The organism is Pseudomonas sp. BIGb0558, from assembly GCF_024807515.1.
Classification (GTDB): Bacteria; Pseudomonadota; Gammaproteobacteria; order Pseudomonadales; family Pseudomonadaceae; genus Aquipseudomonas; species Aquipseudomonas yamanorum_A.
The window spans coordinates 1-114454 of record NZ_JANUEW010000015.1; the positions used below are offsets into that span (position 1 = coordinate 1).

The following is a 114454-nucleotide window of genomic DNA, read 5'->3' on the forward strand; positions in this document are numbered from 1 at the left end:
CGGGGGTTGCTTGGGTGGGGGGCGGGTGCGCCCCCGGCGCGGGGCCGCCCCCCCCCCCCCCCCCCGGGCCCCCCCCCCCCCCCCCCGCGCCCCCCCCCCCCCCCCCCACAGCAAGCCCCCTCCCCTTAGCAAGCTCCCCCCCACAACAGCCCCCTAGCCACAAATAACCTCCCGCACATCGTCACACCGCCTTGTCACCACTCCCCGCAATCCGCTTCAACCCCAACACCATCAACCCCGCCCCCAGTCCCATCGCCGCCATAAACAACGGGTACGAAATCCACCACGGCGTGCCCGCCGTCATCATGCTGAACTCCGACATCCCGCCCACGCTGGCAATCAGGTTCAACGGCAGGAACACCACGTTGATCAACGTCAGCTTGCGCAACAGGTTGTTCATGCTGTTGTTCATCAGGTTGCCCCGGGCATCGATCAACCCGGAGAACACGTTGGAGTAAATCTCCGCCTGCTTGTAGCACTGGTTGTTCTCGATGATCAGGTCATCGATCAGGCCCAGTGTTTCAGCGCTGAAATGTTCCTTCTCGCCATGATTGCGCAGGCGCGTCAGCACCGCGCCGTTGCTGTGCAGGGCGTTGATGTAATAGATCAGGCTTTCGCTGAGGTTGAACATCTGCATCAGGTGGCGGTTGCTCATCGATGCGTTGAACTGCTGCTGCAACTCCCGGGCGACCATCTTGATCACCTTGAGGTGGCCGAGGTAGTGGTGGATGTTGTTGAGCAGCAAGTCCAGCAACACATCCAGTGGCGTACGCAGCGGCCGGCGGGCGCCCAGCCCGGAAAGCTGGCTGTCGTCAGCGGCGATCACCAGCAACTGATCCCCGGAAAACAGCAAGCCGCAGGACGCCACTTCAAATACCAGGTTGCCGCCACCGGAATAATTCTCCGGGCGTTTCCAGATCAGGAACAGGTTATCGGGGTGGAACTCGATGCGGGACACTTCGTCGGGGTCCAGCGCCGAGGCCAAAGCATGTTCATCGAGCTTGTAGCAGTCGCGCAGGTACTTGCGCTCGTGGGGATCGGGATTGCTGAAGAGCAGCACATTCGCGTCGTCCCCCAGGCTGTTGTACAACTTGCCATCGGCTATTTCAAAGCGCTGGATCATCGCGCGTCACCACACCTGGCCCTGACGTTTCAGCTCCAGGCGTCGGACGAACTCCTCCAGTACCAGGGAATACAAGTCGTCCTGGAGGTAGGCATCTTCGATACCGGCGTCCATGTTGGGGTTGTCATTGACCTCGATCACCACCACCTTGTCGCCGGATTGCTTGAGGTCTACGCCGTACAGGCCGTCGCCGATCAGGTTGGCGGTTTTTACCGCCAGTTCCACCACGGCCTTGGGCGCTTCGTGGACCGCCAGGGTGCGGCACTCGCCGTTGATGTCCTGGCCGATGGCCTTGTGGTTGTAGATCTGCCAATGGCCCTTGGACATGAAGTACTGGCAGGCAAAGATCGGTTTGCGGTTGAGGACGCCGATGCGCCAGTCGTACTCGGTGTAGAAAAACTCCTGGGCCAGCAGCAACACGGAATGCTCGAACAGTTCAGCGGTGGCGGTCAACAGCGCTTGCTGGCTTTCGACCTTGATCACGCCGCGGGAGAAACACCCGTCGGGGATCTTCAGCACAAGCGGGAAGCCGAGGCGCTCGCCCACCCGTTCGAAATCTTCGGGTCGCTCCTTGTACAGAATTTCAGTGGCGGGCATGCCCAGTTGGTGGCTTTTGAGCAGGTCGGTGAGGTAGACCTTGTTGGTGCAGCGCAGGATCGACGCAGGGTCGTCCATCACTACCAGCCCTTCGCTCTCGGCCTTTTTGGCGAAGCGGTAGGTGTGGTTGTCGACGCTGGTGGTCTCGCGGATCAGCAAGGCGTCGTATTCGGCCAGGCGGGCGTAGTCCTTGCGCTCAATCAGTTCTACATCGATGCCCAGCCCCTTGCCGACCCGTACGAAGTTTTCTAGGGCAAGGGCGTTGGACGGCGGCAATTGTTCCTGCGGATCGTGCAGGATTGCCAGGTCATAGCGGGCCAACCGTCGGGAGCGCGGTTGCCGCCAGATCTTGCGGCTGAAGTTGTCCAGCGCATTGGCGAATTGATCTTCCTGGTCATCGCGCAACTTGTGCAACACCCCAGACTTGATGCCTTCGATGTGCCAGCCGTTATTCTTGCGGAACTCAACTAACAGGATCGGACAGGGAAACGCTTCAAACAACTGGCGGGCCAAATCCTGCAAGGGTTCAATATTGGTTCGGCCAAAATAAAGTGTCAGGGTAAAGCCTTCGGTGTTGCTGTAGAGATGATGACTCAAGGCTTTATCGAGGGTTTTATCCAGGTCATCCAGGGCCAGGCCGTACAGGGACTTTTTGGTCAGTTCGCTGATGGTGCGCACCGACGGAATCACCTTGTGGCCCCGCGCCTCGGCCAGCAGCGAGCAGTAGTAGCCGTGCCCCAGGTACTTGTAGCTACGGCACAGGTTGATCACCTGCACCCGCTTGCCCGTCTCGTTTTCCCGGGTCTGTTCAAGGTATTCCTGGGCGGTGACGATGTCTTCGCTGGGGAAGTACGACGCCCAGTCTTCCTTGCGCTCGACAATGATCACGACTTGACTTGCACTCTTGGGAGGGCTGGAAAAATAACCGTTGGAAGTTATTGTCGCCGCCACTGTTTGCTCGGATACTTCACGCCAATGACCTTGTACCGCTGACATATTGATTGATCCGCTTTAGAGAACTAGACCTTTTCTATTAAGCACGATCTTTTAGAGAAGTCCCGTTTCGTTACGCAACTTTTACGGCGGTCACATGGCTCTTTCCTTTCGCGTTGCAACACCCGATGACGTGCCTGCATTGGTGGCACTGGAACAGCACTGTTTCACCACGGACCGGCTCTCCACCCGCAGCTTTCAGTGGATGGTCAGCCGCGCCCACGGGCAACTGTTGGTGGCGGAACAACACGGCGAGTTGCTGGGTTACGCCCTGGTGCTGTTCCACCGGGGCACCTCCCTGGCGCGCCTGTATTCCATCGCCATCGCCGAGTCCTCCCGGGGCCTGGGATTGGGCAAGCAATTGCTGACACGCATCGAAGCCTGCGCCGTGGAACACGACTGCGCCTACCTGCGCCTCGAAGTGCGCACCGACAACCCCGGCGCCATCGCCCTGTACGAGCGCAATGGTTACCGGCGCTTTGCCTTGATCAATGACTATTACGAAGACCACGCCCCAGCCCTGCGCCTGGAAAAACGCATCCTCCAGCACCAGGACGCACGCGCCCTGAGCGTGCCCTATTACCAGCAGACCACCGACTTCACCTGTGGCGCCGCCAGCCTGCTGATGGCCATGGGCGCTTTGGAACCTGCGCGGGTGGCACAGCGCCGCGAAGAACTGCAGATCTGGCGTGAGGCAACCACCGTGTTCATGACCGCCGGCCACGGTGGCTGCAGCCCCCAAGGCCTGGCACTGGCCGCGTGGCGCCGGGGTTTTCGGGTGCGCATGCAGGTCAACGTCAGCGGGCCGTTGTTTCTCGACGGGGTGCGGGATGCGCATAAAAAAGACGTCATGCGGCTGGTGCATGACGCCTTCGAGGAAGAGTTGGCATTGAGCGACGTCGAGCAGGTGCTTGGCGGCCCGCTGGATTTACCCCAAGTGCTGCGGGACGGCGGCCAGCCGCTGGTGTTGATCAGCAGCTACCGGCTGACCCGCTCCAAGTCGCCCCACTGGGTGATCGTCACCGATTGCGACGAAGACTTCGTGTACCTGCACGACCCGGACGTGGACCACAGCCAGCATCGCCAACCCATGGACTGCCAGCATCTGCCGGTCAGCCACGGGGAGTTCGAGCGAATGTGCCGTTTCGGCAATAACAAATTGCGCGCGGCGGTGGTGGTGTTCAGGCGACTTGCTTGATCCCGGCCTTGGCCTCCAGCTCACGCACCAGCGGCAGTACGCGCTGGCCGAAGTACTCGACTTCTTCCTGGAAGTGCAGGAAGCCGGCCAGTACCAGGTCCACGCCGACGGCCTTCAAGGCCACGATGCGCTCGGCGATCTGCTGCGGGGTGCCGATCAGGTTGGTCTTGAAGCCGTCGTTGTATTGCACCAGGTCTTCAAAGCTGGATTTGGCCCAGTTGCCCTCGCCTTCCGGGGATGCCTTGCCGGCTTGTCTGGCCGCGTCGCCAAACGCATTCACGGCTTCCGGGTCGGCCTGGTCGATGATCTCTGCCAGTACGGCGCGGGCTTCTTCCTCGGTATCGCGGGCAATCACAAACGCGTTGACCCCGACTTTCACCGAATGATTATTCGCCGCTGCCTTGGCCCGGATGTCATCGACCTGGGCCTTGATGCCTTCCGGGGTATTGCCGTTGGTGAAGTACCAGTCCGACACCCGCGCCGCCATATCCCGCGCCGCCCGTGAACTGCCACCCTGGAAGATTTCCGGGTGCGGCTCGCCCAGTGGCTTGGGTTTGAGGCTGTAGTTGTTGAAGCGGTAGAAGTCGCCCTTGAAGGTGAAATTGTCCTGGGTCCAGATGCCCTTCAAGGCACGGATGAATTCCTCGGAGCGCCGATAGCGCTCGTCGTGCTCCAGCCAGTGTTCGCCGATGGCCTGGAACTCGCCCTTGAACCAGCCGCTGACGATATTCACCGCTACCCGGCCATTGGTGAGCTGGTCGATGGTTGCCAGTTGCTTGGCCGCCAGGGCCGGTTGCCATGGGCCAGGCAGGATCGCCGCAATCACCTTGAGCTTGGTGGTGGCCGCCAGCAGCGCATGGCTGAACGCAACGGACTCATGCTGGTATTCGGCGCCATAGCCGGCGGTGAAACGAATCTGCGTGAGGGCGTATTCGAAACCGGCGTCCTCGGCCAACTGCGCCAGCTTGCGGTTGTAGTCGATGCCCCAGTGGGTGCGCTGTTCGATCTTGCTGACCACCAGCCCACCGCTGACGTTGGGCACCCAGTAGGCAAATTTGACGGCTTGCTGACTCATTGGACTGTACCTCGCGGATTGGCATGTACAGGGTGTGGAGCAGCAAGTGTGCCAGTGACCGTGAAAGGCCCACGCTACAGGCCTTGGAGCGCTGAAACAGGCGAAAAGCAGCCTGCTCCGAGCTGTCACGGATTGCAGCGGTTTGTCGTTTTGCTGTTGCAGGGACAACAGTTGAATCAGCACCCGCCCCGTAAACACGTGCCTTCGCGCCCGGCATGGACCGTGCAATAGCTCACCTAACTCACTGCCCAGGAACCGTCCCCATGACCGAGCACCACGTGATCAACCCACTGTCCACCGGCGTCGATTATCAAGCCCTGGCCGAACGCTTCCGGCCGGTTTTCCAGCGCATCGCAGACGGCGCCGTAGAGCGTGAACAAACCCGCGCCCTGCCCTACGAACCCATCCAGTGGCTCAAGCAAGCCGGCTTCGGCGCCGTGCGCGTGCCGGTGGAGTACGGTGGCGGTGGCGCCTCCCTGCCCCAACTGTTTGAACTGCTGATCGAACTGGCCGAAGCCGATTCCAATGTGCCCCAGGCCCTGCGCGGGCATTTCGCGTTCGCCGAAGACCGCCTGAACGCCGCCCCCGGCGCGGCGCGGGACATCTGGTTCAAACGCTTTGTCGAGGGTGACATCGTCGGCTGCGCCTGGACCGAAATCGGCAGCGTGGCCATCGGCGATGTGGTCACAAAAGTCAGCCCCGACGGCGATAAATGGAAACTCAACGGTGAAAAGTTCTACAGCACCGGCAGCCTGTTTTCCGACTGGATCGACGTGTATGCCCAGCGCAGCGACACCGGCGGCGATGTGATTGCCGCCACCCGCACCCGCCAGCCCGGCGTGGTGCAAAGCGATGACTGGGACGGCTTTGGCCAGCGCACCACCGGCAGCGGCACCTCGCGCTTTACCGACGCCGTGGTGGAAGCGGAAAACCTCATCGACTTTTCCACCCGCTTCAAATACCAGACCGCGTTCTACCAGTTGGTGCTGCTCGCCACCCTGGCCGGCATCGGTCGCGCGGCCCTCAAGGATGTGGCGCATCAGGTGCGCAGCCGCAAGCGCATCTACAGCCATGGCAATGCTGCCCATGTCAGCCAGGATTCGCAGATTCAACAGGTGGTGGGTGAAGTCGCGGCGCTGGTGTATGCCGCCGAGGCCAGCGCGCTGAAGGCAACCGTTCCAGCGCAGCGGGCTTACGTGGCGCGCTTTGGTGGGGATGATGCGGCGGAACACGAAGCCAATGTGGCCGCCGAAATCGAATCAGCGACCGCGCAGGTGGTGGTCTCGGAACTGATCCAGCGCGCCACCACTGAACTGTTCAACGCGCTGGGCGCTTCGGACGTACGCCAGGGCAAATCCCTGGATCGGCACTGGCGCAACGCACGCACGGTGTCGTCCCACAACCCGGTGATCTACAAGGCGCGGATTGTCGGCGACCGGGTGATCAACGGCACCGAGCCGCCGTTTGTGTGGCAGATCGGCAATGGGCCAGCGCGTTAAAGCGCCAGCTTGAAGCCGATCATCACCAGCATGAACGCCAGGCAAGGACGCAATATCCCGTCCGGGACCTTGCCGGCCATGTGGCTGCCGACATAAATCCCCGGCAGCGAGCCCAGCAACAGGAAGCCGAGCAGCGTCCAGTCCATGTTGCCCATGCTCGCGTGGCCAAGGCCGGCGACCAGGGTCAGCGGCACGGCGTGGGCGATCTCCGTACCCACCAGGCGCTTGGTGGCCAGGAACGGGTACAGGATAAACAGCGCCACGGTGCCCAGGGCGCCGGCACCGATGGAGGTCAGGGCCACCATGGTGCCGAGGATCGCGCCGGTGACGATGGTCAGCGTATTGAGGTTGCGCGGCGCCATCTTGTAGTCGTCGCCGGCATGTCGCTGGGCGAAGGCCAGCAGCTTGTTCTTGAACAGGATGGCGGTGGCCGTCAGCAACAGCACCACGCCCAGGGACTGCTTGATCACCGCGTTCAAGGCGGCGGGATCGGTGTCCAGGCTCTTGAGGAACCACAAGGTCAGCAGCACCGCAGGCACACTGCCCAGGGTCAACCAGCCGGTGATGGTCCAGTCGATGTTGCGATTCTTGCTGTGAACCAGCACCCCACCGGACTTGGTGATGGCGGCATACAACAGGTCGGTGCCCACGGCGGTGGCCGGGTTGATGCCGAACCACAAGAGGATCGGTGTCATCAACGAGCCACCACCGACACCGGTCATTCCCACGATAAATCCAACAATCAGGCCAGCAATCGAGAAACCAAAATTACCTACATCCATTACCACTACCTGCGGCCTTATAAAATTCTGGCCGCAGCATAGCGATTTTTCTTATAACGACTTATATCAATACGATCTGACTTTATGCCTTTTTCGTCAGGCGCTGGCTGCGATAGGCCTGGGTCTGGTAGGGGAATGCCACCGTCTCACGGCCGCGCAAGGCCGGATGCGTGTTGATCAGCGACTGCAGCTGCTCAGTGACAAGCGCCTTTTCCGCCGGCGGCAATGCGGCGATAAAGCTCACCGAAAGGAAGCGATCCATGATCACTTCCTGGGGGCTGCCGACGTGGCTGTAGGGGAAGCAGGTCATTTCGGGCGCGGAAAAATACTCCCCGGTGAACGCTTCCCGCCAGCGCCCCGTGTGGAAGCGCGGGGTGTCGCCCTCGTAGGGCGTAATGATCTCGGTGATCGCCGCGACCCAGTCCACGGATTCGTCCCGCACGTTCCAGATCAAACCCAGCCGGCCTTCCGGCTTCAGCACCCGGTGGATTTCAGCCAGGGCCGCTTCCGTGGAGAACCAGTGGAACGCCTGGGCGCACACCAGCGCATCGGCGGTGGCCGCTTCAAGGGGAATGGCCTCGGCGGTGCCTGACAGCAGGCGCACGTCCGGCAGCTGTTTCTTCAACTGCGCGCCCATGGCCTCTACCGGCTCGACCGCAATCAAGGTCGGCGCCACGGTGCTGAGCAAACGGGTGAACTTGCCAGTACCGGCACCCAGGTCGATAACGGTGGAGTGCGAGTTGATCTGCAGGGCGTCGGTCAACCAGCCCGTGAGTTGGCGTGGGTAATCCGGTCGGCCTTGGGCGTAGGTGACGGCCTGGGTAGAGAATCCCTGTTGAGCAGCCTTGTGAACACCGGTCATCGCCAATCTCTCCTCTGGTAGTGCGGGGGCCACAGTGTGCGCCCTTGCCGAATTATTTTCTAATCGCTGCATCCGTTTGCGCGTGTCGTGGGTAGTACCGGTAGCAGCGCCTTGCTGCCCTTATGGAGAGACACCTATGAACGCCAAAGCCCTGTTCTGCGTGACCTGCCTGTTCGCTGCTGCACCCACCGCCTTTGCCCAGACCGGTTTACCCGACAGCATCAAGGTGCCGGACGGTCACAAGGTGGCAATGGAAACCACCGGCGTCGGCGAAATCACCTATGAATGCCGTGACAAGGCCAATGCTGCTGGCCAGACCGAATGGTTTTTCGTCGGCCCCAAGGCCGTGCTCAATGACCGCAGCGGCCAGCAAGTCGGCAGCTACTTCGGCCCGCCCGCCACCTGGCAGGCCAAGGATGGCTCGAAAGTCACCGGCACCCAACTGGCCGTAGCGCCGTCCAGCCCCGGCAACCTGCCCTATCAACTGGTCAAGGCCAACCCCGCCGAAGGCAAGGGCGCGATGAGTGGCGTTGCCTACATTCAACGGGTCGCCCTCAAGGGTGGCGTGGCACCGAGCACCGAATGCACGGCGGCCAACAAGGGCAAGCAGGAAGTGGTGAAGTACCAGGCCGACTACATCTTCTGGGCGGCCAATTAAGTAAAGTCGTCTACGCTGCTGCGAAAGCGCCCCGGGTTCACTACCGGGGCATCCACCGGGAAACCCTGTCCTTGCCTGAAGCCGATTTTGAGTATGAAGCCTGCCTGCTGGCCTGCGCCCGGGGCGACCAACCGGCCCTGCGCCGCCTGTATCAACAGGAAAGCAGCCGGCTGCTGGGGGTTGCGTTGCGCATCGTGCGCGACAAGGCCCTGGCCGAAGACATCGTGCATGACGCTTTTATCAAGATCTGGAAAGGCGCCGCCAGTTTTGACCCGCACAAAGGCTCGGCCCGCGGTTGGGTCTATAGCGTGACCAGGCACCTGGCCCTGAATGCGGTGCGCAGCATGGGACGCGAAGTGCCCCTCGACGAAGAACATGAAACCCCGGAGCACACCGACACGTTCGAGTATCAGGCGCGCTCGGGACGCATCTACAGCTGCCTCGAACAACTCGACCCGGCCCGCCGCAACTGCATCCTGCATGCGTATGTAGACGGTTATTCCCACAGCGAAATCGCGCACAAACTCGGCACCCCGCTGGGCACCGTGAAAGCGTGGATCAAACGCAGCCTCGCGGCATTGCGTGAGTGCATGGCATGAACAGCATCGACGAACTGGCCAGCGAATACGTGCTGGGCACCTTGCCCGCCGCGCAGCGTGCCGAGGTGGAACAACGCCTGGCTATCGACGCCGAGTTGCGTGCAGCGGTGGACGGCTGGGAGCAGCGCCTGTTGCCATTGACCGAGCAGGCCGACCCCGTCACGCCATCGGTTAATTTGTGGCGACGTATCGAGCGCAGCCTGGGGCATTCCGTCCCTCAAGACTCACCGGTCTCATGGTGGAACCGGCTGTCTTTGTGGCGCGGACTGGCCGGTGCGGGCCTCGCGGCGAGTCTTGTATTGGCAACATTGCTGCTGACCCAGACAGCAACCATCAACCCGACCGCTTATGTAGTGGTGCTGGTAGCGCCGCAAAGCCAGGCACCGGGTTGGGTGATCCAGGCGAGTAATACCCAGGAAATCCAGCTGATCCCCCTGGGCATCATGGAAGTACCGGCAGACAAGACCCTGCAGTTCTGGACCAAGGGCGAAGACTGGCAAGGCCCGGTGTCGCTGGGGTTGGTCAACCCCGGGCAGTCGCTGTCGGTGCCCCTGGACAAACTGCCGCCACTGGCGCCCAACCAACTGTTTGAGCTGACCCTGGAAAACCCCGGCGGATCGAAAACCGGCAAGCCGACAGGTCCGATTCAGGCAATCGGCCGGGCCGTTAAAGTAATCTGAACGTAATGCAATGTTGTGGAAGGCCAATTCGCGCCATTGCATTACATGTCAGCGCGGTAGCAGCACCTGCACGCTATAGAATCAGCCTCGAAAATCCGGCCCTGTGGACCCTTTATGCCTTCCAAGCCCCGCTCTTTGCTGATTCTCGCCCTGGTGGTCATCTTCACCGGAATCGGCGCCGGCATCGGCGGCATGCTCCTGGCGTTGCTGCTGCACGGCATCCAGCACCTGGCGTACGGCTACAGCCTCGACAGCCTGATCAGCCACGAAACCTTTTTGCTCGGCGTCACTGCCGCCGCGCCTGAACGCCGGGTGCTGGTGCTGATCACCTGCGGCCTGGTGGCGGGCGTGGGCTGGTGGTTGATCTACCGCTATGGCCGGCCGTTGGTGAGCATCAAGCAAGCGGTCTCGGCCCAGGCGCCGATCATGCCGCCCAAGACCACCCTCGCCCACGCCGTGCTGCAAATCATCACCGTTGCCCTCGGCTCCCCCCTGGGCCGTGAAGTGGCGCCAAGGGAAGTCGGCGCGCTGGCGGCCACCTGGTTATCACAGCGGGCACGCCTGGCGCCGGACATGCACCGGCTGATCGTCGCCTGCGGCGCGGGCGCCGGCTTGGCGGCGGTGTACAACGTGCCGCTGGGGGGCGCGGTGTTTGTGCTCGAAGTGTTGGTGGGTGTGTTCAGTTGGCCGGCGGCGGTGATTGCGTTGACCACCTCGGCCATCGGTGCGTCGGTGGCCTGGATTGGTTTGGGCGCAGAGTCACAATACGTGGTGCCGCACTTTGTGCTCAGCCCCGGCTTGATCGCCTGGGCGCTGGCCTGCGGCCCGGTGTTTGGCCTGGCTGCCTACGGTTTCACTCGGCTGACCGGCGCGGCCCGCAACAACGCCGCCCGAGGCTGGCGGTTGCCGGTACTGTCGTTGATCAACTTCAGCATCATCGGTGGCCTGGCGATTTTCCTGCCGCAGATTCTCGGCAACGGCAAAGGCCCGGCGCAGCTGGGTTTCGACAATGAACTGACCATCGCCCTCGCCGCCGTGCTGCTGGTGGTCAAGGTGCTGATCACCGCCAGCAGCCTGCGCGCCGGTGCCGAAGGCGGCCTGTTGACCCCGGCGCTGGCCAACGGCGCTTTGCTGGCGATCATCCTCGGCGGCGCCTGGAGCCTGCTGTGGCCCGGCGTGCCCCTGGGGGCCTTCGCGATCATTGGCGCGGCGGCGTTCCTGGCGTCGAGCATGAGCATGCCGTTGACGGCGATCGTGCTGGTGGCGGAATTTACCCGCATCGACCACGACTTCCTGGTGCCGATCATTCTCGCCGTGGCGGGTTCGATGTGCATGAGCAAGCTGTGCGTGTTGTGGGAAAAGCGCTGAAGAGGCTGGATTAAAAACCCGGCACGCGCCATCCTCCGCGCTTTAAGCCGCCCCTATCAGCGGCGCTCTACGCACAAAGGACATCTCCATGCACGACCACCCCCTCGCCCCTGCCGATTTCGAGTTCATCGACGAAACCCTGCTCAAGTACGGCGACGACCATTCGGTGCTGAACCTGGCCGAGCTCGACGGCTACTTCACCGCCCTGGTCTCAAGCCCTGTGCAGGTGGACGTGGCCGAGTGGTTCCCCGGCATTTTTGGTGGGCAGAACCCGGATTGGGAAAACCCGGAAGAAGCCAAGCGGTTTCTTGAACTGAGCGTGCGGCACATGAACGCTATCGCCACACAGTTGGCGACTGATGCTGAAGGATTCAAGGCGCGTTTCGAAGAAACCGAGCACCAGGGCCAGCCACTGACCCTGGCGGAAGAATGGTGCTTTGGTTATATCCGTGGCGCCGCGATCGGCAACTGGCCAGAACTGCCTGCCGAACAGGCCGGGCAGTTTGAGAAAATTTCCTGGTGTGCCGAGCAGGACAACTTTGAACTGCCAGCAGACCTGGATGTAAATGCCCATCAGCAACGGGTTGCAGCGATCGAACCGGCGGCCCGTGTGTTGCACGATTACTGGTTGGCCCAGCGCTGATTGAGCTTGTGCTGAACGCAACACCTGTGGCGAGGGAGCTTGCTCCCGCTGGGTGCGAAGCGCCCATGGTTTTTTAGGGCTGCTACGCAGCCCAGCGGGAGCAAGCTCCCTCGCCACAGCAAGCTCCCTCGCCACATTTATGTTGTTCCTCCAGGTTCAGTTGCGACTATTTAAAGTCGACATCAAACGCCTGATAAAACGCATTGCCGGTGTTGGCCACGATCCACATCAACACCAGCACATGCCGGCCCTTCTTGCCCTTGGGCAACGTCACTTGATGTTCGACCTTGGCCTTCAGTTCAGCCGAGTGCTGGTAATACGGCACCTGGGTGTAGAAGTCCTCGTAGAACGGCTTGGCCTCCAGTTGAGCCCGGCTGATGCGCTGCTTGGGGTCCCAGCCGTCCCGGGTAATCAGCCAGCGATAGCCACGGGTCACGTGCGCGGCGGTGTAGTCCCACTGCACCTTGAACACCTGGCCGGCTTCAACATTCAGCAACGGCCAGTTAAACGGGGTGTTGAGCTTTTTACCCATTTCTTCGTCGGTGAAGTTCACGCAGTCCCGGGCATCTGTCTTGCCGCCGCTGAGGATGTGCCCGTCTGCGGGTGGCGTGACGCTTTGATCGTCGGTTTCATAAGGCGCCGGAAACGGTCCGGCGCTGAGGGCCGGGAAGTTCTTGCCGCCTTCCATTTCGTTGACTTGCCAGTTCTCCAGCAGGCCGCGTTCTACCGCCACCGAACCACGACTGGCCGGGGTCACGACGCGACCATGCCTGAGTTGAGTCTGGGGTTTGTTCATTTCAGTCACTCCTTGATTGAAGGCTTCCCGTCATGGAAAGCGCCTTGAACTTAGCCCACCCCGCCGGGTTGTCTACCCGACGGTTCTGTCAGACAAATCGCGCCATGTGCTTGTTTTGCGGAGTTTTCGCAGCAGTCCTGCACCGGACCTGTCGTCCGTCCTACCCTGCAACAGGCGATCGGACTACAGCTGCTATCCATGAACACTTGTCCTCACGTGTTGAGGATCATCTCGAACCCGCCATAGATCATCCGCTGCCCGTCAAACGGCATCGGATTGGCGTCCGCCTTCAGGCGCGGATCTTCCATCACCTTACTCATCCCGGCATCGCGCACCTGGCGGGAGGGCCACACGATCCAGGAAAACACCACGGTTTCGTCGTCCTTGAGCTTTACCGCCATGGGAAACGACGTCACCTGCCCTTGGGGCACATCATCGCCCCAGCACTCAACGATACTCAGCGCACCATGTTCCTTGAACACCACGGCGGCAGCCTTGGCGTGCTGGATGAATTGTTCGCGGTTTGCGGTGGGTACTGCTATCACACAGCCATCTACGTACGACATGATCACTCTCCTGATTCGACGGGTTGTTGTGCTTGTAGTCGATCAATCAGGCGCTCAATCGACATTAATGGGAGAAATGTCGACCAGCGGTGGTTATTGATCGCAAGGCAGGGAATGGCCGCATGGCGCCATCCCCCGCGACTTTCAACGATCCCCGCTCGACAACGGTAGCGTGTTTGGCCGATTATTCGTGTCCGCCAAACGCCACCCGCCTTGAAGCAGGAGCCTTGTACCTTGAGTTCGCAGAAAACCGTGACCGTTACACCGCCCAACTTTCCATTGAACGGCAAGGTAGCGCCCCCCGGCTCCAAATCCATTACCAACCGTGCCCTGCTGCTGGCGGCCCTGGCTAAGGGCACCAGCCGTTTGAGCGGCGCGTTGAAGAGCGATGACACCCGCCACATGTCGGTGGCCCTGCGGCAGATGGGCGTGGTGATTGATGAACCGGACGACACCACGTTCGTCGTCACAGGCGTTGGCAAGCTGCAATTGCCGGCGCAGCCGCTGTTTCTCGGCAACGCCGGTACGGCGATGCGCTTCCTCACCGCCGCCGTGGCCACCGTTCAAGGCACGGTGGTGCTGGACGGCGACGCCTACATGCAAAAACGCCCGATTGGCCCTTTGCTCGCGACCCTCGGTCAAAACGGCATCAAGGTCGACAGCCCAACCGGCTGCCCGCCGGTAACGGTACACGGCACCGGCCGCGTGCAGGCCAAGCGTTTCGAGATCGACGGCGGCCTGTCGAGCCAGTACGTGTCGGCGCTGTTGATGCTGGCGGCGTGCGGCGAAGCGCCGATTGAAGTGGCCCTGACCGGCAAGGACATCGGCGCCCGTGGTTACGTCGACCTGACCCTGGACTGCATGCGCGCCTTCGGTGCACAGGTGGACATCGTCGATGAAAGCACCTGGCGCGTGGCCCCCACCGGCTACACCGCCCACGACTACCTGATCGAGCCTGACGCGTCCGCCGCCACTTACTTGTGGGCGGCCGAAGTGCTGACCGATGGCCGCATCGACCTCGGTGTCGCCCCGCAGGATTTCACCCAGCCCGACGCCAAGGCTCAGGCAGTGATCGCGCAATTCCCGCACATGCAACCGGTGGTCATCGGTTCGCAGATGCAGGATGCGATTCCGACCCTCGCCGTCTTGGCCGCGTTCAACCACACACCGGTACGCTTCACCGAGCTGGCCAACCTGCGGGTCAAGGAGTGTGACCGGGTGCAGGCACTGCATGACGGCCTGAATGAAATCCGTGCGGGTTTGGCGACCATTGAAGGTGATGATTTGCTGGTGGCCAGCGATCCGGCCCTGGCGGGCACCACGTGCAACGCGCTGATCGACACCCACGCCGATCACCGCATCGCGATGTGCTTTGCCTTGGCGGGCCTGAAGGTTTCAGGGATCAGGATTCAGGACCCGGACTGCGTCGGCAAGACCTATCCTGAGTACTGGAAAGAGCTGGAAAGCCTTGGCGTCCAGTTGACCTGGTAAGCCGTCGGCGCCGGTAACGGGAGGGAGACTTCATGACGATTCGCCAACCCTGCCCACCCGGTGCCTGCGACTGCAATCGCGAACAACTGCTCGAACTTCCCGGCGCCGATGCACGCATCCTGCACCTGACGCGCCAGGAAGAAAAACGCCTGCTCGAACGCCTCGAAAACCTGCAAAGCCTGCCCGACCTTGAACGCATGCAGCACCTGATGTACCAGCAACTGGGCATCCGCGTGCACATCGCCCCCGGTCATACGGAAGTCAAAAGCATGCGCGGGATCCAGATCGTTATCGATGAGTTGCCGGGCCTGTGTCGCAAGACCCGGCAGTCGATTCCGGCGGCGATTCGCAAGGGCATGGAGAAGCAGCCGGAGATTGCGTACCGGTTGCTGGATGCCCATGACTTGTTTCGCGAAGGCTGAGTCAGTTCCCCCTGCCACCGGCAAACGACCACTCATCTGCCGCCGTCGTGGTAATCACCACCATCACATCTTCCGGGCTAAGCCCGATGCCCGCCTCCAACCGCTCCACCAGCACCCGGTAGAAATCGCGCTTGGTCTCGGTATCCCGGGGTTTGCCGCCGGTGATCGCGATCAGGACATAGTCATGGCTGCGCGGGCCGCCCTGGTAGTTGGGGTCGATGATCATCTCGCCCACTTCGTGCTGGTGGATCACATGAAAGCGATCCGCGACAGGAATCTTAAAGCTTTCAACCAGGGCATCATGCAGTCCCTGGGAAAGCGCTTGCAGATATTCAGGGGATTTCCCGCGATGCAGGGAGATTCGGGCGTAAGGCATGGTGGTTACTCCGCAGGATTGATGGCGGCCAACAGGTTCAGCGCCGACGCCGCTGTCGGCCAGCCGGAATAGAACGCCAGGTGGGTGATGACTTCGCTCAGCTCATCGGCGCGCACGCCGTTATCCCTCGCCCGCTGCAAATGAAACGGCAATTGCTCAGGGCGATACATCGCCACCAACGCCGCCACGGTGATCAGGCTGCGCTCCCTGGGGGACAGGCCATCGCGCTCCCAGATATCGGCGAACAATACGTCGCGGGTCAGTTCGGTAAATTTGCTGCTCATGGACTCTCGCTCCGACAATTCAGTTGACGGGCAAAAACTAGCAAGCCAGGATCATTCCGAATATCAGATTAAACAGCACCAACCATCCTGTTTTTATGGAATATAAAATGCGCCGTCCCACCTTCGACCTTGATGTACTGCGCACCTTCGTCACCGGCGTGGAGCTGAACAGCTTCGCCAAGGCCGCCGACCGACTGGGCCGTTCAACCTCGGCTGTCAGCGCACAATTAAAGAAACTCGAAGAACAGGTCGGCACGCCGGTACTGGGTAAATCCGGGCGCGGCCTCGCGCTGACCCCGGTGGGCGAGGCGCTGCTCAGTCATGCCCGGCGACTGCTGGACCTCAACGACAGCATCTTCGGCAGCCTCCACGAAACCCAAACCGCAGGCACCTTGCGCCTCGGTTTGCAGGAAGATTTTGGCGAGCATGTGCTCAGTGACATCCTGCGCCGCTTCGCCAGGCTGTACCCGCTGATCAGCCTCGAAGTGCGGATTGGCCGCAACGCAGAGTTGCTGGGCCTGATGGACAACACCCGCCTGGACCTGGCGCTGACCTGGGAAACCGGCCACAACTCGTCCAGCTGCACGCGCCTGGGGCAAACCCCGATGCACTGGATTGGCCCCCGGGACAAGCCGCTATTGCCACGCGCCGAGGACGCGCCGCTGCCACTGGTGATGTTCGAGGCGCCCTGCGTATTGCGCAGCGCTGCCACCGAAGCCCTGGACCGCGCCGGGATTGCCTGGCGCATTGCTTTGACCAGCCCCAGCGTCGGCGGGATCTGGGCGGCCGTCGACGCCGGGTTGGGCGTGACCTTGCGCACCCGCATCGGTTTGCCGGCGCACCTGCGGGTACTCGACGGACTGCCGCCGGTGCCGTCCCTGGGCTATGAATTGCATTGCAGCCACCCGGCACCAAACGCGGCAGTGGCGCAGTTGGCAGCGCTGATACAGAGCAGCCTCGACCCGCAGATTGTTTAGGCGGTTTCGCTGGGTTCCAGGGCAGCGACAAACAATTGCCGCCCCAGCTTCGCCACCGTCTCCAGATGCTGTTCGGCCGCGCCGCTCTCCGAGTCCAGCAGCAGCTCGGAGGTGAGTACCTTCGCGCCGCAGTAATCGAAGATCCCGTGGTCGATTTGCGTGCGCATCGCGTTGGCGTAGCCGTGGCGTTCAAACACGCCTTCATCGGCCCCGCCGACGCCCAGCAAATGCACCTGCAGATGGCCAAGTTTTTTCACCACCTTGGTTTCCAGGCTGTAGTCGATTGCCCAACCGTTGACGAACACCCGGTCAATCCAGCCCTTGAGCAAGGCCGGCATTGACCACCAGAAGATCGGGAACACCAGCACCAAGGCATCGGCGCGGTCGAGCCGGGCCTGTTCGGCCAGCACGTCGGCCGGTGGTGTGGCGCGGGTGCGATGCACTTTGTGGTCGGCGGCGCTGTAGCGCGGGTCGAAGCCTTCGGCAGCGAGGTCGGCGATTTCGAAGGTGTGGCCGGCGGCCGTGATGCCGGCGGCGGCCTGCTTGGCCAGGCTGTGGGTCAGGGATTGCGGGTCGTGGTGGGCAACAACGATGAGGGCGTGCATGGCAGAAACTCCTTCGGGGGTAGCGACGGGAAGGCAAATTGAGTAGGCTTGAGCTAAGTTACCGTTGGTAAGTTACTTTTGGTATATAAGCATGTCAAGCGATCAATCCCCTGCCCCTCGCCGCCGCCTGTCCCGGGATGACCGGTTACGCCAATTGCTCGACGTGGCCTGGCAACTGGTGCGTGAAGAAGGCACCGACGCCCTGACATTGGGGCATCTGGCCGAGTTGGCAGGCGTGACCAAGCCGGTGGTGTATGACCATTTCGGCGATCGCGCGGGGCTGCTGGCCGCGCTGTATGAAGATTTCGACGCGCGGCAGAACCAGGTGTTTGCCGCCGCCATCGAGGCCAGCGAGCCCACCCTGGACGACCGTGCCTGGGTGATTGCCTCGTGTTATGTCGACTGTGTGCTGTTGCAGGGGCGCGAGATTCCGGGGGTGATTGCGGCGCTGGCCGGCAGCCCGGAGCTGGAAACCATCAAGCGCGAGTACGACGTGATTTTCCTCGGCAAATGCAGCGATGCTCTCGCCCCGTTTGCCGTCGACGGTGTGATAGGCCAAGCGGGTTTGAGGGGGATGCTGGGCGCGGCAGATGCTCTTTCCCACGCCGCCGCCAGCGGGGAAATCAGCCCGCTGGAGGCGCAGGAGGAGCTGTTTGCGAGCATCAAGGCGATGGTCAATCGCGGGCGCGATTAAACGGCCGCCATTGCAGGCTCGCTAAAGCTCGCCACATTGTCCTGCGTCATCCCAACCTGGCGTGCACAAACATCCGCGCTTTGTGGGTCATCTGGTCGAAGTGACGATCACGCTGTTTCTCTGCATCGATCATCGCCCGCTTGCCGTGCTTTTGCAGCAGGTAGGTGTGGATCTGCCGCACCTCCAGCGAGCTGTAGATCGACGCCACGTCCAGCAAACCCATCAAGCCGTCGGTGCTGTAGTCGCGGGTGTTCATCAACACCTGGGTGCCACGTACGCCGCGCAGTTGAAAGCCCATGGACTCGAACGCCGGCACCTTCTCCACCGCGCAGGTCAGTTCGGCATGGGGGTAGCGGGCCAGCATGTCCTGCATCATTGCCCGTGCCACGCCTTTGCGCCGATGGCTGGCGTGCACCGCCATGTAGGCCACGCCGCACGCCTCGGGATCATCCTTCACTGGCAGGTACAGCAGGAAGCCGATCACCTGATCCTGCTCATCCAGCGCGACGATCAGTTCAACCGCGATGCCCTTGGACCCGCCCAGCGCTTCCAGGTACAGGTGCACCTCGTAGCCAATGGCGTACTGGTAGACGTTGTACAGCAGGTTGCTCGGCGGGATGGCGACCATGCTGATGTCAGTCAGGTAGTCGACCACCATCTGCAGGATCTGCGCATTGATCGGCTCGGGGCATGGAGTTTCGTAACGGGTAAGGCTGAACATTCGAATTCCTGGTGTTTCGTGTCAAGTCTGGGCGGATTGTACCTGCTGAAGGGCTGCTTTGGACCCAAAGCCATTTGCCTCATTCATATTGTGGATAGGGAGGGGCTTGCTGTGGCAAGGGAGCCTGTTGTGGCAAGGGAGCCTGCTGTGGCAAGAGAGCTTGCTGTGGCGAGGGAGCTTGCTCCCGCTGGGCTGCGAAGCGGCCCTCAAACCTACAACGGGAGTATGGCTGAAGAAACGCGGTGCGCTTGATGGGGCTGCTGCGCAGCCCAGCGGGAGCAAGCTCCCTCGCCACAGCAAGCTTCCTCACCACAGCAAGCTCCCTCGCCACAGCAAGCTTCCTCGCCACAGCAAGCTCCCTCACCACAAAGGTTCGGCCATTCATTGCGTACATACCTCCCGCAGGCAACCGCGCAGCCAGCGATGGGCCAGGTCGGCGTCCAGTCGTGGGTGCCAGAGCATCGAGACGGTGAAGTCCGGGAACGCAAATGGCAGCGCAAAACGATAAAGATCACTGTGCAGGTTGGCGGTGTGCCGCTCCGGCACGCTGGCGATCAGGTCGGTGCTACGGGCCAGCGCCAGGGCGGTGGAGAACCCGGCCACGATGGTCACCACGTCCCGTGTCAGCCCCTGCGCTTCGAGAGCCTGTTGAATCTGGCCCTGATCATGGCCGCGTCGGGACACGTAGATGTGCTGGCCTGCGGCAAACCGCTGCGGCGTTACTTCGCCCTCACTCAGCGGATGCCCCTTGCGCACCACGCCGATAAATCGGTCGCGGAATAGCGCCTGAGTCAGCACCTCGGGGCTGGCGCTGCTGTCGACCACGCCGGTTTCCAGGTCGACGCTGCCATCGCGCAACGGTGTGCTGGCCTTGTCCGGTTTATGCACGAAACGCAGTCGCACGCCGGGGGCTTCCTGGGCGATGCGCGCCAGCAGCGCCGGGCCGAAGTTCTCAACAAAGCCATCGCTGGTACGCAAGGTGAAGGTTCGCACCAGTTGGCTCAGGTCGAGCTTCGCAGCCGGGCGCAACACCGCTTCAGCGTCCTGCACCAACTGGCTGACCTGCTCGCGCAGCTCCAGCGCCCGTGGGGTTGGCACCAGGCCTCGGCCGGCGCGGACCAATAACGGATCGCCCGTCGTTTCGCGCAATCGCGCCAGCGCCCGGCTCATCGCCGACGGGCTCAGGCGCAACCGTTGGGCGGCGCGGGCAACGCTGCCTTCCGCGAGCAACACATCCAGGGTGACCAGCAAATTGAAATCAGGTGTCGACACGGCAAACCTCACATGGCGTTTGGCGCACGTATACAGTGCAACTGCTGCGCCTTCCGCCATGTTAGGTGACGGCGTAGATTTCTGACAGCGGTCAAATCCAGGAGCCTCTTGATGAACTCACCTGCACCCCGTGGCGCCCTCGCCGCCCTGTCACTGTCCATGCTGCTGGCGTCTTTGGGCACCAGCATCGCCAATGTCGGCCTGCCAAGTCTGGTACTGGCGTTTGATGCTTCCTTTCAAGCGGCGCAGTGGGTGGTGCTCGCGTATTTGTTGGCGATCACCGCCGTGATCGTCAGCGTCGGGCGACTGGGCGACCTGATGGGCCGCAGCCGCCTGCTATTGGCGGGTTTGTTGCTGTTCACCGTTGCCTCCGCCCTGTGTGGCATGGCCCCATCCCTCGGCCTTTTGATCGCGGCCCGCGCCCTGCAAGGCCTGGGTGCGGCGATCATGATGGCGATGACCATGGCGCTGGTGGGCGAGACCGTCGCCAAGGAACGCACCGGCCGCGCCATGGGCTTGCTGGGCACGATGTCGGCCATGGGCACCGCGCTGGGGCCCAGCATCGGCGGAGTGTTGATCGCCGGGTTTGGCTGGCGCGCACTGTTTTTTATCACCGTGCCGCTGGGCCTGCTGACCTTTACCCTCGCCCGGCGATATCTGCGGGTCGAGCGTCGCGAACCACCGTCCACGCAATCGCGCTTCAATTTCCTGTCGACGCTATGGGATTCAACCCTCAGCGCCGGCCTGGCCATGAGTGCGCTGGTGTCGGCGGTGATGATGGCGACGTTGGTGGTCGGCCCCTTCTACCTGACCCACGGCGCCGGCCTTGACCCTGCGTGGATGGGCCTGACGATGGCCGTCGGGCCCTGTGTCTCGGCGCTGATGGGCGTACCCGCCGGCCGCCTGACCGACCGTTTCGGCAGCGGCCCGATGACCGTTGCGGGGCTGCTGGCGATGCTGGCCGGCTGCCTGTTGTTATCACTGATGCCGCTGAACCTCGGTGTTGCCGGCTACATCGCCCCGCTGATCATCCTCACCCTCGGCTACGCGCAGTTTCAGGCGGCCAACAACACCGCCGTGATGAGCAACGTACTGGCGGACCGTCGTGGCGTTGTCGCTGGCCTGCTCAACCTGTCACGCAACCTGGGGTTGATCGCCGGCGCTTCGGCCTTGGGCGCGGTGTTTGCGCATGCCTCAGGTGACCTCGCCACCGCCACGCCAGGTAGCGTGGGAAGTGGGATGCAGGCCACGTTCGGCGTGGCATTGGCACTGATTGGCGTAGGCCTTTTCCTGGCACTGCGCACCCGGTTCGACGCCACACGAATCTTGACAAGGTAAAATCGTAACGACTATTGTCTGACAACCTGATTACCAAGGTTTTCCCATGCTTGAGCTCCAGCGCCCTGATTCGCTCGTTATGCGCGTTGTCAGCGCCATTCGTGCAGAAATCGATTCCGGCCAACTGGCGCCCGAAGCGCGCCTGCCCACCGAACAGCAACTGGCTGAACAGCTCAACGTCAGCCGTTCGGTGGTGCGCGAAGCGATTGCCCAGCTCAAGGCCGACGGCGTACTCACCGCCCGGCGCGGCCTGGGCTCATTTATCTCCCAGACTCCTGCCGGCACCGTGTTCCGTTTCCCGGAAAAAAACGGCCGCCGCCCGGATCTGGCGCAAATGTTCGAAGTGCGCCTGTGGATCGAAACCCAAGCGGCCTCGATTGCCGCCCGGCGCCGCGATGCCGCTGACCTGCAGCGCATGAAAACCGCCCTGCAGGAAATGCACGACAAGCGTGCCGACTTCGAAGCCGCTGCCCTGGCCGATGTGGAATTCCACCGCGCCATCGCCGAAGCCAGCAAGAACGATTATTTCGTGGCCTTCCACGACTTCCTGCGAAGCCAACTGGCCAGTGCCCGCAAGACCGCCTGGGAAAACTCCGCCACGCGCTTTGTCAGTGGCTCGGCTGACGCCACCCAGGAACACACCGCGCTCTACCAGGCCATCGCCGACGGTGACGCCCAAGGCGCCGCAGCCTGTGCCGAGGCCCACTTGCGCGCGGCAGCACGGCGCCTGCACCTGGAATTGCCCGCCATCAACTGACTGATCCAAACCCTTTTAAAGCGTGCCGCCGGCGCGCCGTTTTTTTAACAAAACCATTAGTCTGACAACCTGATAAGCAGACTGAAATGCGTAGGTACCTAAAACAATGATCTATGACTTTTGCATCATCGGCGGCGGCATCGTCGGCCTGGCCACCGCGATGGAGCTGCTCAAGCGCCAGCCCGACGCATCCGTGGTAATCCTGGAAAAGGAAAGCCTGCTGGCCAAGCACCAGACCGGCCACAACAGCGGCGTGATCCATGCGGGCATCTACTACGCGCCGGGCAGCCTCAAGGCCGACCTGTGCAAGCGCGGCGCCGAAGCCACCAAGCAGTTCTGCACCGAGCACGGGATCAAGTTCGAGGTGTGCGGCAAGTTGCTGGTGGCCTCGAGCCCGCTGGAAGTGCAGCGGATGGAGGCGCTCTACGCCCGCTCGCAGCTCAACGGGATGAAGGTCGAACGCCTGGACGCCGACCAGTTGCGCCAGCGCGAACCGAATATCGTCGGCCTGGGCGGGCTGTTCCTGGACGCCACCGGCATCGTCGATTACCGCGAAGTCTGCGAAACCATGGCCCGGGTGATCCGCCGCGCCGGCGGTGAAATCTGCCTGGAACGCACCGTGACCGCCATCGTCGAGGACACCGACAAAGTCACCGTCAGTACCCGTGGCGAAAGCTGGCAGGCCAGGCACCTGGTGGTGTGCGGCGGCTTGCAATCGGACCGCCTGGCGGTGATGGCCGGGGTCAAGATCGACCACCAGATCATCCCGTTCCGTGGCGAATACTTCCGCCTGCCGGCATCGAAAAACAACATCGTCAACCACCTGATCTACCCGATTCCCGACCCGGATCTGCCGTTCCTGGGTGTGCACCTGACTCGCATGATCGATGGCAGCGTCACGGTCGGCCCGAATGCCGTACTCGGCCTGGGCCGCGAGAACTACCGCAAGTTCTCGGTCAACTGGCGCGACGTGGCGCAGTACGCGAGCTTCCCGGGCTTCTGGAAAACCATCTGGCAGAACCTCGGTTCCGGCAGCGTCGAGATGAAGAACTCGCTGTTCAAGTCCGGCTACCTGGAGCAATGCCGCAAGTACTGCCCGTCGTTGAACATCGAAGACCTGTTGCCCTTCGAGGCCGGCATCCGCGCCCAGGCGGTGATGCGCGACGGCACCCTGGTGCACGACTTCCTGTTCGCCCAGACCCCGCGAATGCTCCACGTGTGCAATGCGCCCTCACCCGCTGCCACCTCCGCGATGCCCATCGGCGCGATGATCGCCGACCGCATGTTCAAGCCCCACTGACACCCTGCGACACGCCTCACTTTGACAATAAATATAATGACTCAGAAGGAACTACAGCATGACGGCAACAGCCCGCACCCCGGACGTTGAAACGCCCGCGCAAACCAAGAAACGCCTGCGCAAAGTCGCGGCCGCGACGATCTTCGGCTCGATGCTGGAGTGGTATGACTTTTACCTGTACGCCACCATGGCGGCGATTGTGTTCTCGAAAATCTTCTTCGATAACAGCGACCCGAAAGCCGCCACGCTGATGGCGTTTTCCACGTTTGCCATCGGTTTTATCGCCCGCCCGTTCGGCGGCATTCTGTTTGGCTACCTGGGCGACAAGTTCGGGCGTAAACAAGTGCTGGTGCTGACCTTCTGCATGATGGGCGTGTGCACCACGCTGATCGGCCTGATCCCCAGCTACGCCTCCATCGGCATCTGGGCGCCGATCGTGCTGGTGTTTATCCGCATCATCCAGGGCCTGGGTGCCGGGGCCGAATTGTCCGGCGCGGCGGTCACGTCCTACGAGCACGCCTCGGAAGGCAAGCGCGGCAGCCAGGGTGCATGGCCGGCATTGGGCCTGAACCTGGGCTTGCTGCTGTCGTCCCTGACCGTGTACCTGCTGACCATCAACGGCAATGAATTCCTGTTGGCCGGCGGCTGGCGGATTCCGTTCATTTGCAGCATCGCGCTGGTGGGTGTGGGCCTGTGGGTTCGCAACAGCATTCCGGAAACCCCGGAGTTCAAGGAACTGAGCAAGGAAACCGCGAAGGCCAAGGCCTCGCCGCTCAAGGCGCTGTTCAAAAACGACCTCAAGGGTTTGGCGGTGGTGTTCTTTGTGGCGATTGGCTACAACGCCCTGAGCTACATCTTCAAGACCTTTTCCCTGGCGTACCTGACCCAGTTCAAGGGCGTTGATGTGCACGTCACTTCGCTGTCGGTGACCATCGCCAGCCTGATCGCCATCGTCGCTGTACCGTGCTTCGGCTGGTTGTGCGACAAGTGGAGCAGCAAGACCGTGCTGATGCTCGGCGGCCTGTTCTCGCTGCTGTTCGCCTACCCGTTCCTGGCGCTGCTCAATACCGGCGAGAGCCTGATGATCTATATCGCCATCGGCGTGGGTACCGGCATCCTCGCCCCGATGATGTTTGCGCCCCAGGGCTCGTTCCTGAGCCGGCAGTTCCCGACCCAAACCCGCTCTTCAGGCTTTGGTACCGGACGGGAAATCGGCACCGCCATCGCAGGTGGCCTGGCGCCATTAGGGGCGTTGTCGATGGTGGCGGCGTCGGCCACCCACTCCACTGATGGCGTTGTGATAATCCTCGCGATCTCGGCCTTGCTGGTGGTGGTGTTCGCCCTGTGCGATCAGGGCCGCAAACACTCGGCATTCAAGAACTGAGGCAAAAAGTTCGGACCAACGGGTGCATGCAAGCCCCTTCATCGCGCATCATGGGCACTTTCAAGCTCAAGGGAAACGTCCATGCGCGTTCTGTCATTGATGATGGGTCTTACGACGCTGGCCGCCAGTCTGGTGTTCAGCGCCCAGGCGCAGGCGGGTGAAGAAAGCCTGTTGGTCGACTCGATCAATCAATACCGCAGCCAGGTTCAGCGCTGCGGCAACCAGGGTTCCCAGGAACTGCCACCGCTGGCCAGCGACACGCGGCTGGTGTTGCCGGTCAACAGCGTCGGCGATTTGCAGCAGGCGCTGGCGCGGGCGGCGTACCCGATGGTCAACGTCCAGGCCATCAGCCTGAGCGGGCCCAAGAACGCCGAAGCCGCCATGAAAGCCGTGCGCGAAAGCTTTTGCCGGGTGGTGCTCGACCCGCAGTTCATCGATATCGGCGTGAGCAACAGCGGCCAGGACTGGCGCATCGTGCTGGCTCGCCCGCTGCTGACCAGCGGCCTGGGTGAGACCCAGACCGAAGGCAAGAAAGTGCTCGACCTGATCAACGCCGCCCGCCAGCAACCCCACCAGTGTGGCGGCCAGGCGTTTGCCGCCACCACGCCCTTGAGCTGGAACGAAGCGCTGGCCACCGCCGCCGCCGGCCACGCCCGCAACATGGCCAACGGCAACTTCTTCGATCACCTGGACCACGATGGCCGCACCCCGGGCGACCGGGCTGAATTGGCGGGCTACATCGGCCAGCAGATCGGCGAGAACATCGCCGCCGGCATGGACACCCCACGCAAGGTGGTCGACGGCTGGCTCGCCAGCCCCGGGCACTGCGCCAACCTGATGAACCCGCAATTTCGCGAAATGGGCGCCGCCTATGCCATGGACCCGAAGAGCGACGCGGGCATCTACTGGACGGGGTTGTTTGGCGTGCAGCAATAAGGGTTTGTATCCCAACGTATCCTCGCAGCAAGACGACACACTGCGAGGCCCTGCGCCCCGGGCGATGACACATTGCGGATACGCCAGCACGGTTTCCTGTGCACATCGGCCCACCCCGGGTCACTTACCAGGAAACCGTCATGTCCCAGAACAGCACCGTGCTCTACACCGGCAAAACCCACACCACTGGCGGGCGTGAAGGCGCGTCCCACAGCGATGACCTGCAACTGGACATCAAGCTGTCCCCACCCGGCTCCAAGGCCGCCGGTACCAACCCCGAGCAATTGTTTGGCGCCGGCTGGTCCGCCTGCTTTATCGGTGCAATGGGCAAGGCCGCGCAAACCCTGCAACTCCGCCTGCCGGCCGACACCGCAGTGAGTGCCGAAGTGGACCTGGTGAACAGCCCCGAGAATGGCTATTTTCTGCAAGCCCGCCTGCGGGTCAGCCTGCCGGGTATCGAACACTCCGCCGCCCAGGCGTTGGTCGATCTGGCCCACCAGACCTGCCCGTATTCCAAGGCAACCCGCGGCAATATCGAGGTGGCGATCACCGTGGTCTGAACGCGGTTTGACGGGTGATTATGCGGCGGAGACATTAAAATGCCATCTAGTCGATAATCCCGCTGAACTGGCTGAATCCAGGGGTGTCTGTAGCTTGGCACCCCTGCTTCAGCAAACCGCGACAAAGAAGGCGTTCACCCAATGACAAACTGGCTGCAAGGCGGCGGCAAAATGGCCGAACGGGTTCGGCATCACGACTGGGCAACGACGCCATTGGGGCCACTGGATCAATGGCCGGACGTTCTCAAGACCACCGTTTCCCTGTGCCTGGCCTCAAGTTTCCCTCAAGCGATCGTCTGGGGGCCTTCGCTGACCACGCTGTACAACGACGGCTTTGTGCCGATTCTTGGCGACAAACCCAATGCACTCGGGCGGCCTTTCAGTGAAATCTGGCAGGAAGCCTGGCCCCAGATCAGCCCGATCGCCAACGCCGCCTTCGCCGGTGAAGCCACCTTCATCGAAAACTTCCCGTTGACGGTTGAACGCGGCGGCGCACCGGAACAGGCGTATTTCACCTTCTGCTACAGCCCGATTCGTGACGTGAACGGCCAGGTGGTCGGCATGCTCGACACCGTGACCGAAACCACCGCCACCGTGGTCCTGTCCCGCCGCCTGGCGGAGTTGAATGCAAGCCTTGAGCAACGTGTCGACGAAAGAACCACCCTGCTGACCCAGACCGAAGCCGCGTTGCGCCAATCGCAGAAGCTCGAAGCCATCGGCCAGTTGACCGGCGGCGTGGCCCATGACTTCAACAACCTGCTGACCATCATTCGCTCATCCGTCGACTTCCTGCGTATGCCTGGCCTGTCGGAGGAGCGTCGCCAGCGCTACATGGGCGCCGTCACCGACACGGTGGAACGGGCCAGTAAATTGACCAGCCAGTTGCTTGCATTCGCCCGCCGCCAGCCGCTGAACCCGGAAGTGTTCGACGCCGGCCAGCGGGTGAACAACATCGGCGAAATGCTCGAGACGGTGACCGGCGCGCGGATCCAGGTGCGGGTCGAACTGCCCGGGCAGCCGTGTTACATCCGCGCCGACTCCAGCCAATTTGAAACCGCACTGATCAACGTCGCCCTCAACGCCCGGGATGCCATGAACAGCCAGGGCACCCTGACCCTGAAAGTGGAACCCGATCTTCCGCTGCCGAGCATCCGCGGCGACGCCGGTTCCTGCCAGGCGTTTATCGCGATCTCACTCACCGACACCGGCAGCGGGATACCCGTCGAGACGTTCGAGCGCATCTTCGAACCCTTTTTCACCACCAAGGAAGTCGGCAAGGGCACGGGCCTCGGGCTGTCACAGGTGTTCGGCTTCGCCAAGCAATCGGGCGGCAACGTCGATGTGGCCAGCAAGGTCGGCCAGGGTACGGTGTTTACCCTGTACCTGCCGCAAGTGGTGCCCGAAGAAGGCTTTGAAAACCCCACGCATCAGACTTGCGGGCTGGTGGCAGAAAGCGCCCAGCGCCATATCCTGGTGGTGGAAGACAACCTGGAAGTGGGCCGTTTTGCCAATCAGATCCTCCAGGACCTGGGCTACCGGACCACCTGGGCGACCAACGCCGAACAGGCGCTGGAGCTGGCCGGTGCGGATGCAATGGGGTTCGACGCGGTGTTTTCCGACGTGGTGATGCCCGGCATCACCGGCGTGGCGCTGGCCAGGGAGTTGCGGCGGCGCAGGCCCGCCCTGCCGGTGGTGTTGACCTCCGGCTACAGCCAGGAACTGGCTGACGGCGGCTATGAAGGCCTGGCCTTCCTGCCCAAGCCCTACTCGGCCGACCAGGTCTCCCAGGTGCTGGCCAAGGCACTGCCCAAGGGCTGAGCCCTATTCGGCCACGGCCACCTGATTGCGACCAAGGGCCTTGGCGCGGTACAGGGCCTTGTCGGCGGTGTTCATCAAGCCGTGCAGGTCTTGATCCACCGCCCGGGCCCAGGCAACGCCGAGGCTGGCGGTGAGCCCATGGACCGGCTCGCTGGCCAGCCCGGCAATCGCCTTGATCAACTGCTCGGCGATGTCCCGCCCGGTCTCCAGCGACGTGTCCGGCAACAGCACCGCAAACTCCTCGCCTCCCAGCCGTCCGTAAACGTCGGCCTGGCGAAACGAGGCGCTGATCACCCCACCGATCTGCCGCAACACCTGGTCCCCGGCCTGGTGGCCGTAGGTGTCATTGATGTCCTTGAAGTGGTCCATGTCCATCATCAGCGCGCACAACGGCTGCTGGTTATGCCGGCACTGTTCGTAGAGCAACTGCGCATGCTCGAAGAATGCCCGGCGGTTCATCAGGCCGGTGAGCTCATCGGTTTGTGCGGCGCGGGTGGAGATGTTGTGGGCACGTTCCATTTGCCGGGTCAGGCGAAAGGCCTTTTCCAGGGCGTCCGACAGCTTGCGCGTGGCGCCGCCGACAAACGAGGAGAACACCAGCACCGCCAGCGCCATGCCGACTTGCATCGAGGACGGTTGAAACAGCAGCCACAGGGTGCATGGCAGCAATACCAGGCCCATGGAGACCAGGGTCATATAGCGATAGGCCGAATAACACGAGACTGCGCTCACCGACATGCCCACGGTGAACAGCATCACCAGGGCCTGGGACAGCCGGTCGTCGGTGGGCATCAGCGCCAGTGCGCCCAGGCCCCAGACCCCGGCAGACAGCATCAACGTGAGCCAGTAGCGCCGCTCCCAGCGTGCGGGGGTGCGCTCGCTGTTGGGGCAACGAAACCAGGCCATGAACATCGAGACCCGCAGCAGCGAAGTCCCCGCCAGTACCACCAGCCACACCAGCATTACCCGCTGGTCAAAACGCTCCCAGCACAGCCAGCACAGCATGGCCGCCGCCATATAACTCCCGAACACCGCCGAAAATGACTGGCGAAACAGCTGATGCAATCGATCCGTTCGTACCTGCTCCTCGATGAAGCAATCCTGGTCCTGCCCACGCCCAAGGCCATTCATTTGGTCCGCCTGATCATACTGCTGCGACAAAGTGCCATTGTGGCATCCTGCCAGTAGCCCTAACAACTGAATCAAGCGTGCTAGAGCGCCGAAAGCAGGATAAATATAGGTGAACACCTTCTCTCTCGCTCCAAGGATCAGAGCCCATCCATGAATACCCGCCCTATTACCACCCCGCGCCTGATACTCAGGGCCCCAACGGTCGACGATGTGGCCAGTGTATTCGCCATCTATGGCGATCCCGAGACTAACCGCTACAACCCGGCCGGGCCTTTGACGGATATCCAGCAGGCCGCAAACGTCATGGATCGCTGGCTGGACCATTGGGAAACACACGGCTTTGGCCAGTGGGCCATCGCCACCCGGGAAGCGCCGGCGTGTGTGATCGGCTTTGGTGGCATCACGTTGTACAAGTACAACGAGGTCCAGCGGATCAACCTGGGTTATCGCTTCGCGGTCAGTGCCTGGGGCAAGGGCTTTGCCACGGAGCTTGCCAGGGCGGCGTTGCAATTTGGCTTTGTCGAGCTGGACCAGCCACAGGTGTACGGCGTGGTGCGTCCCGCGCATGCAGCCTCGATCAAGGTGCTGGAAAAGATCGGCATGCAGCACATCGATGAACTGGATGATGTACCCGGGCAGGCGCCGAGCCTGGTGTACAGGGCCACCCGGCCCGTCTGACCTGTGTATCGCAGTGTGTCCAAACACCCCTGCGATACAAAAGCTTTAACCCAAGCGTTTTCTCGAAACAGACGGGATACACAACCACGTTCAACTGTGAGCCAGGCACACAACCCGCCGCCGGAGGCTCACCATGCACACACAGTTGAACATCCCATCCCGCCGCCTGATGGGCGCGTCGCTGCTGGCCTTTGCGCTGTTGCAGTTCGGTGCCCTCGGCGTTGCCAGTGCACAGGACACGCAAGCGCCTGCGGTTGCCAGCGCAAGCGCCCACACCGCGTTTGGCCCGCTGAAGCACGTGAAGGCCGGCTTGCTGGACGTGGCCTACGCCGAAGCCGGCCCGGCCGATGGCCCGGTGGTGATCCTGCTGCACGGCTGGCCCTACGACATTGACAGCTACTCCGAAGTCGCGCCGCTGCTGGCCGCCCAGGGTTACCGCGTACTGGTGCCCTACGCCCGTGGCTACGGCGACACCCGTTTCCTGTCGGCCAAAACCCTGCGCAACGGCCAGCCGGCAGCACTCGCTGTCGACCTGATCGACTTCATGGACGCGCTGCACATCAAGCAAGCCGTGCTCGGCGGCTACGACTGGGGCGCACGCACCGCCGACATCGTCTCGGCGTTGTGGCCTGAGCGGGTCAAGGCGCTGGTGTCGGTCAGCGGCTACCTGATCGGCAACCAGGCCGCCGGCAAGAACCCCTTGCCACCCAAGGCCGAGTTGCAATGGTGGTACCAGTTCTACTTCGCCACCGATCGCGGCGCCGCCGGCTATGCAAAAAACACCCATGACTTCGCCAAGTTGATCTGGCAGATCGCCTCGCCGAAATGGGCGTTTGACGACGCCACCTTCGACCGCAGCGCCAAAGGCCTGGACAACCCCGACCACGTCGCCGTGTCGATCTTCAACTACCGCTGGCGCCTGGGGCTGGTGCAGGGCGAGAAAAAATACGCTGCGCTGGAACAGAAACTCGCCACCGCCCCGTCCATCAGCGTGCCCACCCTCACCCTGGAAGGCGACGCCAACGGCGCCCCGCACCCGGCGGCGCAAGACTACGCCAAGCGCTTTACCGGCAAATACGAATACCGGCTGATCAGCGGCGGCATCGGCCACAACTTGCCGCAGGAAGCCCCGCAAGCCTTTGCCAAGGCCGTGATTGATGCGGATCACCTGTGATGAAGCGCCTGCACCTTGCTGCACTCGTCGCCACAACCGCCGCCGTGGTGGCCGCCGCTACCGGGTTCGCCTCTGGCGGCCCGGCCACCAGCGAGCCTTCGCCGATCTACGGTGTGACAATTCCCGACGGCTACCGCCAATGGGAGCTGATCGCGCCGGCCCAGGAAGCCGACCCGCTGAATGAACTGCGGGTGGTGCTCGGCAACACAGTCGCGCTCAAGGCCTACCGCGAGGGCACGCTGCCCTTCCCCGACGGCACCGTGCTGGCCAAGCTGGCGTGGAAACATGTGCAGTCGCCCGAGTTCAAGACCGCCTCGATTCCCGGCGCGGCCACCACCGTGCAGTTCATGGTCAAGGATTCGAAGAAGTATGCGGCGACGGGAGGCTGGGGCTTTGGACGGTTCATCAACGGCAAACCGGCGGACCAGGCGCAGCATGAGACATGCTTTGCCTGCCATCAGGCGTTGGTGAAGAACCACGATTATGTGTTTACGCGGCTGGCGCCTTAGCCCGTTGAATGATCGCTGCAACGCTGATTAATGACTCGCGCTCCGTCACGACCGATCCGTAGCAGCTGTCGAGCCCAAGCGAGGCTGCGTCGGCGGTGTGTCAGATACACCGCTGACGCAGCCTCGCTTGGGCTCGACAGCTGCTACGTGGGTGGGTTTTATCAGGCTGGCACACCCAGGATGATATGGGACGCCTTGATCACCGCCGTGGCACTCACACCCGGCTTCAGGCCCAACTCGATCACCACTTGCGCATTCACCGCGCCGTCATTCACGCTCAGCACTTTGCCTTCCAGGCAGTTGCGGGCCGACAGGCGGATGTCGCTGGATTCAGTCATCAGCATCACCCACGGAGCCTTGCTCAGCGCGATCGCTTCCTTGCCCACGGCGATGCCGAGATTGCGGATGCGCAAAAAAAAGGCCGCCCAACAGGCGGCCTTCGTTTGGAGCGTTTACCCGCGACTGATTAAAACAGCGCGTAGGTGTAGTTGAAGATCAAACGGGTTTGATCCTGGTCGGCAGTGCCGGTGTTGTGGCCGTGGTAGCTACCGGTACGGAAGGTTGTACCGAAGCCTTTCAGCGGGCCCGCTTGCACGACGTAATCAAGACGGAAATCGGTTTCGCGTTCCGACTGATCGCTGCCACCGGCAACCTTGGCCTTGATGTCGCTGCCGTTGAGGTAAGCAACGGAGGCTTTCAGGCCCGGCACCAATGTACGGAAGTCATACAGGTACTGACCGAAATTGACCTGCTCGCCCGCGCGGGAGAACTGGCCAACCACCGCATCCGTGAACAGGTAGAAGTCGGAGCCGGCCGCGCCTTGTGCAGTTGGGTCGGCGATGCTGCCCTGGTTGACCCACACGAAGCCGCCGTCGTCGCTCACGCCAATGTGGCCGAGCATCAACTGGCTGCCGCCCAACTGGTAGGTGAAGGCAGCACTGTAGGTTTTGTTGTCGACTTCACCGGCGTGCTTGGCATAGCCGCCGTTGTTGTTGAACGCATAGCCGGCCGAACCGTTCTTGCCGTCGCTGGTGCTGTCGAAATAGCGCAGGTCGGTCTTGAACGATTGATCATTGCCCAACGGCAGTACATGCACCAGGCCGAAATAGTTCTGTTTGTAGAAGTCTTCCAGGTCGGCGTAGTAGTACTGCAACGTCAGGTTTTTAGCGATGACGTTGTCAGAAGAACCGAACGGCTGGTAGTCAACGCCGCCGAAACGGAAGCTGTCGCTGTCGCGAGTGGCGCCCGCGACGCTCAAGCCCGTGGAGTTACTCGATGCACGACCTTCAGCCTTGTTCAGCTCGCCGCCCGTGAAGGTGACGTTGGGAATGTCCTTGGAGGTCAGGATGCCGCCGTCAAAGGTTTGCGGCGCGGCACGGCTGTCGTTGGACACCAGGATCGGCAGGATCGGGGCCAAGCCACCGCCCACGTGCAGTTCTGTCTGGGAAATACGGAATTTAACGTTGCCGGCTGCGCGACCGAAGCTGTCAGCAGGCTCGGTGCCGTTGTTCTTCACGGGGAAGAAGCTGTTGCCGTTACCCGACAGGCCGTTACCCGCTGCGTGGCCATCGCCACCGTCCAGACGCAAGGCGCCAAAGGCCATCACGTCGAACCCGATGCCTACGGTGCCTTGGGTGTAACCGGATTTGTAGTCGAAACGCAGTACTTGAGCCGCTTCACGCAGGTCATTCGCGGTGCCGGAGTGAACGTCGGCGTTGTAGTACATGGTGCGCGAACTGATCGACGAGTGGCTGTCCTCAAGGAAGCCGCTGTGACCGTTACCCGTGCCGAGTGAGCCAAGACCAAAGTCATCTGCGCTGGCGTGTTGTGCGAGGACGGCCGCGGTGATGGCCAACGCTAATGTAGAGAGTTTCATTTACTGCGCCCCTGTGAACATTATTTTTTTACTGTCCTTCGAGCGAATACCGTTGCGGCCCTGCAAACGCTGCGGATTGTGGCATGGGGCCTATGGCGCAGAATGTGAAATTTTTGTCATGTAGCGATGAAAAAACCGTCATGAAAAGGCCGTACAGGACGGCCTTTTTTGACGGTCGAATTCGCGTGAGTTGTATGACGACCGCTATAGCGCTGTGCGCTGATCAGGCTGAAGTCGGCTGCGAAAATGCGAGAAATGGTAGGCAACCGCCAGCCACACAAACCACGCCGGCATCACGCAGAGCGCCAGGCGGGTGTCTGGGCGAAGTGCCAGCAAGCTGAGTACAAAGGCCAGGAACCCAAGTGAAACCCAGGCCATCGGTACACCACCGGGCATTTTGTACAGCGATTTTTCATGTAGCTGCGGGCACTTTTTCCGATAGGCGATGTAGGACGCCAGGATCGTCGACCAGGTAAAGATCACCAAAATCGCCGAAACGGTGGAGACGATGGTAAAGGCCGTCATCACTTCCGGGACTATAAACAGCAGCAATAAGCCCAGCAGCATCAGGAAGGTGGTAAACGCCAGGCTGATAAACGGCACGCTGTTGTTCGACAGTCGCCGGAAAATCCCGGGGGCATCGCCCAAGTCCGCCAGGCCGAACAGCATGCGACTGGCCGAGAACACCCCGCTGTTGGCGGACGATGCCGCCGACGTCAGCACCACGAAGTTCACAATCCCGGCGGCAGCGGGAAACCCGGCCACCAGGAACAGCTCAACGAACGGACTCTTGCTCGGTGACACCTGCTGCCAGGACGTCACGGCGATGATGCACGCCAGGGCCAGCACGTAAAACAGGATGATCCGCAGCGGGATCGAGTTGATCGCCTTGGGCAGCGTCTTCTCGGGCGAGCGGGTTTCAGCCGCCGCCGTGCCGATCAACTCAGTGCCGGCGAACGAGAAGATCGCCATCTGGAACCCGGCAAAGAAGCCGAACAGGCCATTGGGAAACGCCGCCTGTTTATCCAGCAAATGCGTCAGGGAAGCGGTGACGCCGGTGGGTGACACAAACGAGCTGGCAATCAGCACCACGCTCACGCTGATCAGGGTCACCACGGCGATGATCTTGATGATCGCAAACCAGAACTCCACCTCGCCAAACAGCCGCACCGTCAGCACATTCAATGCAAACAGCGTCAGCAGCATCGCAATCGCCGGGATCCACGCCGGCACGTCCGGGAACCAGTACTGGAAAAAGCCCCCCACCACCACGGCATCCCCCACCACCGCCACGCTCCAGCTCAGCCAATACGACCAGCCGAGAAAGAACGCCGCACGCGGCCCCAGGTACGCACCGGCAAAGTCGGCGAAGCTCTTGAAGTTCAGGTTGGATAACAGCAACTCGCCCATGGCGCGCATCACGAAATACACAAACAGCCCGATGATCATGTAGATCAGGATGATCGAGGTGCCGGACAGCGCAATGATCTTGCCCGAGCCCATGAACAGGCCGGTACCAATCGCACCGCCCATGGCCATCAGTTGAATATGTCGGTTGCTGAGGGTGCGTTGCAAAGCGGGCTTTTCAATCAGCCCGGGCACGGTTGTTTTCATCACAAAACCTCTTGTTATGTTTTTGAGTTTTGGCAGAAAAAAGTCGGGATTGTTTATTGTTGGAATGGCGTCGGGATCAGGCGTGCTTGTTCTCGAAACCGTGCAGCACGTTGACGGCGTTGATGCCGATTTCATCGACCATGTAGCCGCCTTCCATCACGAACAGCGTGGGCACGCCAACGCTGGCGATGATCTCGCCGATGCCGAGGAAATCGCGGCTTTCCAGCAGGAAGTGACTGATGGGGTCGTCCTTGAACGTGTCGACGCCGAGGGAAATCACCAGCACCTCCGGCGAGAACCTGCGCAGTTGGGTGCAGGCGTCGAGCAAGGCTTCCTTATAGGTGCTCCACCCGGTGTTTTTGGCCAGCGGGTAGTTCAGGTTGAAGCCCTCGCCCGCCCCCGCACCGCGCTCGGCACTGAAGCCCGAATAGTAGGGATACGACACCGCAGGTTCGCCATGCAGCGAGACAAACATCACGTCGCTACGGTCGTAGAAAATGTTCTGCGTGCCGTTGCCGTGGTGGAAATCCACGTCCAGCACCGCGACCCGTTTGGCGCCTTGGGTGATCGCCTGTTGCGCGGCGATGGCCGCGTTATTCAGGTAGCAATAACCGCCCATGTATTCCCGCGCCGCGTGGTGACCCGGTGGGCGGCACAAGGCGAAGGCACTGTTGTGGCCTTCATCGATCAAGGCCAGGCCGGTGAGTGCAATATCAGCGCTGGTTTTCACCGCCTCCCAGGTGGTGCTGGTGATGGGCGAACCGGCATCCATCGCGAAAAACCCGAGCTTGCCGTCGATAAATTCCGGCACGTGCGCATTGGCCAGGTCACGCACTGGCCACACCAGCGGCAAGGCGTCATGGGCACGGCCAATCGCAGTCCATTCGGCCCAGGCGGTTTCCAGGAAAGACACGTAGCGTTCGCTGTGGGCATTGACGTAACAGGCCCGGTCGAACGTGCGCGGCACGATGATATCGCCCAGCCCAACGTGCTTGACCCGATCACGCACGGTGTCGGCACGGCTGGGTTGTTCGAAGGACGGCTTGAGCACGCCATCCTTAAGCTCGGTGCCATGGTGCAAACGATGAGAATCACTGAATACAGTCAACATAAAAGACATCCACCCGTGAAAGACAGGTGATTATTTTGTTCTGGCTGCGCTGGGCTTTCTTTGCTTTTACGTGCGCCGATGCTAGCGTAATCGGGCATTTTTACCCCAAAGAGCCACCATGAAGAAAAATAAAACCAAACAGGTCGCACTTGACGACACCGATCTCGCCATCCTCGCGTTGCTGCAGGAAGACGCGAGTATTTCCAACGCCGAACTCAGCGAGCGCCTGTCACTGAGCCTCACGCCCTGCTGGCGCCGGCGTAAGCGCCTGGAGGAAGAAGGCGTGATCAAGGACTACCAGGCCAACCTGGATCGCAAGATGCTCGGGCTGGAAATCATGGCGTTTGTGCATGTGCGGTTTGCGGTGCATTCCGACCATACGCCGGAGGATTTTGAAGCGGTGATCAAGGAACTGCCCCAGGTGCAGTCCTGCCACAAGATCACCGGGGATGCGGATTATCTGCTGCAGGTGCTGGCGGAGGATCTGGATGCCTACAGTGATTTTGTGGAGAGCGTGCTGCGGCGGCAGTTGGGGATTGCGTCGATTCAGTCGAGTTTGGCGTTGCGGGAGGTGAAGGCGACGAGTCGGGTGGCGATTCCGGGGCGGGTGGGGAACTCAGTGAAATGAAGCACTAACCCTTTTTCTTCTTCGACGAGCTTGCTCGAGGGATCTCCTAAGCAGCCCTCCGGAATTTGAGTGCAATAAGTGCTAAGCCAAAATTCAAAAAAACAACTACATCGCAATATACCCCTTTCCACTAGTCAAATCTGACTGCATAGATACTTTAGCCTTAACCATCTGCTGCGTTAGAGATTTAAATAAAATAGCCGCAGTGGGCTGTATGTTAAAATAAAGGATTGATGATGGCCAATAGCTATGCTATAAACGCACATAAATCGTCCATATGCGCCATATAAAAATTTCCAGCGGCAAATATACAAACTTAAAAACGCCTGATCGGAAATCCATATAGACATCACTTTAAGGGATAAAAAGTGGAAATACCTTTCGATATAAAAGAAGCGATAAAAAATGAAAAGCTAGTAATATTCGTAGGCTCTGGCCTTTCACGCTCGGTAGGCCACCCTACCTGGGTGGACCTTCTAAAAAATATGCTTAAGGATAAAAAAGATCAAATTGAAAACGCATCAACTTATTCAGATATATTAGAAAAAAACCTATTCGGCCCCCTGGATATATTAGAAAACCTTAAAGAAAATTATAAAAAAATAGTGTATGAGTACTTTGAAAAAACACTGAGCAAAACACAAGAAAGTCCGATACATAAAAAACTATCAACCTTATCAAAAAAAATAGTCACCACCAACTACGACAAAATAATAGAATCTAATAGTCAAGATCAAGTAATCATAGACAATACTAGCAATTACAACCTAGCCAAACTAGACACTTTAGACAACTACATCCTGAAAATTCACGGTGATATTTCCCGACCTGACTCTTGTATAATATTCAAAAGCGACTATGAAAACCTTTACAAACAAGACACTCTTGCAAAGTACCAACTAGGAAAAATTTTCTCAAACTTCACATGTTTATTTTTGGGCTTTAGCTTTACAGACCCATACGTAACTACATTATTTAATAGAATTTCACAACTTTATACCGGATATGGAACCACGCATTACCTCTTAACCACTAACCAAACAGCATATGACGGCATTAAAGTTATAAAAATTGACAACCACTCCGAAATCAACACATACATTGAATTACTGAACGAATATAAAAACAGCGTAACAAAAATCAAAAGCAAGCCGATCCAAGCGCCAATCGCCCCACCCAATCAGGAAGAATTCCTTCTGAAGGGAGAAGGCACGGACACCCCACCAAAAGTAGAGTACTGGGTTGGGCGAGAACGTGAACTAAAATCTCTTACAAGTGAATCTAATTTCAAAGTTATTTTCATTACTGGATTTGGAGGGCAAGGAAAGTCCTCTCTCGCAGCCTACTATAGCGAAACCTGTAAAGAGAATAATATATATGAAATTACAGACTGGAGAGACTTTAAGGAAGAGGAGCACAACTTCAACTTAAAAATCTCCGGCCTAATTGAAAAAATTTCCGATAAAAAAATCCCAACCAATACTTTGGTTGGGCTCGAAACAGACTCACTAATAAATATCTTTTTCAAAGAGCTTGGGAATAGATCCTGTCTTTTCGTCTTCGACAACGTTGATTCATACATAGATCTTGAAAAATTCGAACCCGCCGGTTCTATCGGAAAGCTCTTTACAGCTGCTTTACAGACACCTCATAACGCAAAATTCATCTTCACATGTCGTCCATTCATTCATTACGCAGGCGTCAATTTTTTTCAGCTAAAATTATCCGGCCTAACTTTAGAGGATGTTATTAGCCTATTCGCCTCATCCGAAATATCTATTTCCCCAGTTATACTTTCCGAGCTAGCAATTCGAGCACACAAATTAACAAGTGGCCATGCCCTTTGGGTCTCACTAATTCTTGCGCAAGCGAAAAGAGGACAACGGAACATTGAAGACTTCCTCAACAATATTGAAAAAAAGAACATCGTAAGCTCCTCTGAAAGTGCAATACTTTCAAAGCAGATCCTAAGAGAAATATGGGACTCTCTCAATGAAAAACAAAAAACGCTTCTCAGAGCCCTTGCAGAGTCTATAACGTCCGAAAGTGAGAGCGAGATCTCGAAAGTAGTTAGCAGCGTACTCAATTTCAATCAGTTCTCGAAAGCGTTGAGAACTTTAAAGGACCTCCACCTAATCGTAATCAAGGGAACGGAAAATTATATTGAGCTCCACCCACTTGTTAAGGAATTTATAAAGTCCAACTTTCCAAGCCAAGAACAGAAAAAATTTATATCACTTTTCATCAGATACTACGATCAATTCATAATCCTTTTAAAACCCAGACTCAACCAGATACTTAGCCTTGAAGAATTCAAGTCCTGGTCAAATAAGATTGAGTTACATATAAATAACGGGGAATTCAATGAAGCCATTGCATGCCTTATAGAAATTCACAAATCTATAAATCGTTCAGGCTACACCGAGGAATACGTGAGGCTATCCTGCGCACTCTTAGACAAGATAACCTGGAAGAAAAACGCGACCGACCAACTAGTGAGCTTTTTAGATTTTTTCAATCACGCATTCACTGCCATTACCGAATATGGCGACAATATCAAATCAACCGACTTTCTCCAAAAATTTGAAAACACTACCACTTCCAAAAACAATGAGTATATTTTCATACTTTCTTCCAAAACCCATCTTCACTGGTTTAATGAGAATTACGACCAAGCTATAAAGCACGGTGAGCAAGCTGACTATTTAATAAGTCAAATGGGCGAACAGGACAAGTGGGACGCGAGACACAGACTTAACTTAGCGTATAGAGACTCCGAAGCAGAAAACAATGTAAATAAAGCACTCGATTTTTTCTTGGATGGCTATCCAATAGAGGAAATAGCCTCAAAGACAGCACTCAATCGTGAGCTCTCTTATTCAATTTACGGAAATGCCGGACGCTGCCTACACTTAATCTTTCGCTATGATGAAGCGCTAAACTGCTATGCCAAAGCGCTAGAATTAATTAATGACGGCGTATACTCCGATGTAAATCTCAATCAGGGCTATGGATTTAGCTGGATTGGTGAAACGCTATCCGAACTAGGCAGCAATGAATCACTATATTTTTATCTATACGCATATGAAAGCTGGAAAAAGTGCGCTCCTCCTTTGGCAAATAAGATCCTGAAAAAAATTGACGAACTCCCTAAAACAGAAGCTTACAAGACCATCAGAGCACTAGAAAAATGGGAGATCGAAAAGTACTGCGATAACTGGTACAAAAAAAGAATCTCGAACACCAACAACTGACTTACTTTAAAAAATTTCGAGCATACCCATACCAAAATCATAGCTTTTACATAAACCATCCATAGTCGTTTTTAGCGGCCATGGATGGTACGCTTTAAAATAATCCCACGCACCATATCACCACGCGCACTAGTTTCTAGAAAAATCGATTTTCTACTTATGCCAGCCTATTTTCATCTATCTGAATCTGCACACCTTAGGTGCTCGCACATACAATTATTAATTGAGTTAATTTGCGTTATTGCCTACATCTCACAAAAATACATCCAAGGTAGGATCATAAACAACACTCTAAACCTATTGAAATTCCTTCCACCAAATCCTGCACTCCATACTTCACATAAACCTCATTTCAGCACCGTCGAGAAAACCATAGCCAATCAAATATAGTTAGCACTATCTAAAACCGTACGCCCCCCCTTTGAAGTACAAAAACATTCAAGCTGATAGTGTTTAGCTTCTGGAAATTTCACATTGGTTCAACGCGACTATTGATCATACAACCCAATGGCGCTTATAGTCCGCCCCGTCGCCCAAATGGCGACCAGGTTTGGCGACCTGTCTATCGGATGCAAAAGCACTGTGCTTTTTTGCAGATGCTGTTGCACCTTCGCAAAGCTGTCTTATGGCGGCTGTGCGCGGGAGACCTTCGGGTCTGCCGGGTTTTCCGATACCGGTTCGCCAACCTGCGTACAGCTGCCACCTATCGTTTGGCGACGAATAAGTGGCGGTCAACCGTTGCGCTATCGGAGCTTCAAATATGGATAGATACATGCCCCTCACCGGAATCGATCTGGTGCCAGCCTCCCTGCTCATCGACACCCACGCCCCGCTCGACATCCTTCACGCCATGGCCGATTACCGCATTCGCACGGTGACTCAGGTCCTGGAAAACATCGCCTTTCGTAGTGAGCTGCAAAGCGACACTGTCGTGCTTTCTGACTTCGCCCAGTTACTAGCCATTCCGTTGCGCGATGGCTGTGACTTGATGGATGTGATTGGTCGGCGTTTGCGTGAGCAGATTGAGGCGCAGGCCGACTCGGCAAGCTCGTAACGCAAAACCACTGTGGCGAGGAAGCTTGTCCCGTTGGGGTGCGCAGCGCCCCTGAGTTTTTTGGGGCCGCTTCGCAGCCCAACGGGAGCAAGCTCCCTCGCCACAGTCGTGCTCATGCCATGTCATAAAAGGTGGCTATATGACAGCAATTAATCCGACAACCTTCCCAACCTCTCCTACAATCCCTTCGTCCAGCGCCTGAGCCACGCTCGTACCTGGGCAGCCAACACCTACCCCGAATGGATTCAGAGAGGTCCACGTGCGTCTATCCCCTGTCTTTATGCTTGTTGCCGGCGTTATCGGCCTGGCCGGCTGCGCCACGCCCGACACAAAAACCGAATGGGGTTTGCAGACCATCCTGGCCCAACCCCTGGTGGCCGACAGCATCCTGCGCGATGGTGATGTGCTGAGTTTTCAACTGCCAACGAACGTGCCCAACCAGTCGATTCAGGTGGAGGCCGCGTGTTCGTCGAAACGCTTGCGACTGACCTATCTCAATAGCAATCAGCGGGTGTACTCCACGGGCAGTGCCCAGTACGGCCCGGGCTCCGGGATACCTGAGAAATTGCGGCCGATACTGGCAGCCAACCCTTCATTCATCCAAGCCTGTGCCCAAACGCCAACACCTGACTGGCGCCGGCTGAGTGCAGACGATCACGGCATTTGGTTGTTACTCGATCGCAATAGCCTGAGCACGGCGGGCGATGAGGTGCGCTTCTGGGGGGCGATCGATAGCCCGGTCATTCGCCAATCGCCGCCTCACAACGCGCCTTATGCGCAACAACGTGAGCGTTACGCCGTGTCTTGTGGTGCCGGTACGTTCAAGCGGCTGGCGAGTTACAGCCTGAACGCGAGCAATCAGGTCAGCGATGGCGGTGTCGACCGTTCGCCGCCCAGCCAAGCCATCGCCAGTGGCAATCCACAACAACGGGCGCTGCTCGCCAAGGTGTGCGAGGGGGCCGAGATAGTGGCGGGACTGGAGCCGTTTACACCGCGCGTGATCGTACCGTTGCCCGTGACCTTGCCCGCCGTGGCGCCCGCGATATTGGCGGCGATCGAGCAGTTGAATCTCGACCCGCCGAGCCGCTCGCTCAAGTACCTGCGGGTGACGGGCACCTCGACATTTCGGGGCGTCACCGAGCCGGTCCAGGAGGAGCGTTTCTTTTCTAGCGACCCGGTCAGCGGGCAATTGAACGTCGCTCTACGTGAGGAAGATGGCGAGACCTATACCGCGGGATGGCGCGGCTTTCTCGCCCTGTACTCCAGGGCCTCATTCACCGAGGGCCCGCGTGGCATGCAGCAAACCACCACGCTCACCCAGCTGAGTTACAGCGGGGATTGGAAAAACCTGCCCGTCGGGGAAACGGTGAGCTTCACCAGGGCCTTCTCCGTCGTTAACAACCGGGCCGGCACCCATGTCTCCAAACCCGCAACCAGTGACTGTCGGGTAGAACGCGAACTGGCGGCGAGCGAACTCCACCCCCGGCTGTTGGGCAAGGCAAAAGCGTTGGCCTGTCAGGACAGGGCCGAAGAGGTAGACCCGGTGAGTCGCATTTACTATCTGGAAGACTATGGCTACTTCTTCCGGGCCAGCCTCGACAAGAACCCTTACTCCTACAGTGATCACCGGATCGACACATTCGAATAGGCACCCTGTGGGAGCCGGGCTTGCCCGCGATGCTGGCGGCTCGGTTTCCCTGGCACACCGCGGCGATACCATCGCAGCCTCGCCAAGGCTCGACAACTCCCACATTGAAAAATACAGCACGCCGTACCTGATCACCCCGGTGCTGGGTTTTGCTATTACCTTCGCGATCATGTTCAGCATGGGTCTGCAGGCGCAAGGGTGCGAGCCTGGTGTTGTCCAAGGACATCTGACGGCTAGCGCAGGGATTGCTGCAGGAACTCCCTGATCAGGGTGAGTACCTGCTGCTGGATCTGCGGCTTGGGACGGGCGCCCTTGGCATCCAGGCAGATGAAGCCTTCGCCGGGGTCGCTCTGTTCAATCCGCTCCACCGCGCCCGGCTTGCACAGGGGCAGGAAAGTGAAGTGGGTGGCGTCGCTGATTTCCACATAGTGCGAAGTATTCGGCGGCAGGCGCTTGGCCAGGTCGGCAGACTCCAGCGCGGCGGGCAACTCCGGGGACGGCGTGCCCGCCGCAATCACCAGTGTGGGCCGGTGCAGCGCCGCCAGGCTTGCATCGCTGAAGCCACGGGCGAAGCCCAGGTCCAGGGACACGATGGCGGCCACGCGCGAGTCGCTCAAGTCCTCGGCCAGGTGCTTTTTGGCCTGCTCGGTACGGCCGGCTTCGATCAGTTCATACGCCTTGCAAGGGGCGATCTGCGGATGCACCTTGCAGTCCTCGGTAAAGCGCTGCGGGTCAAAGCGGGCGCCGCCGACTTCCAGTGCGGTCCAGCCACCGAGGGAGTGCCCCACTACGGCGATCTTGTGCTGGGCCACTGCGCCAAAGCGCTTGGGCTGGGCGATCACCGCATCAATCACCCGACGGATATCGAGGGGGCGCTTCCAGAGCTCGGAGGCTGCGGGCTGTGTGCGGTCCTTGCTGGTGGTGCCGGGGTGGTTGGGCGAGGCGACGATATAACCCTGCCCGGCCAAGGCGCTGGCAAGCCAGGACTGGTTGATCCAGTTGCCGAAGATGCCGTGGGAAATCACCACCAACGGATGCTCGCCGGCGGCGGGCGCGGCGTCCTTCAAGGCTGGGGCGCCGACAAAGACCGGGTTGTCAGCGATCAGTCGTGGCGTGCCGGCGGCATTGGTCGGGTACCACACCGCCACCTGTAACGGCCTGCCGTGCTCCGCGTCTGGAATCACGATTTCCTGGAATCCGACTTTCACGTCATTGGCCTGGGCCAGGCTGGACACAACCATCAACAACAGCGCAGCACACAGCGTTTTCATCCTTGAGTTCCCTAAGTGGCTAAGCGCCATATTCTTGCACGGCCATCGTGGGAAAGCAGGTGTGAAATCAATGTGCGTATAAAGCATGAGGCTATGGAATCCATCCGAATGGTATGGCTACTATGTAAGAACACTCCTTTCAGATCCCTCCCATGATCAAAGCCAGCCTGCGTAGTCACCTGACCCTATGGTTTGCCGGTTTGTCGCTGCTGACATTGGTTAGCGTAGGTTTCTACGTTGGGCACATCGCCACTGAGCAACTGAAACTCGCCAGTGGCAACGCGCTGTTAAGCACCGCCCGTTCCACCGCCGCGCTGTTGGCGGTGCAACTGCGTGAACGCCAGTTGGAGGTGTCACTGCTCAGCCGCGCGCCGCTGTTCAGCCGTGGCAACCTGGACGATCCGGATATCCTGACCTCCATGGAGCAACGCACCCAGTCCCGCGCCGAGTATGCGTGGATGGGCGTGGCCGATACCGATGGGCGTGTGCGCCAGGCGGTGAATGGGCTGCTGGTGAACCAATCGGTAACGCAGCGCCCCTGGTTCCAGGCCGGCTTGCAGGGCAACTACACCGGCGATCCCCACGAGGCGGTTCTGCTGGCCAAGCTGCTGCCGGGCGCCAACGGCGAGCCCTGGCGCTTCATCGATTTTGCCGCGCCGATTCGCAACGCCGAAGGCAAGGTGATTGGGGTACTGGGGGCTCACGCTCATTGGACCTGGGTGACGCAAATTGTCGAGGCCGCCAAAGGGACCGCGCCGGACATCGAGGCCCTGATCATCGACAACGACGGCAAGGTGCTCTACCCGGAACAACTGGCCGGCCAGCAACTGCCCCAGGACCGCCTGGCCAATGATACCGGCTGGTCGGTCGACAACGGCTACGTGACCAGCGCCGTGGCGGTGCCCAGCCCGTCGAATTCCAGCCTGACGTGGTACATCGTGATGCGCCAGCCGCTGGAAATCGCCCTGCAACCCGCCCGCGTGCTGCTCTACAAGCTGCTGCTGTTGGGCGTGATCGCGGCGGTGGTTTTCGGCTTCGTGGCGTATTACCTGGCGTCCTACCTCAGCCGGCCTATCGAGGAGTTGGCGCGCTCGGCCAAACAGGTCCAGGACCAACAGCCCGGTGCCTACTTCCCCCAGGACCATTTCGTGCGGGAGATCGCCCAGCTCGGGCGCTCGATCAAAAGCATGACGCAGTCCCTGCTTGGCAAGGAGCGCGAACTGCAAGAGACCAACGCGTCTCTGGAGGCCACGGTCGCCCAACGCACCATCGCCCTCACCCAGGCCAACGCCGAGTTGCTGAACCTGGCCAGCCACGATGCGCTGACTGGCGTCTACAACCGTCGGCGCTTCGATGAAAAACTTGCCGAATACAGCCTTTTGTTCCAGCGCAGCGGGCGTGCCTTCGCGCTGCTGCTGATCGACGTTGATCATTTCAAGCGGATCAACGATACCCATGGGCATGCGGTCGGGGATGACGTGCTGCGCCACCTCGCACAGTTGACCCAGGAAACTATCCGCACCACCGACTTTGTGGCCCGCTACGGCGGTGAAGAGTTTGCGGTGCTGCTGCCGGAATTCGAAGCCCCGGACAGCCCCGATGGGGTGGCCGAGAAGATTCGTGCGGCCATTGCCGGGGCGCATTTTGAGACGGTCGGGCAAATCACGGTGAGTATTGGCATCGGCCTCGCCGAGGCTTCGGACAGCGACACAACGGTGCTGATCAGGCGTGCAGACCAGCAGTTGTATCGGGCCAAATCATCAGGGCGTAATCAGGTAGCGTGAGTCATCCTGACGGCCAGCCGCCCAGGACACAGCAGTGCTCTTTCGGCCCCAAACCATGCTGGTAATGATATTTAATCTCATTATAATGCCCAGCTTTCGCGCATAGGGCAGTGTGGGGCGTTATGGATAACGGGGACAGTCAGCACAAACTGAGCGCGCTATTTATCGGCCAGCGCCCTGCACTGGTTCGCATGCTCGCCCGCGTCACCGGCTGCGCCAGCCTGGCCGAAGACCTTGCCCAGGAAACCTACCTCAAGGTGGCCAAGGCGCTGAGCGCCAGGCCCATCGAACATATCCGTCCATTCCTGTACCAGACCGCGCAGTACCTGGCGTTTGATCACTTGCGCAGCCAGCGCAGCAAGCGGCGCTTCGAATGCCAGGTCGCGGATGAAGGCTACCTCGCGCAGATACCTACATCCGCCCCGGGCCCGGACAACCATGCGCAAAGCCAGCAGCAACTCAAGCGCTTCGAGCAGGTGCTTGCGACCCTGCCCAAGCGCCAGCAGCAAATTTTGATCCTCGATAAACTGCGGGGCTTTTCCAAAGCGCAGATTGCACAGCAACTGGACGTGTCCTTGAGTACCGTCGAAAAAGACCTGCGCAGTGCGCTCGATGCCTGTACCAGAGCCACTCAGGAGCAGGCTTGCGATGACTGATTCAATCGAAGTGGCTCGCCAACAAGCCACCGACTGGTTTGCCCGGCGCGATGAAGTGGCCGGCAATCCGTTGCTGCGCCATCAGTTCGAGCAATGGCGTAACGCATCAAACGCTCACGCACAGGCGTATCAAGCCCTCGAAACGATGTGGAACGACCTCGCCTTCGAACAAGCCCTGCGCAACCTTGAGACCAGCCTGCACATCCCTGAACGCCCGCGTGCCAGGCGCCGCCGGTCGCGACTTTTCGCGGTGGCTGCCTCGCTGTTGATCATGCTGGTCGGCGGATGGATCGCCGATGTGCCCATGCGCCTGCGCGCCGATCACATGACCTCGGTTGCCGAGGTCCAGCGCCTGACCCTGGAGGACGGTTCGCAGATCGTCCTCGGCAGCCACAGCGCCATCAGCACTCACATGAAGGGTCCGCAGCGACAGATTCGTTTGTTGCGCGGCGAGGTGTTTATCGAGGCGTTCCATGACGCATCTCGCCCAATGATTGTTGAAAGTGCGGGTGCCAAAGTCACTGTCGTGGGCACTCAATTCAGCGTGGCGCTGAACCATCAGGATGTCACCGTGGCGGTGCGCGAAGGCCGGGTCAACGTTGCCGACAGCAGCGGCCAGCAAAACCTGTTGCTGGCGGGTAGCTGGCAGCAGCTGAAGCAGGATCATCTGCAGGACGCCCACACCGAAGGTGCAGAGCGGCAAATGGCCTGGGTCAACGGGCGCCTGTCGTTTCAGGACGCGCCGCTGGCCGAAGTGCTCGACACCCTCAAACGCTACTACCCTGCCCCGATCTGGCTGCTCGACGCCGAGGCGGCAAAGGTTCGGGTCAGCGGCAATTACCGGCTGGATGACCCGCTGGCCATCGTCCAGGCATTGAGCAAGGTCGCCGCGACCCACGTCACCCAACTACCCGGAAAAGTGCTGGTCATCCACTAAGCCGGACAGCCCGTAGCGTTTTATGAAAAAAGTTTTACGGGTTTCAAAGTCTCAACCCGTCAGGGGTTTGTTATTGCAAACAATTCCTATTCGTTACGGGGCTCGTATGTACTTTCCAACTCTCCACTCGACGCACGCTCGCAGCGCGCTGGCGCTCGCGGTTTTCCTGGCATGCGCGCAGGCAACGGCGGCCGAACCCAACACCGCGCCCGTCGCAAGCGACCCGTCGAAAACCTACGCGCTGGCCATCCCCCGGCAGCCCCTGGCCAACGCGCTGGATCAGTTGAGCGAGCAAAGCGGCCTGCAGATCGTCTACTCCTCGGACCTCGCCGCCGGCATCGAGTCCCCTGCCATCAACGGCACCATGACCACGCGCCAGGCCTTGGCCAAACTGCTGGCCGGCACGCGCCTGCGGGTTGAGCAGCACGGCGAAAATGCGGTGATGCTTGAAGCATTGCCCGCTACTGGCGCCCTGGAGTTGGGCGCCACCCACGTGGTCAGCAACCAGCTCGGCACTGTTACCGAAGGCTCCGGTTCCTACACGCCGGGCACTATCGCCACCGCCACGCGCCTAGTGCTGACACCCCGGGAGACGCCGCAGTCGATTTCCGTAGTGACGCGCCAGGCAATGGACGACTTCGGCCTCAAATCCATCGACGACGTGATGCGCCATACCCCGGGCATCACCGTGGCGACCTATGACAGCGACCGCACCAGCTACTATTCCCGTGGTTTTGCCATCCAGAACTTCCAGTACGACGGCATTCCGATTCTCCAGGATGCGCAATATTCCTCCGGCCATACCCTCACCGACACCGTCATCTACGACCGGGTGGAAGTGCTCAAGGGTGCCACGGGATTGTTGACCGGCGCCGGCGGCCCCGGCGGCACCATCAACATGGTGCGCAAGAAACCCACCGCCGAGTTCAAGGGCTACGTGGACCTGGGTGCAGGCTCATGGGACAACTACCGCTCGGAAATCGACGTCAGCGGGCCCCTGACCGAGACCGGCAATGTGCGCGGGCGCGCCGTCGCGGCGTATCAGGACAAGCACTCGTTCATCGACCACTACCAGCGCCAGACGAGTGTCTACTACGGGATTCTGGAGTTCGACCTGGCACCGGACACCTTGCTGACCGTCGGCGCCGATTATCAGGACAGTGATCCGCAAGGCTCCAGTTGGTCGGGCAGCGCCTCGTTGTTCAATTCCAAGGGCCAACCCATCAGCAACTCCCGCTCGTTCAACAACGGGGCCAAGTTCAGCAGCTGGGAGCAGTACACCCGCACCGTGTTCTCGACCCTGGAACATAACTTCGACAATGGCTGGATGGTCAAAGGCCAATACAATCACCAGATCAACGGCTACCACGCGCCACTGGCCGCACTGCTCGACCCTGACGCCGTCACCGGCAAGGCGCAGATGCTGACGCGCAAGTACACCGGCGAGACCACCAGCGACACCGGTGACCTGTATGCCAGCGGGCCCTTCAGCCTGTTTGGCCGCGAACACCAACTGGTGCTGGGCACCTCGGTATCGCGCTCGCGCTGGCTGGGCCGTGACTACACCAACGCCACCAACCTCAACAACAGCTACGACTACTTTGGCTGGGACGGCGATGCGCCCGAACCGGATTGGGGCCCGCAGACCAAACGTAACGATGAAACCACCCGCCAGAGCGCCAACTACGCCACCGGCCGCTTCAGCCTGGCCGACGACCTGACCCTGCTGCTCGGTGTCCGCGTCAACAACTACGAAGTCAGCGGCACCAGCCAGATCAAGGACACCGGTAAAGTCGTGCCCTACGCCGGTGTGGTGTACGACCTCGACGATAATTTCTCGGCCTATGCCAGCTATACCGAAATCTACCTGCCCCAGGACGACTACCGGGATGGCAACGACAAGCCACTCAATCCGGACGAAGGCAAGAACTACGAGATCGGCCTCAAGGGTGAGTTCTTCGACGGGGGCCTGAACGCCAGCCTCGCCTACTTCGAAGTGCATGAAGAAAACAAGCCGGTGGACGATCTGGACTATGTCGCCAACAGCTACCCGGGGCTTGGCTACGCGTCCAAGGGCGTCAAGGCCAAGACCAAGGGTTATGAGGCTGAGGTCACCGGCGAAGTGGCGCCGGGCTGGCAACTGGCGGCAGGCTACACCCACAAGATCATGCGCGATCAGGCAGGAGATAAACTCTCCACCTGGGAGCCGGAGGACCAGGTCAACCTCTACACCACCTATAAGCTGAAGGGGCCGCTGGACAAACTGACCCTCGGCAGCGGCGTGCGCTGGCAGGGCACGGGCTGGAAGATCCTCGAACACAATGGCATCAAGGAGAAGTTTTCCCAGGACCCGTTGTGGCTGGTGGACGTGATGGCGCGCTACCAGATCACCGACAAATTGTCGGCCACCCTCAACGTCAACAACGTGTTCGACAAGTCTTACTACACCAACATCGGTTTTTATAACTCGTCGTATTACGGTGACCCGCGCAACGTGATGCTGAGCACCCGCTGGAATTTCTGACAGAGGGCCTGTTAACGTGGGCGGGTGCCCACTTCGACGTGCCCTGCCCATGTCCATCGCCGATAACCTGCTCGCCTTCACCTTCGCCGCGACGCTGTTGACCCTCACACCCGGGCTGGACACGGCCCTGGTGTTGCGCACCGCAACGGTCGAAGGCAAACAACAGGCGTTGCGCGCCACCCTGGGCATCAACGCCGGGTGTTTACTGTGGGGCGCGGCGGTGGCCTTTGGGCTGGGCGCGCTGATCGCCGTGTCCGAGGTGGCCTTCAACGTCTTGAAGTATTGCGGCGCGGCTTATCTGGCGTGGCTCGGCTTGAACATGCTGGTGCGCCCGCGCCGCTCATTGGCGTCTGTGGAGGCCGACGGAAAACCCGGCGCCAACTGGTTCCTGAAAGGCATGCTGGGCAACGTCCTGAATCCCAAGGTCGGGATTTTCTACGTGTCGTTCCTGCCGCAGTTCATTCCCCAGGGGCATTCGCTGGTGGGATGGACCTTTGGCCTGGTCAGCATCCATGTGCTGATCAGCCTGGTGTGGTCACTGATACTGATAGGCGCCACGCAGCCATTGGCAGGCGTGCTGCGGCGTGAAAAGGTGATCCAGTGGATGGACCGCACCACCGGCATGATCTTTGTGCTGTTTGCCGCCCGGCTGGCCTTCAGCAAGCGCTGAGGTCAGCGCCGGTCCCGGTGCCGCACCAGGCCTTCGAGGGTAAACCGCGCCTGCATCAGCACCACATCCCGCACCAACTCCATTTCCTTCTGGTTCACCTCCGTCCAGTTCAGGGCCGAGAGCAGCTTGGGCTTCTGCACCCGAAAGGCCAGGCCCTGGGTGAACAGCGCCATGGAGTGGATCACCGTACGCTCGTCGTCGACCGCAAGGCCGGCCAGGCGTGCGATCAACAGCCGGATCACATTGGCAATGCGCGATTTGAAGCGCTCTTCAAAGGCCATCGTCGCGCTTTCCGGGCACAGGCCGGCTTGATGGCGATCCATAAACGCACGCCACACGGTGGTTTGGGGGCTGTCCTGAATCGTCGAGACCACCGTGCCGAGGATACCCAATGAGACTTCGATCAGCGCCTGATCGTTGACCTCAGGGTCGGCCAGCGCGCTTTCCGCCGCTTCAACGGAGGGCGACATTTTTCGCCATAACAGCGCAATCAAATGCTCGACGCAGGCCAGATACACGCCTTCCTTGCCATCGAAGTAGTACTGGATCGCTGGTGCATTGACCCCGGCGGCGTTCGCAATATCCCGCGTGGACGCGCCGTCGTAGCCGCGCTCGCCAAATACCTCAACGGCAGCCTCGACGATCCGCGCGCGGGTTTCCTCGCCCCGCTGATAACCCCCTTCGGCGGCTGGTTTGTGTCGTGCCATGTGCAACTCCATTTTTTTAACGTAACCAAAATATACCAGTTGACAAATTTTCGCGGAAAAACGAATTTATTCCAACTGATATAAAACTGGAGTGACTTGATGTCCGCTGCACCTCCCTCTTCTCAGGTCATTCCTGATACCACCGTCAACGGCCAACGCGGCAAAGCCCGAGGCATCCTGCTCACACTCGCCGGCGCAGCGCTGTTGGCCGGGCTGGCATGGGGCGCCTGGTGGTGGCTCACCGGGCGTTTTATCGAGACCACCGACGACGCCTACCTGCAAGCCGACAGCATCAGCGTGGCGCCGAAAATCAACGGCTACGTGGCCGAAGTGCTGGTGGCCGACAACCAGAACGTCAAGCGTGGCGACGTGCTGGTACGCCTGGACGCCCGCAAATACCAGGCGGTCAGTGACGAAGCCTCGGCGACGATTGCAGCCCGCGAGGCCGACTTTGCCAAGGCCCAGGCCGACCTGGTGCAGCAGGACTCGACCATCGCCGAAGCCCGCGCCCAACTGCAAGGTGCGCAGGCCGATGCCCAGCATGCGCAAAGCGAAGTCGCGCGTTATGCACCGCTGGCGCGCTCCGGGGCCGAGCCTGAAGAACGCCTGGCCCAGCTCAACAACCAACTGGCCCAGGCCCGCAGTACCGTGGCCGCCAAGCAGGCGGCGTTGCGCTCCAGCCAGACCCGCTACGGCACCCTTGAAGCCCAGCTCAAGCAAGCCCAGGCGCAACTCGGGGTGGCCAAGGCCAGCGAGGCCCAAAGCCAGCTGGATGTGGACGATGCGGTGATCCGCAGCCCGCTCGACGGGCGCATCGCCGACCGTGGCGTGCGTGTCGGCCAATACGTGCAGCCGGGCACACGCCTGCTGACCGTGGTGCCGGTGAGCGCGATCTACCTGACCGCCAACTACAAGGAAACCCAGATCGGCGAGATGCACACCGGGCAGGTCGTGACCGTGCACGTAGACGCGCTGCCGGGCCACGACATCCAGGGCCATATCGACAGCCTGTCCCCCGGCACCGGCGCACAGTTCGCCTTGCTGCCACCGTCGAACGCCACCGGTAACTTCACCAAGATCGTGCAGCGGGTGCCCGTGCGGATTTCCCTCGACCTGCCGGATGACGACGTTCGCCAGGCGCTGGTGCCCGGCTTGTCCGCCACCGTGGAAGTCGACACCCGCACCCACAAGGCAGATGCCAACCATGGCTGAAGCCATTTTGACCGAGGTGCCCGCGGACAAACCGCGCAACGCCTCGCTGACGGACTGGATCGCGGTCGCCGCCGGTTCGCTGGGGGCATTGCTGGCGACCCTGGACATCTCGATCACCAACTCGGCCCTGCCGCAGATCCAGGGCCAGATTGGCGCCACCGGCACGGAAGGCACGTGGATCGCCACCGGTTACCTGATGTCGGAAATCGTCATGATTCCCCTCGCCGCCTGGCTGACCCGGGTGTTCGGCCTGCGCCGGTTCCTGATCGGCACCGCGTTGATGTTCACGTTTTTCTCGATGTTCTGCGGCCTGTCTTCAAGCCTCGGCGCGATGATCGCCGGGCGCATCGGCCAGGGTTTTGCCGGCGGCGCGATGATCCCCACCGCACAGACCATCGTGCGCACCCGCCTGCCCGCTCACCAGTTGGCAATCGGCACCACGATGTTCGGCATGACGGTGATCCTCGGCCCGCTGTTGGGCCCGGTGATTGGCGGATGGCTCACAGAAAACATCAACTGGCGCTGGTGTTTCTTTATCAACCTGCCCGTCAGCATCACCCTGATTACCCTGCTGATTACCGGCCTGCCGAGTGAGCGGATGAACCTTCAACAGTTCATCAAGGCCGACTGGCTGGGCATCCTCGGCCTGGCCATGGGTTTGAGTTCGCTCACCGTGGTGCTGGAGGAAGGCCAGCGTGAGCATTGGTTCGACTCCCAGTTGATCATCTGGCTGAGCATCACGATGGTGGTCGGTTTCTTTCTGATTGCGGTCGGGCAGGTTCGGTCGAGTACGCCGATCCTGCGCCTGCAACTGGTGCTTAACCGCAGCTTTGGCAGCGTACTGCTGATTGCCACGGCGGTCGGCGCCGGGCTGTATGGCACGGCTTACCTGGTGCCGCAGTTCCTCGGCATCCTGTCGGGTTATAACGCGCAGCAATCGGGTTCGATCATGTTGCTGTCGGGCATTCCGGCGTTTCTGCTGATGCCGATTTTGCCGAGAATGCTCGGCCGCCTGGACCTCAGGATGATGGTCGGCGTGGGCCTGTTGATGTACTGGGCCAGCTGTTTTCTCGACACCCAGCTCACCGCCCAAAGCGTCGGGCATGATTTCTACTGGTCGCAAATCCTGCGGGGCTTCGGGCAGATCCTGGTGATGATGCCCCTCAGCCAGCTGTCCATGCGCTCGGTAGAGGCGCGAGATGCCGGTGACGCGGCCGGGCTCTACAACATGTCGCGCAACCTCGGCGGCACCCTGGGGCTGGCGCTGCTGGGCGTACTGATGGATCGGCGCAGCCACTTCCACGACGACATGCTGCGCGAAGGCATCCAGGCCAACACCCAACTGACCCAGGACCAAATGGCCAGCGACACCGCCAGCTACCTGGCGCAAACCGGTGATCCGTCTACCGCATCGCTGCAAGCCCTCAGTCACATGGCCAGCGACATCGCCCAGCAAGCGGCAGTGATGGCCTACAACGACGCGTTCTACGTGCTGGGACTCGCCATGCTGGCGTGCCTTCCCCTGATCTTCATCCTGAAAAAGCGCGCGGCGCAGGCAGGCCAACGAACATGATTTATCGCTCACTTCCCCTGCTCTTCACCGTCGGCCTGCTGGCGGCCTGTACCGTGGGGCCGGACTACCACGGCGCGCCGGATGCCGCGCCAAAAACCCTGGCGGCCGGACGCTTGCCTCACGCAGGCAGCGAGTCGAGTACGCCGGGTGTCGCCCAATGGTGGCAAACCCTCGGTGACCCGCAACTCAACCAACTGGTGGCCCAGGCGCTGCAAAACAGCCCGGACATGGCGACTGCCCAGGCCCGACTCAAGCAATCGCGCGCCAGCCTGAGCGGCGCCAGCGCCGACGCCCTGCCCAAGATCACCGGCGATGCCGCGATGCTCAAACTGCGCTCCCCCGACACGTCGGCGCTGGGTGGCAGCGGTGGCGGCGGACGCGGGCCATTGAGTCTTTACCTCGCCGGCTTTGATGCCAGCTGGGAGGCCGATCTGTTTGGCGGCACCCGCCGTGCAATCGAGGCAGCCCAAGCCGAAAACGACGCGTCACAGGCGCAGTTGGCCGATGCCCAGGTACAACTGGCCGCCGAGGTGGTGCAGACCTATGCCGACCTGCGCGACCAACAGGCGCGGCTCGCGCTGGTGGATGCCAGTGTCGACACCGAGGAGCAGGCGCTGGACCTGACCCAACAACGGCGCAGTCGTGGCGTGGCCTCACAGCTGCAACTGGAACAGGTGCTGACCCAGGCGGAAAACACGCGGGCTCAACGCCTGCCGCTGCAAGCGTCAATCGTCGAGGCGGTGGATCAGTTGAACCTGCTGTGCGGCCTCGAGCCGGGCGAGCTGGATGCACAACTCAGCACGCCTCGCGCCCTGCCCGCCATCCCGAGCCAGGTGCCGTTTGCCGACCCGGCGACGATCCTCAAAGCCCGGCCCGATATCCGCGTCGCCGAGCGCCAACTGGCTTCCAGCAACGCGCAGATCGGCGAGAAAACCGCCGACTGGTTTCCCAAACTCAGCCTGATGGGTGACCTGTCATTCTCGGCGGCGGATCCCGGGCACCTGGCGCGCAAGGACAGCGGCACCTGGTTGCTGTTGCCACGGCTGACCTGGAACGCCCTGGATTTCGGCCGGGTGGCGGCCAGTGTCAACGGCGCGCAAGCCGGCCGCGATGAAGCCCTCGCCCACTACAAAAGCGTGGTGTTGAGTGCATTGCGTGATGCGGATGTGGCGTTGGCCCGGTATGGCAACCAGCGGCAGAACGTGGTGTTGCTGAGGAATGTGGAGTCGTCGGCGGTACGGGCGGCGGACCTGACGCGCCAGCGTTATAAAGCAGGCACGGCGAGTACGCTGGACTGGCTGGACGCGGAACGTACGCGGTACCAGGCTCAGGAAAGCCGGATTTCCGGGGATGCGGCGTTGCTCAAGGACTTTGCGTCGTTGCACAAGGCGCTCGGGCTGGGATGGACGTTGTAACGCTTCAGGACGACGCATAACCCTGTGGGAGCTGGCTTGCCTGCGATGGCATCAACCGGGTGTAGCAGATACACCGAGTTGTCGGCATCGCAGGCAAGCCAGCTCCCACAGGGGTTCTTCATCGACAGGTTAGTGCGCAGTATTAGCCCGAGCCGAATGCAGCTTCTTGTAGCTGTCAATCAACCGCAGGTGCCGATCCAGCCCTTCCAGCTTCATGCTCGTCGGCGTCAACCCGTAGAACCGCACACTGCCGTTCACCGAGCCAATCGCCGCATCCATCCGCTCGTTGCCAAACATCCTCCGGAAGTTGACTTCGTAATCCGCCAGCTCCAGGTCTTCGTCCAGTTCCATCTCCAGCACCGCATTCACGGCCTGGTAGAACAACCCGCGCTCAACCGTGTTGTCGTTGTACTGCTGGAACATTTCCACCAGTTCCTTGGCTTCTTCAAACTGCTGCAAGGCCAGATAAATCAGCAGCTTCAATTCCAGAATCGTCAGCTGACCCCACGCCGTATTGTCATCAAATTCGATGCCGATCAAGGTGGGGATGTCGGTGTAGTCGTCCAGCTCGCTTTCCACCAGACGCTCAACCAGGCCCTTCAACTCGGCTTCGTCGAGGCGATGCAGGTTCAGGATGTCTTCGCGGAAAAACAGCGCCTTGTTGGTGTTGTCCCAGATCAGATCGTCGATCGGATAGATCTCCGAATAGTCCGGCACCAGGATCCGGCAGGCGGTCGCGCCAATGTGCTCGTACACCGCCATGTACACTTCCTTGCCCATGCCTTCGAGGATGCCGAACAACGTCGCGGCCTCTTCGGCGTTGGAGTTTTCACCCTGGCCGGAGAAGTCCCATTCGACGAACTCGTAATCCGACTTGGAACTGAAGAAGCGCCACGACACCACGCCGCTGGAGTCGATGAAGTGTTCCACGAAGTTGTTCGGCTCGGTCACCGCGTGGCCTTCAAACGTCGGCTGCGGCAAGTCGTTCAGGCCTTCGAAACTGCGGCCTTGCAGCAGCTCGGTCAGGCTGCGCTCCAGCGCGACTTCCAGGCTTGGGTGCGCGCCGAACGAGGCAAATACACCGCCGGTGCGCGGGCTCATCAAGGTCACGCACATTACCGGGAATTCGCCGCCCAGGGACGCGTCCTTGACCAGCACCGGGAAGCCCTGGGCTTCCAGGCCCTGGATACCGGCCAGGATGCCGGGGTATTTCGCCAGCACTTCCTGGGGCACATCCGGCAGCGCAAATTCACCTTCGATGATTTCACGCTTCACGGCGCGCTCGAAGATCTCCGACAGGCACTGCACCTGGGCTTCAGCCAGGGTGTTACCCGCACTCATGCCGTTGCTCAGGTACAGGTTTTCGATCAGGTTGGACGGGAAATACACCACCTCACCATCGGACTGGCGCACGAACGGCAGCGAAACAATCCCGCGTTCCTCGTTGCCGGAGTTGGTGTCGTAGAGGTGCGAACCGCGCAGCTCGCCATCGCGGTTGTAGATGTGCAGGCAGTGCGCGTCGAGGATCTCCGGCGGCAGCTCGTCTTTACGGCCAGGCTTGAACCAGCGCTCGTCCGGGTAATGCACGAACGCCGCGTTGGCGATGTCTTCACCCCAGAACTGGTCGTTGTAGAAGAAGTTGCAGTTCAACCGCTCGATAAACTCGCCCAGTGCCGACGCCAGCGCGCCTTCCTTGGTCGCACCCTTGCCGTTGGTAAAACACATCGGTGAGTGGGCATCGCGGATATGCAGCGACCACACGTTGGGCACGATATTGCGCCACGACGCGATTTCGATCTTCATGCCCAGGCCCGCCAGGATGGCCGACATGTTGGCGATGGTTGTTTCCAGCGGCAGGTCCTTGCCCACGATGTAAGTGCCTGCATCGGACGCCGCGCTCGGCATCAACAACGCCTGGGCATCGGCGTCGAGGTTTTCCACTTCCTCGATCACAAACTCCGGCCCGGCCTGCACCACTTTTTTCACGGTGCAACGGTCGATGGATCGCAAGATGCCCTGGCGGTCCTTATCGGAGATGTCCGCCGGCAACTCGACCTGGATCTTGAAGATCTGGTTGTAGCGGTTTTCCGGATCGACGATGTTGTTCTGGGACAGGCGAATGTTGTCGGTGGGGATGTTGCGGGTTTCGCAGTACAACTTCACAAAGTAAGCCGCACACAACGCCGACGACGCCAGGAAGTAATCGAATGGACCGGGGGCCGAGCCATCGCCCTTGTAGCGAATGGGCTGGTCGGCCACCACGGTGAAGTCGTCGAACTTGGCTTCAAGTCGAAGGTTGTCGAGAAAATTGACCTTGATTTCCATGCGGGATTACCAGAATAGCGAGCAAAATATGGCCGCCATTATCCGGGTTTCGAGGCGTAAGTCTTGTGCTTTCGGGCCTGGCTGATGGTTGGTGGTTGCGATCAGCCGGCCTGGAAGTCCGCGATCTGTTGCCACATCGCAACGGGATTGGAGTACATCGGGAAGTGCCCGCACCGGGCAATCGGCGCCAGTCGCACGCCATGGGCCTGGATATGCGCCAGGTACGACAGATGCGCATTCTGCTCGCCGTACATGAACATCCGCGGGCATTCCAGGCCTAGGAACATGCCCATCAGGTCGCCATTGTCGGACAGGTCGACCATCGACTGGAAAATCCCCCGCACCGCACCGGCGCGCACCTTGTGCCGCAGGCTCGCCGAATACAGCGCGCTGGCGTAGGCCGGTGCCTGGCGCGTGCGCTCGATGAAGGCGCTGAAAAATGCCTCGGGATCCTCTGCCGGGTAGTCGACGATCTGCCGGCTGAGGAAGCAGTCTTCAGGAGCGATATTGCCTTCGATATCGACAAAGCTCAGCACCCGGCCCGGGAACTGATGGGCCAACATCAGCGCGGTGAGCCCGCCCATGGAGTGGCCCACCAGGTGGAACTGCTCGACACCGAAATGCTCCAGCACCTGCACGGCGGTCTGCAGCAGGAACGGGATGGAAACCTTCGACAGGTCGCCGCACTGGCTTTCACCGCAACCGGGGGCGTCGTAGGCAATAAACGGGTGACCATCGAATGCTGGCTGCAGGACGATGTCGGCGTAGTCTTCCTTGGTGGAGCCGAAGCCATGCAGGAACACAATCGGTGCCAGGGTGCCGGCGCGGTGGATTGTGGCGATGTTCAACGGTACGCCGTCGACGGTCATGGGGAGCTGGGTATGGGTGAATGGCATGGTGAAGACTCCCTGAAAAACCGCTAATTTCAACGGTCTTCAGCGTTCTGTAAATTCCTGATTCAAGAAGGTATTCATAGCCTGATCGTATGCATCACTGAATCACCGCCACCGCCTCGGCAAATTGCGTATCGCTGACGTCATCGTTACCGCCCGTGCTGCGAAAAGTCAGCAGCGCCTGTTCGAAATACGCGCCACGAATCTCGCCGTCCGACCCGACAAACGCCAATGCGTCATTCTTGGCCGAAAGAAAGCTGCCCGGGCGCGTCGTCAGTTCCGACGTGAACAAGGTGAAGGTGGAGAACCTCAAGCACGACCAGCCCAGCGGATCGTCGGCAAAGGAGATGCCGTCTTTGGCCTGGGCGGAGGTGGTGATGAGCAAGGCGAAGATGAGCGCGAAGACTCTCAACGATCAGCCGCCAGTTCACAGACAGCCGTGCCCTTTATACCCGAGGCTTGCATGCTGACGTGCCGCACGGAAAAGCCGGGGTGCGTGACCGTTTTCTTTTCAGACCATGGCCCGCCACTGGCGACCTGGTAGCTGATGGAGCCATCGGCGGCCCAAGCCAGGCGCAGTGAGTAGACCCCGTTGTGATCGGGAGTGGTCAGGACCAGGCTATCGGTGACCCGCTGTGCCTTGTTGAACAGCCGCAGTTGGAAAGCCCGTTGGTCGTCGGTACCTAGCGGGTAGCTGGAGAGAAACAGGATATTGTCCTGAGCATCGTCCTCGCCCGCTCCGAGAATGACCGAAGACACCCATTCCTCACCGAGATTGTTTTTTTCAGTGGTCACGTTGCAGGTCAACTGCCCGTGATTTCCGACTTTCTGCTTGAGGTAGCTGCCGTAATAACCGTGTGGCACATTGAACTTCAGCGTTTGCACCGGCCCGGTGCTGCAGCCGAACAGCAAGCCCAAAAACGATAGCCCGATCACTCCTTGATAAACCTTCACGCGCGCTTCCTTCCTTGAAATGGCCAGTTACATCGGGGCGCAAGGCTAACCGTCTTGCCCTGCGCGCACAACCGTCACCCTACCCCGCGCTCAACCCCCACAACACCTCCAGCACATGTTGCGTAGGCCGCTCAATGTTCCCGGCACGGTGGGCAATGCCCAACTGGCGCCACAACAACGGTTGCAATGGCCGCATCACAATTCGGCTGTCGGTCAACGGTGTGGACGCTTCATGAGGCAGCAACGTTGCGCCATAACCGGCGGCCACCAGGCTTTTGATCGCGTCGTTGTAGTTCAGTTGAATGCGCGGTGTGGGCTGGTAGCCGTCATTGGCAAACCACTCCGAGGTCAGGCGCGAAAGCCGGGTGGTGGTGTCATTCAAAATCAAGGGCTGGGCAGCCAGCCAGGCAGGTGTGACCACCTCCGGGCATTCCCGGCGCGCCGGCAAAAAAGCCATGACCGGGTCGCGCCGCCAGGGCTCGATGCGCAACCCTTTGAACGGCGCCTGCGGCAGCGCCACCAGGCCGATTTCCAAAGCACCCTCGGCGAGCTTCTTCAAGGTGTCCTGGGAGGTGAGCACCGCGACCTGCACGTCGATGGCGGGATGATGTTGGCTCAACGTCTCCAGGGCTTGCGGCAGCAACTGCGCGATGGCCCCGGTGGAGGCTCCCAGGCGCACGCGCCCCGCCAGGCCCTGGACCTGACGCTCCACATCCTCCAGTGCCTGTTCCGCATCCGCCAGCAATCGGCGTGCGCGCTCCACCAGGGTTTCGCCAATCGCCGAAGGCTGCACGCGCCCACGGGTGCGCGACAGCAGTTGCCCACCCACTCGGGCTTCCAGGTCGGCAATGTGCAAGCTGACGGTGGGCGGCGCGAGATTCAGCATACGGGCCGCCTCGGCAAAGGAACCCAGGTCGGCAATCGCCACCAGGGTGCGCAAACGATCCAGGCTGATTTCCCGCATGGGCGACTCCTCGTTCAGAAAACCTGAATTCCATCGTTTGGAAATTCAACTTTTCCTATCCTAGCCGCTCACCGAAGATGGGGACAGCTGATTTCCTTTCCGAGAGCATCCCATGGCAAGTCCTCTTGTATTTATCGACGGCGACCAAGGCACCACCGGCTTGCAGATCCATCAACGCCTGCGCGGCCGCACCGACCTGCAACTGATCACCCTCAGCCCTGAACACCGCAAAGACCCGCTACAGCGTGCCGAGATGATCAACGCCTGTGACATCGCGATTCTGTGTTTGCCCGATGAGGCTGCGCGGGACGCTGTCGCCAGCATCAAGAATCCAGCCGTACGGGTGATCGACGCCAGTTCGGCGCACCGCACCCATCCGGACTGGACCTATGGGTTTGCCGAGATGAACCCGCAACAGGCCCAACGCATCGCCACGGCGCAGCGGGTCAGCAATCCCGGTTGCTACCCCACCGGCGCGATTGGGTTGTTGCGGCCGTTGCTTGAGGCCGGGCTGCTGCCTCGGGACTACCCGACGACCATCCATGCCGTCTCAGGCTATTCCGGCAAGGGCCGCGCTGGCGTGCAGGAACATGAAGGTGCCGACGCCTCACAGGCGCCCGCCTTTTTGGTGTATGGCCTGGGGCTGGAACACAAGCATGTCCCGGAGATTCAGTTGCAAAGCGGGCTGACGCAGCGGCCCGTGTTTGTGCCGGCCTACGGTGCTTTTCGCCAGGGGATCGTACTGACCATCCCACTGCAACTGAGACTGCTGGCACCGGGCGTGGGTGGGTTGCAGTTGCACGACTGTCTGACCCGGCACTACCGCGACACCCGTCACGTACAGGTGCTGTCGATGCAGGCCGCCAACGAGCTGACGTTCCTTGATCCCCAAGCCCTGAACGACACGGATGACTTGCGCTTGATCGTGCGTGAGAACCACGAGACGGGCCAGGTTTTGCTGGCGGCGATATTCGACAACCTCGGCAAGGGCGCCGCAGGTGCCGCCGTGCAAAACCTGGACCTGATGCTCAAGCCGAAACAGTAGCGATGAAGGTCCTCAAGTCCGCCAGCATCAACTGCGGCTGCTCCCAGGCCGCGAAGTGACCGCCGGCGGGCATCTCGCTCCAGTGCACGATGTTGAAGGTCTTCTCGGCAAATGAGCGCGGTGGCGGCACGAACACCGGGTCGCGAAAGGCGGCGAATCCGGTCGGCACCTGGATGTGGGTGCCGGGCGGAAATATCGACGAGCCCTCGAGGCGTTTGCCGTGATACATCCACGTCGAAGTGACCATGGCAGACGGTGCGAGATACAGCATGATGTTGGTGAGCAATTGCGCTTCGCTAAACGTATGCCATAGGTCCGGGCTGCCGTCGGCAGTCTTGGGCAGGTCGGCCCAGGTGCCGATTTTTTCCAGGATCCAGCCGGCGGCGCCTACCGGGCTGTCGGCCAGCGCAACGGCCAGGGTCTGCGGGCGGGTTTCCTGCAGGTGGTTGTAGCCGGTTTCCCAGTCGATCAGCACGTCGCGCCGGGCGACGAACGCCTTTTCTTCGGCCGTGGTTGCGACCGTGCCTTGGGCAATCAGGTCAGCCATGTTCAGGTGAATCCCCAGTAACGCCTCGGGCCGATCGTGGGCCATCCAGCCGGCGATGCCGGAACCCCAGTCGCCGCCTTGGACGATGAAGCGGGTTTGCCCGAACAACCGGGCCATCAGCCCGTGCATCAACTCGGCAGCCCGACGCGGGCCAATCACCCCAGTGATCGGCTTGGAAAACGCAAAGCCCGGGAGCGACGGCACGATCACATCGTGTCCATCCGCGGCCAGCGGTTCAAGCAGCGCTTCAAACTCAAGGTACGAACCTGGCCAGCCGTGGAGCAGCAGGACCGGCGGCTTGGAACCGTCGCCCCGCACACGGACGAAATGCAGGTGCTCGCCCTCGATCTCGGTGATGAAGTTGGGCAACTGGTTAAGGTGTTTTTCCACCTCGCGCCAGTCGTAGGATTCCAGCCAGTAAGTGGCCAGGCGCTTGAGGTCGCTGACGCCAACGCCCGCACTCCACCCGCCCAGGTCGGGAAGTTGGGTCCAGTCGTAGGCGGCGACTTTGTCGCGGATGGCGGTAAGACGTTCTTCGGGGATGTCGATGGTGTAAGGCAAGATCATGGGATTCTCCTCGTGAGTTTCCGTATTACATTGCTTTACGCAATACTGATCGCGACTAAACCGAATGTGAACCCCATTACGCCGCTCAAGGCCTTTGCGCCAAACGCATAAGTGAGTTTCCCGTGGATATAACGGACGAACTGGAAATCTTTACCCTCGTGGCCGAGACCCAGAGTTTCTCGGCGGCGGCCCGTCGCTTGAACCTTGCGCCCTCCTCCATTGCACGGGTGCTGGACCGCATGGAAGCAAGGCTTGGTGTGCGCCTGCTGTTGCGCACCACACGCTCGCTGACCGTGACGTCAGAGGGCGCCGCCTACCTGTCGTGCGCCCGGCGAATCCTTGCCGACCTGCGGGAAACCGAACAGCAGATCACCGACCAGAACTCACCCCGCGGGCGCTTGCGGGTCAGCAGTTCGCTGCTGTATGGCAGGACCTTCGTGATACCGCTGTTGGCCGAGTTCATCCAGCGTTATCCGGACATCCTGGTAGACATCAACCTCACCGACACCGTGGTCGACATCGCCGCCGGCCAGGCCGACGTCGCCGTGCGATTGGGCTCGCTGCCCGACAGCGGCCTGACTTCCCGCCGGCTTGGCGCCACCCACAAGGTCATCATCGCCTCCCCCGGCTACCTCGCGCGGCGCGGCACGCCGCAGGTGCCGGAAGACCTGCTGGATCACGACTGCATCGGTTTCAACTTCAAACGTGCCGCGCCCACCTGGCCGTTTCGCAAGGATGGTCACGACTATTCACTGACGATCAAAGGCCATGTGGAAACCAATAACGGCGACACCCAGGGCCAGTTGGCGGCCGAGGGCATCGGCATCGCAAGGGTCTGCGCCGAGACCGTGGAAGACGCGATCAAGGCCGGACGACTGGTGCCACTGCTGGAGGCCTTCAACCCCGGCGACGGGGAAGAGATTCATGCCGTGTTCCTCGGCGGCACACATACACCGGCGCGGGTCCGGTGCTTTGTCGATTACCTGGTTGAGCGGTTCCAGTAACCGCAAAACCGTATGGCTATTCTGCGACGAGCTCGACGTAACTGGACTCGCCGCCACCCTCCGCGCCCGACAACCAGCCCCACACGAAGGCCAACGTGGTACGTCCGGCGTCATCCACGCCTACTGTGCCCCGGGACCAGCCGGCAAGAATCTCACCCTCCGTGGTCAGGCACTGATACAGCAACTCGATGGTATCGGGGCCGGTGGCGCGCCCGACTTGATTGCCCATGCGAATCCGCCCGCCCTGGTAAGTGCCCCAGATGGCGTTGGCGTCGACATGGTAATGAAACACCGTGCCTGCCCCGGACAAGCCATGGGTGTTGCCGGCAACGACAAACCGGCGATTGTTCAAGCGTTCGCTGATTTGGGAAAAGGGGGTTTGCATATAAAGCGCTTCCTTGATCGACAGGGTCCATTCCGGGGCGGTAAACCTACCTCATAACGCTTTAACCGGTCATTTAAAACCTGCACAATTGCTGGCTTTTCCGCGACAGGATGTCCTCATGCAACGCATCGTAATTCTCGGCAATGCCGGCAGCGGAAAATCTACCCTCGCCCGCGCAATTGGCGAACGCCTTGGCCTGTCCGTGGTGCACCTGGACAGGCTGTTCTGGTCCCCCGGCTGGGTCGAACCCGACGCCGAACAGTTCCGCACGCGGGTGCGCGACGCAGTCGCCCCTGATGCCTGGGTGTGCGAAGGCAACTACGCCCGGCGCACCTTCGACCTGCGCCTGCCCCGTGCCGACCTGATCATCTGGCTCGATACGCCACGGCTCACCTGCTTTACCCGGGTGCTAGTGCGCAGTGCACTGAACCGCCCTCGCCCGGACTTACCCGCAGGCTGCACCGAAAAACTCGACCGCGAATTCCTGACCTTTCTGAAGTACGTGTGGACGTTTGATCGCGGCTCCCGCCCGCGTATCGAGGCGGTGCGGCTGGCCGTAGGGCCGCAGGTTCCAGTGGTGCACTTGCGCGATGGTCGGGAGATTGAGGAGTTTCTTGGCAGTTTGCCCGCAGCGCCTGAAGGCGGCCTTGAATAGATGGAGCTTGATATGAGAGAGGGCCTGGAAACGCGCGTCGTCGTCATTGGTGCAGGCATCGTCGGCGCGTCGCTGGCGTATCACCTGGCCGTCAAAGGCACACAGGTAACCGTGGTCGAGGCTGGAGGCATTGCGTGCGGGGTGACCGCAACCTCATTTGCCTGGATCAACGCTTCACACAGCGGGCCTGATCCCATCGCAGCATTACGTGGTGCGGCCATCAGTGAATACCACCGCCTTGAAACGCAACTGCCGGGGCTGAACATACGCTGGACAGGCGCCCTGTCTTACAACACGAACGCTGGTGAGAGGCGGCAGGCTTCGGCGAAGCAGGTGTCGCGAACGCAGATTCTCGACCTTGAGCCAAACCTTGAAAATCCTCCAGAGCAGGCGTTGTATGCCGCCGAAGAAGGTGCGCTGGATGCGGTGCACGTAACCCATACGTTGATCGCCGGTGCCCGGGCGCTGGGCGCGAAGATACTCACACAGACGCCGGTTCTCGGCTTCAAGACCCTGAATACCAGGGTGACGGGTGTCGAAACGGCATCGGGCGTCATCGATGCCGACATTGTCGTGCTGGCAGCCGGCACAGGTACATCGAAGCTGACAGACATGCTTGGCGTGGCCCTTCCCATACAAGCCTCACCGTCTATTTTCATTCGCTACACCACGCAACCCGGCCTGGTGCGCACCCTCATTTCCAATGCTGAAATGGAAGTGCGGCAAGCGGTGGATGGTACGTTGCTGGCGGCAGAGGACTACCTGGACGACGCCGTGGAAAACCATCCCATGGCGATCGCCCTACGAACGGCCAAAGCCATCCGCAACGAGCTCCACGGAGTTGTTTCCATTGAGCCGGAGTTGGCCTGTGTCGGCCTCAGGCCCATTCCCGCAGACGGCATCCCCATCATCGGCTATCTGCCGAACGTCGACGGTGCCTACGTTTGCGTGATGCATCCCGGGGTTGCGTTGGCCGCGATAGTGGGACGTCTTGCGAGTGAGGAGATCATTGATGGCAGGGACGACCCGGCTCTTGGTCCATGCCGTCCTGACCGTTTTTTTCAAGCGTAGAATCCTGTTTGCGCTGGCGGCCCCCTGGAGACGCTTCGTTTCACGGAATAGTTGCGTAGTAGGAGCACTATGATTGTCTGTCTGAATCAACCCTTCCCAAACATCAGAACGGTGGCGAACGCGTAATGGAACCTCTCATACACGCCATCATTGGCGAATTCTGGGACAAGGAATTTGTTGAAGCGCTGGTTCCCGGGAACGGTATAAGCCTGCGTGTTTGCATTCGTGTACCAAGCCGGGCCAATTATTCCGCGTATCTGCAGAACGCGGATGCCCTGTTGCCCGCCTTGATCGCAGATATTGGCGCCGTGGAAGCGATAGCGACCAAAGCGGTTGGAAGTGACTGCCCCGCCAAGGTGTTTGATGTCTGGATTGCGCCTGACGGTAGCGCCTCCTATACCTGTGGTTTCTTCGATGGGGCGATGGAGGATGAATTGGTGGGTGTGAAGCGCAGTCAGGAAGGTGATCTGACAACCTGATTCATTTATAAATAAATTCATACCCCAGAATATACGAGCCTATCTTGTTTGAATGAGCCGTCACCCAAACGGCATTCATACCTTTCTTTCTTCGATCGTTGAGCTCTGACTTAGTGGTACAAAGCTCAATCCAGCGCTCAGTGTTCAAATCCTTAAACCGCACACCCGCCTCACAACGGCCAGCCCTTCCAAAGGAGCGCCCCGGAATATTCAGCTCATAAGCTGACTCATAATGAACAAGCTCGCCAGGCAACAGGTAAGTACAGACATTATAAATATTTAAAGACAAACCAAGACCAAGGCAAAAGCCACCAACAAAAGAGTCTGCAACACGCTTCAAGCTTCTTCCAGCAGGACGATAGTAGATCGCCCTTCCGGCAAAAATGAGTCCAATCAAACAGCCGACGACTGTATAGGTCGTCCACTCAGGAACCGACGGCATTAAAACTGTTCGCGTTCCAATACGAACGGCCCAGAGCATATAAAGAATCCAGGCCCCAAAAACCAAACACACCGCGACCAAAATGGCTCTTTTCTTTGGCTTGTTTTCAAATGAAGGATATTCCATTCCCTGCCTACTATTTTTTAGTTCCGGGGTGAATCAAAAGCAGCGCAGGCTTACAGCCAGAGAGTGGCCACGAGCCCCCTCGAAAGATTCAAAGCGCCCGCGAAGATGTGCAATAGCACCGGGACCAGAATGCCGGCGCTGCGCACCCGGGCATACGCCAGGATGACTGAGAGCGTGCCGATCAGCAGGCACTCTGTCCAACCGCCAAACGGCATGTGCATGGCCATGTACAAAGTGGTGGTGGCCAGTATCGCCACCCACTGCCAAAGGCGATGGTCCAGGGGGAATAGGCGAATCAGGAAGTGCCGATACAGGAGCTCTTCAAAAATCGGAATAATCAGGAGCCCCATTGAGAGAAGGAGCACCTTTTGAGCAGCAGGAAGACTCCCACGGAAGGTCATTGTGTAGGCCTCATACCCGTATCCCAACCCGATATCGAGACTGGTACAGACCAGATAAATCCCCAGTATCCATGGCAAACACAGCTTGAACGTCCTGCTCAGGTCACGGCCAATAACCGCGCGAAATCCACCTGAGTGCCTGCGCTCGATCACCGCCAACATCAGCAGCACCATTGCAGAGAAACCGCCGTCAATTAGCTGCGTGAGCCTGGTCAAGTTTCCTGTGCCGACAACCAGCACCAGCGCAAGTTGAATCGCGAGGTACAAACCTATCGCCAGGCAGGCCATAAAGACACGACACCGCCAAGAGTAAGTGTCCATGCAAGCCGCAGACGGCCCTGAAAGCGCTTCGTACTTCACGCCAAACTTCCTTTACCCGATTGGTATGCCGGGCATATTAACGAACGAGCGTCACGAGGACCGATCTATTTATCTGAGCGTCACAGGCGAGCCAGCCTCAACGTCGTCTGCAGTTGGCCAACGCACTGCCCCTGCCCAGCCAACTTCAGGGCTCTAGTCGAGCGGGGACTTAATGGTCACTACCAGGCTTTTATTATTAGAACAGTGGGATGCTGTATCCGTGGATCAGACGATTTTCATCCTGATCGCGGATAGCTTTCACGGTAACTCACGCTTGGCTCGGGAAAAAATGTTCACCAGCGTGCCATCCGGGTCGCGCAACAGCACCGAGGTATTGCCCCAAGGCATCAGTGTGATCGGCATTACGACTTCGGCGTTTGCCTTGTCCGCGAGCACCAGCGCCGCCTCGACGTCGTCGACCTCGAACTCCAGGATGGCTGAGCGGTTTGCCGCCGCGCAGGCAAGCCCATTGTTATAAAGCCGGACCAAGCGTTCGTCGCTGATTGCCAGCACGATGCCGTCGAGGTGAATTTCGGCGAATCCTTCAGCGAGGTGCCTTGGTTCAACAGCGCAGAGTGTTTGATAGAAATCGACAACGCATTTGAAGCGCTGAGTGACGAGACGTACGGATGCAAAGTTCATGGGCTGACCTGTCGAGAAGGAAAGACTCACTTTAACGCTGAGCAGTGTCAGTTTCTGTCAGCATCGTCAGCCGCTTAGCAAGCTCACCGGACCCGTCTGGCGTTGCCATTGCCCATCACATCAACGCCAACTTGATTTACAAATGCCTACCGCAGCGTCGAGAAAAATCGACGCCACTATTTGTTCCTTTTTTTGTGCGGCGAAGTCGCTTTTTGCTTGTCTCTTTTTAATCGACGGGCTCGCAAAGAGAATGCTAGCTTTCTCGTCCGGGTCCATCCGCCAAAGGCATTTCCATGAGCGTCTTTCACGACACTGCCACAAAAGCCCCTGCACATCCCAGGCCCAGGGTCATGATCTACGGGGTCGGATACTACGGCATGGAGGCCGTGCGCATTCTCGTAAAAAAAGGCTGGCCAATCGTTGCGGCGGTGAACCGGGCAGGCCCCAAGATCGGCAAGGATCTGGGGCGGCTCGCCGGGCTGGACGAAGACTTGGGCGTCGTCGTACAGGACTGTGAAACCGCCGACTACGCGGCCATGGAAGCGGACATCGCGCTGGTTGTGCAAACCGAGAGGTTGAGCCTCAACTTTGCGGCTTATCAACGCCTCTTGGGCGCCGGCATCAATGTCATCTGCCACGGCTCGGAGTCCTACTTTCCACAAGGCGCCCATCCGGAACTGGCCGAAAAAATAGATGCCTTGGCCAAGGGCAACGCTGTTACGTTCACCGGGACGGGTATCTGGGACTTCTCCCGCATCTGGGCGGGTTTACTGATTGCGGGGCCGTGTACCGAGCTGCACTCGCTGACCCATCGCAGCTTGACGAACGCAGAGCTTGCGAACGAACGTATGATGCGCGCCTATGGCGTTGACATGACGCAATCCGAGTTTTTGGAAAAAGTAACCCGGGTGCCCGGTCAATTAGGAGAGCTGTATAAAGGCATACCGGCGCACGTGATGCACGCGCTGGGCTTTACCATCAAAAACGTGACCGAGCTGCGCGAGCCGGTACTTTCCGATCAACCCGTGTGGTGTCGTACCCTCAACAGATTTTTGGAACCGGGCACCTCGCTCGGCCTGCGGATCATCGTATCTGTCGAAACCGTAGAAGGCCCTACGGCAAGCGCGCATATTGAACTGCGTCTGCTGGCGGAAGGCGAGTCGGAAAACATGACCTGGGCGGTTGATGGCAGGCCCCCCTCCAAAATCCGAATCGACCGCGCCGATGGCGTGCACACCTCGGCGGCATGCATGGTGAACCGGATTCCCGATGTAATGGCTGCTCAGCCTGGAATAAGGTTGATCTCCGAGCTTGGGCCACTGAAACCGTCCTTGGTCTGAGCGTCATGGCGGATTTCAGACTGGCCGATGTGAAAGGCAGAAATCGGCCAGCAGCAGACGTTAAAAACCTGCAAGTGTTTGGATTTCATCCGGTTAGCAGACAGGTCTGCTAGCATCCTTTTTTTGTTTTATGAGCTACCAGCATGCTACGGAAAGTCGCCTGTTCCCTCCTGCTCACAATGGCTTCTCAATCGGTTCTGGCCGAACAGGTTTTCCAGTGCGGTGAAGCCACAGTCACTATGAGCGTCGACACGACCCTGCCATTACGATCGACTGAAGGCGCTGATGTCATGCTGCGCGTAGAACGAGGTCCGCGTTCGACGCTCCTACGGTACAGCAACGTCGATTTCATTGGAGGTACGTGTGACACAGACGCAAGCGGTGCCCCACGAATCGTCTACCAAGCGGTATGCAGCGGCAGCGGTTGTTTCGATTTATCCAACTGGGGCGTTATCGATGCAGAGAGCTTGCAGGCATTACTCGTGCCTTCGAATGACAGCCTGACACCTGCCACTCACCTGCTCGGCCATCCGCCCACGCTCAAGGGCGTAAAAAAGATGAATGTGAGCGAGGAAGCACGTCGACTAGGATTGCCAACACCGTAACGGCCTTTCAGCATGTCCGCTTCTGGTCGGTTCGCGACCGTTGCTCTGATTGGCCATCCTTGTCATTCAAAACGTCGAGGACTTGTCATGAACATCGCCGCTACCACCCTCTATCCACGCGTCAATACGCGCGTATCGTCAAAAACCATGTGAAAGCCGTTGGCCTTGATCCAGCCTTGTATGGCACTCACACAATGAGACGTACGAAGGCATCGCTCATCTATCGCAGGACGAAGACCCTAAAGGCGGTTCAACTGCTGCTCGGCGATACGAAGCTGGAGATGGCGGAACAAACTGAGGTCTGAGCATCCATGGCGACGATCGAAGTCAGACCGTCGCTAACCTTACGCGATTTGAACCTACCCACCGGAGAGCTATCAATATCTCGGATTTATGGATATTTTTTCAATATTGATATTTTTTGCAATATTGAATAATGTCTCATAAAGAGCGACAAGCCAAAGCGGCAGATCGCACCTCGACGCTGAAACCACCCGGGACTCCCATGGAAAACAATAATAAAAGTACCCCGCTGCCCCTTTCGGTTGATGTACTGATCGTCGGCTTTGGCCCAGTCGGCGCGGCATTGGCAGCCCTGCTCGGTCGCTACCACGTAAACGCCGTGGTGATCGATAAGCAGCACGAGATACTGCGCATGCCACGTGCCATTGCCCTGGATAACGAAGCCTTGCGTATGTTGCAGTTGATCGGCCTGCCCGAGGACGCGTTCGACAAGCTGGTCATCCCGGAAGTCAAAATGCACTGCCCACTGGTAGGCCAATTCAGTCGCGCCAATACCAGCGGCTGTATCGACGGCCACCCCAAACTGGTAACTTTTTACCAACCCGATCTGGAGAACGCCCTGCGCAGCCGGTTACTGCAATATCCTTGCATCACCACGTGCACGGGTTACGAGTTGCAGGATGTTCAGCAACATGGCGATCACGTGGAGGCTTTTCTGCTGGACGAAGATGGCATGACGTTTACCGTCAATGCCAAATACCTGATTGGGGCGGACGGCGCAGGGTCGCGGGTGCGTACGTTGATTGGCCAGGACTTCACCGGCCAGACCTATGCTGAAGACTGGTTGATCGTGGATGCCAATGGACGCCAGGGGCAGGCAATCGACCATGTTGAGTTCCTGTGTGATCACCGCCGGCCTACCCCCCATATGCCGGCTCCCGGTGGTCGGGAACGCTGGGAGTTCATGCTGCATCCCGGTGAAACGCGAGAGGAAATGGAGCAGCCGCATCGCATTGCGCAACTGCTGGCTCCGTGGGTAAAAGCTGCCGACTTGAGTATCGAGCGCACGGCGGTGTATCGCTTCCACGCTCGTTGCTGCGACAGTTTTCAGAAGGGACGGGTATTTCTGATCGGCGACGCGGCGCACATTACGCCACCCTTCGTCGGACAGGGACTGGTTGCAGGTCTTCGGGATGCATGCAACTTGGGCTGGAAGCTGGCCTGGGTGCTCGATAACCGCGCCGCTCCTGGGATACTTGGCAGCTACGACCAGGAACGCCGCCCCCACGCTAAAGAAATGATCGACCTGGCCAAACTGATGGGCCGCGCAGTAATGCCGCGCAATGCCGTCGTTGCCTTGCTGATCCACGGACTGATGAAATCGCTGACCCTGTTCCCGCCCGCCCGCCGGTTGTTTGAAGAGCTGGACATCAAGCCGAAGAATCGCTTCAAGAAAGGCCTGTTCAGCACGCAACGCAAAACGAAGTCCCTCCCTGTTGGCGGCCTACTGAACCAATGCCTGGTGCGGGATCCTGTTCATGGCATCGTCTTGAGTGACGATGTGCTGGGGGATCAAATGACCCTTATAGGGTTTGGTAACGACCCCCGCCAGCTGCTGGAAACTGCAACCCAGGAGCGATGGCAGGCCCATGGTGGTGGGTATTTGCAGATCGTCCAGCGAGGCCAACGGGGTAATCCAGGCACCCATTGGGTCGAAGACCTGAGTGGTGAACTGCTCAAATGTCTGCCGAAAAATACGTTACTGATCGTTCGACCTGACCGCATTGTGATGCACAGCGGTGGCGCCGATCATGCAAATGAGCTGGCAAATGCATGCATGGCCTTGCTGGATAATTGAATAGATCAACGATATTGACGGTAATTTGATTACTATCTTTGTCTTTCATCCCGACGCGTCTTACATCATCAGGCATTTCCATGAGCGTAAAAACCGACACAGAACAGGCCACTCACACTCTGGAACCTCTGACCCGCGGCCACAAAAAAAAACAGCGCACGCGTCAGGGCTTATTGGATGCTGCGCTGCGACTGTTCGCCCGTAAGGATGTATTTGAAACGGGTTTGTTGGAGTTGGCGGAGGAGGCAGAGGTCTCTACCGGCACCATCTACAACTACTTCCGCACCCGCGAGGAGGTCGTGGAGGCCGTGGGTATCGCCATGGCCAGCGAGTTTTCTGAGAGTATTTCCCGGTTAAGTGCAGGGGTTGAGAACGGTGCGCAGCGCATTGCAATTGGTGTGCGCCTATTTATCCTTCGCGCGATTGCCGATCCGAACTGGGCCAGCGCACTGGTGCGAATCGTACATTTTGACAAGGGCCTGCGGTCAACGCTCGCCATGCACGTCCAGGCGGACCTTCGCACCGGCGCAGAACAGGGGCATCTGTCGTTTATCGATGAAAGCATCGCGCTGGACCTGGTTATTGCCTGTGCCACAGCCGGCATGCGCAGTGCGGTTGAGGGCCGCACGGTTGAGCAACATGATGAGAAAGTCGCCGAGATGGTGCTTAAAGGCTTGGGCGCGAGCCCGGTGAAGGCTAAAAAGCTCGCCAGCCTTCCGTTGCCGCAACCTAACGAATAACCGGTCCACTCTAAATGCCTTGTTCAGCTACCCATTTACGATAGCGCCGAGCTTGGCGCTTGGTTTTAAGCTGACTGGTAATCAGCGTCATTAGCGGCGAGATGCCAGGTTTGGTGGCTTTGCCCAGACTAAGCAAACTGAGCTGCTTCTTGATGATCCCCGTGATGGCAACGGCAACAAAGGCCTTATTCTTCCAAGATATCTGTACCGACTTTATCTGGGCGCCTTCCCCGGTCAACCATTGAATTGGCAAATTGGGTTCAAATGCCAAAGCGGTGGCCATTCCTACCATTGCCACAGAGGGGCTGTTGATAACTATTTCAGCAATTTCCCTACGGCGGATCCCACCTGTAACCATTACAGGCATACGTGCCACACGACCAATGCGTTCAGCGAACTCCAAAAAGTACGCCTCTCGAGCGAGTGTTTGGCCGTCGCGTGTATGGCCTTGCATAGCAGGACTTTCATAGCTGCCGCCAGAAATCTCGACCAAATCCACGGGCAGTTCATTGAGCCGTTTAACGACCTCAATCGCGTCCTCCTCCTCAAAACCACCGCGCTGAAAGTCTGCTGAATTGAGTTTCACTGACACGCAAAACTGCGGTGCCACACGCGCCCGAACAGCCTCGATGGTACGAATGAGAATCCGCGCGCGGTTTTCCAAGCTACCGCCCCATTTGTCAGTCCGCTTATTGGTCAGTGGGGAAAGAAACTGGCTGAATAGATAACCGTGCGCAGCATGAATCTGTACGCCCGTAAAACCGGCGCGCTCGGCCAGAACAGCTGTTCGTGCGTAACGATTAATCAAGCCATGAATTTCAACCTCGCTCAGTGACCGAGGCTGAGCGAACAGCTTGGCGACACCGGGAATGTTCACCGCAATGGCTGAAGGTGCCACCGCCTCCTGGCCGAGATTGGCCATCAGCTGCCGGCCGGGATGATTGATCTGTAACCAAGCCTGAGCGCCTTGACTACGGCATACGACGGCCCAGTTCTTAAACTGCTCAAGATAACGATCATTCTCCAGAATGACCCCTGCCGGACCGGTCAGAGCACGGCAGTCGGGCATTACATTACCAGTAATGATGAGTCCAGCCCCTCCGTCTGCCCATGTCTGATACAAACGAAGCAATTCAGGACCAGGGGCGTGATTTTCATCTGCCAAATTCTCCTCCATAGCGGCTTTTGCAAGGCGGTTTACGATGCGTGTTCCATTGGGCAACAACAATGGCTGAAACAGGGGCAATCCCGACATATCACTGATCCTTCAAATGTTGCGCCAAGGCGCCAAGGGGTTTTTTCAACGTGCGTCCCCACCATTGCAGCGACGATTCGGATTCATGCACAGGCGCCAGAGTCAGCCACTCGCCTTTCTCCGCATAGTGGGGAAATAGCGACAACGCATGACCGCGGGTGATACCCCGGAGTTCTTTTGCCTCCCAGAGAGGAGATTGGCGTAGCGTTTGGATTTCGGCACCGACTGACGCGGCTGGTGCGATCGGATAACCACTGCCGAAAACCACCTGAGCAGGCTCCACTAGTTCCTTGATCACCGCCATGGACGCAGGTGAAGTAGAGGCGGCTGTATCGAAGTAAAAGCGCCGCAAATAGGTCATCACCCCGAGAGGAACGTCATCAGCGAATTCCGGCAAGGCATTGGCCAGGGAAATACGCCATGCCGCATAAGGTAGAAAGCCGCCACCATCCGCCAGAATCCACCGAATGCGTGGGTATCGCTCCATCGTTCCAGTGAAGATCAGATTGATCGCCGCGCGCGTGATGTCACAGACCATCTCCAATGCGTATGGTGGTGTACCCAGCCCTAATTGCGCGCTGCTGGGGTGCAGATTAGCCTGTAAAAAAACTGTGGCCTGGCGTTGATTTAACTCGCTCATCAACTCTTCGAATTGCGGGTCACCTAGAAACACACCATTACTGCTGCCCATCAACAGCACGCCATCAGCCTGCAAAGTGTCCAGGGCATAAATAGCCTCGGCGCAGGCAAGATCGGTTGCTGGCAACGGCAGCACGGCAAAGGAGCCGAAGCGGCCTGGATATGTGACCGCCATCTCGGCGGCAAACTCATTGCAGCTACGCGCCAGATCGGCTGCGGCCCGACCCTCGCCAAAACAAACACCAGGCGCTGGTAATGAGGTGATCGCTGTCTGGATGCCTTGTGCGTCCATGAGTGCCACTGACTGTTGCACAGACCAGCTTGGCAGCGCCATGCCCGTCAGAGCACCCAACGCTCGACGCTGCAGGGCGTCGACAAATACAGGTGGCAGAATGTTGTGATGCACGTCAATGCATTCGGGCTTGAGCTCTTCCTTGGTGGCAGCGGGCTCACTTTGCACTTCTGACTGCGCCGCAGCAGTCCTTGGCAAGGAGCCCCCGGCGACGCCTGCGCCCAACACCGTCGCCCCAGCCAGCAGGCTCGTACGGGCGACAAATTCTCGGCGATTCATAACACCTCCGTGTTTATCTTGTTATTAGAGTGGGTTACTGAATAGGAGCGTCGTGTTAACGATTACGCATACGTTCAGCTAGTGCGCCAAGCGGCTTCGTCAGGCTGCGTTTCATGCGGCCGGAAAAAGACTCGCCTTCATAGATTGGCGCTGGCTGCACGACCTCGCCCGGCTGCTGGTATTGAGGAAACAAACGTAGCGCGTAGCCACGATTGATCCCGTAGTGCTCATCGCTGGACCACAGAGTGTTTTGCTCTAGGGTTTGACATTGCAGGCTCGTAGCGGGAGCCGGGGCGAACGGAAAATCACTGCCGAAAAGGATGTGATCCGAGTCAACTAACTCCTTGAGCGCTGCCATCGAATAGCGCGAGGGAGAGAGAGCTGTGTCGAAATAAAAACGCCGGATGTAAGTGAGAATTCCTTGAGGCGCCAGCTGCTGGAATTGCGGCATCGCATTGGCCAGGGAAACACGCCACGCCACATAGGGAAGAAAACCACCGCCGTGGGCAAGGATCCAGCGAATGCGTGGGTATTTCTCCATCGTCCCGGTCAGGATCAGATTGACGGCAGCGCGAGTGGTGTCGCAGAGAAATTCGATCAAAAAGCCAGGAGTCTTGAAGCCCAACTGTTCACTGCTTTTGTGCAGGTTTGGGTGAACGAACACCACTGTGCCACGACGATCCAATTCGTTCATCAGTTCGTCAAAACGCGGGTCGCCCAGAAATACCCCATCGGTGCTGCCAAACAGCACGATTCCCTCGGCCTTCAGCACGTCCAAGGCATAGATGGCTTCGCTACAAGCAGTTTCGGTAAACGGCATGGGTAGTACCGCGAAGTTGCCAAAACGGCCCGGGAAATCATCACGCATCTTCGCCGCGTATTCGTTGCAATCTCGCGCCAGTTGCCGTGCCTGCGCCACACCGTCGCCCAAGTGCACGCCGGGTGTGGAGATGGAGGTAATGGCACGTTGAATGCCATTCATGTCCATCACATCAATCGACTGCTCTGGCGTCCATTTTGGTAAGAGTGCACCCGCATGGCGCTCCATGCCCCGCTCGTAAATTGCGTCGCGGAATACAGGTGGAACGATGTGGTGATGGACGTCAATAAGGCCTTGCTTGAGGGTCATTGTTGTTATTCCTGGCGAGAACAGTCGCGACCTGGCCGTGGAAGCCCACGACAAAAACACACCTGCGATCAATATTGAACACTAGCGTTCACTTCAGTCAACTGCGTTCAACGCTAATGGCTCCTCAGAAAAAATAGGAAATACCGACAATCCCCTATGAATATGGGGTTCTAGAGAATTCCTCTAAAAAAATATCTTAAATCTGAAAATACTTGATTGACGAAAATTGAACAGTGGCGTTCAATCAGGTCAGATTCGAATGGTGGAGAACATTTGTGGATTCAATGAACCCGGTGCAGCGACGCATCCATCAGGCCGCTTTGCGCTTGTTTGCCGAGAAAGGCGTCAGCCAGGTCAACATCAGCGACCTTGCCCAAGAAGCGGGTGTGGCCCGCGGCACCATTTACAACAACGTCGAGACGATGGACAAACTGTTTGAACAGGTAGCCAGTCAGCTCAGCGCGGACATGCATCAGCGCGTAAAAAAGAGCATCGACAGTGTTGGAGACCCTGCACAGCGCTTGGCCAATGGTATTCGTCTGTTTATCCGCCGCACCCACGAAGAACCGCACTGGGGCGCGTTCATGAGTCGCTTTGCGCTGAGCAACCTGGCCCTGCGGGAGATGTTCTCTAGCCAGGCCGTACCGGACCTCATCCATGGGTTGAGTCTCGGTCGCTACCAGTTCCGCCAGGAGCAAATGGTCACGGTGATTTCGTTTATCGCCAGCAGCGTACTGGGCTCGATGTTTTTGGTCTTGGAAGGCTTGAAGACCTGGCGTGAAGCCGGCACCGATACCGCCGAGCTGATACTGCGGGCGTTGGGAGTGAGCATTGACGACGCTCGTGTGCTAGCCACTGTGGAGTTGCCGCCGCTGCCGCCTTCCGACTGATTCACGACTGAATACTGATAGCCCAACCCCGGTTTTCGGGGTGACGGGCAGCTTTTGCCTGAAAAAAGTGTTGGAGAATAATAATGAGCAAATGCCAAATCCTGACCCTGGCGACACCGCAGCCGGCTCGCCACCCGAACCCTACGGTCAAAGCCCAGCGGCTTGCCTATCTGATTTTTCAGCGTCCGGACCTGGCCAAGGCGGAACAGTTTCTGCGCGACTTCGGGCTCACCGTTTGCCATCGTGCTACCGATGCGCTGTATCTGCGCGGCACCGACAGTTCAGCCTATTGCTACCGCATCGAGAAGGCAGACGAGGCACGCTTCGTCGGCTTCGCACTCACCGTCGCTACACGCGAAGATCTTCTCAAGCTTGCGCGTTTGCCGGGCGCGTCAGCAGTTGAAAACCAATTACAACCGGGCGGTGGCGAGCGGGTGCGCTTGCGCGATCCGTCGGGGTTCGTGGTGGAAGCTATCTACGGACAAGCGGCGGTCAAACCATTGCAGCATCGCGCGCCTTTGCCCCTCAATCTGGCAGAGCAGATCCCGCGCATCAATGCCACCCAACGTACGCCAGCCAGCGCTCCGGAAATCCTCAAACTTGGGCATGTAGTTCTGGAAGTAGCGGACTACCAGGCAACCTGCGCTTGGTACACCGAGCATTTCGGATTGATCCCTAGCGATGTGCAAGTACTGCCTGACGGTTCACCCGCCGTAACGTTCATGCGCCTGGACCTGGGTGACGTCCCGGCAGACCATCACACCCTGGCCCTGGCGCAAGGCTTCATGCCCACCTACAGCCACAGTGCTTTTGAGGTAGTAGATGCGGACGCAGTGGGCATGGGTCAGCGCGTCTTGCGCGAGCGTGGATGGGTTCATGCCTGGGGCATAGGTCGGCATATTCTCGGCAGTCAGATCTTCGACTACTGGCAGGATCCTTGGGGCGACAAGCATGAACACTACTGCGATGGCGATCTATTCACCCAAGATCAGCCCACCGAACTGCATAGTGTCAGTGCTCAGGCCATGGCGCAGTGGGGGGAGCGCATGCCCAGGAGCTTCACCAAACCCAAGCTCAGCGTGCGCGCCATCCGAGCCTTGATCCACAACCTCAGACACAGCCCGGACCTGACTTTTCGCAAGTTGGTGACCTTGGCGCGGCTGTTCGGCTGAGCCTGCCGGCAACGCTCGCAAATGCAGTACAACAACAACCTGATGCCACGCAGCATCAGCCGATCGAGTCCTCGGGAGCTCCTGTCATGGCAGTGCATGTAGTCCACTTCGAACATCAGAATCGTACCCAATGGGGCGTGATAAACGCCGGCAGAATCACCGTGATTCCCGGTGACTATGCCAGCACCGGCGAATTCATCAATAACACCAGCGTCACCGAGCTGGCCGGGATGAATGACGGTGATCTCCCCCTGTCTGCGGTCAAGTTGCTTTCGCCCGTCACCCGTGACCAACAGTTCGTCTGCCAGGGCGCCAACTACCGTCAGCACATGATCGAGTCGGGCATGGACCCTGACGCCAAGCACTTCAACATGATCTTCACCAAAGCCACCAGTTGCATAGTGGCCGCCGACAGTGAGCTGATCAAACCCGCCCATGTACGCTTCCTCGATTATGAAATCGAGTTGGGTCTGGTGCTCAAACGCGCCATCACGGGCAAGGTGACTGTCACCGACCACAACCTGCACGACTTCGTCGCAGGCCTGGTGGTGGTCAATGACTATTCGGCTCGCGATATCCAGATTCCGCAAATGCAGTTCTACAAGGGTAAAAGCTATCGCACCTTCGGCCCTGTCGGCCCTTACCTGTGCCTGCTCGAAGCGCCCGACATGCACTACTTGAAGAACCTGCAACTGCGGCTGACGGTCAATGGGCAGGTCCGACAAAACGATAGCACCGCCAACCTGGTGTACGGCCCGGCAGAAACCTTGACCGAGCTGTCCGGTGTACAGGATTTCAACTCCGGCGACCTGATCGCCACCGGCACGCCAGCCGGCTGCGCGCTTACCGTGCCCTCCCCCGCGAAGCAACGAATCGGCGCCTTGCTGCCGGATGCGGTGAAGTGGAAGATCTTTCTGAAAACACAGGAGAGCCGCACGCAGTACCTCAAAGCCGGCGATCTTGTCGAAGCCAGTATTCGCAGCGCCGATGGCAAGATCGATCTTGGCACCCAGCGTAATCTTGTGGTGGAGCAAGCCTGATGGCGATCACAAACCTGGCCGATATTCAGGCGCTGGAACGCACCCCGCTCAGTCGTCAGGGACTGTCGGCGAGCACCTATGATGCCTTGGCAAATTGTGCGAAAGAGCGCCCGAATGCGCCCGCCCTGCGCTTTTTTCTCGACGGGCAGAATTTTCGCAAGACCCACGATTGGACCTACTCCGAGCTGCTGATCGACATCACCCGCGCTGCTAACGCGTTCCACGAACTCGGCCTGGGCGCAGACGACGTCATCGCGTTTATTTTGCCGAATTTGCCGGAAACCCATTTCACCATCTGGGGCGGCGAGGCGACAGGCATCGTCATGGCGGTCAATCCGTTGTTGGAGGCGCCTCAGATGGCCGACCTGCTGCGGGCCGCCAACGCCAAAGTCGTGGTCACCCTGGCACCGACGCCTGGTAGCGATCTGTGGCCACGGCTAGCTACGCAACTGGACCAGTTACCTAGCGTCAAGCACGTGATCTGGGTGAGCATGGCGCCCTATGTCAGCACGTTTAAAGGGTTGGCATTGCGCTGGATGGCCAAACGGGAAAAAGCACGCTACCGGCATCTGGCAATTGCCGACCTGCGGGACCTGATGAAGAAACAGCGTCATCAGTACCTGAACAGCGCCAGGCATATTCGCGCCGAAGATCCGTCTTCCTACTTCTGCACTGGCGGCACCACGGGGTTGCCGAAGATTGCCATGCGCAGCCATGGCTCCGAAGTTTTCAATGCGTGGGCCATGGCTCGCAACATGGAGCCTCGGGAACCCGGCCTGGTGATTTTCTGCGGCTTGCCGTTATTCCATGTGAACGGCCAATTAGTCACCGGCCTGATGCCGTGGACCAAGGGCGACCAAGTGGTGATCGGCACTCCTCAGGGGTACCGCGGGGCCGGGGTCATCCAGAATTTCTGGGCGATGGTTGAGCACTTCAAGATCAATTTTTTCTCTGGTGTGCCCACCGTATATTCCGCGCTGCTGCAACAATCGATAAAAGAGCACGACCTTAGCAGCCTCCAAAGCGCTCTTTGTGGTGCTGCACCCATGCCGATAGAGCTGTTCAAGGACTTCGAAGCGCAAATCGGCGTTCCTATTCTCGAAGGGTACGGCCTCACTGAAGGTGCCTGCGTTTCGTCATGCAACCCCGCGGGGGGCGAACGCAAAATCGGTTCCATTGGCCTGCGTCTGCCTTATCAGGAAATGCGTGCGGTGATTCTGGATGAACACGGCAGTTACCTGCGCGATGCGATGATCGACGAGGTCGGGGTGATAGGTATTCACGGCCCCAACGTATTTATTGGCTACCTGCAATCCGAGCACAATCAAGGCCTGTGGATCGATATTGACGGCCATCGCTGGCTGAACACCGGCGACTTGGGACGCCAGGATGCCGATGGTTATTTTTGGCTCACCGGGCGCAAGAAGGAGCTGATTATTCGCGGCGGCCATAACATCGACCCCAAACAGATCGAAGAAGCGTTGCAGGCGCATCCGGCCGTCGCGCTGGTGGCCGCCATCGGCTGTCCCGATGCCCACGCTGGTGAAGTGCCTGTGGCGTATGTCCAGCTCAAGCCAGGGCACAGCTGCGCAGCGTCGACATTACTCGCATTTGCCAGCCAGGCCATTTCCGAACGCTCGGCCGTGCCCAAGCGCATCGAGATCCTCGACGCCTTGCCGGTGACACCGGTCGGCAAGATCTTCAAGCCGGCCCTGCAGCAACTGGAAATCGCCAACGTCGTACGCCTGGAGGCAGCCAACGCGGGCGCGCAGGATATCAGCGTAAACGTGTTGCAAGACCCGCGTCGCGGGCTGGTCGCCCACATTGGCGCTGGCGCCCATCGTGAGCAACTCGTGCCCCTGCTCGGGCGCTACAGCTTCCAAATTGAATGGCTCGGCTAGCACTGCCTGCTGAGTTGAGGAGGCAATCACTGCCACCCGCAACCTGAACATTGAGCATCACCAACTGAGCTCCGAGAACCGGCTATGGCATTTGCCATGGTCTGCGAGACCTGCTGCGCCTCGAAAACCGTGCAGGGACGCGTAACGCACAACAAAAACAACAAGAGGTAGTGAACGCAATGACTCGTAAACAACCCCCATGGCAACAGGCTCGTCTGCCCCTCGCTTTCGGCCTGGCCGCATTGGCCAGTGCGCCCGCATCGGCAATCAACTTCGATATCGGCGAGATCCACGGACAGTTCGACTCCAGCCTCTCGGTAGGCTCCAGTTGGTCCCTGGAGAACCCGAAGCAGGAACTGCTCAGCAGCCACAGCGCCGACGACGGCCGGCTCAACTTCAAGAAAGGCGACGCCTTTAGCCGGGTATTCAAAGGCGTCCACGACCTTGAACTCAAATACGGGGACAGTGGCGTATTTGTGCGCGGCAAGTACTGGTATGACTTTGCGCTCAAGGATGAACATCAGCGGTTCAAGGACATCGATGACCACGGTCGCCAGGAAGGTGCGAAAGCTTCCGGCGCCGAGATTCTCGACGCCTTCATTTACCACAACTACCTGATCCGAGACTTGCCCGGCACCGTGCGTCTTGGCAAGCAAGTGGTGAGCTGGGGCGAAAGCACTTTTATCCAGGGCGGCATCAACACCATCAATCCGGTGGACGTGACCTCTTTTCGCCGACCCGGCTCGGAGATCAAGGAGGGGTTGATTCCGGTCAACATGTTCTACCTGTCGCAGAATCTCACCGACAACCTATCGGCGGAGGGTTTCTACCAGTTGGAATGGCAAAAAACCGCGATCGATAACTGTGGCACTTTCTTCTCGCAGACCGACGTGATCGCCGATGGCTGCAATGGACTGCCGGTGGGGCCGATACTCGACCAGAATCCGGCGGCCAGGGCGGCCCTTTCGCCGTTTGGCGTGCAACTCTCCAACGAAGGCATCGTGATTCCCCGCGGTCGCGACCGTGACGCTCGCGACGGCGGCCAGTGGGGCGCTGCACTGCGCTGGTTCGCACCGGAACTGAACAGTGAGTTCGCCGGGTACTTCATCAACTATCACAGCCGCCAACCCTACGTCAGCGCCATCAGCAGTGCGCATGCCGCTGACCTGGGCTTTGCCCCGCAACTGTGTGGCAACGTCGGCGTACCGGCAGGTGCCTGTGGCGGTTTCCTCGCCAGCCCCACCGGCCAGAGCCTGGCTCAGGCCTACCGCCTGGGCACCTCGCAGTATTATGTCGATTACCCGGAAGACATCCGCCTGTACGGCCTGAGCTTCAGCACCAGTCTGCCCAGTGGCACCACTCTGGCAGGCGAGATCAGCTACCGGCCCAATATGCCGCTGCAGATCAGCCCCGTGGACTTGATCAGCGCCGGCATCGGCGTACCGGCCTTGACGCCGGTGCTGTCATCCGGGGCGGCGCCATTGGCCAATGGCCAGGACGTCTCCGGCTATCGACGCAAGGAAGTCACGCAGGCTCAGGTCACCGCCACGCACTTCTTCGACCAGGTCATGAATGCCGAACGCCTGACCCTGATCGGTGAAGTGGGGCTCACTCATATCGGTGGCCTGGAGGGCAAAGGCGGGCTGCGCTACGGCCGCAGTACTGCCTACGGTCAAGGGGAGTTGTATCCCAACAACAACCTATGCACCAACACCACCAATGTACAGACGCCTTCCAACTGCAACAACGATGGTTTCGCCACCAGCACCTCTTGGGGTTATCGCGTGCGCGCCATCTGGGACTACAACGGGGTGATTCCGGGCGTTGAATTGCACCCGAATATTGCCTGGTCCCATGACGTGAAAGGCTACGGCCCCGAGCCTGGCTTCAACGAAGGCTCCAAGGCACTGAGCCTGGGCATCGATGCCAATTACCTGAATACCTACACCGCAAGCCTGTCCTATACCGACTTTTTCGGCGGCGCCTACAACGTAAACATCGACCGCGACTTCATCGCCCTGAGCTTTGGCGTGTCCTTTTAAGTGGAGCCAACACAATGAAAACTCTGACCTTATTTGCCACCACACTCACCCTGCTCGCTACAGCCACGCTGACCCAGGCGGCAGTGCCAGCGAGTGAAGCGGCGAAGCTGGGCAACAGCCTGACGCCCGTCGGTGCAGAAAAAGCCGGCAACGCCGACGGGAGCATTCCCCCATGGACCGGCGGTCTGGCCGAGAACGCGGGCAGCGCAGGGCCCAATGGTGCGCTCAGTGACCCCTTCGCGGCCGAAAAGCCGCTGTTCACCATCACTCCGCAAAATGTCGCCCAGTACCAGGACAAACTGACGCCGGGCCAGTTGGCCCTGTTCAAGCGCTACCCCGACAGCTTCCACATGCGGGTGTTCCCCAGCCATCGAAGCGCGGCCCTGCCCGAGAACGTAAACCAGGCCATCGCCAGGAACGCAGTGAAGTCGACACTTATATCCGGCGGCAACGGCCTGTCGGACTTTGAAATCGCCACGCCCTTCCCTATTCCCCAAAATGGGCTTGAGGTGGTCTGGAATCACATCACCCGCTATCGCGGCGGCAGCGTGCGGCGCACCCACGTCCAGGCCACACCATTGGCCGACGGTACCTTCAACCCCGTGTACTTCAAGCAGCAGTTCACCTATCGCGACCAGTTGAAAGACTTCGATCCGCAAAATCCGGGCAATGTGTTGTTCTACTACAAGCAACTGGTGACGGCGCCAGCCCGTTTGGCCGGCGATGTGGTGCTGGTCCACGAAACTCTCGACCAGGTGAAGGAACCGCGCATGGCCTGGATCTACAGTGCCGGGCAGCGACGCGTGCGACGCGCCCCACAGATTGCTTACGATGGCCCGTACCCGGCCTCGGACGGCCAACGGGTGGCAGACAACTTGGACATGTTCAACGGCGCACCGGACCGCTATGACTGGAAGCTGCTCGGCAAAAAGGAAATCTACATCCCCTACAATAGCTTCCAGCTGGAGTCGCCCGCACTGAAGTACACCGACGTGATCAAGCCGGGGCACATCAACTCCGATATCACCCGCTATGAACTGCATCGGGTATGGGTGGTTGAGGCCGACCTCAAGGCTGACCAGCGTCATGTCTATGCAAAACGCGTCTTGTACTTTGATGAGGACAGCTGGCAAATCGCCCTTGCCGACCACTACGATGCACGCAATACCTTGTGGCGCACCGCCGAGGGCTTCATGACGCCGCTGTACGACAAGAAGATTCCGTGGATGGGTGTCGAAGCCCTGTATGACCTCATCAACGGCCGCTACCTGGTCTCCGGGATGCGTAACGAAGAGAAGGACAGCATGGACATCGGTTTCAAGGCCGTCGCGGCAGAATACACACCAACCGCCTTGCGCAACGACGGCATTCGTTAACGCATCGTCAATATGGTCGAGACAGAGTCAACGGGTTGGCCGCCAGCACAGCTGGCGGCTTCATACCTGGCACTCCGCTTCAAGTCGCACCTGGCTACACAGGCCAGCTCATCAATGCGCGGGCCACAACAGTCTCCAGTTGCTGTCGCGCAGTTCCCGCAGCGGCTTGCAGGCACAGACCGTCGAACACAGTCTGGATGTAAAGCGCCAGTGCGTCGGCATCTTGTGTGCTGGCCAGGTCACCCTGCTGCTGCGCCAGCTCGAAACGCTCGCGCAACATGGCTCTTATACGATTACGTCGACGACTGAGCTCTGTAGCCACATCACAATCAGCCAAGCCGTTCGCAAGCCCCGACTGAACCAACAGGCAACCCAAAGGCTCGTCTGCAGTGGTGAGCCACTCAACAGCACCTATCAGCATTCGCTTGGCGGCCTCGCGGCCTGTAGGTGCAGCCAGGATCCAGTCACGGTGGGCGAGCCTGCGTTGGTCGTAGCGTTCAAGCACGGCATCAAACAACCCGCGCTTGCTGCCAAAGGCGAAGTAAAGGCTGGGGGCGCTGATGCCCATCGTCTTGGTCAATTCCGCCACAGAGGTGCCGTCGTAGCCTTTGCTCCAGAAAATATCTGTGGCCTTGTCCAGAACGGCGTCCTCGTTAAACTTTCTCGGACGTGCCATCGCCTGCCCTCCTGATAATTTAGCGATCATTCTATTATGAGCTTGACCAGCCTCGCCAGCGCTCGTAATGTAGTGATCACTATATTACTAGTGAGATGAAACCATGACGCAGACACTTGTTGGAAAAATAGCGCTGGTTACCGGAGGTAGCTCCGGCCTGGGCCTGGCCACGGCAAAACGCTTCGCACGGGAAGGTGCTCGGGTATTCATTACCGGTAGAAACCAGGCTGCTCTTGATGATGCCGCTGCCTTGATTGGCGAACAGGCTGTGGCGATTCAGGGGGATGTCTCCAACGATGCTGATTTGGAGCGCGTATCGCAGGTTGTCGGCAAGCAGGCAGGGCGACTGGACATCCTGTTTGCCAATGCTGGGATTCTTGAGCGCGCACCTCTTGGCGAGATCACCGGAGAGTCCTTCGACCGTCTGTTCGCAGTGAATGTAAAAGGGATGGTGTTTACCGTTCAGAAACTGCTGCCGCTGCTAAGTGATGGGGCCAGCATTGTATTGGTCTCTTCACTGGTCGGCAGCAAAGGCATGCCCGGCAACAGCATCTATGCCGCCACCAAGGCCGCTATCCGCAGTTTCGCCCGCGGCTGGATGCTCGACCTTAAGCATCGCAACATTCGCGTGAACGTCATCAGCCCGGGAGCCATTGAAACCCCCGGCCTCAAGGGTGCTGCGCCGGACAAGGAAGCTGCAGAGGCCATGCTTGGCCTCTTCGCCGAACTGATCCCGGTTGGGCGCGTCGGACAACCCGATGAGATTGCCAAAGTAGCCGTCTTCCTGGCCTCCGACGGAGCCAGCTACATCAACGGCGCTGAAATCCCAGTTGATGGCGGCTGGGCACAGGTGTGACCCCTTTTACTCACTAACAGAAGGTCAATCATGGGCAAGATATTGGTGACAGGCGCCTCTGGCGAATTGGGCTCTCAAACCCTGAAAGCACTGCTGCAAATCACGGAAGCGAACCAATTGGTTGCGATGGTCCGAGATCCTGGCAAGGTTCAGGCACTGTCGGCGCAAGGTGTGGAAGTTCGGCGCGGCGACTATCTGGATCAGTCGTCCCTGATTGCAGCATTCGAAGGCATCGAGAAGGTGTTGATGGTTTCGGCAGTTGCGTTCACGGACCGTTTGCCACAGCACCTAAATATCATCCAGGCGGCAAAATATGCCGGTGTCAGCCACCTCGTCTATACGTCGATCCAGCGCAAAACCGGGTCAGTCAACCTGATCTCGATGGTGACCGAATCGGACCTCGCCACTGAGCAGGCCTTGGTAGACAGCGGGCTGGCTTACACCGTAGTACGCAATAGTGTGTACCAGGACTCCTTGCCATACTTTTTGGGAGCACACTGGGCCTCCAACGGTGTTCAAGTTACCGCAGGTGATGGCCGCGCAACGCTGGTTTCACGAGCAGATCTAGCGTACGCCAACGCATTGATCCTTACCCAAACAGGCCACGAGGGCAAGACCTATACCCTTGGTGCCAGCGAAGCGATTTCATTCCGAGAAATAGCAGCGGCATTATCAGAGGTCGTTGGCAGGAAAGTCCCTTATCAGACCGTGTCGAAGGAAGTGCTCGCCGCAAGGCTAGTCGGTGATGGCATCCCCGCTCCTGTTGCTGACTTTTTGCACGAGTGGATCGCGGCGGTAAATACAGGTGAATTCGAGGAGATTACCGGTGATCTGGAGCGCTTGATCGGCCGACGTCCGATCAGTTGCCTGGAATTCATTGGATCAAATTATAGCGCTGTAAATGAGTCACTATGATGCCTTAGCTTCGCTCAACAAGATCGATAGGGAGCAAATAGCGAGAATCTGATGTGAGGTCAGGCTCGGTTTTCGATATCAGAGTTAACACCTTCGGTAACTCGTACGGCGTACGTGAGTGAATCCTCCCTAGTTTCGTAGACACCTGAGGGCCGCTTTTGGCCGATGTTTTCTGCCCAATTTGAAAGGCCGAAATCGGTCAAAAGCGGACTGATTGAACCTTGCCTCAGCTTGCTTTTTTTGACTTCGACATATCTAGGAAAGCCGAGGCGATGCAGATGTGCAATTTCTCTGCTAAAGATCGGGCGAGATGATAACCAACCACCTGGCCGTAATTTCTCTGTTAGCCAAGTCAGTGTAGTTACTGCTGACGCAGCACAGATGACTACTTCTTCATAAGCTGCGCCACCTTGGCCACGCCCGCCTGGGCACAGACTTCATCCTTGTCACCACCTGGTGAACCCCCGACGCCAATCCCGGCAATGGTTTCGCCATCCACTCTAAATGCTACGCCACCGGGTAACGCTGTCACGTTAGGCGTACTGGCAAGCGATTCAGCCACTACAGGAGGGAACTTCGAGATGACTCCGATAAAACCACTTGTAGTATCTACGTTGAAAATCGTGCCCATAGTCACTACGGTGTAAGCTTTGCGATAGCTACTATCTTTAGTGCTGATGACAGCCCGATCAGCCCGTAGAATTACTTGCGGGGTGCCAGATACATCCACAACAGTCGCGGTAACGTCATAGCCGTTAGCTTTACAGGTATCTACTGCCGTTTGAGCGGCAATGATGGCACTGTTCAAAGGGAGCGCTTTACTGCTAATAGATATTTGAGCCTCTGCAGGCGCTTGCAATGCTAGCCCAATAATCACGGCTAACAATGCGGGTTTAGCTACACAATGACACTGCTGCGCGAAAAATCTTTTGATCGACTTACTGACACTATCGGGTTTCATTGATTTAATCTCACACTGAAAGGGACAATGGTAACAGCTGATCGCAGCTTCCATGCGGCCGGACCATATTACAATTTGCAGATTAAAAAAATAACCACCAGGTTGTGATTAACACTTAATCATAGAATAGTTAAATTGGATGGCCTGCCCAGCCTTGAAATAGAGTGCTCGCCACTTTACTCCAAGAGGCTTTAGTATTTACTTGGGTTTTTTATTTATGGGCAATTATCTCTATTTGCCAAACCTCGATAGTAATTGCCTAAGCTGAGGCACAGAAAAATCTATAAAGCTGCGCAACTTTGCAGGCATTGAATTTCGAGAAAGGAAAACCACATGGACCGGAACAGGTTCAGCTTCAAAACTTCGAAGAACATACTTCAGCTTTCCAGCCTTTATCGCGTCATATACATCGTGTTCAAGAACGGACGTAATACCGACCCCATTAATGGCTGCATCAACGGCTGCATCTGGTGAGGAGACAAGCAACCTGGGTACTAGGTCAACTGTACAGATTTTCCCATTATCCTGACTGCGATAGCGCCATGGCGAAAGACTGGGGCTGTCAAATACAATGCAGGGAAACCCATGTAAGTCTTCAGGCGTTTTGGGCGAACCATATTTATCCAAGAGAGCCGGGCTTGCTACCATGACTACTCTCAATGAGCCCACTCGTTTAGCGATTAGGCTACTGTCCCGCAAGTGCCCGACCCGAATAGCTACGTCAGCGTGCATATCTACCAGGTCAATAATACGATCAGACTGTAATAACCGGATTCGAATCTCCGGATAGAGTTCGAGGAACTGGTTGATGACAGGAAGCACTCGCAGGCGCGCGACTTGTACTGGCGAGCTGATGACCAGCTCTCCTCGAGGGGTCGTAAACTCACCCACGGCACGCCTTTCCAATTCGCTCACGTCCTCCAATATTCGTCTGGCTGTTGCAATGTACTCAAGGCCTGCATCGGTAAACGCGAGCTTTCTCGTCGTTCTTATAAGCAGCTTTGTGCCTACCAGCATTTCAAGGTTGTTAACGTTTCGCGTGAGCGTTGCAACCGGAATGTTTAACTTTCTGGCCGCCGCAGACAAACTACCTTCATCAGCTGAAGACACCAGCATTGCCATCGCATCCAATCGGTCCAAGTGACGCCCCAAAAATATGCAGAAGAAATTTTAGTTCAAGGACGAGACGTTCGGCCTTGAACATTTTCGTTGTGATGCTGCCGCATACTAAAACTGCGTCAGGCCACCATCTACCACCATTTCGGTCCCTGTGGTGTATGACGAATCATCACTTGCCAGGAACAGCACGGTCTTCGCCAGCTCCGCAGGATTTCCGAAACGCTTAAGTGCTACCTTGTCAGTAACAGTAGCCGCAACCTGGGAAAGCACCTCTTCTGGCAGGCCAATTTTACTGTAAAAAGGGGTTGCTATGGCGCCCGGGCTGACAGCGTTGACACGAATGCCGAGCGGTGCCAATTCAGCGCCTAAGGTACGAACCAGAGAGCGAGCTGCGGCCTTGGTGGCGGCCAGAATCGACATGCCTGGAAAACCTATGGTGTTCAGGAAAGAGGTCGTAACGATAATGCTTCCGCCCTCGCTCATCAGAGGGACTGCCTTTTGGATCGTGAAAAATGTTCCTGTGAAATTCAGTGCAAGGTTATCGTTGATGTACTCCTGCGTTACGGCGGCCAGCGGAGCGACGGTAGTGGCACCAGCATTTGCAAATACGATGTCGATCTGACCGAACTTTGCACGGGTTTCTTCAATGGCCCGATCGATGTCAGATACCTTGCGCAGGTCAGCTTGAATCAATAACACGCTACCATTGAGCTCGTTGCCCGCGACTTCCAAGCGTTCCGCGTTCGAACCAACCAGTACAACATTCGCTCCCTCCGCTTGGAACAGCTTTGCTGTTTCCAAGCCGATACCTGACGTGCCGCCGGTAATAAAGGCAACTTTGTTTTTGAGTTTCATGATATTCCCCTTCATGTTATTAAAAGTAATTAAGTCGGCTGGCAAAAAACGAGAACGCCATCCTGCAACTACCATTCGGTAAATGGGTTGCTTGTTCGAATGGTATATCTCGTCGAAATTTTGTGGAATTCGTTGAAATCGCGTAAGACTTAATCAAAAAATGAAGAAATTGTTGAAGTGGCGTTCTGAACGGTGAACTCTTTCTTTTTTGGCTCCATCAAGGCCTTTCCCACTGTCCGCTTTCGGCCCAGAGTGTGTCAAAACCCTTGTTAGCGGCTTCCACTCTAGTGTTTTTTCCTACTCAGCCCAGGTCAGACATCAGTTGCTCAGATTCAGTATAAGATTCCGGAAATCAGCAGGTACGCCGACAACGTGGGCTAGAGGCTAGAAATCTGGGGGTTGGATGATTGCAAGCAACGTTTCGTATCTTTGTCCGGTTTGTGGATACCCCGGGCTTGAAGAGCCTCCATACGATGAGGTTGGCTGCTCTTCGTTTGGCATGTGCCCGTCCTGCGGTACGCAGTTCGGCTATGATGACGCAACATCTACTCATGCTGACTTGCGGAGATTATGGATCTCTAAAGGAATGCTTTGGTGTAGCAAAGCTCAAGCGTCGCCGAGAGGTTGGGACCCGGAAAGGCAACTACAGGCGGTTGAAAAACGCATCAATATCTCAACAGAACACCGCTCTTAGCCCTGCTATGATTTCTGAGGATTTCATCGCAGGGATCGCCCATGAAGCGCTTTATCCAAGGTGAACATCGAGGCCAAGAAACCTTCCTTCCCGCGAGCCTCGACGATTACGTCACAGATGCCAATCCGGTGCGCGTAGTCGACATTTTTGTCGACGAACTGGACCTCGTCAAACTAGGTTTCGAGGGCGCCTTACCTGCTGATACAGGCCGGCCGGCTTACCATCCCTCGGTCCTGCTGAAGATCTACATCTACGGCTATCTGAACCGCATTCCATCGAGCCGGCGTCTTGAACGAGAAGCCCAACGCAACGTCGAGTTGATGTGGTTGACCGGGCGTTTGATGCCCGATTTCAAGACCATCGCCAACTTCCGAAAAGACAACAGCAAGGCCATCCGAGGTGTCTGCCGCCAGTTCGTGGTGCTGTGCCAGCAGCTAGGACTGTTCGAAGAAAATCTGGTCGCCATCGACGGCAGCAAATTCAAGGCCGTCAATAACCGCGACCGCAATTTCACCAGCGCCAAGCTGAAACGGCGGATGGAAGAAATTGAATCAAGTATCAATCGGTACCTGACTACGCTCGACGAAACTGATCGGCAAAAACCCTCGGTCGCTCAGCCCAAGGCTGCTCGTCTGCAAGAGAAAATCGACAAGCTCAAAGCTCAGATGAAAGAGTTGCAGGTCATTGAAACTCAGCTCAACGAATCAACGGATAAACAGGTCTCACTGACCGATCCAGACGCCCGTTCCATGATGACGCGCGGCACCGGAATCGTCGGTTACAACGTGCAGACAGCAGTCGATACCCAGCACCATTTGATCGTTGCGCATGAGGTGACCAACGTCGGTTCCGACCGCGATCTGCTCAGCTCGATGGCCAAGCAGGCCCGCGAGGCGATGGCGTCAGATACGTTGTCGGTAGTGGCTGACCGAGGTTACTTCAAAAGCGAACAAATCCTAGCTTGTCACGATGCAGGCATCACCGTCTATGTGCCCAAGCCGATGACCTCTGGAGCCAAGGCTGACGGGCGTTTCAATAACGATGCCTTCATCTATGACGCGGTAAAAAACGAATACATTTGTCCCGCTGGAGAGGCGTTGATCTGGCGCTTTTCCAGCGTTGAAAAAGGCCTGAAGTTGCACCGTTATTGGAGTTCTAATTGCCAGGGATGCGTGCTGAAATCGGAGTGCACACCGAGCAAGCAACGGCGAGTTCGGCGATGGGAGCATGAAGCCGTATTGGAGGAAATGCAGAACAGGCTGAGCAACGCGCCGGACATGATGCGAGTCCGCAAGCGTACGGTCGAGCATCCCTTCGGGACACTCAAACAATGGATGGGCGCCACACATTTCCTGACACGAAAGCTGAACGGAGTAAGTGCGGAGATGAGCTTGAACGTCCTCGCCTACAACTTGAAACGAGTCATGAAAATTATCGGTACCAGCGGTTTAATGAAGGCGCTGTCGGCCTGAAAAGATCTGTATTTTGGCCACCCAGCAAGGTAGAAGCGGCGCTAGGGGCTCCCAGCCCCTCGTGATGATCCGCAGGACTTGTTGTGAGCAATTACTCAGCTAACAACCGTCAGCGCTGCGCGCCGACAGTGCATCAGCGCGTTTTTACACACTCTGTGCCGAATGCAGCCATTAATCGCGGCGCCAACGACGACTCACTCATCTGAAGTTAGCAACCCGGCACTCATGTCGCTGAAGCGCTGTAGAGACCTTCAACGCCCCAGCGACTAATCAATTGAGCTGGCTGAACAACCCGGACCTCCTCCGGCGTCAGCTACAAGGCAGCTCCCGATCCATCAGCCTGCCCATCAACAGCACCCCCAACTCGCTGAGCTGATGAATAGCCAACGCCACATCACGATCTTTTCCGCTCAACGCCTCCGACAGATCAAGCAGCAACGCGCTGACCGAGGAGAAGGTTTCATAGCTGTTGGTAATCAGGCTTTCACTGCTGGCATCTGCAGCCACACTGAACAGTGCTGCCGATGGCGGAGCGGTTTTGGCGGAGGGATTGAGGTAGTGATCCAAGGCGCGCTGGGCGGCCTGGTGGAGTTTTGGGTCGGGAGTTCCCGGAGGATTCGGCGTTACTTTGAACATTGTCTGGATGCTCCATTTTGGCCGCCACCTTTTCGCTACTAAACGAGAGGTGGCAGCTGTGTGCAGGTTAGTAGACCGGATATTCCAGACAAAACCGGCGCGCCCGAAGGCGCCCTGCACACAGCCACCATTAAGCACAGACGAAGACGTCTGACAGATGATGCTCATGCACATGCCAAGAATACTTCGGGCTACTAAACCCGATCACTGAGGTTTCAGCGACCGGGCAACCTTAGAGACCCATCCCCAAGCGCACAAGCCGGCGGATTCTGACGCAACTGTAGGCAATGGAGCAAGGTGCTGTACTCACCGCCTCAACGCCCACGCTGCCTGAGCCAAGCGCTGCACAGCAATACGGATTTCCTCCTGGTTGAGCGAGGCAAACCCCAAACGCAGCGCATTCTCAGGTTGGTCAAACGGCGAAAACAGCCGACCGCCGCGCACCACCAGGTCCAGCTCCAGCGCTTTTTCAGTCAGTCGATCGACGTCGATTGAGTCGGCAAACCTCACCCACAACGCCAGCCCGCCCTCCGGCTCCTGCACGGATATCTGCTCGCCAAACGCCTCCAGCAGGCAACCAAGCAGGGTTTCCCGGCGCCGACGGTACTCTTTGGACACCCGACGCAGGTGCTTCTTCAGCTCGCCATCGTTGATCAAGTCCGCGAGCATCCGCTGCATCACTGCATCGCCCTGCCCCAGGCTCACCGCCGCCTTGCGCTCGAGCACTTCGATGACATTCGACGGTGCAACGATGTAGCTGCAACGGAAGGTGCTGCCCAGGGACTTGGACAGCGAGCCGATGTAGATCACGTGGCGCTGCGCGCTGTCGCTGGCCAGGGGCAGATAGGGGCGTCCGGCAAAGTGGTACTCGTGGTCGTAATCTTCCTCGATGATGCAGAAATCATGCAGCCGGGCCAGTTCCAGGAGTTGCTGGCGACGCCCCGCACGCAGGCTGACGGTGGTAGGAAACTGGTGATGGGGCGTGACATACATCATGCGCACGTTGTGCACCCGGCACAGCTCGGCGAGCTGATCGACCCGGCAACCTTCGTCGTCCAGGTCCACGGTGACCAGTTGCGCGCCCAACTGGCGGAAGATCTCCCAGGCAGGCGGGTAGCTCAGGCGTTCGACCACCACCACATCACCGGGCTTGATCAGTACGCTGGCCGTCAGATACAGCGACATCTGCACGCCTTGGGTCAGGCAGATCTGCTGCGCGTCGACCGTCAGGCCGCGATTGTGGCGCAGCATCTCGGCCAGGGCGTTGCGCAGGTAGTGGCTGCTGCTCTCGCTGCCATGTCGCACGGTGTTGGTAGTAAAGCTGTTGCGCAAGGCATTGCGGTAGTAGCGATGCAGCACGGCTTGGGGCAGCAAGCGATGGTCACAGGCGCCATTGTCGAAAAACAGCGCACCCGGCCGCTGTTGCAGTGCGATCACTTGCGCGCCCGGGGTGAAATAGGCCGCAGCCGGCGTCTCCCGCAGCGCCAGGGCAAACGACTTTGCCGCGCGGGGAGCCGCTACCGTGCCTTGCGCCAGTTGCGTACTGACGAAAGTACCGCGACGTTGAATGCTGACCAGCCAGCCTTTGGTCACGCCCTCCTCGTAGGCAAGGATCACCGTCTTGCGATTGACATCCAGCAGTTGGGCCATCTCCCGGGTCCCCGGCAACAGCGTGCCAGGGCGCAGCCGGCCCTCGGCAATCGCGCTCACCAGGCCCTCGATGATCTTTCTATAGGATGCCTGCGGCTGCGCGCCATCGAGCTTGAGCAGAGGACGCCATTTGCGGAGCTGGACCATGTGAAGTATCCAAAACTGGAGGTTCTTATGGTCCTAGTCTAACGCAATAATCGAGGCTCAATTGCCCCGAGGTGTTTATGCAAAACCGTCATGTCGTTGAACTGCTGCCCTCGGGCAAATCCTTCGAAGCCGCCGATCACTTGCTGCTCGACGCCATGCTGGCCAGCGGTCTCGCCGTGCCCTTTTCCTGCCGGCGCGGCGCCTGTGGGTCGTGCAAGGTCAAGGTGGTGTCGGGCGAGTATCGGCAAAAACTGCTCGCGCCAGACGCCCCGGCCCCTTCCTATCCGCTGGCGGCCGACGAGATGTTGCTGTGCCAGAGCCATGCCTGCAGCGACCTGCGCCTGGAGATTCCCGGCTGGTCACTGGACACGCCAGCGCTGGAAGTCACCGCCCAGGTGATCGGCAAGCGCGCCCTGAGCGCCGATATCGTCGAGCTGGTGTTGCAGACGGCCCAGCCACTGGAAGTGCGGCCCGGTCAGTACCTCAGGTTCCGCCTGGAGGATGGCGACAGCCGCTGTTTCTCCGTGGCCAATCTGCCCGCACAGGACCAAGGCCGCTTGGTGTTTCATATTCGCCAGGTCAGCGGCGGCCGGTTTTCCGAAGGCGTCCTGCCGGCCCTGCAAGTGGGTGATGCGGTGCAACTCGAAGGCCCCGTGGGCGCCTGCACCTGGCAACACGAAGATGAGCGCCCGGTCGTGCTGTTCGCCACCGGCACCGGTTATGCCGGGATCAAGCCCTTGTTGCTGACGGCCCTGGCCCGCGATGCCGAGGTCACCTTGTACTGGGGTAACTCAGCCTCGACGGACTTCTACGACGCTGAGTTTCTGGAGCAGGCCAGCCAGGCTCATCCACGTTTTCACTGGCACCGCGTCCAGTCGGCAGAGGCCCGTGTGCAGCATGTCGCCCTGACACAGCCCCACCATTGGAGCGATAGCCAGATCTACGCCTGCGGCAATGGCGCGATGATCAGCCAGGTGCGCGAAACCTGTCTGGCAGCGGGTGCGCAGGCCCATCGTTTTGTCGCCGAGGCCTTCGTCCCCAGCGGGGCTTTACCGCAAGCGGAGTCGCTCAAGACGCTGGACCCGGTGCTGGAAAAAGTCGGCCCGCGCTACTCGCTGGACGGCATGCTGGCTGCCCGCGAGCAAACGGTAAGGGCCCTGGCCGCCATCGCCGATCAATTGGAAGTCGGCATGACCACCGCACAAGCCCTGCACATGGCCAGCCAGACATTGCAGGACATGGGCGCGTCTCACACCTGGCACCCCACCTATATACGTTTTGGCGACGACACCGTCCGTACCCCACGCCAGGGCGTCGACCTGCTCCGCGAACTGCGGGCCACCGATATCGCCGTGGTCGACCTCGGCCCCGTGTGGGATGGCTATGAAGGCGATTATGGCGACACCTTCGTCTTCGGCGGGCACCCGCTGCATGAGGCCTGCGTGACCGCATTGCACCAGGTGTTCGACGAAACCCGCGACGCCTGGCACCGCGGGCTGACCGGACGCCAGCTGTATGACTTCGCCGAGCACAGTGCCTTCGCCAAAGGCTGGCGCCTTGAGCGCAACCTGGCGGGACACCGCATCGCCGACTTCCCGCATGCGCTGTTCGGGCAAGATAAGTTGGCGGAAGTGGAGATCGTACCGAGCGAGATGGTCTGGGTGTTGGAGATACAGTTGTGCCACCCGACGCTGCCGATCGGGGCGTTTTTCGAGGATATCCTGATTGGGGAGGCCAAGCGGGGTTAGTCGGGGTAACCGCCAGCATCAACGAATAACCGGCGAAGCTTCTTTTGAGCTGCCGCTGAAAGACGCAGCGAATAGCGTTGAAACTCCTCTTGCGCGGCATCAGGTTTGCCATTCATGGCTAACACAAAGGCATACGCAAGAGGGTGCTGTGTGTAGCTGTAGAAGCCTAATCCACCTGTCGACAGATGCCGCATTCATGGGGATATGGGCCTGCCGAACACTGCGAAAACCGGCCTAAACGCATACAATCGCGTTCTCACCGCAATTCAGGCAGGCCAGTCCGTCCATGGCGCTCGACCCCATTACCATTCTGGTCCTCACTATCGCCCTCGCCGGCGCCGCCGCGCTGTACCTGGCGGTCGAGTGGCGCAATGTCCGCGAGCCTTCGCTGCTGTACTGGACTGCCGGTTTCGCCATCATCAGCGTGGGCAGCACCCTGGCCTTGCTGCGGGCCAGCGGGCTGGTATTGATCGGCATCTGGTTTGCCAACGGGTTGCTGGTCACTGCCCACTGGCTGTTCCTGCTGGGCGTCGCGCGTTTCACCCAGGTACGCCTGTCTCGCGCCTGGTACCTGATCTTCGTGGCCTGGTTTGCGATGCTGCTGTTGCCGGAAGGCCAGTTGTGGTCCAAAACCATGCTGCTGACCAACTCGCTGCTGGTGGCGGTGCCGACCCTGCGGGCCAGTTTCCTGCTGCGCCCCCACGGCCGGTCGCTGAGTGTTGGCGCGGTGCAATTGCGTTATGTGCTGCTGGCCCACGGGGTGTTCTATCTGGCCAAGGCGTTGTCAGCGGTTGTGCCTGGTACGTTGATCGACCTGACGGCGTTTCGTGGCGAGATCATTCAGGTGTCGCTGGTGGAAGGCGCGATGGCGATCATGCTGATTGCACTGTCGATGACCGGCACCGAGCGTTACCGGCGCGAGGAGCAGATTGCACGCCTGGCCGCCCGGGATCCATTGACCGCCCTGTACAACCGCCGCGCCCTGGAACTGCGGGCGCCGGGCCTCTTGAACGAGGTCTCACCCGCCCGGCCAGGCGCCTTGCTGCTGATCGATATCGACAATTTCAAACTGGTCAACGACCTGTACGGCCATACCGCAGGCGACCGCCTGCTGGTGGCGTTGAGCGAGATGATTCGCGCGCAGGTGCCCGAGGGTGCGTTGGGGGCGAGGTTGGGCGGCGACGAGTTCGTGATCCTGCTTAAAAACACCTCGAACGAGCGAATCATCGAGCTGGGCGCCGCGCTGCGTGAGCAGTTTTACCAAGCCGCCTCACAGGCATTCATCACACCCGCAGCGGTCACCCTGAGCATCGGCGCCAGCCTGTTCGACACGCCGCCCGCCAGCCTGGCTGCGCTGATCGAGCAAGGCGATGCGGCGCTGTATGAGTCCAAGCGTGGCGGGCGTAACAGTATTCGCCTGGTTGACCGGACAGTGACCGATTGATTGCACCGGCCACTTTCACTGCGTCGCTTCAATCACAGCAATATCAATTTTGGTCATCCCCATCATCGCGTCAAAGGCCCGCTTGGCCGCTGCCCGGTCCGGATTGGTGATCGCCGTCGTCAGCACGCGCGGGGTGATCTGCCACCGCACGCCCCATTTGTCCTGGCACCAGCCGCAGACGTTTCCCTCGCCGCCATGACTGATGATCGCGTGCCAGAGGCGGTCGGTTTCCGCCTGGTCGTCGGTGGCCACCTGGAACGAGAAGGCCTCGTTGTGTTGCACGCCGGAGCCGCCGTTCAGGCCGAGGCACGGGATGCCCATAACCGTGAATTCCACCGTCAGCACGTCGCCCTGCTTGCCCGCCGGATAATCCCCGGGCGCGTGATGCACCGCCGTCACGGCGCTGTCGGGGAAGGTCTTGGCGTAGAAGTTCGCAGCGTCCAGTGCAGTGCCGTCGTACCAAACACAAATCGTGTTTTTGCTCATCATGACGATTCCCCTGATGGGAGGTTGGACTTGCAGTGTAGTACCGGTACCGACAAGAATGCGCTCGCGTCTCGACCCCCTCCCGCTTTAACCCCGACGGTGCAGATAATGAGTAACGGTGTAAGGATCGACCCGCGAACGCTCCCGGTTCCACAGTCCATCAGCCCCGAGGCCCAGGCGACTTTGCAACGCCTGGTGAACGCCGATGGCGTGCCGGTGAACAGCCTGTACGCCATGCCCGCCGCCGACGACCACGAAGGCTGGCGCCGCATGCAAGCCGCGGTTGCCCAGCAGTACGCAGCGGCTCAGGTGGGTCAGGCGGCCAACCTGCGTGCCCGCGTCGAGACCATCACCGTGGAAGACGCCACCGTGTACCGGGCGACGCCCACCGATGGCGCCGAGTTCGCCTATATCGACCTGCACGGCGGCGCCCTGGTATTTGGCGGCGACGAAAACGCGCGCCTTGCTGCCGGCAAACACGCCGACCTGCACGGCATGACCTGCTACGGCGTGGACTACCGCATGCCACCGGACCATCCGTACCCGGCGGCACTGGATGACTGCATGGCCACCTACCGCCACGTGCTCACGCTCCACACCCCGGACAAGATCGTGATCGGCGGGCGCTCGGCCGGCGGCAACCTCGCCGCCGCCCTGGCGCTGCGCGCCCGCGACGAAGGCTTGCCACTGCCGGCCGCGCTGGTGTTGCTGTCGCCGGAAATGGACCTGACCGAGTCGGGCGACAGCTTCCAGGTCAACCGCACTGTCGACCTGGTGCTGCCCAACCCGCTGATGAGCGTCAACCTGCTGTACGCCGCCGGCGCGGATCTGTCTCACCCGTACCTGTCGCCCCTGTTCGGGGATTTCGCGCAGGGTTTCCCGCCAACGTTGGTGCAAAGCGGTACCCGGGACCTGTTCCTGTCCAACGCCGTGCGCCTGCACCGTGCGCTGCGACGGGCCGAGGTGCCGGTGGAGCTGCACATTTTTGAAGCCATGCCCCACGGCGGCTTCATGGGCGCCCCGGAAGATGCCGAGCTGTCGGCAGAAGTAGTGCGTTTTGTGCGCCACTGGCTGAAACGCGACTGATATCGGTGAGTTGACACACCCTGTAATAATCCATAAAGATGAGCGTCTTCTTCAGGGTGTGTCCTCAATGTCTGCAACGACCTTCAACTTTTCCGTCATTGGCTTGATTGCCAAGGCGCAAGGTTGCGTTGCGCACGCCCTCAAATCGAAGAAACAGTCGCTCATGTGACCGGGGCGCGCTGTCCCGTCAGATGAGCTGACAGGACATTGAGCGCGAAGGCCCCCTCCTCTTGCTTACCTCCCTCTGCCCTTCTGACGGTGACTCAATCGGTCAACCATCAGGAGAAAGCGCATGTCATCGTTTCAAGGTATCTGGGTTCCCGTCGTGACACCGTTCCATAACGGCGCCATCGACTTCATCGGCCTGCGCCGCCTGGTCTGCCATCTGCTGGAAAAGGGCGTGGCCGGAATCATGGTCTGCACCACCACCGGCGAGGCCGCGGCACTGAGCCGCCATGAGCAACTGGCGATGCTGGATGCCGTGCTGGAGCTGGTGCCACCGCAGCAGGTGGTGATGGGCCTGGCGGGGTATAACCAGATCGAGCTGCTGCAGTTCCAGGCCGAGATCCTAAAGCGCCCGGTGGCCGGTTTGCTGGTGCCGCCGCCGAGCTATATCCGCCCGTCCCAGGCCGGCCTTGAGGCGTTCTTCCGCACCGTGGCCGATGCGTCCAGTGTGCCGATTATCCTGTATGACATTCCTTATCGCACCGGGATTGCCTTCGAACAGGCGACGCTGCTGAACATCGTCGCCCATGAGCGGATCGTCGCGATCAAGGATTGCGGCGGCAACCTGGCCAATACCCTGGCGCTATTGGCCAGCGGGAATGTGGATGTGCTGTGTGGTGAGGATGTGCAGATATTCAATGCACTGTGCCTGGGGGCGACGGGGGCGATTGCCGCGTCGGCGCATGTGCGGACCGAGGCGTTTGTGAGGCTGCATCGGCAGGTTCGGGATAACCGCCTGGACGAGGCGCGCGAGACGTTTTTCGGGTTACTGCCGTTGATTCACACGATGTTCGTAGAACCCAACCCCGCGCCGGTGAAGGCCGCGTTGGCGATGGAGGGTTTGATCGGCAGTGAGTTGCGCGCGCCGATGCTGGCGGCGAGTGAGACGGTGGTGAATCAATTGCAGCAAGTCTTGGCCACGCTCGAATCACCTGTGGCGAGGGAGCTTGCTCCCGCTGGGGTGCGAAGCGCCCCCAAAACCGGACACCCTATTTTATCTGCCGAAAAGAGGTGTCTGGATGGGGCTGCTGCGCAGCCCAGCGGGAGCAAGCTCCCTCGCCACAGGGATTGGGGCCAGCCAATTTTTCAGTGTGAAGGGCTTATCCCCTTGCCACCGCCAACCGATGCAATGTGATCTTGCGCACCTCCTGCTTGCTCACCTCAATATGGGTCTTGAGCAGTTGCTGCGCCTGATCGCTTTGCCGTTGCAGGATCGCCGCGAGGATCAACCCGTGCTCCTCATACGTCGCTGCAATACGTGACTGCTGGGTGAAATCCAGCCGCCGAATGATGCGGATTTTCTCGGTAATCTCGTAGTGCATCCGCGCCATTTCAGCGTTGCCGGTGGCCTGCACCAGCCCGCAGTGAAACGCCTCGTCCAGTGCCGAGACGACCTGGGCGTCATCCAGCCGCGCACTTTTGTCCACCCGCCAAATCGCCTCAAGCCCTTCAAGCCCCTGTTCCGCCATGCCACACAAGCGGCTGACGGCCGCCAGCTCCAGCACGATCCGAACGTCGTACAGTTCCTCGAAATAGTTGAAGTCGAACGGCCGCACCTGCCAGCCACTCCGGAAGAACACCTCCAGGTACCCTTCCCGCTCCAGCCGGTAAAGCGCCTGGCGCACCGGCGTGCGGCTGGCCTGCATACGCTCGGCCACCTCGCCTTCGCTGAAGCGATCCCCCGGCAGCAGGCGAAAGCCGAAGATGTCGTCCTTCAACTGCTGGTACACCCGCTCCGCCAGGCTGTCCGGCCGTTCGCCGGACTTTCTCGTGGTTGAAAGCTGCATGGCTACGCCCTGCTTGCCATGTAAGCGCGCCAGCCGCCGAACTCGGTGATGTCGGTGGCACCTGCCAGGGCCCAGGGCTCGCAGATAAAACCCTTCACGCTGCGCCCGTCCGCCAGGGTCAGGTTGCCAATGCCCAGCGGCGCCGGGATCTCGGCGACGAACTCGCCAAAGCGGGCCATGGGCATGTCCCACAGCTCAACGATGATCGAACGGCCCGAGTCATCCTTGACCAGCCCGGGCTTGGGCGGCACCGTGCCCGGCAACGCATGCAGGCGGTAGTGGCTGGCGGTGAGGGTTTGCTCGACCAATACGGCATTGCGGCTGGTCAGTTGGAAATTCAGCGGCATCCCGGTGAGGTGTGCGCCCACCACTGCCACCCGCACGCTGCCGGGCGCCTGTCGTGCAACGGCTGGTGGCGGCAGAGCGCGTTCGGTGGCGCCCAACGGCAGGTCGAGGCCAGCCTGCCAACGCTTGCCCAGATGCGCCAACGCCGCATCGTGCCAGGCCGGTGCGACCAGGGTGATGCCGCATGGCAGGCCATCGCTGCGCAGCCCGGCGGGAACGGCCAGCGCCGAAAGGTCCGCGAGGTTGGTGAAGTTGGTGTAGAAGCCAAACTGCGAGTTGTAGAGCACCGGCTCCACGGCCATTTCCGCCAGGGTGCGAATCGTCGGCGAGGTCGGCACCAGCAAGGCGTCGAAACCGACGAGGGTGTCGTTGATACGCCGGCTCAGTTCGGCCCGCAGGTATTCGGCTTTATAGGCATCGCAGGCGCTGTATTTGAGGCCGTTCTCGACAATGCCGCGCACCACCGGGTTGATCGCGGGGGGGTTGCTGGCGAGCATGCCTTCCAGCGCGACCGTGCGTTCCGCCACCCAGGAGCCGTAATACAGCTGCTCGGCGAGTTGCTGGAACGGGCTGAAGTCCACCGGAGTGATTTCGGCGCCCAGGGACTTGAACCTGAGCAGCGCCTGTTCAAACACCGCCTGGTTCTGCACGTCGCCAAAAAACTCCAGGCTGGCCGGTACCGCCAGTTTGATCGTGGCACCTGCCGCCACCGGCGCGGTGTTGGGGTTAACACGGGAATACGCGTCACTGGGGTCGTAAGCGGCGGCCACGCCTGCCACCTGCTCGGCATCTTCAACCGTCAGGGCAAACACCGAAATACAGTCCACGGTGCGGCACGCCGGCACCAACCCGGTATTGGACAGCCGGCCCTTGGTCGGTTTGAGCCCCACGATATTGTTGAAGCCCGCCGGCACCCGTCCGGAACCGGCGGTGTCGGTGCCCAGGGAAAACGCCACCAGGCCACGGGCAACCACCGAAGCCGAGCCCGAGCTGGAACCGCCGCTGACATATTCCGGGTTGAAGCTGTTGCCAACCGCGCCATAGGGCGAACGAGTGCCGACCAGGCCTGTGGCGAACTGATCGAGGTTGGTCTTGCCCATCAGGATCGCCCCGGCTGCCCGCAACCGGGCTACCACCGAGGCGTCCGCCGCCGCGGTATACGCGAACTCAGGGCACGCAGCGGTGGTTTCCCAGCCCGCCGCATCGATGTTGTCCTTGATGGCAAACGGCACGCCATACAGCGCCAGCTTGTCGATATCGCCGTCGACCGCCGCCAGCCGCTCGGCCAGTTGCGCCAACTGGGCATTCAACTGCTGGGGTTGTACCCGGCTGATCCAGGCGTTGTCCTCGGCGGGAAACGTATCCGCCAGGGTCAACAGGATGTCGGGGGTCAGTGCCCGGCTGCGGTAGGCAGCCTGCCATTCACCAAGGGTCCAGCCGAGTTGTTCGTTGCGCATTGGGGATTCCATCTTGTATCCAAGTTTGGATTTCTTTTAGCAAGCGTTGGGCCAATCGGCTGCAAACCAATGAATACGTGGCCGCGATCGAAATCCATCGGCTTGGCAGCCTTCGGCTGTGCTCCGTGATGAAGCAGCGATGCGCCAAAAAAAGACATTCAGGCGGCCGCCCGGTTGCGAGCGGCTCGATACCGGCCTATGTTCGAAACCATGCTTTCGAAACTGCTGTCCATCCCATACGCCCTTCCGTAGCCAGGTGACGACATGCCCACCGCTTCCCGCCCCGCCGTGCTCGAACTGATCGGCAACACCCCGCTGGTTCGGGTCAGCCGCTTCGATACCGGCCCCTGCACGCTGTTCCTCAAGCTTGAGTCCCAGAACCCCGGCGGCTCCATCAAGGACCGCATCGGCCTGGCCATGATCGACGCCGCCGAACGCGACGGCCGCCTGCGTCCCGGCGGCACCATCATCGAAGCCACCGCCGGCAATACCGGCCTCGGCCTGGCCCTGGTGGGCCGCGCCAAGGGTTACCGGGTGGTGCTGGTGGTGCCCGACAAGATGTCCACCGAGAAAGTCTTGCACCTCAAAGCCATGGGCGCGGAGGTGCACATCACCCGCTCCGATGTCGGCAAGGGCCACCCCGAGTATTACCAGGACGTGGCCGCCCGGCTGGCCAAGGACATTCCCGATTCCTTCTTCGCCGACCAGTTCAACAACCCCGCCAACCCGCTCGCCCACGAGACCAGCACCGCGCCGGAAATCTGGGCCCAGACCCAGCATGACCTGGACGCCATCGTGGTCGGCGTCGGCTCGGCCGGTACCCTCACCGGCCTGACCCGTTTCTTCAAACGCGTGCAACCCGACCTGGCCATGGTGCTGGCCGACCCGGTGGGTTCGGTGATGGCGGAATACAGCCGCAGCGGCACTATGACGGAGCCCGGCTCGTGGGCGGTGGAGGGCATCGGTGAAGATTTCATCCCCTCGATCGCCGACCTCTCCAGCGTGCGCCACGCCTATTCCATCAGCGACGAAGAAAGCTTCGACCACGCCCGCCAACTGCTGCGGGCCGAAGGCATTCTCGGCGGCTCCTCCACCGGCACCCTGCTCGCCGCCGCCCTGCGTTACTGCCGCGAACAGACCGAGCCCAAGCGCGTGGTGACCTTCGTTTGCGACACCGGCACGCGCTACCTGTCGAAGGTCTACAACGACCAATGGATGAACGACGCCGGCCTGCTGCAATACAAACACTACGGCGACCTGCGGGACCTGATCGCCCGCCGGTTCGAGGATGGCCGGGTGATCAGCGTCGGCCCCGACGACAGCCTGCTCACCGCCTTCCAGCGCATGCGCCTGGCGGACGTCTCGCAACTGCCCGTGCTGGTGGACGGCCAGCAACTGGTGGGCGTGCTCGACGAATCGGATGTGCTGCTTGGCCTGCATCACAACGCCGCGCACTTTTCCATGACCGTGGCCAGCGCCATGACCAACGCCCTTCACACCCTTGCGCCCAGCGCCAGCCTTGCGCAACTGCAGGCCGAACTGGATCGCGGACTGGTGGCAATCATTGCCGACGCCTCGGGCTTTCACGGCCTGATCACCCGCGTCGACCTGCTCAATCACTTACGGAGATCCCTTGCATGACCCAGCACGATAAAAGCGCCTTCGCCACCCGCGTGATCCATGCCGGGCAATCCCCAGACCCGACTACCGGCGCGCTGATGCCGCCGATCTACGCCAACTCCACCTATTTGCAAGACAGCCCCGGCGTGCACAAAGGCTTCGACTACGGGCGCTCCCACAACCCGACGCGCTTTGCCCTGGAACGCTGCGTGGCCGACCTTGAAGGCGGCACTCAGGCTTTCGCGTTTGCCTCCGGGCTGGCGGCGATTTCCACCGTGCTGGAACTGCTCGACGCCGGCGCCCACGTGGTCTCCGGCAACGACCTGTACGGTGGCACCTTTCGCCTGTTCGACAAAGTGCGCCAACGCAGCGCCGGGCATCGCTTCAGCTTCGTCGACCTGACCGACCTGTCGGCCTTCGAAGCTGCGTTGCAGGACGACACCCGGATGGTCTGGGTCGAAACCCCGAGCAACCCACTGCTGAGCCTGACCGACCTCGCCGCCATCGCCCGCGTATGCAAGGCCCGGGGCATCATTTGCGTGGCCGACAATACCTTCGCCAGCCCCTGGATCCAGCGCCCGCTGGAGCTGGGTTTCGACATCGTGGTGCACTCCACCACCAAGTACCTCAACGGCCACTCCGATGTGATCGGCGGCATTGCGGTGGTGGGCCAGAATCCTGAACTGGCCGAGCGCCTGGGCTTCCTGCAAAACTCAGTGGGCGCGATTGCCGGGCCGTTCGACGCCTTCCTGACCCTGCGCGGGGTGAAGACCCTGGCGCTGCGCATGGAACGCCATTGCAGCAACGCACTGGAACTGGCGACGTGGCTGGAGCAACAGCCGCAAGTGGCGCGGGTTTACTACCCGGGGCTCGCGTCGCACCCGCAACATGAACTGGCGCGCCGACAGATGCGCGGGTTTGGCGGGATGATTTCGGTGGACCTGAAAAGCGACCTGGCAGGAGCGACACGCTTCCTGGAAAACGTGAAGATCTTTGCCCTGGCCGAGAGCCTCGGCGGAGTGGAAAGCCTGATCGAGCACCCGGCAATCATGACCCATGCGAGCATTCCGGCGGCGACCCGGGCGCAGTTGGGGATTGGTGACGGGTTGGTGCGGTTGTCGGTGGGGGTTGAGGATGTGGAGGACCTGCGGGCGGATCTGGCGCAGGCGTTGGCACGGATCTAAACACAACCCGTTAAATGGAACAGATCCACTGTAGGAGCGAGCTTGCTCGCGAAGAACCTGAGGGCGCCGCGTTGAATCAGGATGCGAGCGTCATCGTTGATGGCCTTCGCGAGCAATTCAAATCTGAGCCCTTTGCTTAGAACCCAACAGCATGGCATTATGACATCATCTCATGTTGCAGCTGGAATGCCGCATCTACGCTCATGAGACGCGAAACTTTTCAAGATAGATATTGATCACTGCCTACATCGTTCCCATCTGCTTTCAACCTCAACAAGCATCGTTTCAGTCAAGGAGACACTATGTACTCAGAGGACCTCCGAGTAGGATTTCAAAAGCTAATCGAATCCGGAAATTCCGCAGAGGCGAGAAATTTTCTAATACAAAAATCCAAAGAATATGATGAACGAGCAAAAAACGAGATACACGACACCTTTAAACACGCCTATGAGCAAAAAAGCATCAGGCTTGCGGAGCTCTCTTTAAAGGCCGCCAACATTGCGGAGCATGAAAATGACTTAAAGGAAGCGCTAAAAACCATAGAATCCCTAGATAAAGAAATCCTGAAAAAAACCCAAAAACTTTCTAACTACTTGGTGGAAACTGTCAGCCTCTGCCAGGAATTCATTAAAACTTCAACACCACCCGATCAATACGATGACCTTCTAGCGATTTACGATCTACGCGCAGACGTGCGCACATATGGGTTCAGAATACCCCACCCCAAAAACATATTCGAGTACCTTAAAAGTATAGCAACCGGCAGAACAGCAATCGTCGGCAAGACACTCACTGGCCGCCCAAAGACATATCCAACATTTGAAAGCACTTATCCTGATTCCTGCCCGATGCATAGACTTTTCTATAGTCTGAACGAAGAAATTTACTTCAACATAATCTGGAATAAACTCAGGACGCTGACCAACGATGTGATTCTGGACGCGCCGATTGAAGCCTACAAAAAAGCAGCATTCAAAGCGCAAATTCAAGACAAACAATTACTTTCTGCAAAATACGCAGGCACCCTGATTTTTGAGGTAAGAGATAGCATCGCAAAAAGAAACTCGGAGGAGTTCAATATTGGCCCTGACCTCTATCCTTTGAACATATTCCACGAAGACCTAAAGCACTGCGAAAATAATATTATATTAGAAGCTCCGCCACCTAGAAGAAGCGATATCACTCAAAGCGACATGTTGGCCGGCGACGAATTTTACGTGTCTACAATTACCCTGACACACAGCCTGTAGAATATCCCTGTTGCACTGCGCTACCAAATACCCAGCGCTGACTTAGACTGAACGTCAGCATCCAGACCCACTCCACACAGCACGCTAAATAATGAAAAATGCAGCACTGGCCCTTGTAGGCTTCACCATCACTTTATCTGCAACGCTTTTGATATACATCAACGTCAACATTCCATATGAATACCAACTCACCGGCGCAGTCTTACTTACCCTGGTTAACGTTATAGGTTTGGTCGTTGTTATGTTTCATTATGTCCCGGCAGCGGAGGCAACGAGAACCCATGAATTCCTCCAGCAGCAGTGCAGTGTGACAGTGTGCCATCGAGCCACTCGGAAACTCATTGATAAAAAACTGGGAGAGGGATGCTTAAAGGCACACCCAATCAAAAACAGCACCCACCTGCTTGATCGTTTTTTGGATGGGGAAGCAAAGGGCACATGGGTTTCATGCGGACTGCCGGGAACATACAGTTCCTTCCGTACGGGGTCACACATCTTAAATGGTTGGAACAAGGCTATCGTTTTTGATATTGACCCCACAAAAATTGACACCCCAAAAGGCTGGAAACGAAGTACCGGGAGAAGCCAGCTCATCATCAGGGATGACTTTCAATTTCCCCCAGGCACGAAAATTAGAATCTTTGAAAGGCAATACCTGTTTTCTTGGCTAGAGGTGGACATTCTTATCGTTCCTGGCTTACCCGTAACGCCTGTGCCTATGGCCACGCCAGCTTGAAACCTGGCGCCTCGGATGACGGGGGGCAGTTCCTGCGAATTAGCCGCCCGCTTGAAGAAGCCGGCATCCTCACTGTTGATGAACGCAAGGTGCCTGAGGCGGAAATAGCCTTGATAGCAAGAGATCGCCAACATCTTGATGAACAGTACCAACACGCACAGGGCATAGACTTCCATCATTGGCTCCCTGCGCGATGGCGGAATCCGTTGACCACCAGATACAGCAGCGGCCCCACGGACACAAACACCGCCGTTATCAACCAATAAGGCAACACCGACACCCGGGATTTGCCTCTGGCCCGCGCATCCCGGTACATCCACACGCACGCCATCAGCGCCATCAGGTACAGGTCAATCACCACCTGGGCGGTGTCCGGCCTCGATATCAATTCAAGCCCGAACGCCATGAGCGACTGCTCGGCCATGAGCATTGTGATCACGGTGTACAGGGTAAACGCCAACAACCCGACAAGGGCGATCCAGGGTCTGTGCATGTTCTCCTCCTTGGAGACAACGGTTCGGGAAGCTGCACATTAGTGATAACGTCCGTCCCTTCTCAATGACCTCACAGGTCATCGACATCACCGACCCGCACGGCCAGAGTCAGCCCATGAGCAGCCCACCTTTCCCCCGCGAAAACCCCGACACGCCCGCCGGCGCGCAACTGCGCGTGCTGCGTCGGCAGGCCAGATTGAGTCAGCTGGAACTGGCGCTGATCACCGGGGTTTCCCAGCGCCACTTGAGCTGCATCGAGACCGGCCGCGCCAAGCCCAGCCCGGGCACGTTGCATATTCTGTTGATGGCCCTCGAGGCCCCGCTGGAGCAGTGCAACAACGTATTCCTGGCCGCCGGCTTCGCCCCACGTTATGAGGCCACCCCGCTCACGTCACCGTCGATGGAAGCCATTCGCGAGGCCATCAGCCACGTGCTGCACGCGAACAATCCGGCGCCGGCTATCGTGCTGGGCAGTCACTGGGAAGTGCTCGCCGCCAATGCCAGTAGCCACGTGCTGTTCGATCTGGTGGGGATCAAGCCGGAAGCGGCTGAAGGGCTGAATTTGCTGGTCACCCTGCTGCAGCCTGGCGGGCTGGGTGATCACTTGATCAACGCTGAAGAAATCCGAACCGTCGCCTGGCAACGGGCATCCCGCGAGGCGTTGGGCAATCCGCAACTTGCCAGGATTCTGGACAGCCTGCCGGCGCCGCAGAGCCCCGAGGCATTGACCAATGAGCTGCCGCCGCTGGTGCTGACACGCCTCCACTCCAGGGAAGGTGAGTTGAACTTCATGTCGACCTTCACCACCTTCGGCATGCCGCAGGACATCACCGTGACCTCGTTGCGCATCGAGCATTTGATTCCGGCGGATGCACAGACGTGGCAGGTGATGACCGCGGCGTATGAGCGGTCGAAATAGGCAATGCCTTGCCGGATCCGGCAACCCCTGCCCACTCCCCGCCCCCGGCGGCCCCGCAGCACAAGGCTTGCAGCTTATGGCCTGACTATTGCTGTGCTCCTGTTACCAACCAGGGAGCAACATCATGATCGGAAGCACCAGCCTTATCGCACTGGCCCAGAAGAGCCTGACCCAGTCCATGGAAAACGGCACGCTTCGGGCCGGGAGGATCGAGGTCATCAACGCCACACCAGAGATCAAGGCCAAGCTGGAAGCCAGCTATCAGGAGCAAGTGATCTCGACCGCGCAAACCGTTGCCACCGCCAGAGCCAATCCGTCGTGGGCGACCTTCGACGATAAAAGCAATGCCGTCGAATTGCCTGATGTGCAGTCACTCAGCAAAAGCGACGCCACCCATGTGGCCAACGGTCTTCAGTACCTGCTGGACATCGGGCGCCTGGATGGCAAGACCGTCACCGCGAAAAATGGCGACCAGTCGACAGATAACATCGCCGTATACAAGGACTGGCTGCAGGCGCACATCGGCGTTGATGTGCAAGCCTGAAGGGGCTCACACCATCGGCACGGCAATCAGCAAGATCGCCGTGCCATGGGTCGTTTGGCGTCAGTCCCTTGCCACAGCAATCATGTCGATTTCCACCGCCGCGCCCTTGGGCAGTTGCAGCACGCCAACCGAGGTGCGCGTATGCGACCCGGCCGCCCCCAGAATCTCGTTCAACAGGTCGGACGCGCCGTTGGCCACTTCGCTTTGCTGGTCGAAGTCCTCCGCGCTGCGCACGTACACATTGATCTTCAAGATCGCCTTGACCTGATCCAGCGAACCCAGTGCCTGCTTGAGCAACCCCAGGCACCGCAGTGCGCTGACGCCCGCGGCAATTTGTGCGTCGGCCAGGCTGAGGCTTTCGCCGACCTTGCCGGGCAGCACGATGGCGTCACCCACCCGGGGGATCTGGCCGCTGATGTAGATGTGATGGCCGTCCCGCAACAACGGCGTGTAGTTGCCGCCGATCTTGAACTCGTTGAGCTGGTAACCGAGGCGCGTCATGGCCGCCGCGTACTTTTGATCCGGTGTCATGTGTTGTTGTCCTTATTGGCTGTTGCGGCGCTGCCATTCATCCGCCGCATCGCCCATGGTCTTGGGGATATGGGTGCTTCGGCCACAGCATAGCCATGTGCCATTTGCTCGGGAAGTACTGGCGACTATTTCGCAAGTGATAGGACAACCAATGCCATTCGATAGCGCCTATATCCAGGACCAGGAGAAATTTCACTTTCCTTGATCACCTGAAATACGGCATGGTTGTACGACGACCACAAGAGCCCTCCTGTGTCGTACCAGTACCCCACAACAACAAGGAAACACCCATGCAAAACGTCAAGGTTCTGATTGGTTTTCTGTGCCTGTTCAGCGGCTACGCGGCCGCCGCGCCTGCCGCAAGTGACAAGGATGTAGCCGCTGCGGTCGATCACCTGACCCAGGCCATGCTGCACAAGGACATCCCGCAACTGCAGGTACTCACCGCCAACAACCTCACCTACGGCCACTCCAGCGGCAAGATCCAGAACAAGCAGGAATTCATCGCCGACATTGAAACCGGCAGAAGCGGTTTCAAGACCCTGGAAATGCAGAAACAGACCATCACCCTCAATGGCGACACCGCCCTGGTGCGCAACCACTTTTCCGCCCAGGCGGTGAACAGTGGTGTTGAGGTGCCTACCGAAATTGAAAACTTCCAGGTCTGGCAGAAGCAGAAAGGCAAGTGGCTGCTGATTGGGCGCCAGGCTTACAAGTTCTGATAGCAGGCGGATGCTTTCCTGTGAGGGGGGAGCTTGCTTTGGTGAGGAGTTTGCAGTGGGGAGGGAGCTTGCAGTGAAGAGGGAGCTGCTGTGAAGAGGGAGCTGCTGTGGCGAGGGAGCTTGCTCCCGCTGGAGTGCGCAGCGCTCCCGCTTTTTTTGGGGCCGCTACGCAGCCCAGCGGGAGCAAGCTCCCTCGCCACAGCAAGCTCCTCACCACAGCAAGCTCCTCATCACAGCAGCTCCCTCGCCACTTAGCAGACTCCCTCGCCACAGTCATATCAAAGGCCATCAGGAGGCCTAGTACGCCTCCACCGCCCAGCGCACCTTCACCAGCGCCTCGCGCAGCACCTCCCGGTCCACCGAGCCCAGCGCCACACGCAAGGCATGGGGCACGTGGGCCGAAACAGCAAACGGTTCGGCGGTGGACACCGAGATGTTTTCCCGCGCCAGCGCCATGGTGATCTGGTCGGCGCGGGCGTCTTCCGGCAAGGGCAGCCACAGGAAATACGAAGACGGATGGCGGATCACATTGAGCCCCGCCAACACCTCATCGGCCACCACCTGGCGAGCCCGGGCATCCTCGCGTTTTTGCGCTTCCAGCTGCTGCACCGTGCCGTCGTCGATCCATGCGGCGGCAACAGCGGTCATCACCCCCGGGGTATTCCAGGTGGTGGCCATGACCGTACGTTCCAGCGCCGCCATCCACTGCTGAGGCGCGGCCACGAACCCCACCCGCAGCCCAGTGGCGACACTCTTGGACAGCCCCGATACATACACCGTGCGCTCCGGCGCCAGTTCGGCCACAGGCGGCGGCGCGTCCTCGGCTAAAAACGCGTAGGCAGCGTCCTCGATCAGGATCAGGTCATGCCGGCGGGCAATCGCTACCAAGTGCTCACGTTGCGCCATGCTCATCACCCAACCCAGCGGGTTATGCAAGGTCGGCATGCTGTACACGGCGCATACCGGGCGCCGGGCACAGAGCTTTTCGAGGAAGGCCAGGTCCGGGCCGGTCGCGGTCACCGGGATCGCGACGATTTCCAGATGCAGCGTCTCGGCCACTACCTTGAACCCGGAATAGGTCAACGCATCCACCGCCACCACATCGCCGGGTTTAAGCAGCGACATCATGGTCACCGCCAGCCCGTGCTGGGCCCCGCTGACGATCAGCACCTGCTCCGCGTGCACCGTCAGCCCCCGGCTCGCCAGGTGCCGCGCCACCGCCGCCCGCTCATGCAGCCGGCCGGCGTGGGGCTGGTAGCGCAGCAGTGCCGCCAGGTCGCCGGACAGCGCCAATTGGCGCAAGGCAGTGCGCAGCAGGTCGGTCTGGCCCGGCAACGACGGGTAGTTGAAGTTGAGATCGATCATGCCCGCCGCCACGGCAATCTGGCCGACGCCCTGCCCCGGCGACAGCGCAATTTCCCGCACAAAGGTCCCGCGCCCGGTCTCGCCGCTGACCAGGCCCATGGCCTCCAGCTCGGTGTACACCCGGCTGGCTGTAACCAACGCCAGGCCGTGGCTCGCGGCCAACTGGCGGTGGGTTGGCAAACGGGCACCCGCCGCCAGCGTGCCGGAGCGGATATCCCGGGCGAAGGTGTCCACCAGGGTCTTGTAGCGGGCGCGAGGCATAGGCGATGTATCCATGACAATTTTTTGATTGTCTTAATGGTGAATCATAGGATGCGAAGGACGCAACTTATCCTTCATCGAGCCCGACGCCCATGGAACGCACCACCCACCTCAACACCCAGGAACACAACGCCAGCGGCTGGCTCAATGGCTTTATCGGCGTGGTGATCTTCAGCGGCTCGCTGCCCGCCACGCGCCTGGCGGTGCTGGAATTCGACCCGGTGTTCCTGACCGTCGCCCGCGCCACCATCGCCGCCCTGCTCGGCCTGTGCCTGCTGTGGCTGTTCAAGGAAAAACGCCCGGCCCGCAGCCATTTGCTGCCCCTGGCAATCGTCGCGCTGGGGGTGGTGATCGGCTTTCCGCTGCTTACGGCATTGGCCTTACAGTACGTCACCAGCGCCCACTCCATCGTGTTTGTCGGCCTGCTGCCGTTGGCTACGGCGGTGTTTGGCGTGGTGCGCGGCGGCGAGCGGCCCAAGCCGGTATTCTGGTTGTTCTCGATCCTGGGCAGCCTGCTGGTGGTCGGCTATGCCGTTGCCCAAGGCTTGAGCGCCGCGCCCGCCGGGGATTTGCTGATGCTGCTGGCAATATTGGTGTGCGGCCTGGGTTATGCCGAAGGCGCCAAGCTGTCGCGCACCCTGGGCGGCTGGCAGGTGATCTGCTGGGCGCTGGTGGTCTCGCTGCCGATCGTCGCGCCGCTGACGGCCATCCTCAAACCCGCGTCGTTCACCGGCATCAGCCTGCCGGCCTGGCTGAGCCTGGCCTATGTGTCGCTGTTCAGCATGCTGATCGGGTTTGTGTTCTGGTA

The 114454-nt window shown here is 59.5% G+C and carries 105 protein-coding genes and 3 pseudogenes (1 of these 108 cut by a window edge); 64 read left to right on the forward strand and 44 right to left on the reverse strand.

Annotation, left to right across the window (positions count from 1 at the left end):
• Window positions 1-181 precede the first annotated feature (181 nt).
• Together M2400_RS18610 and M2400_RS18615 are read right to left on the reverse strand one after the other, a co-directional pair.
• Entirely contained in the window at window positions 182-1123 is a 942-nt protein-coding gene (locus M2400_RS18610; RefSeq protein WP_177134868.1) for a magnesium transporter CorA family protein, read from the reverse strand.
• 6 nt (window positions 1124-1129) lie between these two features.
• A complete protein-coding gene (locus tag M2400_RS18615) occupies window positions 1130-2716 on the reverse strand; it encodes a RimK family protein (protein WP_218174959.1) in 1587 nt (528 codons plus the stop codon).
• Between the two features lie 94 nt (window positions 2717-2810).
• Between M2400_RS18615 and M2400_RS18620 the strand changes: the two genes are divergently transcribed.
• Complete coding sequence (locus tag M2400_RS18620; protein ID WP_177044153.1) at window positions 2811-3911, forward strand: GNAT family N-acetyltransferase/peptidase C39 family protein; 1101 nt, start codon at window positions 2811-2813, stop codon at window positions 3909-3911.
• Here the strand turns inward: M2400_RS18620 and sfnG are convergent.
• Complete coding sequence (sfnG, locus tag M2400_RS18625) at window positions 3895-4986, reverse strand: dimethylsulfone monooxygenase SfnG (protein ID WP_177044154.1); 1092 nt, start codon at window positions 4984-4986, stop codon at window positions 3895-3897. The genes M2400_RS18620 and sfnG overlap by 17 nt on opposite strands.
• 263 nt (window positions 4987-5249) lie before the next feature.
• Here sfnG and M2400_RS18630 point away from each other — a divergent pair, with 263 nt between their 5' ends.
• Complete coding sequence (locus tag M2400_RS18630) at window positions 5250-6485, forward strand: acyl-CoA dehydrogenase family protein (protein WP_259197371.1); 1236 nt, start codon at window positions 5250-5252, stop codon at window positions 6483-6485.
• On the opposite strand, the gene M2400_RS18635 is transcribed toward M2400_RS18630, so the two are convergent.
• Both M2400_RS18635 and M2400_RS18640 read right to left on the reverse strand, forming a co-directional pair.
• Window positions 6482-7267 (reverse strand): sulfite exporter TauE/SafE family protein, encoded by a 786-nt coding sequence (locus M2400_RS18635; RefSeq protein ID WP_259197372.1) that lies wholly within the window; start codon window positions 7265-7267, stop codon window positions 6482-6484. The two genes, M2400_RS18630 and M2400_RS18635, sit on opposite strands and share 4 nt — an antisense overlap.
• Window positions 7268-7349: 82 nt before the next feature.
• Window positions 7350-8129: a class I SAM-dependent methyltransferase gene (locus tag M2400_RS18640; RefSeq protein ID WP_259197373.1), complete on the reverse strand. Its 780-nt coding sequence runs from the start codon at window positions 8127-8129 to the stop codon at window positions 7350-7352.
• A gap of 136 nt (window positions 8130-8265) precedes the next feature.
• Here M2400_RS18640 and M2400_RS18645 point away from each other — a divergent pair, with 136 nt between their 5' ends.
• The 5 genes from M2400_RS18645 (at window position 8266) to M2400_RS18665 (ending at window position 12077) form a co-directional block, all read left to right on the forward strand.
• Window positions 8266-8787: a DUF3455 domain-containing protein gene (locus M2400_RS18645; RefSeq protein WP_177078744.1), complete on the forward strand. Its 522-nt coding sequence runs from the start codon at window positions 8266-8268 to the stop codon at window positions 8785-8787.
• A 71-nt stretch (window positions 8788-8858) separates the two neighbouring features.
• Window positions 8859-9386, forward strand: a complete 528-nt coding sequence (locus M2400_RS18650) for a sigma-70 family RNA polymerase sigma factor (RefSeq protein WP_259197374.1) — start codon at window positions 8859-8861, stop codon at window positions 9384-9386.
• Window positions 9383-10066, forward strand: coding sequence for an anti-sigma factor domain-containing protein (locus M2400_RS18655; RefSeq protein WP_259197375.1), 684 nt, complete (start codon window positions 9383-9385; stop codon window positions 10064-10066). The genes M2400_RS18650 and M2400_RS18655 overlap by 4 nt, the downstream gene beginning before the upstream one ends.
• A 114-nt stretch (window positions 10067-10180) precedes the next feature.
• On the forward strand, window positions 10181-11434 hold the full coding sequence (locus M2400_RS18660) for a chloride channel protein (protein WP_259197376.1): 1254 nt from the start codon (window positions 10181-10183) through the stop codon (window positions 11432-11434).
• 88 nt (window positions 11435-11522) lie between these two features.
• The gene (locus M2400_RS18665) at window positions 11523-12077 is read left to right on the forward strand and encodes a UPF0149 family protein (RefSeq protein ID WP_259197377.1); all 555 of its coding nucleotides are present in this window, start codon (window positions 11523-11525) and stop codon (window positions 12075-12077) included.
• Between the two features lie 166 nt (window positions 12078-12243).
• Here M2400_RS18665 and M2400_RS18670 read toward each other — a convergent pair whose 3' ends face one another.
• Window positions 12244-12873 (reverse strand): lytic polysaccharide monooxygenase auxiliary activity family 9 protein, encoded by a 630-nt coding sequence (locus tag M2400_RS18670; protein ID WP_177044162.1) that lies wholly within the window; start codon window positions 12871-12873, stop codon window positions 12244-12246.
• 212 nt (window positions 12874-13085) lie between these two features.
• Window positions 13086-13439, reverse strand: coding sequence for a DUF1428 domain-containing protein (locus M2400_RS18675; protein WP_259197378.1), 354 nt, complete (start codon window positions 13437-13439; stop codon window positions 13086-13088).
• A gap of 234 nt (window positions 13440-13673) precedes the next feature.
• On the opposite strand from M2400_RS18675, the gene aroA reads away from it, so the two are divergent.
• Together aroA and M2400_RS18685 are read left to right on the forward strand one after the other, a co-directional pair.
• Window positions 13674-14930 (forward strand): 3-phosphoshikimate 1-carboxyvinyltransferase, encoded by a 1257-nt coding sequence (gene aroA, locus M2400_RS18680; protein WP_259197379.1) that lies wholly within the window; start codon window positions 13674-13676, stop codon window positions 14928-14930.
• A gap of 32 nt (window positions 14931-14962) precedes the next feature.
• Complete coding sequence (locus tag M2400_RS18685) at window positions 14963-15352, forward strand: hypothetical protein (RefSeq protein WP_177078735.1); 390 nt, start codon at window positions 14963-14965, stop codon at window positions 15350-15352.
• A gap of 1 nt (window position 15353) precedes the next feature.
• On the opposite strand, the gene M2400_RS18690 is transcribed toward M2400_RS18685, so the two are convergent.
• A complete protein-coding gene (locus M2400_RS18690) occupies window positions 15354-15728 on the reverse strand; it encodes a tautomerase family protein (protein ID WP_259197380.1) in 375 nt (124 codons plus the stop codon).
• Window positions 15729-15733: 5 nt separating this feature from the next.
• The gene (locus M2400_RS18695; protein ID WP_259197381.1) at window positions 15734-16012 is read right to left on the reverse strand and encodes a carboxymuconolactone decarboxylase family protein; all 279 of its coding nucleotides are present in this window, start codon (window positions 16010-16012) and stop codon (window positions 15734-15736) included.
• A gap of 107 nt (window positions 16013-16119) precedes the next feature.
• Here M2400_RS18695 and M2400_RS18700 point away from each other — a divergent pair, with 107 nt between their 5' ends.
• Complete coding sequence (locus M2400_RS18700; protein WP_259197382.1) at window positions 16120-16989, forward strand: LysR substrate-binding domain-containing protein; 870 nt, start codon at window positions 16120-16122, stop codon at window positions 16987-16989.
• Here the strand turns inward: M2400_RS18700 and M2400_RS18705 are convergent.
• Window positions 16986-17594, reverse strand: coding sequence for an NAD(P)H-dependent oxidoreductase (locus M2400_RS18705; RefSeq protein WP_177044170.1), 609 nt, complete (start codon window positions 17592-17594; stop codon window positions 16986-16988). The two genes, M2400_RS18700 and M2400_RS18705, sit on opposite strands and share 4 nt — an antisense overlap.
• Before the next feature lie 91 nt (window positions 17595-17685).
• Here M2400_RS18705 and M2400_RS18710 point away from each other — a divergent pair, with 91 nt between their 5' ends.
• Window positions 17686-18288 (forward strand): TetR/AcrR family transcriptional regulator, encoded by a 603-nt coding sequence (locus M2400_RS18710; RefSeq protein ID WP_259197383.1) that lies wholly within the window; start codon window positions 17686-17688, stop codon window positions 18286-18288.
• A 46-nt stretch (window positions 18289-18334) separates the two neighbouring features.
• Here M2400_RS18710 and M2400_RS18715 read toward each other — a convergent pair whose 3' ends face one another.
• A complete protein-coding gene (locus M2400_RS18715) occupies window positions 18335-19009 on the reverse strand; it encodes a GNAT family N-acetyltransferase (protein ID WP_259197384.1) in 675 nt (224 codons plus the stop codon).
• Window positions 19010-19390: 381 nt separating this feature from the next.
• Entirely contained in the window at window positions 19391-20281 is an 891-nt protein-coding gene (locus M2400_RS18720; RefSeq protein ID WP_259197385.1) for a LysR family transcriptional regulator, read from the reverse strand.
• Between the two features lie 111 nt (window positions 20282-20392).
• On the opposite strand from M2400_RS18720, the gene M2400_RS18725 reads away from it, so the two are divergent.
• The 7 genes from M2400_RS18725 (at window position 20393) to M2400_RS18755 (ending at window position 28374) form a co-directional block, all read left to right on the forward strand.
• Window positions 20393-21619 carry an MFS transporter gene (locus tag M2400_RS18725; protein ID WP_259197386.1) on the forward strand — a complete coding sequence of 409 codons (1227 nt, stop codon included), beginning with the start codon at window positions 20393-20395 and terminating at the stop codon, window positions 21617-21619.
• A 46-nt stretch (window positions 21620-21665) separates the two neighbouring features.
• Window positions 21666-22376, forward strand: a complete 711-nt coding sequence (locus tag M2400_RS18730) for a FadR/GntR family transcriptional regulator (protein WP_177044175.1) — start codon at window positions 21666-21668, stop codon at window positions 22374-22376.
• Between the two features lie 106 nt (window positions 22377-22482).
• Window positions 22483-23676: an L-2-hydroxyglutarate oxidase gene (gene lhgO, locus M2400_RS18735; RefSeq protein ID WP_259197387.1), complete on the forward strand. Its 1194-nt coding sequence runs from the start codon at window positions 22483-22485 to the stop codon at window positions 23674-23676.
• A gap of 58 nt (window positions 23677-23734) precedes the next feature.
• Entirely contained in the window at window positions 23735-25060 is a 1326-nt protein-coding gene (locus M2400_RS18740) for an MFS transporter (protein ID WP_177044177.1), read from the forward strand.
• A gap of 81 nt (window positions 25061-25141) precedes the next feature.
• Window positions 25142-25996, forward strand: coding sequence for a CAP domain-containing protein (locus tag M2400_RS18745; protein ID WP_177044178.1), 855 nt, complete (start codon window positions 25142-25144; stop codon window positions 25994-25996).
• Between the two features lie 140 nt (window positions 25997-26136).
• Complete coding sequence (locus tag M2400_RS18750; protein ID WP_177116023.1) at window positions 26137-26556, forward strand: organic hydroperoxide resistance protein; 420 nt, start codon at window positions 26137-26139, stop codon at window positions 26554-26556.
• Between the two features lie 141 nt (window positions 26557-26697).
• Window positions 26698-28374 carry an ATP-binding protein gene (locus M2400_RS18755; RefSeq protein ID WP_259197389.1) on the forward strand — a complete coding sequence of 559 codons (1677 nt, stop codon included), beginning with the start codon at window positions 26698-26700 and terminating at the stop codon, window positions 28372-28374.
• Between the two features lie 3 nt (window positions 28375-28377).
• Here the strand turns inward: M2400_RS18755 and M2400_RS18760 are convergent, their stop codons facing one another.
• Window positions 28378-29505: a GGDEF domain-containing protein gene (locus M2400_RS18760; RefSeq protein WP_177078724.1), complete on the reverse strand. Its 1128-nt coding sequence runs from the start codon at window positions 29503-29505 to the stop codon at window positions 28378-28380.
• Between the two features lie 150 nt (window positions 29506-29655).
• Here M2400_RS18760 and M2400_RS18765 point away from each other — a divergent pair, with 150 nt between their 5' ends.
• The 3 genes from M2400_RS18765 (at window position 29656) to M2400_RS18775 (ending at window position 31866) form a co-directional block, all read left to right on the forward strand.
• Window positions 29656-30183 (forward strand): GNAT family N-acetyltransferase, encoded by a 528-nt coding sequence (locus M2400_RS18765; protein WP_259197390.1) that lies wholly within the window; start codon window positions 29656-29658, stop codon window positions 30181-30183.
• Window positions 30184-30316: 133 nt separating this feature from the next.
• On the forward strand, window positions 30317-31357 hold the full coding sequence (locus tag M2400_RS18770; protein WP_259197391.1) for an alpha/beta fold hydrolase: 1041 nt from the start codon (window positions 30317-30319) through the stop codon (window positions 31355-31357).
• Window positions 31357-31866, forward strand: a complete 510-nt coding sequence (locus M2400_RS18775) for a cytochrome P460 family protein (protein ID WP_177044184.1) — start codon at window positions 31357-31359, stop codon at window positions 31864-31866. The genes M2400_RS18770 and M2400_RS18775 overlap by 1 nt, the downstream gene beginning before the upstream one ends.
• A 161-nt stretch (window positions 31867-32027) precedes the next feature.
• Here the strand turns inward: M2400_RS18775 and M2400_RS18780 are convergent.
• From M2400_RS18780 to M2400_RS18795, 4 genes and pseudogenes are all read right to left on the reverse strand, one after another.
• Window positions 32028-32273, reverse strand: a pseudogene (locus M2400_RS18780) (molybdopterin-binding protein); the annotation flags it as partial.
• 59 nt (window positions 32274-32332) lie between these two features.
• Window positions 32333-33742 (reverse strand): OprD family porin, encoded by a 1410-nt coding sequence (locus M2400_RS18785; protein ID WP_259197392.1) that lies wholly within the window; start codon window positions 33740-33742, stop codon window positions 32333-32335.
• Between the two features lie 204 nt (window positions 33743-33946).
• Window positions 33947-35356 carry an amino acid permease gene (locus M2400_RS18790; RefSeq protein ID WP_259197394.1) on the reverse strand — a complete coding sequence of 470 codons (1410 nt, stop codon included), beginning with the start codon at window positions 35354-35356 and terminating at the stop codon, window positions 33947-33949.
• 76 nt (window positions 35357-35432) lie between these two features.
• Window positions 35433-36467, reverse strand: coding sequence for a histone deacetylase family protein (locus tag M2400_RS18795; protein WP_259197395.1), 1035 nt, complete (start codon window positions 36465-36467; stop codon window positions 35433-35435).
• 118 nt (window positions 36468-36585) lie between these two features.
• Here M2400_RS18795 and M2400_RS18800 point away from each other — a divergent pair, with 118 nt between their 5' ends.
• From M2400_RS18800 to M2400_RS18815, 4 genes are all read left to right on the forward strand, one after another.
• Window positions 36586-37095 carry an Lrp/AsnC family transcriptional regulator gene (locus tag M2400_RS18800; protein ID WP_259197396.1) on the forward strand — a complete coding sequence of 170 codons (510 nt, stop codon included), beginning with the start codon at window positions 36586-36588 and terminating at the stop codon, window positions 37093-37095.
• Window positions 37096-37463: 368 nt separating this feature from the next.
• Window positions 37464-40349 carry an SIR2 family protein gene (locus M2400_RS18805; protein WP_259197397.1) on the forward strand — a complete coding sequence of 962 codons (2886 nt, stop codon included), beginning with the start codon at window positions 37464-37466 and terminating at the stop codon, window positions 40347-40349.
• A 760-nt stretch (window positions 40350-41109) separates the two neighbouring features.
• Window positions 41110-41403 (forward strand): hypothetical protein, encoded by a 294-nt coding sequence (locus tag M2400_RS18810; RefSeq protein WP_259197398.1) that lies wholly within the window; start codon window positions 41110-41112, stop codon window positions 41401-41403.
• A gap of 259 nt (window positions 41404-41662) precedes the next feature.
• Window positions 41663-43051, forward strand: a complete 1389-nt coding sequence (locus M2400_RS18815; protein ID WP_259197399.1) for a hypothetical protein — start codon at window positions 41663-41665, stop codon at window positions 43049-43051.
• A 233-nt stretch (window positions 43052-43284) separates the two neighbouring features.
• On the opposite strand, the gene M2400_RS18820 is transcribed toward M2400_RS18815, so the two are convergent.
• Window positions 43285-44322: an alpha/beta fold hydrolase gene (locus tag M2400_RS18820; protein WP_259197400.1), complete on the reverse strand. Its 1038-nt coding sequence runs from the start codon at window positions 44320-44322 to the stop codon at window positions 43285-43287.
• A gap of 152 nt (window positions 44323-44474) precedes the next feature.
• Here M2400_RS18820 and M2400_RS18825 point away from each other — a divergent pair, with 152 nt between their 5' ends.
• From M2400_RS18825 to M2400_RS18845, 5 genes are all read left to right on the forward strand, one after another.
• On the forward strand, window positions 44475-46106 hold the full coding sequence (locus M2400_RS18825) for a diguanylate cyclase (protein WP_259197401.1): 1632 nt from the start codon (window positions 44475-44477) through the stop codon (window positions 46104-46106).
• Window positions 46107-46228: 122 nt separating this feature from the next.
• Window positions 46229-46762, forward strand: coding sequence for an RNA polymerase sigma factor (locus M2400_RS18830; protein WP_177130374.1), 534 nt, complete (start codon window positions 46229-46231; stop codon window positions 46760-46762).
• Window positions 46755-47699 (forward strand): FecR domain-containing protein, encoded by a 945-nt coding sequence (locus M2400_RS18835; RefSeq protein ID WP_259197402.1) that lies wholly within the window; start codon window positions 46755-46757, stop codon window positions 47697-47699. Before M2400_RS18830 ends, M2400_RS18835 begins: the two co-directional genes overlap by 8 nt.
• A 106-nt stretch (window positions 47700-47805) precedes the next feature.
• The gene (locus M2400_RS18840) at window positions 47806-50223 is read left to right on the forward strand and encodes a TonB-dependent siderophore receptor (protein WP_259197403.1); all 2418 of its coding nucleotides are present in this window, start codon (window positions 47806-47808) and stop codon (window positions 50221-50223) included.
• A 49-nt stretch (window positions 50224-50272) separates the two neighbouring features.
• The gene (locus M2400_RS18845; RefSeq protein ID WP_177044199.1) at window positions 50273-50893 is read left to right on the forward strand and encodes a LysE family translocator; all 621 of its coding nucleotides are present in this window, start codon (window positions 50273-50275) and stop codon (window positions 50891-50893) included.
• A 2-nt stretch (window positions 50894-50895) separates the two neighbouring features.
• On the opposite strand, the gene M2400_RS18850 is transcribed toward M2400_RS18845, so the two are convergent.
• Window positions 50896-51600, reverse strand: coding sequence for a CerR family C-terminal domain-containing protein (locus tag M2400_RS18850; RefSeq protein ID WP_177044200.1), 705 nt, complete (start codon window positions 51598-51600; stop codon window positions 50896-50898).
• 99 nt (window positions 51601-51699) lie between these two features.
• On the opposite strand from M2400_RS18850, the gene M2400_RS18855 reads away from it, so the two are divergent.
• Genes M2400_RS18855 through M2400_RS18865 form a run of 3 tightly spaced genes read left to right on the forward strand, consistent with a single transcriptional unit; the run spans window position 51700 to window position 55800 of the window.
• Window positions 51700-52812: an HlyD family secretion protein gene (locus M2400_RS18855; protein ID WP_259197404.1), complete on the forward strand. Its 1113-nt coding sequence runs from the start codon at window positions 51700-51702 to the stop codon at window positions 52810-52812.
• A complete protein-coding gene (locus M2400_RS18860; protein ID WP_259197405.1) occupies window positions 52805-54385 on the forward strand; it encodes a DHA2 family efflux MFS transporter permease subunit in 1581 nt (526 codons plus the stop codon). The genes M2400_RS18855 and M2400_RS18860 overlap by 8 nt, the downstream gene beginning before the upstream one ends.
• Window positions 54382-55800 (forward strand): efflux transporter outer membrane subunit, encoded by a 1419-nt coding sequence (locus M2400_RS18865; RefSeq protein WP_259197406.1) that lies wholly within the window; start codon window positions 54382-54384, stop codon window positions 55798-55800. The genes M2400_RS18860 and M2400_RS18865 overlap by 4 nt, the downstream gene beginning before the upstream one ends.
• 129 nt (window positions 55801-55929) lie before the next feature.
• Here M2400_RS18865 and M2400_RS18870 read toward each other — a convergent pair whose 3' ends face one another.
• The 5 genes from M2400_RS18870 to M2400_RS18890 form a co-directional block, all read right to left on the reverse strand.
• The gene (locus tag M2400_RS18870; protein ID WP_259197407.1) at window positions 55930-58125 is read right to left on the reverse strand and encodes an OsmC domain/YcaO domain-containing protein; all 2196 of its coding nucleotides are present in this window, start codon (window positions 58123-58125) and stop codon (window positions 55930-55932) included.
• A gap of 101 nt (window positions 58126-58226) precedes the next feature.
• Window positions 58227-59021: an alpha/beta fold hydrolase gene (locus tag M2400_RS18875; RefSeq protein WP_259197408.1), complete on the reverse strand. Its 795-nt coding sequence runs from the start codon at window positions 59019-59021 to the stop codon at window positions 58227-58229.
• Window positions 59022-59115: 94 nt separating this feature from the next.
• Complete coding sequence (locus M2400_RS18880) at window positions 59116-59430, reverse strand: DUF2388 domain-containing protein (protein WP_259197409.1); 315 nt, start codon at window positions 59428-59430, stop codon at window positions 59116-59118.
• Complete coding sequence (locus tag M2400_RS18885) at window positions 59427-59972, reverse strand: hypothetical protein (protein ID WP_259197410.1); 546 nt, start codon at window positions 59970-59972, stop codon at window positions 59427-59429. The genes M2400_RS18880 and M2400_RS18885 overlap by 4 nt, the downstream gene beginning before the upstream one ends.
• A gap of 79 nt (window positions 59973-60051) precedes the next feature.
• Window positions 60052-60936, reverse strand: coding sequence for a LysR family transcriptional regulator (locus tag M2400_RS18890; protein WP_259197411.1), 885 nt, complete (start codon window positions 60934-60936; stop codon window positions 60052-60054).
• A 112-nt stretch (window positions 60937-61048) separates the two neighbouring features.
• On the opposite strand from M2400_RS18890, the gene argC reads away from it, so the two are divergent.
• Window positions 61049-61981: an N-acetyl-gamma-glutamyl-phosphate reductase gene (argC, locus tag M2400_RS18895; RefSeq protein ID WP_259197412.1), complete on the forward strand. Its 933-nt coding sequence runs from the start codon at window positions 61049-61051 to the stop codon at window positions 61979-61981.
• Here the strand turns inward: argC and M2400_RS18900 are convergent.
• Window positions 61965-63095, reverse strand: a complete 1131-nt coding sequence (locus M2400_RS18900) for an epoxide hydrolase family protein (RefSeq protein ID WP_259197413.1) — start codon at window positions 63093-63095, stop codon at window positions 61965-61967. The genes argC and M2400_RS18900 overlap by 17 nt on opposite strands.
• 122 nt (window positions 63096-63217) lie before the next feature.
• On the opposite strand from M2400_RS18900, the gene M2400_RS18905 reads away from it, so the two are divergent.
• Complete coding sequence (locus M2400_RS18905) at window positions 63218-64099, forward strand: LysR family transcriptional regulator (RefSeq protein ID WP_259197414.1); 882 nt, start codon at window positions 63218-63220, stop codon at window positions 64097-64099.
• Between the two features lie 16 nt (window positions 64100-64115).
• On the opposite strand, the gene M2400_RS18910 is transcribed toward M2400_RS18905, so the two are convergent.
• Window positions 64116-64484: a hypothetical protein gene (locus M2400_RS18910; protein ID WP_177078704.1), complete on the reverse strand. Its 369-nt coding sequence runs from the start codon at window positions 64482-64484 to the stop codon at window positions 64116-64118.
• Window positions 64485-64602: 118 nt separating this feature from the next.
• Between M2400_RS18910 and M2400_RS18915 the strand changes: the two genes are divergently transcribed.
• From M2400_RS18915 to M2400_RS18925, 3 genes are all read left to right on the forward strand, one after another.
• A complete protein-coding gene (locus M2400_RS18915; RefSeq protein ID WP_259197415.1) occupies window positions 64603-65139 on the forward strand; it encodes an AAA family ATPase in 537 nt (178 codons plus the stop codon).
• 12 nt (window positions 65140-65151) lie between these two features.
• The gene (locus tag M2400_RS18920; RefSeq protein WP_177130349.1) at window positions 65152-66210 is read left to right on the forward strand and encodes an FAD-binding oxidoreductase; all 1059 of its coding nucleotides are present in this window, start codon (window positions 65152-65154) and stop codon (window positions 66208-66210) included.
• 125 nt (window positions 66211-66335) lie between these two features.
• Window positions 66336-66689, forward strand: coding sequence for a hypothetical protein (locus tag M2400_RS18925; RefSeq protein WP_177044214.1), 354 nt, complete (start codon window positions 66336-66338; stop codon window positions 66687-66689).
• Window position 66690: 1 nt separating this feature from the next.
• Here the strand turns inward: M2400_RS18925 and M2400_RS18930 are convergent, their stop codons facing one another.
• The 3 genes from M2400_RS18930 to M2400_RS18940 all read right to left on the reverse strand — a co-directional run bounded on the left by M2400_RS18930 (window position 66691) and on the right by M2400_RS18940 (window position 68660).
• Window positions 66691-67257: a hypothetical protein gene (locus M2400_RS18930; RefSeq protein WP_259197416.1), complete on the reverse strand. Its 567-nt coding sequence runs from the start codon at window positions 67255-67257 to the stop codon at window positions 66691-66693.
• Window positions 67258-67307: 50 nt separating this feature from the next.
• Window positions 67308-68018 carry a CPBP family intramembrane glutamic endopeptidase gene (locus M2400_RS18935; protein ID WP_259197417.1) on the reverse strand — a complete coding sequence of 237 codons (711 nt, stop codon included), beginning with the start codon at window positions 68016-68018 and terminating at the stop codon, window positions 67308-67310.
• A 258-nt stretch (window positions 68019-68276) separates the two neighbouring features.
• Complete coding sequence (locus M2400_RS18940; RefSeq protein ID WP_259197418.1) at window positions 68277-68660, reverse strand: VOC family protein; 384 nt, start codon at window positions 68658-68660, stop codon at window positions 68277-68279.
• A gap of 350 nt (window positions 68661-69010) precedes the next feature.
• Here M2400_RS18940 and M2400_RS18945 point away from each other — a divergent pair, with 350 nt between their 5' ends.
• The 5 genes and pseudogenes from M2400_RS18945 to M2400_RS18965 all read left to right on the forward strand — a co-directional run bounded on the left by M2400_RS18945 (window position 69011) and on the right by M2400_RS18965 (window position 73446).
• Window positions 69011-70000, forward strand: coding sequence for a hypothetical protein (locus M2400_RS18945; RefSeq protein WP_259197419.1), 990 nt, complete (start codon window positions 69011-69013; stop codon window positions 69998-70000).
• Window positions 70001-70143: 143 nt separating this feature from the next.
• Complete coding sequence (locus M2400_RS18950; protein WP_259197420.1) at window positions 70144-70605, forward strand: hypothetical protein; 462 nt, start codon at window positions 70144-70146, stop codon at window positions 70603-70605.
• 32 nt (window positions 70606-70637) lie between these two features.
• Window positions 70638-70910, forward strand: a pseudogene (locus M2400_RS33615) (integrase); the annotation flags it as partial.
• A gap of 200 nt (window positions 70911-71110) precedes the next feature.
• On the forward strand, window positions 71111-72706 hold the full coding sequence (locus tag M2400_RS18960) for a bifunctional 3-(3-hydroxy-phenyl)propionate/3-hydroxycinnamic acid hydroxylase (RefSeq protein ID WP_259197421.1): 1596 nt from the start codon (window positions 71111-71113) through the stop codon (window positions 72704-72706).
• A gap of 80 nt (window positions 72707-72786) precedes the next feature.
• The gene (locus M2400_RS18965; RefSeq protein ID WP_259197422.1) at window positions 72787-73446 is read left to right on the forward strand and encodes a TetR/AcrR family transcriptional regulator; all 660 of its coding nucleotides are present in this window, start codon (window positions 72787-72789) and stop codon (window positions 73444-73446) included.
• 10 nt (window positions 73447-73456) lie between these two features.
• On the opposite strand, the gene M2400_RS18970 is transcribed toward M2400_RS18965, so the two are convergent.
• The 3 genes from M2400_RS18970 to M2400_RS18980 are packed head-to-tail and all read right to left on the reverse strand — an operon-like array spanning window position 73457 to window position 77040.
• Window positions 73457-74701: an NADH:flavin oxidoreductase/NADH oxidase family protein gene (locus M2400_RS18970; RefSeq protein ID WP_259197423.1), complete on the reverse strand. Its 1245-nt coding sequence runs from the start codon at window positions 74699-74701 to the stop codon at window positions 73457-73459.
• 1 nt (window position 74702) lies between these two features.
• Window positions 74703-75911: an amidohydrolase family protein gene (locus M2400_RS18975; protein WP_259197424.1), complete on the reverse strand. Its 1209-nt coding sequence runs from the start codon at window positions 75909-75911 to the stop codon at window positions 74703-74705.
• A 55-nt stretch (window positions 75912-75966) separates the two neighbouring features.
• The gene (locus M2400_RS18980; RefSeq protein ID WP_177044224.1) at window positions 75967-77040 is read right to left on the reverse strand and encodes an amidohydrolase family protein; all 1074 of its coding nucleotides are present in this window, start codon (window positions 77038-77040) and stop codon (window positions 75967-75969) included.
• Window positions 77041-77315: 275 nt separating this feature from the next.
• On the opposite strand from M2400_RS18980, the gene M2400_RS18985 reads away from it, so the two are divergent.
• From M2400_RS18985 to M2400_RS19010, 6 genes are all read left to right on the forward strand, one after another.
• The gene (locus M2400_RS18985; RefSeq protein ID WP_177044225.1) at window positions 77316-77930 is read left to right on the forward strand and encodes a TetR/AcrR family transcriptional regulator; all 615 of its coding nucleotides are present in this window, start codon (window positions 77316-77318) and stop codon (window positions 77928-77930) included.
• Between the two features lie 83 nt (window positions 77931-78013).
• Window positions 78014-79102 carry a VOC family protein gene (locus tag M2400_RS18990; protein WP_218171956.1) on the forward strand — a complete coding sequence of 363 codons (1089 nt, stop codon included), beginning with the start codon at window positions 78014-78016 and terminating at the stop codon, window positions 79100-79102.
• A gap of 86 nt (window positions 79103-79188) precedes the next feature.
• The gene (locus M2400_RS18995) at window positions 79189-80142 is read left to right on the forward strand and encodes a fumarylacetoacetate hydrolase family protein (RefSeq protein ID WP_259197425.1); all 954 of its coding nucleotides are present in this window, start codon (window positions 79189-79191) and stop codon (window positions 80140-80142) included.
• Entirely contained in the window at window positions 80142-82043 is a 1902-nt protein-coding gene (locus tag M2400_RS19000; RefSeq protein ID WP_259197426.1) for an acyl-CoA synthetase, read from the forward strand. The genes M2400_RS18995 and M2400_RS19000 overlap by 1 nt, the downstream gene beginning before the upstream one ends.
• Before the next feature lie 179 nt (window positions 82044-82222).
• Window positions 82223-84085: a DUF1302 domain-containing protein gene (locus tag M2400_RS19005; RefSeq protein ID WP_259197427.1), complete on the forward strand. Its 1863-nt coding sequence runs from the start codon at window positions 82223-82225 to the stop codon at window positions 84083-84085.
• A gap of 14 nt (window positions 84086-84099) precedes the next feature.
• Window positions 84100-85461, forward strand: a complete 1362-nt coding sequence (locus M2400_RS19010; RefSeq protein WP_259197428.1) for a DUF1329 domain-containing protein — start codon at window positions 84100-84102, stop codon at window positions 85459-85461.
• A 94-nt stretch (window positions 85462-85555) separates the two neighbouring features.
• On the opposite strand, the gene M2400_RS19015 is transcribed toward M2400_RS19010, so the two are convergent.
• Complete coding sequence (locus tag M2400_RS19015) at window positions 85556-86137, reverse strand: TetR/AcrR family transcriptional regulator (protein ID WP_177044230.1); 582 nt, start codon at window positions 86135-86137, stop codon at window positions 85556-85558.
• Between the two features lie 103 nt (window positions 86138-86240).
• Between M2400_RS19015 and M2400_RS19020 the strand changes: the two genes are divergently transcribed.
• Entirely contained in the window at window positions 86241-86993 is a 753-nt protein-coding gene (locus M2400_RS19020; protein ID WP_259197429.1) for an SDR family NAD(P)-dependent oxidoreductase, read from the forward strand.
• 30 nt (window positions 86994-87023) lie between these two features.
• A complete protein-coding gene (locus M2400_RS19025) occupies window positions 87024-87908 on the forward strand; it encodes an SDR family oxidoreductase (RefSeq protein ID WP_259197430.1) in 885 nt (294 codons plus the stop codon).
• Window positions 87909-88293: 385 nt separating this feature from the next.
• Here M2400_RS19025 and M2400_RS19030 read toward each other — a convergent pair whose 3' ends face one another.
• From M2400_RS19030 to M2400_RS19040, 3 genes are all read right to left on the reverse strand, one after another.
• Window positions 88294-88923 (reverse strand): heme-binding protein, encoded by a 630-nt coding sequence (locus tag M2400_RS19030; RefSeq protein ID WP_177044233.1) that lies wholly within the window; start codon window positions 88921-88923, stop codon window positions 88294-88296.
• Window positions 88924-89100: 177 nt separating this feature from the next.
• On the reverse strand, window positions 89101-90009 hold the full coding sequence (locus tag M2400_RS19035; protein ID WP_218171957.1) for a LysR family transcriptional regulator: 909 nt from the start codon (window positions 90007-90009) through the stop codon (window positions 89101-89103).
• Between the two features lie 87 nt (window positions 90010-90096).
• Window positions 90097-90843: an SDR family oxidoreductase gene (locus M2400_RS19040; protein WP_177044234.1), complete on the reverse strand. Its 747-nt coding sequence runs from the start codon at window positions 90841-90843 to the stop codon at window positions 90097-90099.
• A 735-nt stretch (window positions 90844-91578) separates the two neighbouring features.
• Between M2400_RS19040 and M2400_RS19045 the strand changes: the two genes are divergently transcribed.
• The gene (locus M2400_RS19045; protein ID WP_177048986.1) at window positions 91579-93009 is read left to right on the forward strand and encodes an IS1182 family transposase; all 1431 of its coding nucleotides are present in this window, start codon (window positions 91579-91581) and stop codon (window positions 93007-93009) included.
• Window positions 93010-93318: 309 nt separating this feature from the next.
• On the opposite strand, the gene M2400_RS19050 is transcribed toward M2400_RS19045, so the two are convergent.
• Together M2400_RS19050 and M2400_RS19055 are read right to left on the reverse strand one after the other, a co-directional pair.
• On the reverse strand, window positions 93319-93645 hold the full coding sequence (locus M2400_RS19050; RefSeq protein WP_177046673.1) for a DUF6124 family protein: 327 nt from the start codon (window positions 93643-93645) through the stop codon (window positions 93319-93321).
• Window positions 93646-93951: 306 nt separating this feature from the next.
• Window positions 93952-95442 (reverse strand): PLP-dependent aminotransferase family protein, encoded by a 1491-nt coding sequence (locus tag M2400_RS19055; protein WP_259197431.1) that lies wholly within the window; start codon window positions 95440-95442, stop codon window positions 93952-93954.
• 77 nt (window positions 95443-95519) lie between these two features.
• On the opposite strand from M2400_RS19055, the gene M2400_RS19060 reads away from it, so the two are divergent.
• Window positions 95520-97190: a M24 family metallopeptidase gene (locus tag M2400_RS19060; protein ID WP_259197432.1), complete on the forward strand. Its 1671-nt coding sequence runs from the start codon at window positions 95520-95522 to the stop codon at window positions 97188-97190.
• 286 nt (window positions 97191-97476) lie between these two features.
• Window positions 97477-98634, forward strand: coding sequence for a GGDEF domain-containing protein (locus M2400_RS19065; protein ID WP_259197433.1), 1158 nt, complete (start codon window positions 97477-97479; stop codon window positions 98632-98634).
• A 15-nt stretch (window positions 98635-98649) separates the two neighbouring features.
• On the opposite strand, the gene M2400_RS19070 is transcribed toward M2400_RS19065, so the two are convergent.
• On the reverse strand, window positions 98650-99123 hold the full coding sequence (locus tag M2400_RS19070) for a VOC family protein (protein WP_177120996.1): 474 nt from the start codon (window positions 99121-99123) through the stop codon (window positions 98650-98652).
• Between the two features lie 105 nt (window positions 99124-99228).
• On the opposite strand from M2400_RS19070, the gene M2400_RS19075 reads away from it, so the two are divergent.
• A complete protein-coding gene (locus M2400_RS19075; protein ID WP_259197434.1) occupies window positions 99229-100206 on the forward strand; it encodes an alpha/beta hydrolase in 978 nt (325 codons plus the stop codon).
• Window positions 100207-100498: 292 nt separating this feature from the next.
• Window positions 100499-101347 (forward strand): annotated as a pseudogene (dapA, locus tag M2400_RS19080) (4-hydroxy-tetrahydrodipicolinate synthase); the annotation flags it as partial.
• 184 nt (window positions 101348-101531) lie between these two features.
• Here the strand turns inward: dapA and M2400_RS19085 are convergent.
• Entirely contained in the window at window positions 101532-102218 is a 687-nt protein-coding gene (locus tag M2400_RS19085; RefSeq protein ID WP_259227777.1) for a GntR family transcriptional regulator, read from the reverse strand.
• Between the two features lie 2 nt (window positions 102219-102220).
• Window positions 102221-104020 carry an allophanate hydrolase gene (atzF, locus tag M2400_RS19090; protein WP_259201350.1) on the reverse strand — a complete coding sequence of 600 codons (1800 nt, stop codon included), beginning with the start codon at window positions 104018-104020 and terminating at the stop codon, window positions 102221-102223.
• Between the two features lie 264 nt (window positions 104021-104284).
• On the opposite strand from atzF, the gene M2400_RS19095 reads away from it, so the two are divergent.
• The 4 genes from M2400_RS19095 (at window position 104285) to M2400_RS19110 (ending at window position 108810) form a co-directional block, all read left to right on the forward strand.
• Window positions 104285-105661, forward strand: coding sequence for a cystathionine beta-synthase (locus tag M2400_RS19095; RefSeq protein ID WP_177046700.1), 1377 nt, complete (start codon window positions 104285-104287; stop codon window positions 105659-105661).
• A complete protein-coding gene (locus M2400_RS19100) occupies window positions 105658-106824 on the forward strand; it encodes a cystathionine gamma-synthase (protein WP_259201351.1) in 1167 nt (388 codons plus the stop codon). Before M2400_RS19095 ends, M2400_RS19100 begins: the two co-directional genes overlap by 4 nt.
• Before the next feature lie 302 nt (window positions 106825-107126).
• Window positions 107127-108074, forward strand: coding sequence for a hypothetical protein (locus M2400_RS19105; RefSeq protein ID WP_259201352.1), 948 nt, complete (start codon window positions 107127-107129; stop codon window positions 108072-108074).
• 91 nt (window positions 108075-108165) lie between these two features.
• The gene (locus M2400_RS19110) at window positions 108166-108810 is read left to right on the forward strand and encodes a hypothetical protein (protein WP_259201356.1); all 645 of its coding nucleotides are present in this window, start codon (window positions 108166-108168) and stop codon (window positions 108808-108810) included.
• 175 nt (window positions 108811-108985) lie between these two features.
• On the opposite strand, the gene M2400_RS19120 is transcribed toward M2400_RS19110, so the two are convergent.
• Entirely contained in the window at window positions 108986-109303 is a 318-nt protein-coding gene (locus tag M2400_RS19120) for a DUF2834 domain-containing protein (RefSeq protein ID WP_259201353.1), read from the reverse strand.
• A 116-nt stretch (window positions 109304-109419) separates the two neighbouring features.
• Between M2400_RS19120 and M2400_RS19125 the strand changes: the two genes are divergently transcribed.
• Together M2400_RS19125 and M2400_RS19130 are read left to right on the forward strand one after the other, a co-directional pair.
• Window positions 109420-110223: a helix-turn-helix domain-containing protein gene (locus tag M2400_RS19125; protein WP_259201354.1), complete on the forward strand. Its 804-nt coding sequence runs from the start codon at window positions 109420-109422 to the stop codon at window positions 110221-110223.
• A 124-nt stretch (window positions 110224-110347) separates the two neighbouring features.
• Window positions 110348-110767 carry a hypothetical protein gene (locus tag M2400_RS19130; protein WP_256348384.1) on the forward strand — a complete coding sequence of 140 codons (420 nt, stop codon included), beginning with the start codon at window positions 110348-110350 and terminating at the stop codon, window positions 110765-110767.
• 60 nt (window positions 110768-110827) lie between these two features.
• Here the strand turns inward: M2400_RS19130 and M2400_RS19135 are convergent, their stop codons facing one another.
• A complete protein-coding gene (locus tag M2400_RS19135) occupies window positions 110828-111298 on the reverse strand; it encodes a RidA family protein (protein ID WP_259201355.1) in 471 nt (156 codons plus the stop codon).
• A 290-nt stretch (window positions 111299-111588) separates the two neighbouring features.
• On the opposite strand from M2400_RS19135, the gene M2400_RS19140 reads away from it, so the two are divergent.
• Entirely contained in the window at window positions 111589-112020 is a 432-nt protein-coding gene (locus M2400_RS19140; RefSeq protein WP_177046709.1) for a nuclear transport factor 2 family protein, read from the forward strand.
• Between the two features lie 297 nt (window positions 112021-112317).
• Here M2400_RS19140 and M2400_RS19145 read toward each other — a convergent pair whose 3' ends face one another.
• Window positions 112318-113646: a PLP-dependent aminotransferase family protein gene (locus tag M2400_RS19145; protein WP_259201231.1), complete on the reverse strand. Its 1329-nt coding sequence runs from the start codon at window positions 113644-113646 to the stop codon at window positions 112318-112320.
• Between the two features lie 92 nt (window positions 113647-113738).
• Between M2400_RS19145 and M2400_RS19150 the strand changes: the two genes are divergently transcribed.
• Window positions 113739-114454, forward strand: partial view of a DMT family transporter gene (locus tag M2400_RS19150; protein ID WP_259201232.1) — the 5' portion only. The gene runs 175 nt beyond the window's last position; 716 of the gene's 891 nt are visible here — the first part of the coding sequence; its start codon is at window positions 113739-113741; its stop codon lies off the right edge, out of view.

What these genes read in the sequence shown, in the direction of transcription:
- M2400_RS18675 (WP_259197378.1), bottom strand. Translation starts at nt 13,439, where the DNA reads ATGTCGTACGTAGATGGCTGTGTGATAGCAGTACCCACCGCAAACCGC.
- M2400_RS18865 (WP_259197406.1), top strand. Translation starts at nt 54,382, where the DNA reads ATGATTTATCGCTCACTTCCCCTGCTCTTCACCGTCGGCCTGCTGGCG.
- M2400_RS18930 (WP_259197416.1), bottom strand. Translation starts at nt 67,257, where the DNA reads ATGGAATATCCTTCATTTGAAAACAAGCCAAAGAAAAGAGCCATTTTG.
- M2400_RS18995 (WP_259197425.1), top strand. Translation starts at nt 79,189, where the DNA reads ATGGCAGTGCATGTAGTCCACTTCGAACATCAGAATCGTACCCAATGG.
- M2400_RS19130 (WP_256348384.1), top strand. Translation starts at nt 110,348, where the DNA reads ATGATCGGAAGCACCAGCCTTATCGCACTGGCCCAGAAGAGCCTGACC.
- M2400_RS18960 (WP_259197421.1), top strand. Translation starts at nt 71,111, where the DNA reads ATGGAAAACAATAATAAAAGTACCCCGCTGCCCCTTTCGGTTGATGTA.
- M2400_RS18830 (WP_177130374.1), top strand. Translation starts at nt 46,229, where the DNA reads ATGGATAACGGGGACAGTCAGCACAAACTGAGCGCGCTATTTATCGGC.
- M2400_RS19065 (WP_259197433.1), top strand. Translation starts at nt 97,477, where the DNA reads ATGGCGCTCGACCCCATTACCATTCTGGTCCTCACTATCGCCCTCGCC.
- sfnG (WP_177044154.1), bottom strand. Translation starts at nt 4,986, where the DNA reads ATGAGTCAGCAAGCCGTCAAATTTGCCTACTGGGTGCCCAACGTCAGC.
- M2400_RS18610 (WP_177134868.1), bottom strand. Translation starts at nt 1,123, where the DNA reads ATGATCCAGCGCTTTGAAATAGCCGATGGCAAGTTGTACAACAGCCTG.
- M2400_RS18910 (WP_177078704.1), bottom strand. Translation starts at nt 64,484, where the DNA reads ATGCAAACCCCCTTTTCCCAAATCAGCGAACGCTTGAACAATCGCCGG.
- M2400_RS18630 (WP_259197371.1), top strand. Translation starts at nt 5,250, where the DNA reads ATGACCGAGCACCACGTGATCAACCCACTGTCCACCGGCGTCGATTAT.
- M2400_RS18800 (WP_259197396.1), top strand. Translation starts at nt 36,586, where the DNA reads ATGAAGAAAAATAAAACCAAACAGGTCGCACTTGACGACACCGATCTC.
- lhgO (WP_259197387.1), top strand. Translation starts at nt 22,483, where the DNA reads ATGATCTATGACTTTTGCATCATCGGCGGCGGCATCGTCGGCCTGGCC.
- M2400_RS18665 (WP_259197377.1), top strand. Translation starts at nt 11,523, where the DNA reads ATGCACGACCACCCCCTCGCCCCTGCCGATTTCGAGTTCATCGACGAA.
- M2400_RS18725 (WP_259197386.1), top strand. Translation starts at nt 20,393, where the DNA reads ATGAACTCACCTGCACCCCGTGGCGCCCTCGCCGCCCTGTCACTGTCC.
- M2400_RS18825 (WP_259197401.1), top strand. Translation starts at nt 44,475, where the DNA reads ATGATCAAAGCCAGCCTGCGTAGTCACCTGACCCTATGGTTTGCCGGT.
- M2400_RS18750 (WP_177116023.1), top strand. Translation starts at nt 26,137, where the DNA reads ATGTCCCAGAACAGCACCGTGCTCTACACCGGCAAAACCCACACCACT.
- M2400_RS18975 (WP_259197424.1), bottom strand. Translation starts at nt 75,911, where the DNA reads ATGAATCGCCGAGAATTTGTCGCCCGTACGAGCCTGCTGGCTGGGGCG.
- M2400_RS18920 (WP_177130349.1), top strand. Translation starts at nt 65,152, where the DNA reads ATGAGAGAGGGCCTGGAAACGCGCGTCGTCGTCATTGGTGCAGGCATC.
- M2400_RS18845 (WP_177044199.1), top strand. Translation starts at nt 50,273, where the DNA reads ATGTCCATCGCCGATAACCTGCTCGCCTTCACCTTCGCCGCGACGCTG.
- M2400_RS19105 (WP_259201352.1), top strand. Translation starts at nt 107,127, where the DNA reads ATGTACTCAGAGGACCTCCGAGTAGGATTTCAAAAGCTAATCGAATCC.
- M2400_RS18730 (WP_177044175.1), top strand. Translation starts at nt 21,666, where the DNA reads ATGCTTGAGCTCCAGCGCCCTGATTCGCTCGTTATGCGCGTTGTCAGC.
- M2400_RS18775 (WP_177044184.1), top strand. Translation starts at nt 31,357, where the DNA reads ATGAAGCGCCTGCACCTTGCTGCACTCGTCGCCACAACCGCCGCCGTG.
- M2400_RS19060 (WP_259197432.1), top strand. Translation starts at nt 95,520, where the DNA reads ATGCAAAACCGTCATGTCGTTGAACTGCTGCCCTCGGGCAAATCCTTC.
- M2400_RS18660 (WP_259197376.1), top strand. Translation starts at nt 10,181, where the DNA reads ATGCCTTCCAAGCCCCGCTCTTTGCTGATTCTCGCCCTGGTGGTCATC.
- M2400_RS18710 (WP_259197383.1), top strand. Translation starts at nt 17,686, where the DNA reads ATGTCAAGCGATCAATCCCCTGCCCCTCGCCGCCGCCTGTCCCGGGAT.
- M2400_RS19050 (WP_177046673.1), bottom strand. Translation starts at nt 93,645, where the DNA reads ATGTTCAAAGTAACGCCGAATCCTCCGGGAACTCCCGACCCAAAACTC.
- M2400_RS18850 (WP_177044200.1), bottom strand. Translation starts at nt 51,600, where the DNA reads ATGGCACGACACAAACCAGCCGCCGAAGGGGGTTATCAGCGGGGCGAG.
- M2400_RS19075 (WP_259197434.1), top strand. Translation starts at nt 99,229, where the DNA reads ATGAGTAACGGTGTAAGGATCGACCCGCGAACGCTCCCGGTTCCACAG.
- M2400_RS19095 (WP_177046700.1), top strand. Translation starts at nt 104,285, where the DNA reads ATGCCCACCGCTTCCCGCCCCGCCGTGCTCGAACTGATCGGCAACACC.
- M2400_RS18965 (WP_259197422.1), top strand. Translation starts at nt 72,787, where the DNA reads ATGAGCGTAAAAACCGACACAGAACAGGCCACTCACACTCTGGAACCT.
- M2400_RS19135 (WP_259201355.1), bottom strand. Translation starts at nt 111,298, where the DNA reads ATGACACCGGATCAAAAGTACGCGGCGGCCATGACGCGCCTCGGTTAC.
- M2400_RS18745 (WP_177044178.1), top strand. Translation starts at nt 25,142, where the DNA reads ATGCGCGTTCTGTCATTGATGATGGGTCTTACGACGCTGGCCGCCAGT.
- M2400_RS19000 (WP_259197426.1), top strand. Translation starts at nt 80,142, where the DNA reads ATGGCGATCACAAACCTGGCCGATATTCAGGCGCTGGAACGCACCCCG.
- M2400_RS18615 (WP_218174959.1), bottom strand. Translation starts at nt 2,716, where the DNA reads ATGTCAGCGGTACAAGGTCATTGGCGTGAAGTATCCGAGCAAACAGTG.
- M2400_RS18875 (WP_259197408.1), bottom strand. Translation starts at nt 59,021, where the DNA reads ATGCCATTCACCCATACCCAGCTCCCCATGACCGTCGACGGCGTACCG.
- M2400_RS19140 (WP_177046709.1), top strand. Translation starts at nt 111,589, where the DNA reads ATGCAAAACGTCAAGGTTCTGATTGGTTTTCTGTGCCTGTTCAGCGGC.
- M2400_RS19125 (WP_259201354.1), top strand. Translation starts at nt 109,420, where the DNA reads ATGAGCAGCCCACCTTTCCCCCGCGAAAACCCCGACACGCCCGCCGGC.
- M2400_RS18925 (WP_177044214.1), top strand. Translation starts at nt 66,336, where the DNA reads ATGGAACCTCTCATACACGCCATCATTGGCGAATTCTGGGACAAGGAA.
- M2400_RS19030 (WP_177044233.1), bottom strand. Translation starts at nt 88,923, where the DNA reads ATGGAAGCTGCGATCAGCTGTTACCATTGTCCCTTTCAGTGTGAGATT.
- M2400_RS18770 (WP_259197391.1), top strand. Translation starts at nt 30,317, where the DNA reads ATGCACACACAGTTGAACATCCCATCCCGCCGCCTGATGGGCGCGTCG.
- M2400_RS19120 (WP_259201353.1), bottom strand. Translation starts at nt 109,303, where the DNA reads ATGCACAGACCCTGGATCGCCCTTGTCGGGTTGTTGGCGTTTACCCTG.
- M2400_RS19010 (WP_259197428.1), top strand. Translation starts at nt 84,100, where the DNA reads ATGAAAACTCTGACCTTATTTGCCACCACACTCACCCTGCTCGCTACA.
- M2400_RS18670 (WP_177044162.1), bottom strand. Translation starts at nt 12,873, where the DNA reads ATGAACAAACCCCAGACTCAACTCAGGCATGGTCGCGTCGTGACCCCG.
- M2400_RS18990 (WP_218171956.1), top strand. Translation starts at nt 78,014, where the DNA reads ATGAGCAAATGCCAAATCCTGACCCTGGCGACACCGCAGCCGGCTCGC.
- M2400_RS19015 (WP_177044230.1), bottom strand. Translation starts at nt 86,137, where the DNA reads ATGGCACGTCCGAGAAAGTTTAACGAGGACGCCGTTCTGGACAAGGCC.
- M2400_RS18715 (WP_259197384.1), bottom strand. Translation starts at nt 19,009, where the DNA reads ATGTTCAGCCTTACCCGTTACGAAACTCCATGCCCCGAGCCGATCAAT.
- M2400_RS18855 (WP_259197404.1), top strand. Translation starts at nt 51,700, where the DNA reads ATGTCCGCTGCACCTCCCTCTTCTCAGGTCATTCCTGATACCACCGTC.
- M2400_RS19005 (WP_259197427.1), top strand. Translation starts at nt 82,223, where the DNA reads ATGACTCGTAAACAACCCCCATGGCAACAGGCTCGTCTGCCCCTCGCT.
- M2400_RS19070 (WP_177120996.1), bottom strand. Translation starts at nt 99,123, where the DNA reads ATGATGAGCAAAAACACGATTTGTGTTTGGTACGACGGCACTGCACTG.
- M2400_RS19085 (WP_259227777.1), bottom strand. Translation starts at nt 102,218, where the DNA reads ATGCAGCTTTCAACCACGAGAAAGTCCGGCGAACGGCCGGACAGCCTG.
- M2400_RS19040 (WP_177044234.1), bottom strand. Translation starts at nt 90,843, where the DNA reads ATGAAACTCAAAAACAAAGTTGCCTTTATTACCGGCGGCACGTCAGGT.
- M2400_RS18765 (WP_259197390.1), top strand. Translation starts at nt 29,656, where the DNA reads ATGAATACCCGCCCTATTACCACCCCGCGCCTGATACTCAGGGCCCCA.
- M2400_RS19020 (WP_259197429.1), top strand. Translation starts at nt 86,241, where the DNA reads ATGACGCAGACACTTGTTGGAAAAATAGCGCTGGTTACCGGAGGTAGC.
- M2400_RS18635 (WP_259197372.1), bottom strand. Translation starts at nt 7,267, where the DNA reads ATGGATGTAGGTAATTTTGGTTTCTCGATTGCTGGCCTGATTGTTGGA.
- M2400_RS18970 (WP_259197423.1), bottom strand. Translation starts at nt 74,701, where the DNA reads ATGTCGGGATTGCCCCTGTTTCAGCCATTGTTGTTGCCCAATGGAACA.
- M2400_RS18695 (WP_259197381.1), bottom strand. Translation starts at nt 16,012, where the DNA reads ATGAGCAGCAAATTTACCGAACTGACCCGCGACGTATTGTTCGCCGAT.
- M2400_RS18755 (WP_259197389.1), top strand. Translation starts at nt 26,698, where the DNA reads ATGACAAACTGGCTGCAAGGCGGCGGCAAAATGGCCGAACGGGTTCGG.
- M2400_RS18915 (WP_259197415.1), top strand. Translation starts at nt 64,603, where the DNA reads ATGCAACGCATCGTAATTCTCGGCAATGCCGGCAGCGGAAAATCTACC.
- M2400_RS18980 (WP_177044224.1), bottom strand. Translation starts at nt 77,040, where the DNA reads ATGACCCTCAAGCAAGGCCTTATTGACGTCCATCACCACATCGTTCCA.
- M2400_RS18640 (WP_259197373.1), bottom strand. Translation starts at nt 8,129, where the DNA reads ATGACCGGTGTTCACAAGGCTGCTCAACAGGGATTCTCTACCCAGGCC.
- M2400_RS18870 (WP_259197407.1), bottom strand. Translation starts at nt 58,125, where the DNA reads ATGGAAATCAAGGTCAATTTTCTCGACAACCTTCGACTTGAAGCCAAG.
- M2400_RS19110 (WP_259201356.1), top strand. Translation starts at nt 108,166, where the DNA reads ATGAAAAATGCAGCACTGGCCCTTGTAGGCTTCACCATCACTTTATCT.
- M2400_RS18655 (WP_259197375.1), top strand. Translation starts at nt 9,383, where the DNA reads ATGAACAGCATCGACGAACTGGCCAGCGAATACGTGCTGGGCACCTTG.
- M2400_RS18890 (WP_259197411.1), bottom strand. Translation starts at nt 60,936, where the DNA reads ATGCGGGAAATCAGCCTGGATCGTTTGCGCACCCTGGTGGCGATTGCC.
- M2400_RS18900 (WP_259197413.1), bottom strand. Translation starts at nt 63,095, where the DNA reads ATGATCTTGCCTTACACCATCGACATCCCCGAAGAACGTCTTACCGCC.
- M2400_RS18860 (WP_259197405.1), top strand. Translation starts at nt 52,805, where the DNA reads ATGGCTGAAGCCATTTTGACCGAGGTGCCCGCGGACAAACCGCGCAAC.
- M2400_RS18690 (WP_259197380.1), bottom strand. Translation starts at nt 15,728, where the DNA reads ATGCCTTACGCCCGAATCTCCCTGCATCGCGGGAAATCCCCTGAATAT.
- M2400_RS18760 (WP_177078724.1), bottom strand. Translation starts at nt 29,505, where the DNA reads ATGAATGGCCTTGGGCGTGGGCAGGACCAGGATTGCTTCATCGAGGAG.
- M2400_RS18645 (WP_177078744.1), top strand. Translation starts at nt 8,266, where the DNA reads ATGAACGCCAAAGCCCTGTTCTGCGTGACCTGCCTGTTCGCTGCTGCA.
- M2400_RS18785 (WP_259197392.1), bottom strand. Translation starts at nt 33,742, where the DNA reads ATGAAACTCTCTACATTAGCGTTGGCCATCACCGCGGCCGTCCTCGCA.
- M2400_RS18620 (WP_177044153.1), top strand. Translation starts at nt 2,811, where the DNA reads ATGGCTCTTTCCTTTCGCGTTGCAACACCCGATGACGTGCCTGCATTG.
- atzF (WP_259201350.1), bottom strand. Translation starts at nt 104,020, where the DNA reads ATGCGCAACGAACAACTCGGCTGGACCCTTGGTGAATGGCAGGCTGCC.
- M2400_RS19045 (WP_177048986.1), top strand. Translation starts at nt 91,579, where the DNA reads ATGAAGCGCTTTATCCAAGGTGAACATCGAGGCCAAGAAACCTTCCTT.
- M2400_RS19145 (WP_259201231.1), bottom strand. Translation starts at nt 113,646, where the DNA reads ATGCCTCGCGCCCGCTACAAGACCCTGGTGGACACCTTCGCCCGGGAT.
- M2400_RS18820 (WP_259197400.1), bottom strand. Translation starts at nt 44,322, where the DNA reads ATGAAAACGCTGTGTGCTGCGCTGTTGTTGATGGTTGTGTCCAGCCTG.
- M2400_RS19025 (WP_259197430.1), top strand. Translation starts at nt 87,024, where the DNA reads ATGGGCAAGATATTGGTGACAGGCGCCTCTGGCGAATTGGGCTCTCAA.
- M2400_RS18795 (WP_259197395.1), bottom strand. Translation starts at nt 36,467, where the DNA reads ATGTTGACTGTATTCAGTGATTCTCATCGTTTGCACCATGGCACCGAG.
- M2400_RS19055 (WP_259197431.1), bottom strand. Translation starts at nt 95,442, where the DNA reads ATGGTCCAGCTCCGCAAATGGCGTCCTCTGCTCAAGCTCGATGGCGCG.
- argC (WP_259197412.1), top strand. Translation starts at nt 61,049, where the DNA reads ATGGCAAGTCCTCTTGTATTTATCGACGGCGACCAAGGCACCACCGGC.
- M2400_RS18950 (WP_259197420.1), top strand. Translation starts at nt 70,144, where the DNA reads ATGCTACGGAAAGTCGCCTGTTCCCTCCTGCTCACAATGGCTTCTCAA.
- M2400_RS18945 (WP_259197419.1), top strand. Translation starts at nt 69,011, where the DNA reads ATGATCTACGGGGTCGGATACTACGGCATGGAGGCCGTGCGCATTCTC.
- M2400_RS18705 (WP_177044170.1), bottom strand. Translation starts at nt 17,594, where the DNA reads ATGCACGCCCTCATCGTTGTTGCCCACCACGACCCGCAATCCCTGACC.
- M2400_RS18685 (WP_177078735.1), top strand. Translation starts at nt 14,963, where the DNA reads ATGACGATTCGCCAACCCTGCCCACCCGGTGCCTGCGACTGCAATCGC.
- M2400_RS18940 (WP_259197418.1), bottom strand. Translation starts at nt 68,660, where the DNA reads ATGAACTTTGCATCCGTACGTCTCGTCACTCAGCGCTTCAAATGCGTT.
- M2400_RS18810 (WP_259197398.1), top strand. Translation starts at nt 41,110, where the DNA reads ATGGATAGATACATGCCCCTCACCGGAATCGATCTGGTGCCAGCCTCC.
- M2400_RS18840 (WP_259197403.1), top strand. Translation starts at nt 47,806, where the DNA reads ATGTACTTTCCAACTCTCCACTCGACGCACGCTCGCAGCGCGCTGGCG.
- M2400_RS19100 (WP_259201351.1), top strand. Translation starts at nt 105,658, where the DNA reads ATGACCCAGCACGATAAAAGCGCCTTCGCCACCCGCGTGATCCATGCC.
- M2400_RS18790 (WP_259197394.1), bottom strand. Translation starts at nt 35,356, where the DNA reads ATGAAAACAACCGTGCCCGGGCTGATTGAAAAGCCCGCTTTGCAACGC.
- M2400_RS18700 (WP_259197382.1), top strand. Translation starts at nt 16,120, where the DNA reads ATGCGCCGTCCCACCTTCGACCTTGATGTACTGCGCACCTTCGTCACC.
- M2400_RS18740 (WP_177044177.1), top strand. Translation starts at nt 23,735, where the DNA reads ATGACGGCAACAGCCCGCACCCCGGACGTTGAAACGCCCGCGCAAACC.
- M2400_RS18835 (WP_259197402.1), top strand. Translation starts at nt 46,755, where the DNA reads ATGACTGATTCAATCGAAGTGGCTCGCCAACAAGCCACCGACTGGTTT.